Annotated in this window: 106 protein-coding genes (2 of these 106 only partly in view); 45 read left to right on the forward strand and 61 right to left on the reverse strand. The window is 67.2% G+C overall.

Annotated elements, in window-relative coordinates:
• From U6958_RS01765 to U6958_RS01780, 4 genes are all read right to left on the reverse strand, one after another.
• On the reverse strand, nt 1–732 hold the 5' portion of the coding sequence (locus tag U6958_RS01765) for a glycerophosphodiester phosphodiesterase (RefSeq protein ID WP_208607041.1). It extends 432 nt beyond the left edge of the window; the window shows 732 of its 1,164 coding nt (coding positions 1–732); it begins with the start codon at nt 730–732; its stop codon lies off the left edge, out of view.
• 70 nt (nt 733–802) lie between these two features.
• Nucleotides 803–1,387 carry a methionine biosynthesis protein MetW gene (gene metW / locus U6958_RS01770; protein WP_012207840.1) on the reverse strand — a complete coding sequence of 195 codons (585 nt, stop codon included), beginning with the start codon at nt 1,385–1,387 and terminating at the stop codon, nt 803–805.
• Nucleotides 1,384–2,532: a homoserine O-acetyltransferase gene (locus tag U6958_RS01775; RefSeq protein WP_026062280.1), complete on the reverse strand. Its 1,149-nt coding sequence runs from the start codon at nt 2,530–2,532 to the stop codon at nt 1,384–1,386. The genes metW and U6958_RS01775 overlap by 4 nt, the downstream gene beginning before the upstream one ends.
• A gap of 106 nt (nt 2,533–2,638) precedes the next feature.
• Complete coding sequence (locus U6958_RS01780; protein WP_034348253.1) at nt 2,639–3,217, reverse strand: TMEM165/GDT1 family protein; 579 nt, start codon at nt 3,215–3,217, stop codon at nt 2,639–2,641.
• 493 nt (nt 3,218–3,710) lie between these two features.
• Here U6958_RS01780 and U6958_RS01785 point away from each other — a divergent pair, with 493 nt between their 5' ends.
• Both U6958_RS01785 and U6958_RS01790 read left to right on the forward strand, forming a co-directional pair.
• Nucleotides 3,711–4,076 carry an RNA-binding protein gene (locus U6958_RS01785; protein ID WP_016447246.1) on the forward strand — a complete coding sequence of 122 codons (366 nt, stop codon included), beginning with the start codon at nt 3,711–3,713 and terminating at the stop codon, nt 4,074–4,076.
• A 255-nt stretch (nt 4,077–4,331) separates the two neighbouring features.
• Nucleotides 4,332–4,862, forward strand: coding sequence for an RNA-binding protein (locus U6958_RS01790; RefSeq protein WP_074921147.1), 531 nt, complete (start codon nt 4,332–4,334; stop codon nt 4,860–4,862).
• A 103-nt stretch (nt 4,863–4,965) separates the two neighbouring features.
• Here U6958_RS01790 and U6958_RS01795 read toward each other — a convergent pair whose 3' ends face one another.
• From U6958_RS01795 to U6958_RS01810, 4 genes are read right to left on the reverse strand one after another with little or no spacing between them, the layout of a single operon-like run.
• Nucleotides 4,966–5,766 (reverse strand): SDR family oxidoreductase, encoded by an 801-nt coding sequence (locus U6958_RS01795; protein ID WP_017405004.1) that lies wholly within the window; start codon nt 5,764–5,766, stop codon nt 4,966–4,968.
• Nucleotides 5,767–5,807: 41 nt separating this feature from the next.
• On the reverse strand, nt 5,808–6,425 hold the full coding sequence (gene lptC / locus U6958_RS01800) for an LPS export ABC transporter periplasmic protein LptC (protein ID WP_016447249.1): 618 nt from the start codon (nt 6,423–6,425) through the stop codon (nt 5,808–5,810).
• Nucleotides 6,422–6,982, reverse strand: coding sequence for an HAD family hydrolase (locus U6958_RS01805; protein WP_016454196.1), 561 nt, complete (start codon nt 6,980–6,982; stop codon nt 6,422–6,424). The genes lptC and U6958_RS01805 overlap by 4 nt, the downstream gene beginning before the upstream one ends.
• Nucleotides 6,982–7,983, reverse strand: coding sequence for an SIS domain-containing protein (locus tag U6958_RS01810; protein ID WP_016447251.1), 1,002 nt, complete (start codon nt 7,981–7,983; stop codon nt 6,982–6,984). The genes U6958_RS01805 and U6958_RS01810 overlap by 1 nt, the downstream gene beginning before the upstream one ends.
• A 97-nt stretch (nt 7,984–8,080) precedes the next feature.
• Here U6958_RS01810 and U6958_RS01815 point away from each other — a divergent pair, with 97 nt between their 5' ends.
• Nucleotides 8,081–8,638, forward strand: a complete 558-nt coding sequence (locus U6958_RS01815; protein ID WP_017405006.1) for an adenine phosphoribosyltransferase — start codon at nt 8,081–8,083, stop codon at nt 8,636–8,638.
• Between the two features lie 17 nt (nt 8,639–8,655).
• Here U6958_RS01815 and U6958_RS01820 read toward each other — a convergent pair whose 3' ends face one another.
• From U6958_RS01820 to rpmH, 7 genes are all read right to left on the reverse strand, one after another.
• Nucleotides 8,656–9,393, reverse strand: coding sequence for a hypothetical protein (locus U6958_RS01820; protein ID WP_074921148.1), 738 nt, complete (start codon nt 9,391–9,393; stop codon nt 8,656–8,658).
• A gap of 177 nt (nt 9,394–9,570) precedes the next feature.
• Nucleotides 9,571–10,050, reverse strand: coding sequence for a Crp/Fnr family transcriptional regulator (locus U6958_RS01825; protein WP_016447254.1), 480 nt, complete (start codon nt 10,048–10,050; stop codon nt 9,571–9,573).
• Between the two features lie 222 nt (nt 10,051–10,272).
• Nucleotides 10,273–11,694, reverse strand: a complete 1,422-nt coding sequence (mnmE, locus tag U6958_RS01830) for a tRNA uridine-5-carboxymethylaminomethyl(34) synthesis GTPase MnmE (RefSeq protein ID WP_017407040.1) — start codon at nt 11,692–11,694, stop codon at nt 10,273–10,275.
• Nucleotides 11,695–11,794: 100 nt separating this feature from the next.
• Complete coding sequence (gene yidC / locus U6958_RS01835; RefSeq protein WP_016447256.1) at nt 11,795–13,504, reverse strand: membrane protein insertase YidC; 1,710 nt, start codon at nt 13,502–13,504, stop codon at nt 11,795–11,797.
• A complete protein-coding gene (gene yidD, locus U6958_RS01840) occupies nt 13,501–13,791 on the reverse strand; it encodes a membrane protein insertion efficiency factor YidD (RefSeq protein ID WP_016447257.1) in 291 nt (96 codons plus the stop codon). The genes yidC and yidD overlap by 4 nt, the downstream gene beginning before the upstream one ends.
• Nucleotides 13,788–14,297, reverse strand: a complete 510-nt coding sequence (locus U6958_RS01845; protein ID WP_047217511.1) for a ribonuclease P protein component — start codon at nt 14,295–14,297, stop codon at nt 13,788–13,790. The genes yidD and U6958_RS01845 overlap by 4 nt, the downstream gene beginning before the upstream one ends.
• 58 nt (nt 14,298–14,355) lie before the next feature.
• Nucleotides 14,356–14,490 carry a 50S ribosomal protein L34 gene (gene rpmH, locus U6958_RS01850; protein WP_012207856.1) on the reverse strand — a complete coding sequence of 45 codons (135 nt, stop codon included), beginning with the start codon at nt 14,488–14,490 and terminating at the stop codon, nt 14,356–14,358.
• 414 nt (nt 14,491–14,904) lie between these two features.
• Between rpmH and dnaA the strand changes: the two genes are divergently transcribed.
• From dnaA to gyrB, 3 genes are all read left to right on the forward strand, one after another.
• Entirely contained in the window at nt 14,905–16,311 is a 1,407-nt protein-coding gene (gene dnaA / locus U6958_RS01855; RefSeq protein WP_016447259.1) for a chromosomal replication initiator protein DnaA, read from the forward strand.
• A gap of 121 nt (nt 16,312–16,432) precedes the next feature.
• Complete coding sequence (gene dnaN, locus U6958_RS01860) at nt 16,433–17,551, forward strand: DNA polymerase III subunit beta (RefSeq protein ID WP_016447260.1); 1,119 nt, start codon at nt 16,433–16,435, stop codon at nt 17,549–17,551.
• A gap of 202 nt (nt 17,552–17,753) precedes the next feature.
• Nucleotides 17,754–20,333 (forward strand): DNA topoisomerase (ATP-hydrolyzing) subunit B, encoded by a 2,580-nt coding sequence (gyrB, locus tag U6958_RS01865; protein WP_016447261.1) that lies wholly within the window; start codon nt 17,754–17,756, stop codon nt 20,331–20,333.
• 81 nt (nt 20,334–20,414) lie between these two features.
• Here gyrB and U6958_RS01870 read toward each other — a convergent pair whose 3' ends face one another.
• Nucleotides 20,415–21,560: a CaiB/BaiF CoA-transferase family protein gene (locus U6958_RS01870; protein ID WP_074921149.1), complete on the reverse strand. Its 1,146-nt coding sequence runs from the start codon at nt 21,558–21,560 to the stop codon at nt 20,415–20,417.
• 94 nt (nt 21,561–21,654) lie between these two features.
• Nucleotides 21,655–22,575, reverse strand: a complete 921-nt coding sequence (locus tag U6958_RS01875; protein WP_074921252.1) for a LysR family transcriptional regulator — start codon at nt 22,573–22,575, stop codon at nt 21,655–21,657.
• 126 nt (nt 22,576–22,701) lie between these two features.
• On the opposite strand from U6958_RS01875, the gene U6958_RS01880 reads away from it, so the two are divergent.
• The 3 genes from U6958_RS01880 (at nt 22,702) to U6958_RS01890 (ending at nt 24,677) form a co-directional block, all read left to right on the forward strand.
• Nucleotides 22,702–23,673 carry a tripartite tricarboxylate transporter substrate binding protein gene (locus U6958_RS01880; RefSeq protein WP_016454189.1) on the forward strand — a complete coding sequence of 324 codons (972 nt, stop codon included), beginning with the start codon at nt 22,702–22,704 and terminating at the stop codon, nt 23,671–23,673.
• 11 nt (nt 23,674–23,684) lie between these two features.
• Entirely contained in the window at nt 23,685–24,149 is a 465-nt protein-coding gene (locus U6958_RS01885; RefSeq protein ID WP_034365445.1) for a MaoC family dehydratase, read from the forward strand.
• Nucleotides 24,150–24,278: 129 nt separating this feature from the next.
• Nucleotides 24,279–24,677 carry a YkgJ family cysteine cluster protein gene (locus U6958_RS01890; RefSeq protein ID WP_013799932.1) on the forward strand — a complete coding sequence of 133 codons (399 nt, stop codon included), beginning with the start codon at nt 24,279–24,281 and terminating at the stop codon, nt 24,675–24,677.
• Between the two features lie 7 nt (nt 24,678–24,684).
• Here the strand turns inward: U6958_RS01890 and U6958_RS01895 are convergent, their stop codons facing one another.
• The 5 genes from U6958_RS01895 to U6958_RS01915 all read right to left on the reverse strand — a co-directional run bounded on the left by U6958_RS01895 (nt 24,685) and on the right by U6958_RS01915 (nt 32,678).
• Nucleotides 24,685–26,085 (reverse strand): HAMP domain-containing sensor histidine kinase, encoded by a 1,401-nt coding sequence (locus tag U6958_RS01895; RefSeq protein WP_013799933.1) that lies wholly within the window; start codon nt 26,083–26,085, stop codon nt 24,685–24,687.
• 4 nt (nt 26,086–26,089) lie between these two features.
• Nucleotides 26,090–26,794 (reverse strand): response regulator transcription factor, encoded by a 705-nt coding sequence (locus tag U6958_RS01900; protein ID WP_017407046.1) that lies wholly within the window; start codon nt 26,792–26,794, stop codon nt 26,090–26,092.
• A 153-nt stretch (nt 26,795–26,947) separates the two neighbouring features.
• Nucleotides 26,948–28,084 (reverse strand): TolC family protein, encoded by a 1,137-nt coding sequence (locus U6958_RS01905; protein ID WP_223275166.1) that lies wholly within the window; start codon nt 28,082–28,084, stop codon nt 26,948–26,950.
• Between the two features lie 310 nt (nt 28,085–28,394).
• Nucleotides 28,395–31,508 carry an efflux RND transporter permease subunit gene (locus U6958_RS01910; protein ID WP_074921150.1) on the reverse strand — a complete coding sequence of 1,038 codons (3,114 nt, stop codon included), beginning with the start codon at nt 31,506–31,508 and terminating at the stop codon, nt 28,395–28,397.
• Nucleotides 31,509–31,529: 21 nt separating this feature from the next.
• Complete coding sequence (locus U6958_RS01915; RefSeq protein ID WP_074921151.1) at nt 31,530–32,678, reverse strand: efflux RND transporter periplasmic adaptor subunit; 1,149 nt, start codon at nt 32,676–32,678, stop codon at nt 31,530–31,532.
• A gap of 314 nt (nt 32,679–32,992) precedes the next feature.
• Here U6958_RS01915 and U6958_RS01920 point away from each other — a divergent pair, with 314 nt between their 5' ends.
• Nucleotides 32,993–33,424 carry a hypothetical protein gene (locus U6958_RS01920; protein WP_143044508.1) on the forward strand — a complete coding sequence of 144 codons (432 nt, stop codon included), beginning with the start codon at nt 32,993–32,995 and terminating at the stop codon, nt 33,422–33,424.
• A 69-nt stretch (nt 33,425–33,493) separates the two neighbouring features.
• Nucleotides 33,494–35,668 carry an ATP-dependent DNA helicase DinG gene (gene dinG, locus U6958_RS01925; RefSeq protein WP_074921152.1) on the forward strand — a complete coding sequence of 725 codons (2,175 nt, stop codon included), beginning with the start codon at nt 33,494–33,496 and terminating at the stop codon, nt 35,666–35,668.
• 1,549 nt (nt 35,669–37,217) lie between these two features.
• On the opposite strand, the gene U6958_RS01930 is transcribed toward dinG, so the two are convergent.
• Both U6958_RS01930 and U6958_RS01935 read right to left on the reverse strand, forming a co-directional pair.
• Nucleotides 37,218–37,850 (reverse strand): acyloxyacyl hydrolase, encoded by a 633-nt coding sequence (locus U6958_RS01930; protein ID WP_043789536.1) that lies wholly within the window; start codon nt 37,848–37,850, stop codon nt 37,218–37,220.
• Between the two features lie 176 nt (nt 37,851–38,026).
• Complete coding sequence (locus tag U6958_RS01935; RefSeq protein WP_016447272.1) at nt 38,027–38,572, reverse strand: Spy/CpxP family protein refolding chaperone; 546 nt, start codon at nt 38,570–38,572, stop codon at nt 38,027–38,029.
• A gap of 309 nt (nt 38,573–38,881) precedes the next feature.
• Between U6958_RS01935 and U6958_RS01940 the strand changes: the two genes are divergently transcribed.
• Nucleotides 38,882–39,919, forward strand: coding sequence for a recombination-associated protein RdgC (locus U6958_RS01940; RefSeq protein ID WP_016447273.1), 1,038 nt, complete (start codon nt 38,882–38,884; stop codon nt 39,917–39,919).
• A 64-nt stretch (nt 39,920–39,983) separates the two neighbouring features.
• On the opposite strand, the gene U6958_RS01945 is transcribed toward U6958_RS01940, so the two are convergent.
• The 8 genes from U6958_RS01945 to U6958_RS01980 all read right to left on the reverse strand — a co-directional run bounded on the left by U6958_RS01945 (nt 39,984) and on the right by U6958_RS01980 (nt 48,932).
• Entirely contained in the window at nt 39,984–41,171 is a 1,188-nt protein-coding gene (locus U6958_RS01945) for an acetyl-CoA C-acyltransferase family protein (RefSeq protein WP_074921153.1), read from the reverse strand.
• 99 nt (nt 41,172–41,270) lie between these two features.
• The gene (locus U6958_RS01950) at nt 41,271–42,059 is read right to left on the reverse strand and encodes an enoyl-CoA hydratase/isomerase family protein (RefSeq protein WP_074921154.1); all 789 of its coding nucleotides are present in this window, start codon (nt 42,057–42,059) and stop codon (nt 41,271–41,273) included.
• 7 nt (nt 42,060–42,066) lie between these two features.
• Entirely contained in the window at nt 42,067–43,902 is a 1,836-nt protein-coding gene (locus U6958_RS01955; protein WP_074921155.1) for a long-chain fatty acid--CoA ligase, read from the reverse strand.
• Nucleotides 43,903–44,047: 145 nt separating this feature from the next.
• The gene (locus U6958_RS01960) at nt 44,048–44,866 is read right to left on the reverse strand and encodes an ABC transporter ATP-binding protein (protein WP_016447277.1); all 819 of its coding nucleotides are present in this window, start codon (nt 44,864–44,866) and stop codon (nt 44,048–44,050) included.
• Nucleotides 44,867–44,891: 25 nt separating this feature from the next.
• A complete protein-coding gene (locus U6958_RS01965; protein ID WP_016447278.1) occupies nt 44,892–46,073 on the reverse strand; it encodes an ABC transporter substrate-binding protein in 1,182 nt (393 codons plus the stop codon).
• A 36-nt stretch (nt 46,074–46,109) separates the two neighbouring features.
• The gene (locus U6958_RS01970) at nt 46,110–47,147 is read right to left on the reverse strand and encodes a branched-chain amino acid ABC transporter permease (RefSeq protein WP_046239407.1); all 1,038 of its coding nucleotides are present in this window, start codon (nt 47,145–47,147) and stop codon (nt 46,110–46,112) included.
• A 22-nt stretch (nt 47,148–47,169) separates the two neighbouring features.
• Complete coding sequence (locus U6958_RS01975; RefSeq protein ID WP_017406956.1) at nt 47,170–48,051, reverse strand: branched-chain amino acid ABC transporter permease; 882 nt, start codon at nt 48,049–48,051, stop codon at nt 47,170–47,172.
• Nucleotides 48,048–48,932 (reverse strand): ABC transporter ATP-binding protein, encoded by an 885-nt coding sequence (locus tag U6958_RS01980; protein ID WP_074921156.1) that lies wholly within the window; start codon nt 48,930–48,932, stop codon nt 48,048–48,050. Before U6958_RS01980 ends, U6958_RS01975 begins: the two co-directional genes overlap by 4 nt.
• A 130-nt stretch (nt 48,933–49,062) precedes the next feature.
• Here U6958_RS01980 and U6958_RS01985 point away from each other — a divergent pair, with 130 nt between their 5' ends.
• Nucleotides 49,063–49,806 carry a TetR/AcrR family transcriptional regulator gene (locus tag U6958_RS01985; RefSeq protein WP_016452290.1) on the forward strand — a complete coding sequence of 248 codons (744 nt, stop codon included), beginning with the start codon at nt 49,063–49,065 and terminating at the stop codon, nt 49,804–49,806.
• Nucleotides 49,807–50,006: 200 nt separating this feature from the next.
• Here U6958_RS01985 and U6958_RS01990 read toward each other — a convergent pair whose 3' ends face one another.
• Genes U6958_RS01990 through U6958_RS02000 form a run of 3 tightly spaced genes read right to left on the reverse strand, consistent with a single transcriptional unit; the run spans nt 50,007 to nt 52,299 of the window.
• Nucleotides 50,007–51,686 carry an ATP-binding protein gene (locus U6958_RS01990; protein WP_244160459.1) on the reverse strand — a complete coding sequence of 560 codons (1,680 nt, stop codon included), beginning with the start codon at nt 51,684–51,686 and terminating at the stop codon, nt 50,007–50,009.
• Nucleotides 51,646–52,083: a Cu(I)-responsive transcriptional regulator gene (cueR, locus tag U6958_RS01995; RefSeq protein ID WP_046985949.1), complete on the reverse strand. Its 438-nt coding sequence runs from the start codon at nt 52,081–52,083 to the stop codon at nt 51,646–51,648. The genes U6958_RS01990 and cueR overlap by 41 nt, the downstream gene beginning before the upstream one ends.
• Nucleotides 52,084–52,104: 21 nt before the next feature.
• On the reverse strand, nt 52,105–52,299 hold the full coding sequence (locus U6958_RS02000) for a heavy-metal-associated domain-containing protein (RefSeq protein ID WP_012201975.1): 195 nt from the start codon (nt 52,297–52,299) through the stop codon (nt 52,105–52,107).
• 300 nt (nt 52,300–52,599) lie between these two features.
• Here U6958_RS02000 and U6958_RS02005 point away from each other — a divergent pair, with 300 nt between their 5' ends.
• The gene (locus U6958_RS02005; RefSeq protein WP_016447285.1) at nt 52,600–54,303 is read left to right on the forward strand and encodes a methyl-accepting chemotaxis protein; all 1,704 of its coding nucleotides are present in this window, start codon (nt 52,600–52,602) and stop codon (nt 54,301–54,303) included.
• Between the two features lie 105 nt (nt 54,304–54,408).
• On the opposite strand, the gene U6958_RS02010 is transcribed toward U6958_RS02005, so the two are convergent.
• The 6 genes from U6958_RS02010 to U6958_RS02035 all read right to left on the reverse strand — a co-directional run bounded on the left by U6958_RS02010 (nt 54,409) and on the right by U6958_RS02035 (nt 58,960).
• Nucleotides 54,409–55,527: an alkene reductase gene (locus U6958_RS02010; protein WP_016452289.1), complete on the reverse strand. Its 1,119-nt coding sequence runs from the start codon at nt 55,525–55,527 to the stop codon at nt 54,409–54,411.
• Nucleotides 55,528–55,608: 81 nt separating this feature from the next.
• Nucleotides 55,609–56,190, reverse strand: coding sequence for an NADPH-dependent FMN reductase (locus tag U6958_RS02015; RefSeq protein ID WP_074921158.1), 582 nt, complete (start codon nt 56,188–56,190; stop codon nt 55,609–55,611).
• A 4-nt stretch (nt 56,191–56,194) separates the two neighbouring features.
• Nucleotides 56,195–57,169, reverse strand: coding sequence for a tripartite tricarboxylate transporter substrate binding protein (locus tag U6958_RS02020; RefSeq protein ID WP_074921159.1), 975 nt, complete (start codon nt 57,167–57,169; stop codon nt 56,195–56,197).
• 73 nt (nt 57,170–57,242) lie between these two features.
• Nucleotides 57,243–57,794 carry a VOC family protein gene (locus U6958_RS02025; RefSeq protein WP_012201980.1) on the reverse strand — a complete coding sequence of 184 codons (552 nt, stop codon included), beginning with the start codon at nt 57,792–57,794 and terminating at the stop codon, nt 57,243–57,245.
• Between the two features lie 12 nt (nt 57,795–57,806).
• Entirely contained in the window at nt 57,807–58,085 is a 279-nt protein-coding gene (locus U6958_RS02030; protein WP_244160460.1) for an NIPSNAP family protein, read from the reverse strand.
• A gap of 119 nt (nt 58,086–58,204) precedes the next feature.
• Nucleotides 58,205–58,960 (reverse strand): SDR family NAD(P)-dependent oxidoreductase, encoded by a 756-nt coding sequence (locus tag U6958_RS02035; RefSeq protein ID WP_074921160.1) that lies wholly within the window; start codon nt 58,958–58,960, stop codon nt 58,205–58,207.
• Between the two features lie 114 nt (nt 58,961–59,074).
• On the opposite strand from U6958_RS02035, the gene U6958_RS02040 reads away from it, so the two are divergent.
• Nucleotides 59,075–59,848, forward strand: a complete 774-nt coding sequence (locus tag U6958_RS02040; protein ID WP_012201983.1) for an IclR family transcriptional regulator — start codon at nt 59,075–59,077, stop codon at nt 59,846–59,848.
• Nucleotides 59,849–59,919: 71 nt separating this feature from the next.
• Here U6958_RS02040 and gstA read toward each other — a convergent pair whose 3' ends face one another.
• Together gstA and U6958_RS02050 are read right to left on the reverse strand one after the other, a co-directional pair.
• Complete coding sequence (gstA, locus tag U6958_RS02045) at nt 59,920–60,528, reverse strand: glutathione transferase GstA (RefSeq protein WP_013799958.1); 609 nt, start codon at nt 60,526–60,528, stop codon at nt 59,920–59,922.
• 95 nt (nt 60,529–60,623) lie between these two features.
• Complete coding sequence (locus U6958_RS02050) at nt 60,624–61,211, reverse strand: NADPH-dependent FMN reductase (RefSeq protein ID WP_016447287.1); 588 nt, start codon at nt 61,209–61,211, stop codon at nt 60,624–60,626.
• A 302-nt stretch (nt 61,212–61,513) separates the two neighbouring features.
• On the opposite strand from U6958_RS02050, the gene mnmG reads away from it, so the two are divergent.
• The 8 genes from mnmG to U6958_RS02090 all read left to right on the forward strand — a co-directional run bounded on the left by mnmG (nt 61,514) and on the right by U6958_RS02090 (nt 69,266).
• Entirely contained in the window at nt 61,514–63,493 is a 1,980-nt protein-coding gene (gene mnmG, locus U6958_RS02055) for a tRNA uridine-5-carboxymethylaminomethyl(34) synthesis enzyme MnmG (RefSeq protein ID WP_017405071.1), read from the forward strand.
• Complete coding sequence (gene rsmG, locus U6958_RS02060; RefSeq protein ID WP_016447289.1) at nt 63,490–64,152, forward strand: 16S rRNA (guanine(527)-N(7))-methyltransferase RsmG; 663 nt, start codon at nt 63,490–63,492, stop codon at nt 64,150–64,152. The genes mnmG and rsmG overlap by 4 nt, the downstream gene beginning before the upstream one ends.
• 106 nt (nt 64,153–64,258) lie before the next feature.
• Nucleotides 64,259–64,873 (forward strand): LysE family transporter, encoded by a 615-nt coding sequence (locus tag U6958_RS02065; protein ID WP_016447290.1) that lies wholly within the window; start codon nt 64,259–64,261, stop codon nt 64,871–64,873.
• Nucleotides 64,874–64,886: 13 nt separating this feature from the next.
• A complete protein-coding gene (locus tag U6958_RS02070) occupies nt 64,887–65,657 on the forward strand; it encodes a ParA family protein (protein ID WP_016447291.1) in 771 nt (256 codons plus the stop codon).
• 2 nt (nt 65,658–65,659) lie between these two features.
• Nucleotides 65,660–66,238, forward strand: coding sequence for an alpha/beta hydrolase (locus U6958_RS02075; protein ID WP_017405073.1), 579 nt, complete (start codon nt 65,660–65,662; stop codon nt 66,236–66,238).
• A gap of 13 nt (nt 66,239–66,251) precedes the next feature.
• The gene (locus U6958_RS02080; RefSeq protein WP_016447293.1) at nt 66,252–67,187 is read left to right on the forward strand and encodes a ParB/RepB/Spo0J family partition protein; all 936 of its coding nucleotides are present in this window, start codon (nt 66,252–66,254) and stop codon (nt 67,185–67,187) included.
• A gap of 195 nt (nt 67,188–67,382) precedes the next feature.
• Complete coding sequence (locus U6958_RS02085; RefSeq protein ID WP_016447294.1) at nt 67,383–68,417, forward strand: peptidoglycan-binding domain-containing protein; 1,035 nt, start codon at nt 67,383–67,385, stop codon at nt 68,415–68,417.
• Between the two features lie 24 nt (nt 68,418–68,441).
• Nucleotides 68,442–69,266, forward strand: a complete 825-nt coding sequence (locus U6958_RS02090; RefSeq protein WP_070080767.1) for a methyltransferase type 12 — start codon at nt 68,442–68,444, stop codon at nt 69,264–69,266.
• 16 nt (nt 69,267–69,282) lie between these two features.
• On the opposite strand, the gene U6958_RS02095 is transcribed toward U6958_RS02090, so the two are convergent.
• The 5 genes from U6958_RS02095 to U6958_RS02115 all read right to left on the reverse strand — a co-directional run bounded on the left by U6958_RS02095 (nt 69,283) and on the right by U6958_RS02115 (nt 73,317).
• Nucleotides 69,283–69,630, reverse strand: a complete 348-nt coding sequence (locus U6958_RS02095) for a cytochrome c (protein ID WP_017405076.1) — start codon at nt 69,628–69,630, stop codon at nt 69,283–69,285.
• Between the two features lie 96 nt (nt 69,631–69,726).
• On the reverse strand, nt 69,727–70,980 hold the full coding sequence (locus U6958_RS02100) for a sulfite oxidase (protein ID WP_074921254.1): 1,254 nt from the start codon (nt 70,978–70,980) through the stop codon (nt 69,727–69,729).
• Nucleotides 70,981–71,036: 56 nt separating this feature from the next.
• Nucleotides 71,037–71,624: a hypothetical protein gene (locus U6958_RS02105; RefSeq protein WP_016447298.1), complete on the reverse strand. Its 588-nt coding sequence runs from the start codon at nt 71,622–71,624 to the stop codon at nt 71,037–71,039.
• A gap of 11 nt (nt 71,625–71,635) precedes the next feature.
• Nucleotides 71,636–72,196, reverse strand: a complete 561-nt coding sequence (locus U6958_RS02110; RefSeq protein WP_047472170.1) for an RNA polymerase sigma factor — start codon at nt 72,194–72,196, stop codon at nt 71,636–71,638.
• Nucleotides 72,197–72,294: 98 nt separating this feature from the next.
• Nucleotides 72,295–73,317, reverse strand: coding sequence for a helix-turn-helix domain-containing protein (locus U6958_RS02115; protein ID WP_074921161.1), 1,023 nt, complete (start codon nt 73,315–73,317; stop codon nt 72,295–72,297).
• Nucleotides 73,318–73,382: 65 nt separating this feature from the next.
• Here U6958_RS02115 and U6958_RS02120 point away from each other — a divergent pair, with 65 nt between their 5' ends.
• Both U6958_RS02120 and U6958_RS02125 read left to right on the forward strand, forming a co-directional pair.
• Entirely contained in the window at nt 73,383–74,657 is a 1,275-nt protein-coding gene (locus tag U6958_RS02120) for an MFS transporter (protein ID WP_043795639.1), read from the forward strand.
• A gap of 156 nt (nt 74,658–74,813) precedes the next feature.
• The gene (locus U6958_RS02125; protein WP_074921162.1) at nt 74,814–76,103 is read left to right on the forward strand and encodes a M20/M25/M40 family metallo-hydrolase; all 1,290 of its coding nucleotides are present in this window, start codon (nt 74,814–74,816) and stop codon (nt 76,101–76,103) included.
• A 189-nt stretch (nt 76,104–76,292) separates the two neighbouring features.
• Here U6958_RS02125 and U6958_RS02130 read toward each other — a convergent pair whose 3' ends face one another.
• Nucleotides 76,293–77,294: a tripartite tricarboxylate transporter substrate binding protein gene (locus U6958_RS02130; RefSeq protein WP_013799975.1), complete on the reverse strand. Its 1,002-nt coding sequence runs from the start codon at nt 77,292–77,294 to the stop codon at nt 76,293–76,295.
• Between the two features lie 71 nt (nt 77,295–77,365).
• The gene (locus U6958_RS02135; RefSeq protein WP_013799976.1) at nt 77,366–78,574 is read right to left on the reverse strand and encodes a CaiB/BaiF CoA-transferase family protein; all 1,209 of its coding nucleotides are present in this window, start codon (nt 78,572–78,574) and stop codon (nt 77,366–77,368) included.
• Between the two features lie 129 nt (nt 78,575–78,703).
• Here U6958_RS02135 and U6958_RS02140 point away from each other — a divergent pair, with 129 nt between their 5' ends.
• Nucleotides 78,704–79,609, forward strand: coding sequence for a LysR family transcriptional regulator (locus tag U6958_RS02140; protein ID WP_016447304.1), 906 nt, complete (start codon nt 78,704–78,706; stop codon nt 79,607–79,609).
• On the opposite strand, the gene U6958_RS02145 is transcribed toward U6958_RS02140, so the two are convergent.
• Together U6958_RS02145 and U6958_RS02150 are read right to left on the reverse strand one after the other, a co-directional pair.
• On the reverse strand, nt 79,599–81,023 hold the full coding sequence (locus U6958_RS02145) for an FAD-binding oxidoreductase (protein ID WP_013799978.1): 1,425 nt from the start codon (nt 81,021–81,023) through the stop codon (nt 79,599–79,601). The two genes, U6958_RS02140 and U6958_RS02145, sit on opposite strands and share 11 nt — an antisense overlap.
• An 82-nt stretch (nt 81,024–81,105) precedes the next feature.
• Nucleotides 81,106–81,474 (reverse strand): EF-hand domain-containing protein, encoded by a 369-nt coding sequence (locus tag U6958_RS02150; RefSeq protein WP_016447305.1) that lies wholly within the window; start codon nt 81,472–81,474, stop codon nt 81,106–81,108.
• 181 nt (nt 81,475–81,655) lie between these two features.
• Here U6958_RS02150 and U6958_RS02155 point away from each other — a divergent pair, with 181 nt between their 5' ends.
• From U6958_RS02155 to U6958_RS02170, 4 genes are all read left to right on the forward strand, one after another.
• Nucleotides 81,656–82,228, forward strand: a complete 573-nt coding sequence (locus tag U6958_RS02155) for a cob(I)yrinic acid a,c-diamide adenosyltransferase (RefSeq protein WP_016447306.1) — start codon at nt 81,656–81,658, stop codon at nt 82,226–82,228.
• 18 nt (nt 82,229–82,246) lie between these two features.
• The gene (locus U6958_RS02160) at nt 82,247–83,152 is read left to right on the forward strand and encodes a LysR substrate-binding domain-containing protein (protein WP_016452275.1); all 906 of its coding nucleotides are present in this window, start codon (nt 82,247–82,249) and stop codon (nt 83,150–83,152) included.
• Between the two features lie 167 nt (nt 83,153–83,319).
• Nucleotides 83,320–84,252, forward strand: a complete 933-nt coding sequence (locus tag U6958_RS02165) for a hypothetical protein (protein ID WP_143044509.1) — start codon at nt 83,320–83,322, stop codon at nt 84,250–84,252.
• 46 nt (nt 84,253–84,298) lie between these two features.
• On the forward strand, nt 84,299–84,922 hold the full coding sequence (locus U6958_RS02170) for a hypothetical protein (RefSeq protein WP_143044510.1): 624 nt from the start codon (nt 84,299–84,301) through the stop codon (nt 84,920–84,922).
• A 19-nt stretch (nt 84,923–84,941) separates the two neighbouring features.
• Here the strand turns inward: U6958_RS02170 and U6958_RS02175 are convergent, their stop codons facing one another.
• Nucleotides 84,942–86,177, reverse strand: a complete 1,236-nt coding sequence (locus U6958_RS02175) for a D-amino acid dehydrogenase (protein WP_074921164.1) — start codon at nt 86,175–86,177, stop codon at nt 84,942–84,944.
• 222 nt (nt 86,178–86,399) lie between these two features.
• Here U6958_RS02175 and U6958_RS02180 point away from each other — a divergent pair, with 222 nt between their 5' ends.
• Both U6958_RS02180 and U6958_RS02185 read left to right on the forward strand, forming a co-directional pair.
• On the forward strand, nt 86,400–87,281 hold the full coding sequence (locus tag U6958_RS02180) for an amino acid ABC transporter substrate-binding protein (RefSeq protein WP_016447309.1): 882 nt from the start codon (nt 86,400–86,402) through the stop codon (nt 87,279–87,281).
• A gap of 14 nt (nt 87,282–87,295) precedes the next feature.
• A complete protein-coding gene (locus U6958_RS02185) occupies nt 87,296–88,057 on the forward strand; it encodes an aspartate/glutamate racemase family protein (RefSeq protein ID WP_047217605.1) in 762 nt (253 codons plus the stop codon).
• Here the strand turns inward: U6958_RS02185 and boxA are convergent.
• The 4 genes from boxA to U6958_RS02205 form a co-directional block, all read right to left on the reverse strand.
• Complete coding sequence (boxA, locus tag U6958_RS02190; RefSeq protein ID WP_074921165.1) at nt 88,051–89,394, reverse strand: benzoyl-CoA 2,3-epoxidase subunit BoxA; 1,344 nt, start codon at nt 89,392–89,394, stop codon at nt 88,051–88,053. The two genes, U6958_RS02185 and boxA, sit on opposite strands and share 7 nt — an antisense overlap.
• A 26-nt stretch (nt 89,395–89,420) precedes the next feature.
• Nucleotides 89,421–90,848, reverse strand: a complete 1,428-nt coding sequence (boxB, locus tag U6958_RS02195) for a benzoyl-CoA 2,3-epoxidase subunit BoxB (RefSeq protein ID WP_034365867.1) — start codon at nt 90,846–90,848, stop codon at nt 89,421–89,423.
• Nucleotides 90,849–90,886: 38 nt separating this feature from the next.
• Nucleotides 90,887–92,557 carry a 2,3-epoxybenzoyl-CoA dihydrolase gene (gene boxC / locus U6958_RS02200; RefSeq protein ID WP_074921166.1) on the reverse strand — a complete coding sequence of 557 codons (1,671 nt, stop codon included), beginning with the start codon at nt 92,555–92,557 and terminating at the stop codon, nt 90,887–90,889.
• Nucleotides 92,558–92,751: 194 nt separating this feature from the next.
• Nucleotides 92,752–93,666, reverse strand: coding sequence for a helix-turn-helix transcriptional regulator (locus U6958_RS02205; RefSeq protein WP_013799986.1), 915 nt, complete (start codon nt 93,664–93,666; stop codon nt 92,752–92,754).
• Between the two features lie 174 nt (nt 93,667–93,840).
• Between U6958_RS02205 and U6958_RS02210 the strand changes: the two genes are divergently transcribed.
• From U6958_RS02210 to U6958_RS02235, 6 genes are all read left to right on the forward strand, one after another.
• Entirely contained in the window at nt 93,841–95,433 is a 1,593-nt protein-coding gene (locus tag U6958_RS02210) for a benzoate-CoA ligase family protein (protein WP_074921167.1), read from the forward strand.
• 164 nt (nt 95,434–95,597) lie between these two features.
• Nucleotides 95,598–96,761, forward strand: coding sequence for an ABC transporter substrate-binding protein (locus U6958_RS02215; RefSeq protein ID WP_016447315.1), 1,164 nt, complete (start codon nt 95,598–95,600; stop codon nt 96,759–96,761).
• A gap of 42 nt (nt 96,762–96,803) precedes the next feature.
• The gene (locus U6958_RS02220; RefSeq protein WP_074921168.1) at nt 96,804–97,676 is read left to right on the forward strand and encodes a branched-chain amino acid ABC transporter permease; all 873 of its coding nucleotides are present in this window, start codon (nt 96,804–96,806) and stop codon (nt 97,674–97,676) included.
• 3 nt (nt 97,677–97,679) lie between these two features.
• On the forward strand, nt 97,680–98,774 hold the full coding sequence (locus tag U6958_RS02225; RefSeq protein WP_074921169.1) for a branched-chain amino acid ABC transporter permease: 1,095 nt from the start codon (nt 97,680–97,682) through the stop codon (nt 98,772–98,774).
• Nucleotides 98,767–99,525 carry an ABC transporter ATP-binding protein gene (locus U6958_RS02230; protein WP_074921170.1) on the forward strand — a complete coding sequence of 253 codons (759 nt, stop codon included), beginning with the start codon at nt 98,767–98,769 and terminating at the stop codon, nt 99,523–99,525. Before U6958_RS02225 ends, U6958_RS02230 begins: the two co-directional genes overlap by 8 nt.
• On the forward strand, nt 99,518–100,231 hold the full coding sequence (locus tag U6958_RS02235; RefSeq protein WP_016452267.1) for an ABC transporter ATP-binding protein: 714 nt from the start codon (nt 99,518–99,520) through the stop codon (nt 100,229–100,231). Before U6958_RS02230 ends, U6958_RS02235 begins: the two co-directional genes overlap by 8 nt.
• Here the strand turns inward: U6958_RS02235 and U6958_RS02240 are convergent, their stop codons facing one another.
• The 3 genes from U6958_RS02240 to U6958_RS02250 all read right to left on the reverse strand — a co-directional run bounded on the left by U6958_RS02240 (nt 100,232) and on the right by U6958_RS02250 (nt 103,866).
• On the reverse strand, nt 100,232–100,705 hold the full coding sequence (locus tag U6958_RS02240) for a hotdog fold thioesterase (protein WP_012202024.1): 474 nt from the start codon (nt 100,703–100,705) through the stop codon (nt 100,232–100,234).
• Between the two features lie 130 nt (nt 100,706–100,835).
• Complete coding sequence (locus U6958_RS02245) at nt 100,836–102,350, reverse strand: acetyl-CoA hydrolase/transferase family protein (protein WP_012202025.1); 1,515 nt, start codon at nt 102,348–102,350, stop codon at nt 100,836–100,838.
• 208 nt (nt 102,351–102,558) lie between these two features.
• Nucleotides 102,559–103,866 carry a solute carrier family 23 protein gene (locus tag U6958_RS02250; RefSeq protein WP_061287526.1) on the reverse strand — a complete coding sequence of 436 codons (1,308 nt, stop codon included), beginning with the start codon at nt 103,864–103,866 and terminating at the stop codon, nt 102,559–102,561.
• A gap of 195 nt (nt 103,867–104,061) precedes the next feature.
• Here U6958_RS02250 and U6958_RS02255 point away from each other — a divergent pair, with 195 nt between their 5' ends.
• From U6958_RS02255 to minE, 7 genes are all read left to right on the forward strand, one after another.
• A complete protein-coding gene (locus U6958_RS02255; RefSeq protein WP_074921171.1) occupies nt 104,062–106,125 on the forward strand; it encodes an acetoacetate--CoA ligase in 2,064 nt (687 codons plus the stop codon).
• Nucleotides 106,126–106,213: 88 nt separating this feature from the next.
• On the forward strand, nt 106,214–107,371 hold the full coding sequence (locus U6958_RS02260) for an acyl-CoA dehydrogenase family protein (RefSeq protein WP_074921172.1): 1,158 nt from the start codon (nt 106,214–106,216) through the stop codon (nt 107,369–107,371).
• Between the two features lie 84 nt (nt 107,372–107,455).
• Complete coding sequence (locus tag U6958_RS02265) at nt 107,456–108,472, forward strand: acyl-CoA dehydrogenase (protein WP_074921173.1); 1,017 nt, start codon at nt 107,456–107,458, stop codon at nt 108,470–108,472.
• Nucleotides 108,473–108,496: 24 nt separating this feature from the next.
• The gene (locus tag U6958_RS02270; protein ID WP_074921174.1) at nt 108,497–109,285 is read left to right on the forward strand and encodes a crotonase/enoyl-CoA hydratase family protein; all 789 of its coding nucleotides are present in this window, start codon (nt 108,497–108,499) and stop codon (nt 109,283–109,285) included.
• A 168-nt stretch (nt 109,286–109,453) separates the two neighbouring features.
• Nucleotides 109,454–110,200 (forward strand): septum site-determining protein MinC, encoded by a 747-nt coding sequence (gene minC, locus U6958_RS02275; RefSeq protein ID WP_034348623.1) that lies wholly within the window; start codon nt 109,454–109,456, stop codon nt 110,198–110,200.
• 49 nt (nt 110,201–110,249) lie between these two features.
• Complete coding sequence (minD, locus tag U6958_RS02280) at nt 110,250–111,062, forward strand: septum site-determining protein MinD (RefSeq protein ID WP_017405686.1); 813 nt, start codon at nt 110,250–110,252, stop codon at nt 111,060–111,062.
• A gap of 6 nt (nt 111,063–111,068) precedes the next feature.
• Nucleotides 111,069–111,332 (forward strand): cell division topological specificity factor MinE, encoded by a 264-nt coding sequence (minE, locus tag U6958_RS02285; protein ID WP_012202033.1) that lies wholly within the window; start codon nt 111,069–111,071, stop codon nt 111,330–111,332.
• A gap of 19 nt (nt 111,333–111,351) precedes the next feature.
• On the opposite strand, the gene U6958_RS02290 is transcribed toward minE, so the two are convergent.
• Nucleotides 111,352–111,459, reverse strand: the 3' end of a protein-coding gene (locus U6958_RS02290; RefSeq protein WP_074921175.1) for a sensor histidine kinase. The gene runs 1,230 nt beyond the window's last position; 108 of the gene's 1,338 nt are visible here — the last part of the coding sequence; its start codon lies beyond the right edge, outside the window; the stop codon is at nt 111,352–111,354.

Here is a 111,459-nt window from a genome sequence, read left to right on the forward strand (position 1 = left end):
GCGCGCACGGATCCAGCGCAGGTTCTCGACCTCGAAGGACTGCACGAAGACTGGCGCCTGCGCATGGTTCCAGCCGTTGTCCGCGAGCAGCTTGAGCAGCGCGGGCTCCAGCGGCAGGCCGATGGACTGGAAGTAGCTCGGGTGCTTGGTCTCGGGATAGATGCCGATGGTGCGGTTCGTGCGTACGCTCTCGGCTCGGGCCAGGTCGATGACCTCCTGCAGCGTGGGCACCTCGAAACGGTCATTGAACTGCGCATTCGCCGGGCGGATCGCCGGGATGCGTTCGCGCGCACGCAGCGTCTTCAACTCGGCCAGCGTGAAATCCTCCACGAACCAGCCCGTGATCGCCTGCCCGTCGATGGTTTTGGTAGTCTTGCGCGCCGCGAACTCGGGGCGGTCGGCCACATTGGTCGTGGCCTCCTTGAGGCTGCCGTCGGCCGCGATGATGGCGATGGCGTTCTCATGCCGCGCCACCAGCACGCCATCGCGCGTGATGACCAAGTCGGGCTCGATGAAGTCGGCGCCCGCGCGTATGGCCTCGCGGTATGCCTCCAGCGTGTGCTCTGGCCGCAGCGCCGATGCGCCGCGATGGGCAATCAGCGCGGGCCGGGGCGGCCAGTCGGCAGCGGCATCGCTTCGGGCGGGCGCCTGCGGTGCGGCGCAGCCGGCCACCAGCAGGCCGGCGGCCGCGCCGGCCAGGGCCAGCGCGCGGCGGCGTGGGAGGTTGTCCATGTCTGTCTCCGGGGTCTCGGGGCATTCGATTGTGCGCGCCGGGGATGACACGGACATGGCCCGCCTGCGCTCAGGCGTGCTCGAAATGGAAGACCGCCGTGCCCGCCATGAGATTGGGCAGGGTACGCACGCTGCGGCCATCCTGCAGGCCGAAGGAGTCCAGTATGCGCAGCCGGTTCCGGGTGGCCAGCACCTCGAAGTCCTTGTAGGTGCCCACGCGGATGTTGGGCGTGTCATACCACTGGTAGGGCAGGCGCCGCGTCACCGGCATGCGCCCGCGCAGCACGGACAGGCGGTTGGGCCAGTGCGCGAAGTTGGGGAAGGCGACGATGCCCGCGCGGCCTATGCGCGCCGTCTCCTGCAGCATGGTCTCGGCATTGCGCAGATGCTGCAGCGTATCGATCTGCAGCACCACGTCGAAGCTGTTGTCCTGGAAGATGGCCAGGCCGTCCTCCAGGTTCAGCTGCAGCACGTTCACGCCCCGGCGCACGCAAGCCAGCACGTTGGCGTCATCCAGCTCCACGCCGTAGCCGGTGCAGCCACGCTCGCGCTGAAGGTGCGACAGCAGGGCGCCATCGCCGCAGCCCAGGTCGAGCACGCGCGAGCCCTTGGGGATCAGGCGCGCAATCGCCTGCATGGTGTTCAGCTCGGTCATGCGGCCTCCTTGGCGGCTGTCGTGGTTTCCTGGGCGATGCCGTCGAAGTAGGAGCGCATCACGTTCATGTAGCGGGGGTCGTCGAGCAGGAAGGCGTCATGGCCGTGGGGCGCGTCGATCTCGGCATAGCTGACGTCGCGGTTGTTCTCCAGCAGCGACTTCACGATCTCGCGGCTGCGTGCGGGCGCGAAGCGCCAGTCGGTGGTGAAGCTGACCAGCAAAAAGCCGGCCTTGGCCACCGACAGCGCCTGGGTCAGGTCGCCGCCATGCGTGCGCGCCGGGTCGAAGTAGTCGAGCGCGCGCGTGATCAGCAGGTAGGTATTGGCGTCGAAGTAGCTGCTGAACTTCTCGCCCTGGTAGCGCAGGTAGCTCTCGATCTGGAACTCCACGTCCTGCGTGCTGTACTTCAGGTCCAGGCCCTCCCTCAACTGGCGGCCGAACTTCTGGTTCATCACGTCGTCGCTCAGGTAGGTGATGTGGCCGATCATGCGGGCGATGCGCAGGCCGCGCGCCGGCACCACGCCATGCTCGTAGAAATGCCCGCCATGGAAATCCGGATCGGTGACGATGGCGCGCCGCGCCACCTCGTTGAAGGCGATATTCTCCGCATTGAGGTTGGGCGCGCTGGCCACGACCACGGCATGGCGCATGCGGTCCGGATGGCGCAGTGACCAGGACAGCGCCTGCATGCCACCCAGGCTGCCGCCCAGCACCGCGGCCAGCTGCGCTATGCCCAGCCGGTCCAGCAGCCGGGCCTGGGCGTCCACCCAATCCTCCACGGTGACCACGGGAAAGTCGGCGCCATAGATCCTGCCGGTGTCCGGATGCGCGTGCATGGGGCCCGTGGAGCCAAAGCACGAGCCCAGGTTGTTCACGCCGATCACGAAGAACCGGTTCGTGTCCACGGGCTTGCCGGGGCCGATCATGTTGTCCCACCAGCCCTCGCTCTTGGGCTGGCCCTCGTACACGCCGGCCACATGGTGGGAGGCGTTGAGCGCATGGCAGACCAGCACGGCATTGCTGCGGTCGGCGTTGAGCTGCCCGTAGGTCTCGTAGGCGAGGTCGTAGTCACGGATCGAGCCGCCGCCCTGCAGCGGCAGCGGCTCGTCGAAGTGCATGGATTGTGGTGTGGCGATGAAGGACATGAAAAAACCCGGCATCGCTAAAAACGAGGCCGGGTTCTCTGGTGTCGTCTTTAGCTGGATTTATAAAGCGCCCGCAAGCAGAAGCAAATCGGCGCATGAAGAATCATTATGCCAAAACGCCTGCCCCCGGAAGGAACAGGGCCAGCACGCCCAGCACCAGGAAGATCACGGCCGAGATCACATGCACCAGCCGGATGGGCACGCGCTTGACCAGCTTGTCGCCCAGCCACACCACGGGAGCGTTGGCCAGCATCATGCCCAGCGTGGTGCCCGCCACCACCCACAGGTAGGCGTTGTACTTGGCCGCCAGCATCACGGTGGCAATCTGCGTCTTGTCGCCCATCTCGGCCAGAAAGAAGGCCACCAGCGTCGTGCCGAAGACGCCCCAGCGCGAGTGTCCGGACACCTCGTCCTCGTCGAGCTTGTCGGGGATCAGCATCCAGACCGCCATGGCGATGAAGGACAGGCCAAGAATCCAGCGCATGGCGTTCTCGCCAAGATAGCTGGTGATCCAGGCGCCCACGGCACCGGCCAGCGCATGGTTGACCAGCGTGGCCACGAAAATGCCCGCCACGATGGGCCAGGGTTTGCGAAAACGCGCGGCGAGCACCAGCGACAGCAGCTGGGTCTTGTCCCCCATCTCGGCAAGCGCGACGACGGAGGTTGAAATCAGGAAGGCTTCCATGGTGTGGGGATTTATCCGGCCGGATAGAGCACGCATTGACCACGCTCCGACTCCGGCCTTTGGATCGGTGCGCGGTCAATGGTCTCGATCGGTCACACGCAGCATTGCACTGCGCGCCGCATACGCCATAGGCCAGCGAAGGCCCAAGTTTGTTGACGCATGCATCCGGCTGCTGAGCCGAACGATCTACTCCCCAAAGACTGAGCCGGCGATCATAGCAGCCCTCGGATCTGCATGCCGGCCCCCACTGCCGCCAAGGCACTTGCTTATGCGCTGCCGCAATTTCAGGGTAACTCCCAGGGGCATTCTGTGGCGGGCACGACGAATTTTTGCGAAACAGTAATAACGTGCGAAAACTTCTGCCACATAATGGGCGAGCTTTCGTTCGGGCTTCGGCTCAATGAGTGCTAGTGCGTTTGCGTCTCTAACGTTGTCATCCCGTGTTGACTCCCTAGGGCTCCATCGCGTTTTCCAGTTTTTTCAGGAGTCCTCCATGGGCAACAAGCTTTACGTCGGCAACCTGCCGTACACCTTCCGTGACAGCGATCTGGAGCAAGCCTTCAGCGAATTCGGCGCCGTTAACAGCGCCAAGGTAATGATGGAGCGCGACACCGGCCGTTCCAAGGGTTTCGGCTTCGTCGAAATGGGCAGCGATGCCGAAGCACAAGCTGCTATCCAAGGCCTGCACGGCCAAAACCGCGGCGGCCGTGACCTGGTGGTCAACGAAGCCCGCCCGATGGAGCCCCGCGCTCCCCGTAGCGGCGGCTTCGGCGGCGGCTTCGGTGGTGGCGGCGGTGGCGGCTTCGGCGGTGGCAACCGCGACGGCGGCTACGGCGGTGGCCGTCGCAACAGCTACTAAGCTCTCGCTTAGAGCATGCGTTAGCAAAAAAAGGGGCCCTCTGGGCCCCTTTTTTGTTGCCAAACGTTATCAGCTTGTGTTTTCGAGCATTTATCTTTTTGATTTTTGTGCTTCATAATTTAGTTTCGGGCAGACCCGTTCGAACGCTATGTGTTTAGGAAGGTTGGCCAGGCTCTTGTATACAAGGAACCTGATGTCTGTGCATCCTGAAGCCGAGCGCAAACCAGTGAGCATTGAGGAGTTGAGGAGTTTTTGATGGGCAATAAGCTTTACGTCGGCAACCTTCCCTATGGTGTGCGTGACAACGACTTGGAGCAGGCATTCAGCCAGTTCGGCGCTGTCACCAGCGCCCGGGTCATGATGGAGCGCGACACAGGCCGTTCCAAGGGATTCGGGTTTGTCGAGATGGGCAGTGATGCCGAGGCTCAGGCTGCCGTTCAGGGCATGAATGGCCAGCCATTGGGCGGACGCAGCCTCGTGGTGAACGAAGCACGTCCCATGGAGCCTCGTCCCCCGCGTTCGGGCGGCTTTGGCGGCGGTGGCGGCGGCTATGGCCGTGGTGATGGTGGCGGCGGCGGCGGTTACGGTGGCGGTGGCCGCGGTGATGGCGGTGGCTACGGACGCGGTGACGGTGGCGACCGTGGCGGCTATGGCCGTGGCGACGGCGGCGGTGGCGGCGGCTACGGCGGTCGTGGCGACGGCGGATTCCGCAGCCCTTATGGCTCCGGCCCCCGCAATGGTGGCCGTGGCGGCGGCTGGGGAAACAACAATAACAACGGGGAATGAGATCCACGGTTCTCAGTGTTACCCCGAATCAAAAAGGCTCCTTCATGGAGCCTTTTTTACGCACAAGATGCGTGCATGAGCATATTCCGAACGGCAATGGGCATCAGGGATTTTCCAAATGCCGATGTTTGCGCTTCCGTCCTACAAGCAGCCTGTCGAATATCGCGTTGGGGAGAATTTTCATCAACCGCCCCACCCAGGCCATTTGCCATGGAATGATGACCAGACTGCGGCGATCTTCAATGGCACGCCAGGCCCTTGCGGAAAACTCCTGCGGCTCCAATAGGAATGGCATGCCATAGCGGTTACCACGCGTGAGGGGTGTATCCACATAGCCAGGAAGCAATGTCGTGACTTTTACGCCACTACTGCGCAATTCACCGCGAAGGCTTTCGCAATAGGCAATGACTGCAGCCTTGCTGGCGCAATAAGCGCCGTGTCCTGGCAGGCCGCGCAGCCCGGCCACACTGGAAATTCCGACCAGTTGCCCGCTTCCACGCTGCACCATGGGTGCGATGAAGGGGTGGAAGCTGGCCACAACCCCCATCGTGTTGACGGCCAGCACCTGCTGCATGGTGTCGATGTCCTCGCGCATCGAGGTGTCCACGCCCCAGCTGACGCCAGCATTGGCGATCACGACATCGGGCAGGCCCTGCTGCTGCTCGCAGCGCCGGGCGGCGGCGATGATGCTGTCAGGCACGCCCACATCAGCCTCGTAGAGGGCGAAACGCGAGGAGTCCAGGCCCTGTTGCGCAGCCCATTGCGCCATCACGTCGCCGCGCCGAGCCACCAGCGCCAGCGACCAGCCTTGCTGGTAGGCGTGCCAGGCCAGGGCCTGGCCTATGCCGCTGGATGCGCCGGTGATGAAGGCCAGGGGTGCCGGGCTGCGCGAGGATGTCGTCATGGCTTGTCCTCCATCGGCATGCCTGCGCTTGCGCTGGCGCCTTACTTGGTCCTGGAAGGCTGCAGGGTGCCGCGCACGCGGCCCTGCAGTTTCATGACCAGATCCAGGTTGCTGTACTGCATGCTGTCGGCCGTGAAGCGGTCCTTGCCACGGGTCAGCACCACGGGCTGGTTGGAACTCACGCGCTCCTCGTTGGGCCAGGCGTGCAGGAATTCGCCCTGGAATTGCAACTGCGGCTGCGGCTGTTTACCTGCTGTCACAAATGGCTCGCGCGTGACGATGGCATTGCCGAACATCTGCACCTCGGAACCATCGGCATTGCTCAGCGCCCGGTTCGCACTGCCGCGCGTGATGCGGCCTTCGGGCGAGACCGCGAACATGCGGACGTTGTCGATTTCAAGCGTGTCGGTATCGGGATAGTGGCGGCCCATGCTGCCCTCGATCTGGCTCTTCAGACGCCCCGTGGCATCGAAGCTCTTGATCGAGAAATCCTTCATGAAATAGTCGGGCTCGTGCGCCACGGCCTTTTCGGTGCCGCTGGCCAGGGGCTGCGGCGCATTGCGCACCAGCCACCAGGTGCCCAGCGCCAGCAGGCCCATCAGCAGCACGGGCAGGTACAGGGAAAGCCGGTCACCGACGCGGCGCCAGGCCTGGGTCATGATGCGTATTCCGCCAGCAGCCCGGCATAGGCGCCACGCGCGGCCAGCAGCAGGTCGCACAGCTGGCGCACCGCTCCTTCACCGCCGCTGCGCGGCGTGACCCAATCGGCCACGGCCAGCACTTCGTCATGGGCGTTGGCCGGTGCGCAGGCGAAGGCGGAGCGCCGCATCACGGGCAGGTCCGGCCAGTCGTCGCCCATGGCTGCCGCCTGGTGCCATTGCAGGCCCAGCTCCTTCAGGATGGCCTCGGCGGCAGGCACCTTGTCTTCCGTGCCAAAGCGCGCATGCGTGACGCCCAGATTGCTCAGCCGCAGGCGAAGCGCGGGCGAATCGCGGCCCGTCACCACGGCGGGCGTGATGCCAGCCTTTTGCAGCAGTTTCAGACCATGGCCGTCCAGCGTGTTGAAGCGCTTGAGCACTTCGCCTTCGCCAGAGAACAGCAGGCCGCCATCGGTCAGCACGCCATCGACATCGAAGAATGCCACCCGCACGTCCTGCGCCAGCAGCAGCAGCGGTGCGTCCCAGTTCTGCACGGGCGTCAAGGGAGCGCGTGCCATCAGATTACCTTGGCGCGCATCAGGTCGCGGATATGGACCACGCCGCGCAGCTGGTGCTGCGCATCGGCCACCAGCACGGCGGTGATGCCGTGCTCCTCCATCATGCTGGCGGCGTCGACGGCCAGCGCGTCTTCGGCGATGGTGCGGGGGCCCTTGTGCATGACATCGCCGGCCTGCAGCGCGCGCAGGTCGGTGCCGGCCTCGACACGGCGGCGCAGGTCTCCGTCGGTGAAGATGCCTTGCAGCACGCCTGCCGCATCGACGATGGCCGAGCAGCCCAGGCCCTTGGCGCTCATCTCGCGCATCAACTCGACAAAGCTGGCATCGGCCCCGACCTTGGGCAGCTCTTTGCCGCTGCGCATGACATCGCGCACATGGGTCAGCAGCTTGCGGCCCAGCGCGCCGCCCGGATGGGAGCGCGCAAAGTCCTCGGCGCCAAAGCCGCGTGCATCGAGCAGTGCCACGGCAAGGGCGTCGCCCATGGCCATCTGCGCGGTGGTGCTGGCCGTGGGTGCCAGGTTCAAAGGGCAGGCCTCGCGCTCCACACGGGTGTCCAGCACCCAGTCGGCATGGCGGGCCAGCGTGGACTGCGCGCCGCCGGTCATGGCCACCAGGGGTATGCCCTGGCGCTTGATGGCAGGCAGCAGCACGGTGAGTTCATCGGCCTCGCCGCTGTTGGACAGCGCCAGTACCAGATCGATGCCGGTCACCATGCCCAGGTCGCCATGGCTGGCCTCGCCCGGATGCACGAAGAAGGCGGGAGTGCCCGTGGATGCCAGGGTGGCCGCCACCTTGCGCCCGACGTGGCCACTCTTGCCCATGCCCATCACGACGACGCGGCCGGACAGGCTCAGGATGCGCTGCACCACTTCACCGAACACGCCATCCAGGCGCTGCGACATGGCAAGAAGGGCATCGGCCTCGATGCCCAGGGTGTCGCGGGCCAGGCGCAGGACCCTGGACGTATCCAGCGCATTCAAGGTGGCAGCATCAGAATTCATCTGGAAGATTTTAGGCGGTCTGGCTACCCGGCGGCGGCGGCCCCCATCGGGCGTCTGGGTACACTGGCCCGTTCTTTCCAGCCCCCGATCCAGCGCCATGCACACCACCCTCAGCGTCAACGACTACCTGCGATCGCACATACGCACCGTGCCCGACTGGCCGGCGCCCGGCGTGCAGTTCCGCGACATCACGCCGCTGCTGCAGGACCCCCAGGTCTTTCGCGTGATGACCGACGCCTTCGTGCACCGCTACATGCAGCGCGGCATGCGCCCCGACGTGGTGGCAGGGCTCGATGCACGCGGCTTCATCCTGGGTGCCGTGGTGGCCCACGAGCTGGGCGTTGGCTTTGTGCCCATCCGCAAGAAGGGCAAGCTGCCGTTCACCACGGTGGAGGAAACCTATGAGCTCGAATACGGCAGCGCCACGGTGGAGCTGCACACAGATGCCGTCAAGACCGGCGATCGCGTACTGCTGATCGACGACCTGATCGCCACCGGCGGCACCATGATGGCCGGCAAGAGATTGCTGGAAAAGCTGGGCGCCACGGTGATCGAGGGCGCGGCCATCGTGGATCTGCCCGAACTGGGCGGCTCCACCCTGCTGCGCGATGGCGGCCTGCCGCTGTTCACGCTGGTGGATTTCGCCGGCCACTGAATCAGGCCGGCGCCCGGTCAGCGCAGTTCGCCGTACTGGGTGACACCCAGGTCCAGATGGTCCAGCGTGCTGTGGTGAAAGTCCGCGCCGCGTTCGCCTGCGCCTGGCCCGAGCAAGGGGCCCGAGCGGCGCACGCCGGCGGGCGCCGCAGCTGCAGAGCCCACACCACGGGCTGCAGCGGGCATGGCCGCCACGGCCATCTTGAAGGCGGCCATTTCCTGATCGTCTATGGGCTCGAACGGCGCCGTGTCCTGCCTGCGGCGCTGGGGCGCCACGGCCTCCATCGCAGCCACGGCGGGGACGGCCACGGGCTGGACGGGACGCGGTGTGCGCACGGCCACGGAATGCACCTGGGCCTGGGCGGCAGCGTTCTGGTCGCTGACCCGCCAGTACACGGCTGTCACGACCGCGCCCATGCGGGCCTTGGCCGCCTGGGCCAGCATGGCCTCGATCTCGCTGAGCCGAGCGGTTTCGCTGGCATAGGCCCGTGCCAGGTCCATCATCACCACGAAGCGCTGGCCCACGCTGTCCAGCGAGAGCACCTTGAACTTGTAGCTGGCCGACAACACCCCGGCACGCACCATGACATCGCGCACCACGCCATAGAGCTGCTCACGGCGCTCGGACCGCTCGCTGCGGCGCCCGGCCGCGACGGCATCACGGCGTGCCGCGGGGTTGGCCTGGCCATCGTTTCCAGGCGAACCACGGCCCTGTTCGGGCAAAGGCTTGCGGGAAAACCAGTTGAACACAGACATGGGGGCTCTCATTGTCACGAATAGTCACAAACTCGCGGCATTGTGCCTGCAACTTGGCGACATTTTGAGCACAGGTGTTGCAAAAACCGCTGTATCAATTTGTCGCAGAGCAAAGCCCGGTCTGTAATCCCACCCGGCCCCCGGAGAGCCTTCGCCCAAGTGCCGTTCAGGTGCTGCTCAGGTGCTCGCCACCCGGCGGCGGCTGTCCACCGCGCGTCGCGCCAGGACCTGGCCGGCGGCCATGACCAGGGCCAGCGCCACCCCGGGCTGGCGGTTGCTGAGTTCGGCGAAGCGCATGGCCGTCAGGCACCACAGGCGCCCCGGCGCGGCAGCCTGCACGGTGGCGTGGCGCGCGCGGTGCGCGAAGAAGGCGCCCTCGCCCAGGATGGAGCCCGGACCGACGATGGCCAGGCGGATGCGCTCCTTGGCATCCTGGTAGTGCACGCTGAGGCTGCCGGACTCCACGAAGTACAGATTGCGGTCCAGCGAACCTTCGGCAAACAGCAGCTCGCCCGCGGCCAGAGTGACGGGCACCAGGTAAGGTGCCAGCAGATCCCACTGCTCCGAGGTCAGCGCGTTCTGCACACCGTCGACAGCCACGGCCGACGACATGGCCTGGGCCAAGGGCCGCAAATCATTGTGGGAGGAAGAAGACATGGCGGATCCGGTTCGAAGTGGGCCGCGTACCCGCTCCGGGACGGCACCCGGCGACAGGCAGCGGCAAGGGCCGCTGCGGCACGCCGCATGCTAAGCGACGGCAGCGTGCACGCCAATGCCGGCGCGTGGGTTTTCGACGGCAAATTTTGTAGCAAAAGATAAATATTGCCGCCATCCCATCAGCCGTGCTGGGCATGCCGCGCTCAGCCCGCATCCCCTCTGTCACTTGCCAATGCAAAAGCTCGAGAAGATCACACCCAGCAGGTCATCCGAGCTGAATTCCCCGGTGATGGAGTTCAGCGAGACCTGGGCCAGGCGCAGTTCCTCGGCCAGCAGGTCCAGATGGGCGGCCTGGGCCGCCAGCTGCAGCTCGGCCTCTTCCAGGTGCGCGGCCACGGCCTGCAGCGCCTCCACATGGCGTGCGCGCGCCAGGTACAGGCCTTCGGGAGCGGACTGCCATCCGGCCACATCCAGCAGGCGCCGGCGCAGCGCATCCAGGCCGTCGCCAGTGCGTGCCGACAGCGCCACGCTGCCTTCGCGCCCGCCATGCGCCTGCAGCTGGGCCGGCTCGGCGCGATCGGTCTTGTTCCAGACATCGATCACGGGCACCTGGCCCGGCAGCTTCTGGGCCAGGGTTTCGGCGATGGCCGCGTCTGCGGCCAGATAGTCGTTGTCGCCCATGCGCGTGAGGTCGTGCAGGAAGAGCACGGCATCGGCCGCGGCGATCTCGTCCCAGGCGCGCGCGATGCCGATGCGCTCGACCTCGTCGCTGCTCTCGCGCAGGCCTGCCGTGTCGATCACATGCAGGGGCACGCCCTCGATCTGAATGGTCTGCTGCACCTTGTCGCGCGTGGTGCCGGCGATGGGCGTGACGATGGCCAGCTCGGCACCGGCCAGCGCATTGAGCAGCGAGCTCTTGCCCGCATTGGGCTGCCCTGCGATCACGACCTTGATGCCTTCGCGCAGCAGCGCACCCTGGTGGGCGCGCGACAGCACCTGGTCCAGCTTGCCGCGCAGCCGCGCGAGCTGGCCGCTGGCATCGGCCTTTTGCAGGAAGTCGATCTCTTCCTCGGGAAAGTCCAGCGTGGCCTCGACCAGCATGCGCAGGTGCACCAGCGCATCGCGCAGGCCATGAATCTCCTCGGAGAAGGCTCCCGACAGCGAGCGGCTCGCGCTGCGCGCGGCGGCCTCGGTGCTGGCGTCGATCAGGTCGGCAATGGCTTCGGCCTGGGCCAGATCGATCTTGTCGTTGAGAAAGGCACGTTCGGTGAATTCCCCAGGCTGGGCCAGGCGCAGGCCAGGCAGTACGCTGCGATGGCCTTCGAGAGGCTCTTGCGCCGCCTCCAGGCAGCGTGCCAGCAGCAGCTGCAGCACGACCGGGCCGCCGTGGGCCTGCAGCTCCAGCACGTCCTCGCCGGTGTAGCTGTGCGGCGCCGGGAAGAACAGGGCCAGGCCGTGGTCTATGGGACCGCCTGCGGCATCGCGCAACGGCAGGTAGGTGGCCTCGCGCGGCTTGAGGTCGCGCCCGCACAGCACCCGCACCAGCGGCGCCACCCCCTTGCCGGAGACGCGCACGATGCCCACGGCGCCGCGCCCCGGAGCGGTGGCGATGGCGGCAATGGGATCGTTGTGGCGGGGCAGCATGGATGGAGCTTTCTTGGGAAGGGATTTCAGGCCGCCGATGATAGGCCGCCCATGAAAAAAGCCCGCCGAAGCGGGCTTTGGAGCCAGGGCCTTCGCAGGCTTACTTGGCAGGCTTGGTCTTGCCGAAGTTGGGCAGATTGAACTGCGGCGGCACGCCCATGCGGGTGTTGATGATCCACTGCTGGGCAATGGACAGGATGTTGTTCGTCAGCCAGTACAGCACCAGGCCGGCCGGGAAGAAGAAGAACATCACGCTGAAGACCAGGGGCATGATCCACATCATCTTGGCCTGCATCGGATCCGGCGGAGCGGGGTTCAGCGCGGTCTGCAGCAGCGACGACAGGGTCATCAGCACGGGCAGGATGAACAGCGGGTCCTTGGCCGACAGGTCGGTGATCCAGCCGATCCAGGGCGCGTTGCGGATTTCCACGCTGGACAGCAGCACCCAGTACAGCGCGATGAACACCGGGATCTGGATGATGATGGGCAGGCAGCCGCCCATGGGGTTGACCTTTTCCTCGCGGTAGATGCGCATCATCTCCTGCTGCATCTGCTGGGGCTTGTCCTTGAGGCGCTCGCGCATTTCCATGATGCGCGGGTTGATGGCCTTCATCTTGGCCATCGAGGAGTAGGCCTTGGCATTGAGCCAGTAGAAGGCGATCTTCAGCAGCAGCACCAGGGCCACGATGGACCAGCCCCAGTTGCCCAGGAAACCGTGCAGCTTGTCCAGCAGCCAGTACAGCGGCTTGGCCAGGATGGTCAGCCAGCCATAGTCCTTGACCAGTTCCAGGCCGGGGGCCAGAGCCTCCAGGCGCTTTTCGATCTGGGGTCCGGCAAACAGGCGCGCTTCCACGCTCTTGCTCTGGCCGGGCTCGATGGTGCCCACGGGCGTGATCATGCCGACGGCGTAGAGGTTGCTGTCCACCTTGCGCAGGAAGTTCTCGCGCTGCACGCCTTCGGCCAGCAGCCAGGCGCTGGCGAAGTAATGCTGGACCATGGCCACGTAGCCGCCCGAGGACGACTTCTCGACGCTGGCCTTGCCGTTTTCGATGTCCTTGAACTCGACCTTCTGGTACTTCTTCTCGTCGGTGTAGACGGCCGGGCCCGTGAAGGTGGAGTACATGGTGGACTCTTCGCCTTCGGGCTTGTTGCCGTCGCGCACCAGCTGCAGGTACAGCTGCGGGTTCACGGCAGTCGTGCCGGTGTTCACCACTTCATGGCGCACGCCGATGTCGTAGGCACCGCGCTTGAGCGTCCAGATCTTGACCAGCTTCACGCCACCCATGTCGGGCGACTCGAAGCGAAGCTCCATCTGGTCCTCGCCGTCCTTGAGCTCGCGTGCGCCGGGCAGCGCGGTCATGGTCGTCTTGTGCGTGGGGAAACCGCCGCCGATCAGGCCCGACTGGCCCAGGTACACACGGTGCACGCTCTCGTCGAACAGCACGACCGGCTTGTCCTTGTGGGCGGAATCGGCGTACTTGAGCAGCTCGGCATGTCGCAGCGTGCCGCCCTGGCTGTCGAAGGTCAGGCGCAGCACGTCGGTGCTGATGGTCACGTTCTGGCGCGGAGCAGCCTCGGGCGCGGCAGCGCCGCCAGGCACTTCGCCGGCACCGGCCGTTGCCGCAGTCGCTGCCGAGGGCACGCTGGCGTCGCCGGGCGCCTTGCCCGTTTCAGGTGCCGGGGCCGTGGCCACGGCCGGCGCGGGGAAGAAAGTGGCCTTCTTGCCGTTGTGCACTTGCCATTTGTCCCATAGCAAGACCAGCGAAAAGCCAAATATCACCCACAGGATGGTGCGGCGAATATCGTTCATGAAGACTTCTTAGGTGAGGAAGGTTGGGTGTTTTCGGGCGCAGCCGTCAGGCTGGTGAACAGCCTGGGCTTGTGCTCTGGCACAGGGTCATGCCCCCCGTCACACCACGGATGACAGCGCGCCAGTCGGCGCAGTGTCAGGTAGGAGCCTACCGCAGCGCCGTGTTGCTCCAGCGCTTCAAGGGAATAGGCAGAGCAGGTCGGCGTGAAGCGGCAGGCCGAGCCCAGCCAGGGACTGAGCATCAGCCGATAGCCACGCACCAGCGCCATCAGCAGCCGCTGCATCATGGCGTGGCTCCGGCAGGCTCGCCAGCGGCAGCGGCCGGCTCCTGCGCTGGCTGAGGCAACCCGGGTGCCGGCTGCGACAGGCGTTTCGCGGCATGGGCGAACAGCTGCTGCAGCTCGGCACGAACCGCCTGCTTGAGCACATCGGACGTGGCGCTCACGAACTGGCGCCGGTCAAAGCCCGAGCGCAATCGCACCACATGCGCGCCATGGAGCATCAAGGCCTCGTGCTCGCCGCCCACGGCATAGATCTGCCGCTTGATGGTGTGGCGTGTCACCGATCGGCGCGCCCAGCGCTTGGGCACCATGGCACCCAGCCAGGCATCCCGGCGCACCGCGCCAACGCCGAACAGGGCCTGCGGATCTTGCGATCCGGGCCCTGTCGGTGGCGGCATGGCAGCGACCTGCTCCGTCAGAACGAGACGGTGCAGGGCGAAGTGCGCGGTACGCGAAACCGTACCGGCAGCCATGGCGGCCTGAAACTGCGGACGTGTTTTCAGCCGTTGCATTCCAGCACCCCTTTCAGGGGTTCAGTGCAGCGAGCAAACCGCCCAGCAATGGCTGGCCTTAGACGGCCAGACGCTTGCGGCCCTTGGCCCGGCGAGCGTTGATCACGGCGCGGCCGCCCTTGGTCTTCATGCGGACCAGAAAGCCGTGGGTGCGGGCGCGACGGGTCTTGGAGGGTTGGTAAGTACGTTTCATGTTGGTTCCTAGAGAAGGTTCAGTTTTGCACCGGTCCCGTATCCGGCACGCTACACGCAGTGCAGCCAGCAGCCGCCACAAAGGCAAACCGCCAGGCCACCTGCCAAAAATCTGCACGATGCACTTGCCATGTGCGGCCAGGAGCGCGAACCGGGAAGGTTTCGCCCAAGGCAACCAGCAGCAGCATGCAGACCCGATGCAGACGGGCGGGACATATCACCCTGAACACATTCAGGGAAACCCGCGATTATCACAGCGTTGCCCACTTGATGCAATGCCCTTCGAACCCGAAGGATGCCTGCCCATTTTGCGACAGGGCAGAGGACAAGCTCCTGATATTTTGTGGATAACTTCCGCAAAAGCTACAATGGCAGCCTCGCAACAGTTCCTCCTATCCACAACTAGACTTCGACAATGACAGAGGAACCTACGAACGATGCAGGCCAGGGCCTGTGGCAAGTCTGCGTTGAGCAACTGGGGCAGGAAATGCCTGAGCAGCAGTTCAACACCTGGATCAAGCCCCTGACCGCGCACGTCGCCGAAGACTTCTCCAAAGTCACCGTCTACGTGGCCAACCGCTTCAAGCTCGACTGGATCCGCGCCCAATATGCAGGCCGCATCTCGGCCATGCTGGAGTCGCTCTATGGCCAGCCGGTGACACTTGAGTTAGCGCTCGCTCAACGGGAAAGCGTTGTGCGTACTTATGTTCGCCCATCTTCCAGCGAGCGCTCGGCCCCACCGGAAACCATTGTCACCTCGGTGCCCACGGTCACTGGCGAAGACGCGGCAGCGCCGGTCTTCCGTACGCGCCTGAACGCCGCGCTGACCTTTGAAACCCTGGTGGAAGGCACGGCCAACCGCATGGCACGCTCGGCCGCCATGCATGTGGCGGGCTCGCCCGGCCACCTGTACAACCCGCTGTTCATCTACGGCGGCGTGGGCCTGGGCAAGACCCACCTGGTGCATGCCGTGGGCAACAAGCTGCTGGCCGACAAGCCCGACGCGAAAGTTCTCTACATCCACGCCGAGCAGTTCGTCTCGGATGTGGTCAAGGCCTACCAGCGCCGCACTTTTGACGAATTCAAGGAGCGCTACCACTCGCTGGATCTGCTGCTGATCGACGATGTGCAGTTCTTCGCCAACAAGGACCGCACGCAGGAGGAGTTCTTCAACGCCTTCGAGGCCCTGCTGGCCAAGAAGAGCCACATCGTGATGACCTCGGACACCTATCCCAAGGGCCTGGCCAACATCCACGAGCGGCTGGTCTCGCGCTTCGACTCCGGGCTGACGGTGGCCATCGAGCCGCCCGAGCTGGAGATGCGCGTGGCCATCCTGATCAACAAGGCCCGCGCCGAGAACGCCGAGATGCCCGAGGAAGTCGCCTTCTTCGTGGCCAAGAACGTGCGCTCCAACGTGCGCGAGCTCGAAGGCGCGCTGCGCAAGATCCTGGCCTATTCGCGCTTCAACCAGAAGGAAGTCTCCATCCAGCTGGCCCGCGAGGCCCTGCGTGATCTGCTGTCCATCCAGAACCGCCAGATCAGCGTGGAAAACATCCAGAAGACGGTGGCCGACTACTACAAGATCAAGGTGGCCGACATGTACAGCAAGAAGCGCCCGGCCAGCATTGCCCGGCCGCGCCAGATTGCCATGTACCTGGCCAAGGAATTGACTCAGAAGAGCCTGCCCGAGATCGGCGAGCTGTTCGGCGGACGCGACCACACCACCGTACTGCACGCGGTGCGCAAGATCGCCGGCGAACGCCAGCAGCTGACCGAGCTGAACCAGCAGCTGCACGTGCTGGAGCAAACTCTCAAAGGTTGATGAAAACTCCCCCGTTCAGGCCCTGCGTACGCGGCAAAATGGGGGATTCGAGCGGCAAGAGGGGGCTCATGTGTGAGCCGCCGCTCCCACCGAGACCCGCATCCTTAAATCAGAGGTTGACATGATCGTCCTGAAAGCCACACAAGACAAAGTTCTCGCGGTCCTGCAATCGGTGTCCGGCATCGTCGAACGCCGCCACACGCTGCCCATCCTGGCCAACGTGCTGATCAAGAAGACCGGCAACGCATTGCAGCTGACCACCAGCGACCTGGAAATCCAGATCCGCACCACCGCCGAACTCGGCGGCGACACCGGCGACTTCACCACCACCGTGGGCGCGCGCAAGCTGATCGACATCCTCAAGACCATGCCCGGCGACCAGACCGTGAGCCTGGAGACCCAGCAGGCCAAGATGGTGCTCAAGGGCGGCAAGAGCCGCTTCACGCTGCAGACCCTGCCGGCCGAGGACTTCCCGCTGGTGCAGGAGGCTGCGGCCTTCGGCCCGTCGTTCAGCGTGCCGCAGAAGGTGCTCAAGGACCTGCTGGGCCAGGTCTCCTTCGCCATGGCCGTGCAGGACATCCGCTACTACCTCAACGGCATCCTGTTCGTGGCCGAGGGCAAGCAGCTGTCCCTGGTGGCCACCGACGGCCACCGCCTGGCCTTTGCAAGCAGCCAGCTGGACGTGGAAGTGCCCAAGCAGGAAGTGATCCTGCCGCGCAAGACCGTGCTGGAGCTGCAGCGCCTGCTGTCGGATGCCGGCGGCGAGAACCAGCCCCACATCGAGATGCAGTTCGCCAACAACCAGGCCAAGTTCACCTTTGGCGGCATGGAGTTCGTGACCAAGCTGGTCGAGGGCAAGTTCCCCGACTACAACCGCGTCATCCCGCGCAACCACACCAACAGCGTGACCCTGGGCCGCGCCCCGCTGCTGGCCAGCCTGCAGCGCACGGCCATCATGACCAGCGACAAGTTCAAGGGCGTGCGCCTGACGGTGGAGCCCGGCACCTTGCGCGTGGCCTCCAACAACGCCGAGCAGGAAGAGGCCATGGACGAGCTGGACATCGACTACGGTGGCGACACCATCGAGATCGGCTTCAACGTCACCTACCTGATCGACGCCCTGTCCAACATGGGCCAGGACATGATCAGGATCGACCTGCAGGACGGCAACAGCTCGGCGCTGCTGACCATCCCCGAGAACGACAGCTTCAAGTACGTCGTGATGCCGATGCGCATCTGAGCGCGCGCCACACCTACCCGATGCCTGACACATTGCGCAGCCCCTGCACCCGCCGCCCGGTGGCACAAGCCGGTGCAAGGCGCGCAACCACCCTATCCGACTCGTAGCCCGCAGCGCGCGTCCCTACGCACCGCGCCAGCGGCCGAATCGAACATTTTCAAGCGAAGCGACAGCTTCCGACGGAACTACCCCAGGGCCTTCCATGACCGACGAGAACAAGCCAGAAAACCAGACCATTGCCCCCGAAGGCTCAGACTCCAGCGGCTATGGCGAAGGCGCGATCCAGATCCTCGAAGGCCTGGAGGCCGTGCGCAAGCGCCCCGGCATGTACATCGGCGACACCTCCGATGGCACGGGCCTGCACCACCTGGTCTTCGAAGTGGTGGACAACTCCATCGACGAAGCCCTGGCCGGCTACTGCGACGACATCCTGGTCACCATCCATGCCGATGGCTCCCTGTCCGTCATCGACAACGGCCGCGGCATCCCCACGCGCGTGAAGATGGACGACAAGCACGAGCCCAAGCGCTCGGCGGCCGAAATCGCCCTCACCGAACTGCACGCGGGCGGCAAGTTCAACCAGAACAGCTACAAGGTCTCGGGCGGCCTGCACGGCGTGGGCGTGTCCTGCGTGAACGCACTGTCCATCTGGCTCAAGCTCAGCGTGCGCCGCGACGGCGAAGTCTACGAGATCGACTTCTCGCGCGGCCAGGTGCAGAACCGCCCCATCGAGATCGTGGACGGCGTCGAGGTCTCGCCCATGCGCGTGGTCGGCAAGAGCGACAAGCGCGGCACCAAGGTCCACTTCCTGCCCGACACGGAAATCTTCACGCAGAACCATGAGTTCCGCTACGAGATCCTGGCCAAGCGCCTGCGCGAACTGTCCTTCCTGAACAACGGCGTGCGCATCCGCCTCAAGGACGAGCGCGACGGCCGCGAGGACGACTTCTCCGGCGCCGGCGGCGTCATGGGCTTCGTGCAGTTCATCAACGCCAACAAGAAGGTGCTGCACCCCACCGCCTTCCACGCCAACGGCACGCGTCCTGCGGAAAGCTACGGCGGCATCCCCGGCACCGAGATCGGCGTCGAAGTCGCCATGCAGTGGAACGACAGCTACGCCGAGCAGGTGCTGTGCTTCACCAACAACATCCCGCAGCGCGACGGCGGCACCCACCTGACGGGCCTGCGCGCCGCCATGACGCGCGTGATCGGCAAGTACATCGAGCAGAACGAGCTGGCCAAGAAGGCCAAGGTCGAGGTCAGCGGCGACGACATGCGCGAAGGCCTGTGCTGCGTGCTGTCCGTGAAGGTGCCCGAGCCCAAGTTCAGCAGCCAGACCAAGGACAAGCTGGTCTCCAGCGAAGTGCGCGCGCCCGTGGAGGACATCGTCGCCAAGGCGCTGACCGACTACCTGGAGGAAAAGCCCAACGACGCCAAGATCCTGTGCAGCAAGATCGTCGATGCCGCGCGTGCCCGCGAGGCCGCGCGCAAGGCCCGCGAGATGACGCGCCGCAAGGGCGTGCTCGACGGCATGGGCCTGCCCGGCAAGCTGGCCGACTGCCAGGAAAAGGACCCGGCGCTGTGCGAGATCTACATCGTCGAGGGTGACTCCGCCGGCGGCTCCGCCAAGCAAGGTCGCGACCGCAAGTTCCAGGCCATCCTGCCGCTGCGCGGCAAGATCCTGAACGTGGAAAAGGCCCGCTACGAGAAGCTGCTGTCCAGCAACGAAATCGTCACCCTGATCACGGCCCTGGGCACCGGCATCGGCAAGGCCACGGCCGAATCGGGCAAGAGCGGCAGCGACGACTTCGACCCCAACAAGCTGCGCTACCACCGCATCATCATCATGACCGACGCGGACGTGGACGGCGCCCACATCCGCACCCTGCTGCTGACCTTCTTCTACCGCCAGATGCCGGACCTGGTCGAGCGCGGCCACATCTACATCGCCCAGCCGCCGCTGTACAAGGTCAAGAACGGCAAGGAAGAGCTGTACATCAAGGACGGCCCCGCGCTCAACCAGTACCTGCTGCGCATCGCGCTGATGAACGCCAGCGTCAGCACCGGCGGCGCCAACCCGCGCACGCTGGACGGCGAGGAACTGGCCAAGCTGGCCAACATGCACCTGGCTGCCGAGACCGTCATCGACCGCCTGTCCAACTTCATGGATGCCGAGGCCCTGCGCGCCATCGCCGACGGCGTGCAGATCACGCTGGACAGCATCGAGGCGGCACAGGCCTGCGCCCCCATCCTGGAGGCCAAGCTGCGCGAGTTGACCACCACAGGCGTGCCCGCCGAGGTCACGGCCGAAATCGATCCGGTCTCCGAAAAGCCCGTGCTGCGCATCAGCCGCCACCACCACGGCAACATCAAGAGCTCCATCCTCACCCAGGAGTTCGTGCGCAGCCACGACTACGCCGCACTGGCCGACGAAGCCCAGAACTTCAACGGCCTGCTGGGCGAAGGCGCCAAGGTCACGCGCGGCGAAGGCGAGAAGGCCAAGAGCGACAAGGCCACCGACTTCCGCCAGGCCATGCAATGGCTGCTGCACGAGGCCGAACGCACCACGGCCCGCCAGCGCTACAAGGGCCTGGGCGAAATGAACCCCGAGCAGCTGTGGGAGACCACCATGGACCCCACCGTGCGCAGCCTGCTGCAGGTGCAGATCGGCGACGCCATCGAGGCCGACCGCGTGTTCACCATGCTCATGGGCGACGAGGTGGAGCCGCGCCGGGACTTCATCGAGACGAATGCGCTGCGGGCGGGCAATATCGACGTCTGATCCAGCCGAACGGCACACTGCAAAAAGCGCTCTGCAAGGAGCGCTTTTTTCATGGCCGGACCTTGGCCCCCCTGGCCATGTTTACCGCCCGCCAAACTCCTCCCACAGCGCCTGCGTGTGCTCGCCCAGCGCGGGCACGGCGCCCATGGCGGCTTCGGCATCCGATAGCGTGGCCGGGGGCAGCAGGGCCTGGATGCTGCCGGCGGGCGTGGCCACCTCGCGCCAGCGTTCGCGCGCCTGCAATTGCGGATGGTTCCAGACCTCGTGCATGCCGTTGAGCGGCGCGTTGGCGATGCCGCCTGCATCCAGGCGCTGCATGGCCTGTTCGCGGCTCAGGGGGGCCAGCGCGGAGGCGATCACCGCATCGAGTTCCTTGCGGTGCGCCACGCGCTGCAGGTTGGTGGCAAAGCGCGCGTCCTGCGCCAGCGCGGGCTGCTGCAGCACATGGGCGCAGAAGCTGTGCCATTCGCGGTCGTTCTGCAGGCCGAAGATCAGGCTCTGGCCGTCACCGGCCGTGTACTGGCCATAGGGCGCGATGGAAGGGTGGGTCAGCCCGCTGCGCGCAGGCGCCGCGCCGCCGTAGTGGGCGAAATTCAGCGGGTAGGACATCCATTCGGCCAGCGCCTCCAGCATGGATACCTCCACGCGCAGGCCCCGGCCGGTGCGGGCGCGCTGCAGCAGGGCAGACAGCATGCCCGAGTAGGCATACATGCCGGCCGCGATGTCGGCGATGGAAATGCCCACGCGCGCGGGCTGGTCGGGCGTGCCCGTGACCGAGATCAGGCCGGCTGCCGCCTGGATCAGCAGGTCATAGGCCTTTTTGTCGCTGAGCGGTCCGCCTTCGCCATAGCCCGATATATCGCAGACGATGAGACGCGGATATTTCTCATGCAGGCTGTCGAAATCCATGCCCATTCTCTGCATGGCACCGGGGGCCAGGTTCTGGATCAGGATATCTGCGTTTTCCAGTATTTTCCCGACGATATGCTGCCCTTCGGCGGTCTTGATATCTGCGGCCAGGCTTTGCTTTCCCCGATTGGCCCAGACAAAAAAGGATGATTCACCATGGACCTTGTCGTCATAGCCCCGTGCAAAATCCCCATCGGGCAATCGCTCCAGCTTGATGACCCTGGCGCCCAGGTCCGCCAGCTGCCGGCTGGCAAAAGGCCCTGCCACGGCGTGTTCCATGGCCAATACCGTCAAACCATCCAATGGGCGTGTCTGCATTTTCTTGAACGAGGCGAATATTCGATTCGCCGCATTCTAGAAGTGCGACCATCACCCAGCCAGTCGGCATTTTCTAAGCGGAATTTCAAATCTTCTAAGACAGGGATTCCTGCACGGCGCCTTCCTCGGGCAAAGGCTGGGCCGCCACATAGGCCACGAAATCGCGGGCATAGGCGGGCAGGGTTTCGGGTTCGCGCGTGACCACCTTCTGCTCGCGCTGCGCCCAGGCCTCGTCCAGGCCTACGGCAGCCAGCCGGCGCGCCTGCAGCGCCGGCCGGGCAATGGAGCGTGGCACCAGCGCAATGCCCACGCCTTCCTGCACGCACTGCAGCACGGCCTCGAATGTTGGTGCGTGCACACGTACCCTTGGATTCATGCCCAGCCTGGAAGCCATGCCTTGGAGGTAGAGGAAGTTGCTGGTCTTGCGGCCGATCGAGACCAGGTCGTAGGTCAGCGCGGTTTCCAGCGGCACCCTGCTGCTGGCGGCCAAGGGGTGGCCAGCGGGCACCACAAACACCAGTTCATCGTGGCCATAGGTGATGGCGTGCAGGCCATGCAGATCGATCTGGCCGGCCACCAGGCCCACATCGGCACTGCCGTCGAGCAAGGCGCGCACCGTGTCTTCGCTCAGGCGCTCCTCCAGGTCCACATTGACGTTCGGATAATGGGCCAGATAGCGGCTGAGCACGGGCGCAATTCCCGTCAGCGTGCTGCTGTTGGCAAAGACGCGGATATGGCCCGATATTCCGTTGATGTGTCTTTGCATTTCTCCGTGCAAGCGGTCCACGCTGCCGAAAATGGAATCGGCGTATTTCTTGACCGTCATTCCCGCCGGGGTCAGCACCATGCCTTTGGACGTTCTTTCAAACAGCGATGCGCCCATGGCCTGCTCCAGATTCTTGAGCCGGTAGCTGGCCGATGGCGCCGTCAAATGCATTTCAGCCGCGCCTGCGCTGAGGCTTTTGGCCTGGGCAATCGCAAGGAAAACCCTGAGATCCGTCAATTCATATCGCATCCGTTGCATGCCCGCCTTGGGCATTTCCTTGGTGTTAGACGGTTTCTAACCGCCCTATCAATGATTCGACTGGCCGCATTGGCAGCGCATTTCTATAGTCGGCGCCAGGAGACAACGGAGAAAATTATGGACTTCAAGACGGCAAGACGCCAAACCCTTCTCACCGCCCTGCTTCTGGCCGCCGGCGCGGCCGCAGCGCAGGACTATCCGGCGCGCCCCATCAAGCTGGTGATTCCCTACGCGGCAGGCGGCCCCACCGACACCTTCGGCCGCGCCATGGCCGATGTCTGGAGCCAGAAGCTGGGCACGCCCGTGGTGATCGAGAACCGCACGGGTGCCGGCACCCTGGTGGGCACGGAGGCGGTTGCCAAGGCAGCCCCTGACGGCTACACCCTGCTGCTGACCACGGTGGCGCATGCCGTCAATCCCTACATCCACGACAAGCTGGGCTACCGCACGGAGGAAGACTTCGCGCCCGTGGGACTGCTCGCCAGGGCGCCGCTGGTGCTGGTGGTGGACAAGCGGCTGCCCGTGCAGAGCCTGCCGGATTTCCTGGCCTATCTGCGGGCGCGGCCCGGCCAGGTCAGCTATGCATCGGCGGGCGTGGGCAGCGCTCCGCACCTGGGCGCGGAGCTGCTGAACCTGATGGCGGGCACCCGGGCCCAGCATGTGCCCTACCGGGGCAGTGCGCCAGCCATACAGGACCTCATCGGCGGGCACCTGGCCTTCATGCTGGACAGCGCGCCCACAGGCCTGGCCCAGGTCAAGGCGGGCACGGTGCGCCTGCTGGCCACCACCATGGCCCAGCGCCTGCCGCAGACGCCCGACACGCCTGCCATTGCCGAGCAGGTGCCCGGCTACGAGGCCTATACCTGGAACGCCGTGTTCGCCCCCGCAGGCACGCCGCCAGCGCTGATTGCCCGCCTGCAGTCCAGCCTGCAGGCCACGGTGGACGATGCCGGGCTGCAGAAAAAGGCCTACGACATGGGCCTGGTGCTGGAAAAGCAGCCGCGCCCCCAGGCGCTGGCCGCCTTCCTCAAGCAGGAGCTGGACAAATGGGGCAAGGTCGCCCGGGCCGCCCACATGAGCGCGAACTGAGGAGAGTCGCCATGCCACGCCACCCATCCCTGTGCGCCCAGCGCTACTTTGAAGACTTCGCGCTGGGCGAGGTCTTCGCCCTGCCATCGCGCACCATGACCGACGCCCTGTTCGCCGCCTTCCAGCTGGCCAGCGGCGACAACCATCCCGTGCACTACGACGTGGAGTACTGCCGCGCGCGCGGCATGCCCCATATGCTGGCCCACGGCTACCAGGTGGCCATACAGACGGCGGCAGGCGCCGGCCTGTTCCCGCACATGGTCGAGGAATCGCTCAAGGGCTTTCTGGAGCAGGGCAGCCGCTTCCTGGCCCCCGTTTATGTGGGCGACACGCTGTACTGCACGCTGACGGTGTCCGAGCTCAAGCCCGGCAACACCACGGGCGTGCTGACCCTGGCCACCGAGGTGCTGAACCAGCGCGCCGAGCGGGTGTCCGACGGGTTTCAGAAATACCTGTTGAGGAAGCGGCCGGCCTGAGGGCCAGGGGATGGATGCAGGGGCGGCGTCCCCCAAAGACCCGCCCCGTCGCTTGGCTACGCCGGCGCGGCAACCGCCGCCGGGCTTTCTGGCGAAAAATAGCGGCCCTGCACACGCCCATCGCCCACCATGAGATCCCCCATCAGCATCGTCGACGTCGACCGCCTCGACTCCTGGAGCAAATACAAGCCCGGCATGTGCGACAGCTGTGCGGCCAACTGCTGCACCATGCCGCTGGAGGTGCAGCTGCCCGATCTGGTACGGCTGGAGCTGGTGGATCCGTTCGAGGTGGACAACGTGGAGCCCAAGCTCATCGCCAAGCGGCTGATGAAGATGCGCTTGATCGACCACTACAACCCCAAGCACAACATCTTCACCATGGCGCGGCGCGCCAGCGGGGACTGCAATTTTCTGGATGCCAAGTCGCGGCGCTGCACGGTCTACGACAAGCGGCCCGAAACCTGTCGCCTGCACCCCAAGAAGGGGCCCAAGCCCGGCTTTTGCGCCTACGGTCACAAGGACCGCTGAAACGGCTTCAGGCCGTGGGCAACCCGGGCAGCCAGATCCTCGCCTGCAGGCCCGGATGCATGTTCTCGAAGCCCAGCTTGCCGCCATGCAGCTGCACGATGGCCAGCACGCTGGCCAGGCCCAGGCCGTAGCCTTCGCGGTCCGATTCGGCGCGGTAAAAGCGGGTGCTCATCTTCTCGCGCGTCTGCGCGTCCACGCCAGGGCCGCGGTCCTGCACGATGATTTCCACGCCCCAGGCGCCGCCGTCCATGCCGTGTTCGTGGGCCACGCCCGCGCGCAGCAGCATGTCGGCGCCGTGGTCGCTGTCGGGCAGTGATCCGTACTTGATGGCGTTGTCCACGAGGTTGGCCACGGCGCTGGCCAGCAGGTCGCCGTCGCCCAGCGCCATGGGCGTGCCCTCGACCTCCAGGCGCAGCACGCCGCCCGCGTCCTCGACCAGCGGTTCGTAGAACTCCACCACGTCGACCAGCAGGGCGCGCAGGTCCACGGGCGCGAAGTTCTTGCGGCTGGCGCCGCTTTCCACTTCGGCAATCTGCAGCAGCTTGTCGAAGACCACGCCCAGCTCGGCCACTTCCTGGGCCACCAGCGCCAGCGTCTCGTTCTTTTCCTCGGGCGTGGCCTGCTGGGCATTGCGCAGGCGCAGCAGGATGCGCGTCAGCGGCGTGCGCAGGTTGTGGGCGATGGTGTTGGAGACATGGCGTATGCCGTCCATCAGCAGTTCCAGCCGGTCCAGCATGGTGTTGATGTCGCGGTTGAGCAGCGTGAACTCATCGTCGCGGCGCGTGACCGGAATGCGCTGGCGCAGGTCGCCCGTGGCCACGCGCGCCATGGTGCTGCGGATGTCGGCGGCCCGCTCTTCCACCACGCGCCGGAAGGCCCCGGCGCCCAGTACGGCCATGCCCAGGGCCACCAGGCCGGCCAGCAGGCTGGCGCGGCCGAACAGCTCCTCCACATCGCTTTGCACCTGCATGTCGCTGCCCACGGCCAGCAGCTTGCCGTCGGACAGCTGGGCCACGGCCACGCGGCCCGCGATGATGCGGCCGTTGCGCCGCACCTTGAGATCGCGCACGCCCATCTCCGTCAGGCGGCGTGCGGGCACCACGTCGGCGTTGCCGATGATGGGATTGCCGTCGCCATCCATGAGGATGAGGATTTCGGTATCGGTGTTGACGCCGTCCAGCAGGGTCTGCTGGATCTCGGCCTCCAGCGCGGGCTCGCCGTACTTGTCGCGGTGCTCGACCAGGCGGCGCATGTGGTTCTCGGCCTGCCGGTCCATGCGCATGCGCAGCACGCCCACGGTCTGCACGTAGAACACCGACAGCACGATGGACATGGTCAGCACCAGCAGCACGCCGTAGGTCAGCGCCAGCCGGAAGGCCGTGGAGCTCCAGGGCTTGGCCAGCGACATGGGATCAGGCCACCTGCGGCAGGTCCTGCGGCCGGTCCGACAGGCTGTAGCCCACACCACGCACGGTGTGGATCAGCGCGGGCTCGAAGCCCTTGTCCACCTTGCCGCGCAGGCGGCTGATGTGCACGTCGATGACATTGGTCTGCGGGTCGAACCGGTAGTCCCACACCGACTCCAGCAGCATGGTGCGCGTGACGATCTGGTGCGCGTGCTGCATCAGAAAGGCCAGCAGGCGGAACTCGCGCGGCTGCAGCGCCAGCGGCTGGCCCGCGCGCTCGGCGCTGCGCGTGAGCAGATTCAACCGCAGGTCGGCTAGGCGCATCTCGCGCGCGGGGGCCGGGATCTGGGCGCGGCGCACCAGGGCCTCCAGGCGCGCCGAGAGTTCGGAGAAGGCAAAGGGCTTGGTCAGGTAGTCGTCGCAGCCGGCCTTGAGGCCGCGCACGCGCTCGTCCGTGGCCGACAGGGCGCTGAGCACCAGCACCGGCGTCTGCTTGCCCATGGAGCGCAGCGTCTGCAGGATCTGCAGGCCGTCGAAGCCGTTGGGCAGCATGCGGTCGAGGATGATCACATCCCAGCTCTCGCCCACGGCCATGGCGATGCCCTGCACACCATCGCTGCACACCGCCACCTGCGCGCCCTGCTGGCGCAGGCCTTCGGCGATGTAGCGCGCGTTCAGCGCGTCGTCTTCGATGATGAGATAGCGGTACATGCGGGCGGCAGGGCCTGACTCGAAACTGAGGCAGACACTATACGGCGCGCCAGACTCCGCCGAGATCGGTGGGGGTGCCGGCATGTTGACCACCTCTTTCCAGCTAGGGGCAGGGCCGCGCGGCATCCCAGAGCACCGCGCCGCATGAAACCGTCAGGGCGCAGCCCACATCGGCAGATCGCCGCTGGCCACGCGCACCTGCCACTCGGCCAGCATCATTTCCTTGACCAGGTCCAGGTGCTCCAGGCGGTGCTCGTTGATGGAGCCCAGCGAATCGATCAGCTCCAGGATGGAGCCCTGGCCCAGCTTGTAGGCGTCCTGGGCCATCTGGTTGAGCGGCGCGATCTGCGCCAGGCCCTGCTTTTCGTAGGCGCGCACGGCATCGCGGCGCAGCTTCAGCTGCCTGATGGCGCGCTGCAGCTCGGTACGCGCCTCGATCAGCGCGGCGTCGTAGCGCAGCTGGGCCTGCTCGGCCTCCACCTGGGCACGCGCGATGGGGCCTTCGCGGCGATCGAACAGCGGCAGCTCCACCGACACGCCGATCTGGTTGTAGTTGCCGTCCAGCCGGTTGCGCACCCGCGCCACGCTGATGCTGGGCGTGGGCAGGGCTTCGCGGCGTTCCAGCTCGACCTTGTGGCGCAGCTGGTCCAGCTCGGCCTGGGCGGCCACCAGGGCCGGCAGGCGCAGGCGCGCGGCCTCCCAAAGTTCCTGCTCGTGCAGCAGCTGGGCCACGGGAACGGCCTGCAGGCTGCCCGTGGCGCGCGGTGCCCACTGGGGCAGGGCGGCCAGGGCGGCGGCGTGCGAGGCGGCATCCTGCCAGTCCGACTGGGCCTGGCTGACCTGCATGGCCATCTGGGCCTGCTGCAGGCTCAGGCGCGCGCCGTCATAGCGGCTGCGCGCACCGGCCTCGATCTGTCCGCGCACGATATTGCCCGCGCTGTTCAGGGCCTCCTGCGCCTCTTGCCAGACCTTCAGGCGCTGCTGCGTCATCAGCAGATCAATGAAGGCCGTGGCTGCATCGTTGAGCGTGGTGGCCACGGCCACCTCGACATTGGCGCGCGCCGCCGTCTCGCCCTTGCGCGCGTTCTCCATGCGCAAACGCCGCTGGCCGAAGATGGGCAGCGGCTGCTCTATGCCCCACTGCTTCTCGCCCGGCTTGCTGCTGTACGACGCCGAAGGATTGGGAAACGCCGCCGCCGTGCGGCTGTCCGCCTGCGCAATCCCGATCTGCAGCCGCTGCGCCGCCAGCTGGGGCTGGTTGCGCACCACCATCTGCAGATACTCCTGCATCCCCACCGGCTGCTGCGGCGCAGCCGCCGGAGCCACCTCGGAAGCAGGCGCCGCAGTGATGGCCGGCACAGCCGCCCCGCCCGGTACAGCGGGTACAGCGGGTACAGCGGGTACAGCCTGCTGCGCAAGCGCAGAACCCGCCCCGCAGCACAGCGCCACAGCCACAAACAGGGCCCGATAAGGTGAACGACCCACAAAACCGGCACGGCCCAAATCAGAGACGCCAAGCAAGAGCCGCCTCGCGGCGATGGCGTCGTCCCCCTCCCGCGAAGCGAGAGAGGGGGAAGCGGCGCAGCCGCTCAGGGGGTGCTTACTCTTTTTCATCGAGTTCTTCCTGCGTCAACATGTTCTTGGGGCCCAGCAGCGCATAGAGCACGGGCAGCAGCACCAGGGCCACCAGGGGCAGCACCACCATGCCGCCCACGATCACGGAGGCGAAGGGCTTTTGCGTCTCGCTGCCCACGCCCGTGGACAGCGCCATGGGCAGCAGGCCCAGCAGCGCCAGCAGCGCCACGAGCACGATGGAGCGCATGCGTTCGGCAGCGCCCTCGACCAGGGCCTGCATCATGGGCATGCCCTGCCGTCGCAATTCCTCCACGGCCGAGATCACCAGCAGGCCGGCCAGCGCCACCTGTCCCAGCAGCGCGATGAAGCCGATGGCCGCGCTGATGGACAGCTCGATGCCCGCCAAGTGCAGGGCCGCGATGCCGCCCACCATGGTGAAGGGCGCGCACAGCAAGATGATGCCGGCGCTGCGCGCCTGGCCCAGCGCGCCGAACAGCAGGGCGTAGACGATGATCAGCGACAGCGGCACCACGATCTTCAGGCGTGCGGCCGCGCGCTGCTGGTTCTCCCACTCGCCGCCCCAGACGGCCTGGTAGCCCTCGGGGATCTTCACGTTCTTCTTGAACGTGGCCAGCGTGTCCTTGACCACGGAGCCGATGTCGCGGCCTTCCACGTTGAACTTGAGCGCCATGTAGCGCGCATTGCCTTCGCGGAAGATGGAGGAGTTGCCGATCTTGATGGCCACCTGGCCCACGGAGTGCAGCGGCACCGAGCTGCCCGCAGCGCCATTGGGCAGGGGGATGGCGATGTTGCGGATGCGTTCCTCATCCATGCGGTCCACGTAGGGCAGGCGCACGCGCACGGGCACGGGGTACTCGCCTTCCCACAGCGTGGTGGAGATGTTGCCGGCCAGCGCCGCCTCCAGCGTCTTTTGCGCGGTCTCCATGGCAATGCCCTGGCGCGCCAGCGCCTGGCGGTCGAACTCCACGTGCACCTGGGGCGCAGGCGCGTCGCGGTACAGGCCCAGGTCGACCACGCCGTCGATGTCCTTCACCAGGTCCACGGTCTGCTGCAGGATGGAGCGCAGCTGCGGAATGTCGGGGCCGAAGACCTTGAGCACCACCTGGCCGCGCGCGCCGGACGTCGATTCCTCCACGCTGTCGCGGATGGGCTGGGCGAAGTTGAACGACACGCCCGGAATCTCGCTGAGCGTGGCGCGCATCTGCTCGATGAGCTGGGGCTTGGTCAGGCCCTTGCGCCATTCGCCGTGGCCCTTCAGGCGCACCAGCACCTTGGCCAGGTTCAGCGTCTCGTTGTCGGTGCCGGACTCGGGACGGCCCTGCTCGGTGGTGACGGTGATGACCTCGGGGAAGGTCTTCAGGCGCAGGCGCACGTCGCGCAGTACTTCCTGGCCCTTTTCCAGCGAGATCGATGCCGGCATCTGCACCAGCACGTAGGCGTCGCCTTCATCGAGCTCGGGCAGGAATTCCGTGCCCAGCCAGGCGGCCGACAGGCCGGCCGCCACCAGGATGGCCAGCGAGGCGACCACCACCATGACACGGCGCCGCCCGGCGCCCAGCAGGCTGCCGATCCAGTGCTGGTAGCCGTGGTGCGCGCGGTCGAAGATCTTGGGCTCTTCCACCATCACGTGCTGGGGCTTGAGGAACAGCGCGCACAGCGCCGGCACCAGGCCCATGGCGAAGACCAGGGCACCCAGCAGCGCGAAGCTGTAGGTCATGGCCAGCGGACGGAAGATGCGGCCCTCGATGCTTTCCAGCGAGAACACGGGGATCAGCGCCGCGATCACGATGGCCATGGCGAACAGCGTGGGCTTGGCCACGGCCACGGCCGAGTCGATGATGATGTGGCGCATGTCCGCCTGCGTCTGCGGCTTGCGCAGGCGGGCGTTGCGGATGATGTTCTCGGCCAGCACCACGGCGCCGTCCACCATGATGCCGAAGTCGATGGCGCCCATGGAGATCAGGTTGGCCGGCATGCCCAGCAGGTGCAGGCCGATGAAGGCCACCAGCAGCGACAGCGGGATCACCGTGGCCACGATCAGCGAGCCGCGCAGGCTGCGCAGGAACAGCCACAGCACGCCCACGATCAGCGTGGCGCCGAACAGCAGGTTGTGCTGCACCGTGCCCAGCGTGTGGCCGACCAGGTCGGAGCGGTCGTAGTTGGTCTCCATGTGCATGCCCTCGGGCAGGCCGCCGTCATTGAGCGCGGCCACCTTGGCATGGATCTGGTCCAGCACCACCGAGGGGTTCTCGCCGCGCTTGAGCAGCACGATGCCCTGGACCACGTCGTCGGCATCGTCCATGCCCACCGAACCCTGGCGCGGCGTGTGCGACTGCACCACGCGCGCCACGTCGCCAATGGTCACGGGCGCGCTGCCGCGCATGGCCACGACCACGCCCTGGATCTCCTGCGGCGTGCGCAGCAGGCCGATGCCGCGGATGATCAGCGACTGCTCGCCGCGGCGCATCAGGCCGCCGCCCACGTTGCGGTTGGACTTGGACAGGGCATCGCTCACGTCTTCCAGCGACAGGCCCAGCGCATACAGCTTCTCGGGATCGACCTCGACGTGGTACTCCTTGACGAAGCCGCCGATGCTGACCACGTCGGCCACGCCCTGCACCTGCTTGAGCACGCGCACCACGCGCCATTCCTGCTCGGTGCGCAGCTGCGCCAGCGTGTGGCGGTCGCTCTTCAGGCGGTAGTAGAAGATCTTGCCCAGCGGCGTGTAGTCGGGCGCCATCTCGGGCGTGACGCCGTCGGGCAGATTGGCCTGGGGCAGGCGCTGCGACACCTCGGCGCGCGCATGGAAGCTGTCGGCCTCGTCATTGAAGACGAGGTTGATCATGGCCAGGCCGAAGTAGCTCTCCGAGCGCAGCGACACCAGGCCCGGCGTGCCGTTGAGCTCGCGCTCCAGCGGCTGGGTGATCTGGCGCTCCACCTCCTCGGGGGCCAGGCCCGGCGCCTGGGCAATCACGCCCACCTGCACATTGGTCACATCGGGATAGGCCTCGATGGCCGTGTGCAGGTACGAATACACGCCATAGATGGCGATGATCAGGGTGGCGCACAGGGCGACGAGCCGCCGGTGCACCACAAACGCTATCAGGGAACGCAGCATTGATGGGACTCCTTGCCGCGATCAGAGCAGCTGGCTGGCTGCGCCGTCGAGCAGCAGACCACCGCGCACGACGATCTTCTCACCCGACTTCAGGCCCGACACCACGGGCACCATGCCGCGCGAGGGCCGGCCCAGCACCACGGTGCGGGCCTCGAACTGCAGCTCGCCGGTCTGCACGAAGACGATGCTGCGGCTTTCATCCTTGATGAGCACGGCCGTCACGGGGATCAGCATCTCGTGCTCGTTGGAGACCTGCAGGCCCACGCGCGCCTGCATGCCGGAACGCAGCACGGGGTTTTGCGCATCGAGCTGCACGATGACGGAGGCGCGGAGCGATTCCTTGTCCAGCGTGGCGCCCAGGTGGCGCACCGTGCCGGTCAGGGGCTTGGGCAGCTGCGGCACATCGACCTGCACGGCACTGCCCAGGCGGATGCCGGGCAGATCGCTTTCGAAGACATCGGCCACCACGTTCATGGCGGCGGGATCGCCGATCAGGAACAGCTCGCCGCTGGGCTCGACCGAGGCGCCGACCACGGCCTTGCGCTCGGCCACCACGCCGGCGCGCGGCGCACGCAGCACCAGCCGGTCGCCGCCGCCTTGCCCCAGCAGCGCCGACGTGCCCTGGGCACGCGCGAGCTCCTGGGCCGACTCGCGCAGCTTTGCCTGGGCCGCGCGCAGATCCACCTCCACGCCCACGCCCTTGTCCACCATGGTCTGCTGGCGCCGCACCTCCACGGTGGCCACGTCATGCGCGCTGCGGGCAGCTTCCACCTCGTAGCGCACGCGCAGCGCCTCGGGGCTGACCAGGGTGGCCAGCTCGTCGCCGGCCTTGACGATGTCGCCCACGTGGGCACGCACGGACACCACGCGCGCGGCCAGCGGCACCGAGACGGTGGCCACGCGGTCCTCGGCAAAGGTCACGCGCGCCGGCGCCCAGGCCATCTGCGTGCCCTGCGGATCGGCCACCGCGGCGATGTCCAGCATCTTCAGCGACTCGGGCTTGACCCGCACCACGCCGGCGGGCGCGGGCGCCTGCGCGGCAGGCTCGTTCTGTGCCGATGCCTTGGATGCATCGCAGCCCGCCACAAGGCAGGCCACGGCGATGACGGCGCATGCCGAGGCCGCCGGAAACCGGGCTGCCGTGGGCAGGCCCGCAAGTGTCTTGATCATTCTTGCCCCTTCAATCCATGCCTGGAGCGCAGGGACTGCAGCGAGCCGACCCTTGTCTCCTGAGATGAAACAGATGCTAGAAAACGCATCTTCCGGCGTGCGTGAAGCCTTCATTACCGTTTGGTAAGGCACTCGCATGCCCTGGGCTCGCCCCCGGGACCGTCCCCGGCGGGGATGGTCTGTGCCTTTGGCGGACTTTTGCGAGATCCGGCGCGGTCCGCGGCGCACAGCCTGCGCGGCCCCGGACCTGCCGCCTGGCGTGGGACCCAGGCCAGGCCGCAGCGGCGGCAGACCTGTGGATATCCCGGGGAAAAATGCACCCTGCAAAGCCAGAGATCTGCACAGGCCCTGTTTTCCACAGTGGTGACAACTTCCATCACCTTCTGCAAATTGCAGCAAACCTGAATCCTCGAAAAATTCGTTGCAAATCAACGATGAATCGCGACAATCATTCCATCAATCCACAGGCATGCCAACAGCATGCACACAAGATTGACCACAGGCCGCACACCCTGGCAGCTGTGGGCAAGACTGTGGATGCAGCCACGCGCACAGCCATCAACGGCCATGGGAACAATCCAGGAACAGCCGGTGGACAGATGTCCATCCCGGCCACCGATACCCACCTGTACGCACATGCGATTGGCGGGTGCAGTGATCCATATGACGTGCAGCTTGTAGGCTGTACGGCATACGAAAAACGCGCTTTGTGCGCTGTATTCCATAAGATTTCGCATCTTATTTAATACATATCACTGTACGAATCCTTATAAACATACGGACCAAAATGATCCATCTGGTCGAAATACGCCGAAATGCATGAAAAAAAATGGGCTGACCAAGCCCTGAAATCCTTCGATGACGTGGTCGGAGCCATCCCGGGGTTCCGAAATCGTGAGGGGCAGCGAAAAATGGCAGCCCAGGTCGCGCAGACCTTGAGCCAGGCCCAGCTGGGAAAAATCGATGAGGGCGCGCCGGAGCCCACCCGGTCCATTGCCGTGGTGCAGGCCGGAACGGGGGTGGGCAAATCGCTGGCGTACAGCATTCCCGCCATTTCGATGGCGCTGGCGCGCGGCACCCGGGTGCTGATTTCCACGGCCACCGTGGCGCTGCAGGAACAGCTGGTGAACAAGGATCTGCCCGCGCTGGCCCAGCAGCTGGAGCAGCCTTTCAAGTTCGCGCTGGCCAAGGGCCGGGGCCGCTTTGTCTGCAAACTGAAGCTGGAGCGGCTGGCCAGCACTGGCGAGGCCCAGGACGAGGATCTGGACGATCTGTTCGCCGAGGAAAAGGCCCAGGCCCAAAGCCGCGTGGCACGCCCGGCCCTGGAGCTGGAGGCGCGCATGCAGTTCTACAAAAGCATGGCCAACGCGCTGGCCAGCCAGGCCTGGGACGGCGACCGCGACTCGCTGGAAACCCCGCCCGAGGCCGAGGCCTGGAGCCCCGTGGCGGCCGAATCCTCGTCCTGCACGGGCAAGCACTGCCCGGCCTTCAGCAACTGCGTCTACTACGAGCGCCGCAAGGACCTGGTGGCCGCCCAGGTCATCGTGGCCAACCACGATCTGCTGCTATCCTCCCTGGGCGCGCGGCTGCTGCCCGAGCTGGACAACTGCCTTCTGGTGCTGGACGAAGCCCACCATCTGCCCGCCACGGCGCTGGGCCAGTTCGCCGGCGAGATGGACCTGAGCCGCCTGGGCTGGATAGACAAGCTGACCAGCCGCGCCCTGCGCGTGAATACCCTGGTCGAAGTGGAGGAACTGGCCGACCTGCCCAGCCATGCAAGCCAGCTGCGCCAGCAGCTGCAGGAACTGGCGCGCCTGGTGATGGAGCTGTACGGCGATACGCTCAAGTCACAAAAGGACAGCTGGGGGCCGGCCCGGGTGCGCGTGCCGCGCGGCATGCTGCCCGAGCCCCTGCTGGAGCCCCTGGGCAGGGCGGCCCACCATGCCAACAGCTTTCTGGACGCGCTGCGCGCCATCTCCAAGGCGCTGCGCGCCGCCATCAAGGAAAATCCAGAGGAAGCACGCAGGCTGTCTACAGCTTATGCACAGGTTGGCGCACTGGCACCCCGCCTGGAATCCGTCTATGACACGGCCCAGTTGCTGATGCAGCAGCCGGCGCAGGATGACGACAGTAGCCGCGTACCCAATGCCAAATGGTTCACGTTGGAGACAGATGGCGAGTACATCGTGGTCAAGGCCCATGCCAGCCCCATCCTGCCCGGCGCCACGCTGCGCCATCACCTGTGGTCCCAGGTGCGCGGCGCGGTGCTCACGTCGGCCACCTTGACCAGCTGTGGACAATTCGACTTCTTCCTGCGCGAGGCCGGCCTGCACGACGATGCGGCCGTGACCACGCTGGAAGTGCCCAGCCCCTTCGACTACGCGCGCCAGGGCACCCTGGTGGCGCGCGAAACCGTGGCCGATCCCAAGGAGGCCGCCCGCTTCACCCAGGAGATGGTGGACGCCCTGCTGGGCGACCTGTCCCGTGTGCAGGCCGGCGCCCTGGTGCTGTTCACCTCGCGCGAGCAGATGCGCCTGGCGGTGGATGCGCTGTCCACGGCCATGCGCTCGCAGGTGCTGGTGCAGACGGCCATGCCCCGCGCCCTGCTGCTGGCACGCCACCGCGATGCCGTGGAGATGGGCGAGCCCTCCATCATCTTCGGCATGCAGTCCTTCGGGGAGGGACTGGACCTGCCCGGCGCACTGTGCGAGTCCCTGTTCATCACCAAGCTGCCCTTTGCCCCGCCCGACGACCCCGTGGGCGAGGCCCGCGCCGAATGGCTGCGCAGCAGCGGCCGCAACCCCTTCAACGAACTCGTGGTGCCGGCCACGGCGATCCGCCTGGCCCAGTGGGTGGGCCGCGCCATACGCACCGAGGAAGACCAGGCCCATGTGTATTGCTATGACCGGCGCCTGGTGAACACCAGCTATGGCCAGCAGCTGCTCAAGGGCCTGCCGCCCTTTGCCTTGCAGCGCCGCCCGGCACGCTGAGCCCGACCCTGTGGAAAGCATGCGAAAAACAGGCCGCGCCCTGTCGCCACTGCATTCCTTTGCATACGCAAGTCATTGATCACGGCTGGTTTTTTCAATCAGCGAGCTTGCCGATTGCCCACAGGCCACTTGCACACAGCCTGTGGGCAACCGTATTTCCCGGCTCCCGCATCTCCCTGCATGCCTGTGCAGCACGTTCCCCTGATCCCGCTGGATCTCGCAGACCGTGCCTGCTCCCCGGCCCCGCCATACCCGCCAACAGACCCCTCCAACAGGCCTGTGGAACGCCCAGGACGCGCTTGCGCGGGCAACCCAGGGCCTGACAGCTGCCAAGCCTCCACGGTCCTCTGCAGGCCGCTGAAGCGCTCGGGCTGATTCACATCCTCTTGCCCTGGTGCGCCAGCAGCCATCACTTTTCGTGATTGCCCTTGCCTGGACTGGATCTGCTGCTCCTGATCTGGATGCGCAGTCCTCTTGCAGGCCGGCAACAAGGGGTTGAATTTTTTTGAATGGCCGAACACTGCCTCTGGCGCATCCGCTTGCGTCCGCCTGGCAGGCCGCTTTTTCCTGAAGTCTTCCACGTCCAGTGCACAGCCCGTTGTGGAAAAGCGGCCGTTCCACAGCGTTCCTGCGTGTCCGCGAGGAAGTCTTGTCTTCGTGCGTCTTCGTGCATACGGCCATGGCGCGCGAGCCGTTCCGGAATTTTTTGAACACAGGCGCGCCAATTTCGCTGGAGCAGTCCCTCGTCTGGACATGCCCAGGCTCCAGACAACCTGGCACGTCTGTTTTTTTGAAAAACCGTTCGGCCTTCGCTTCCCGCGTGACTTCGCCTTCGGTTGTTCTTTGATCTTCTTATAAAGAATAGTCGTAGTAGTAAAGGCATGACATCTCTGTGGATAACTCTCTATTCCTCAAAAAAAACAATGTCTTGCCCGATTGAAAAACATGTGATCAAAGCCCTGTTCCCGGTGTCTCCCGAACGGGGATAGTTTGCCTGTTTCGATTTTTTCTGTGGATAACTGTTGAGTTGGTCTTCATCTATCCACAGTTTTGTGCGAGGTGAATTTTTTCCTTTATTGAACTTCAAGTTGTTGATCTAAAAGGATTTTTTTGTTTACCAAGGTGAAAACAAGACTTGCCAGACATGGATGAGCACATGGTCTGGCAGTGCTGTGACCTGTTGACAGGCCGTTTTTCCTGATGGACCGGCTGCCTTTTTTTATCCAGAACGGTCTTGCCGCTGTGAAAAACCGTCCTTGGCTGTTATTCCTATCTCTCTTATTTTTTAATTAGTAGTAGTAGTAAGTGAAGTGCTTAATTGTTGATAACTGAATTTATCTTATAAAAATCAACAACTTAAGACATTTCAAACCCTGTGGTGGATGCTGCTTCGCTGCTGCACCCGTTTTGGGCACAACTTTCCATGGCGCATCCTCCTTGTGGATAAGCATGGATTTACGAGTTTTTTATGCCCAGGTTTTTCCACAGGGTGGTTGAGGACAAAAAAAGACCACCTCGAAGGTGGTCTTGCCGGGATCTGCAACCGTGATCAGAAATGGTGGGCGTAGCGCAGCTGCAGGAAGTTTTCGCCGGGGTTGGGCTTCTTGATGCCAGCGTTGGAATGGTGCTCCAGCCTCAGCACCAGTTCATGCTGGCCTTGGTTGCCAAACAGGTAGCCCACGCCGATATGGGTGGCGAAGTTGTAGCGGGTCGGGAATTCCTTCTCGTCCGTGACGTAGCGCCGGTTCAGTGCCCAGCTCAGACCCACGCCGGTTTCTGCAAACCAGGGCGACTGTCCGTTGCTGCCACGCCAGCGCAGCGTGGGATTGATGCCCACCACCCAGGTGCTGCGGTGGCTGCCTTCCAGGGGGGCGGACCATCGCGCGCCCCAGATATCCCAATAGCCGCTGAGCTGGCCGCCCCACAGCGCATGGCGCCAGTTGCGCCAGGGCACGGTAACGCCCAGGGTCCAGCTGTCGGCGCTGCGCTCGGCCGCGCCATATTGCAGGTACAGGGAAGGGGTGGATTCCGGCGCCAAGGATTGCGCCTGGGTCGCCATCGGCAGGACAGCGCCTGCGCAGGCCAGCATCACGGTCGCTGCCAGGCGTGCTGGCGGATGGATGCGTGCCTTGGCGAGGCTCTGGTAGCTGGATGGCGTCGTTTGAATGATTTTGAGGGCCATGATCTTCTCCGGGGGCGGCACACGTTGCTGTGCCTGTAACACTCTAGGGAGGCTGGTGAAGACCGGGGCGTCAGCAAAAAAGCCCTTGCACTGTCGGTCGCCCGACAAGGCGTCCGTGCAAGGGCTGGCTCAAGCAATCCGGCTGCCCGCCGGTGGCAGGCAGGCCAGGCTGGCGCTTACTGGGCAGGTGCCGGGGCAGGGCGGGCCTGGCCGCTCTTGTGGTCATGGCGCGGGCCGTGGCCCATGCCGTGGTGGCCAGGGTGTCCCTTGTGCAGCGTGGCGGCATCGAAGGTCTTTTGCTGGTTGGCGTCCAGCTGGGCGTAGAAGGCCTTGGTGGCTTCGCCGCGGCGATCGGCATCGGCCGCGCGCTGGGCGCGCATTTCACGCATCTTGTCGATGCGCTGGGGCGTGGTCAGCTTGGCGAAGTCCTCGCGCTCCATGCGCTGGGGACGCTCGCCGGGCTTGAAGGTGGCCGCATAGGTGTTCCATGCGGTCTCCTGGGCCGGCGTGAGCTTGAGGTCGGCCTTGAGCTTGGCGATGCGCTGCTGCATGTGTTCGCGGCGCTCGCCGGGCTTGTGCATGGGACGTTCGGGCTTGGGCGTGGTGGCTGCAGCCGGTGCTGCCGGCGCGGCGGTCTGGGCGTACGAGGGCAGGGCGAACGATGCCAGCAAGGCGGTGGCAGCTGCGGCGCTGGCGAGGGTGCGGCGGAAGGTGGTGGTCATTCCAAAATCCTTTCTGGAGAGGGTGACTGAAGGCCGCCGTCAAGGCACTTGGCGGGCCCTGTGCAGCGGATGGTTGAAGTGTGGTCGTCCGATGTATCGGGGCCGTGTGGTTTTGCGCAGGGCTTGTAAAGAATTGACAAGCTTGTGCAGCGCTGTCCGGCGCCAGGCATGCACAATGGCCGGGCGGGGCGCCAAGGCATGGCGCCCCTGCTGTTTTTTCAGTTTTCTCCCTCTGGATGGAGGCGGCGCAGCCCGGTGTTGCACACCCTCTTGCGGCACGGCCGCAGTCCGTCCGAGCAAAGGTTCGCTATGTTCAAAAACATGATCGTCTATCGCATTGCCGAGAGCTGGCAGGGCGATTTGCAGCAGCTTGAAGAAGCCCTGGGCAAGAGCCCGTTTGCCGAGTGCGGCGCCACGCAGGAGCGCAGCGCCGGCTGGGTGCCGCCGCGCGGCGAGCCCCATGGCCCGCTGGCCGAGTCCGTGGCCAATCAGTGGGTGATGCGCTTCATGACCGAGGCCAAGATGCTGCCGGCCAGCGTGCTCAACCGCCGCGTCAACGAGAAGGCCGCCCACATCGAGGCCACCGAAGGCCGCAAGCCCGGCAAGAAGGAAAAGAAGGAACTCAAGGACGAGGCCAAGCTGGACCTGCTGCCCATGGCCTTCACCAAGCAGGGCTCCATGTGGGTGTGGCTGGACCCGCAGGCCCGCACCCTGGTGCTGGACACCGGCAGCCAGGCGCGCGCCGACGAGGTGGTCAGCTCGCTGGTGGAGGGCCTCACAGGCTTTGCGCTGGCCCTGGTCGATACGCAGACCAGCGCACAGGCCGCCATGGCGCACTGGCTGACCACGCAGGAAAGCCCGGCCGGCTTTTCGATTGACCGTGAATGCGAGCTCAAGGCCGCCGACGAATCCAAGGCCGTGGTGCGCTATGCGCGCCATCCGCTGGACATCGACGAGGTGCGCCAGCACATCGAGCACGGCAAGCTGCCCACGCGCCTGGCGCTGACCTGGGACGACCGCGTGAGCTTTGTGCTGACCGAGGGTCTGCAGATCCGCAAGATCGCGCTGCTCGATGCCGTGATGGAAGGCCAGTCGCAGGACGACGGCGGCTTCGATGCCGACGTGGCGATTGCCACGGGCGAGCTGTCCAGGCTCATCCCCGATCTGATCGAGGCGTTGGGCGGGGAAGGGCGCACGGGCCTGGGCCAGGATCTTCCCGCATCGCTGCAGACGCCTGCTGCCCACGCTCCCGCGACGGCACCGCGCGCAGCGGCATCGGGCCGTGGTGCGCTGACGGGGCCGGCCACGGCACCCGTGGACACGGCGCCTGAAGAAGCGCCGTTCTGAGCCAGCAGCCGGGCACCCGGGCCGGCAATGTTTCATGTGAAACATCGCCGCGCCCCCAGGGCGCTCAGACCCTTTCGAAGATGGCTGCGATGCCCTGGCCGCCGCCTATGCACATGGTCACCAGCGCATAGCGGCCGCCCGTGCGCTGCAGTTCGGCGATGGCCTTGGTGGTGATGATGGCGCCCGTGGCGCCGACCGGGTGGCCCAGCGAGATGCCCGAGCCGTTGGGATTGACCTTGGCCGGGTCCAGCGCCAGTTGCTGGATCACGGCGCAGGCCTGGGCCGCAAAGGCCTCGTTGGCCTCGATGACGTCCATGTCTGCAATCTTCAGGCCCGTGCGCTGCAGCACCTTCTGCGTGGCCGGCACGGGGCCTATGCCCATGTAGGCGGGGTCCACGCCGGCATGGGCGTAGCCGACCAGGCGCGCCAGCGGCTTCAGTCCCAGGGCAGCCACGCGATCGCCTGCGGCCAGCGCCACGGCGGCCGCGCCGTCGTTGATGCCCGAGGCATTGCCGGCCGTCACGGTGCCGCCTTCCTTGCGGAAGGCCGGCTTCATGGCGCTGAGCACTTCGATGGTGGTGGCCGCGCGCACATGCTCGTCGGTGTCGAAGACCACGACGCCCTTGCGCGTGGCGATTTCCACGGGAACGATCTGCTCCTTGAAGTGGCCGGCCGCGATGGCTGCGACGGCGCGCTGGTGGCTGGCCGCTGCCAATTCATCCTGCATTTCGCGGCTGATGTGGTAGCGCTCGGCCACGTTCTCGGCCGTGATGCCCATGTGCATCTTCTGCCAGGGATCGTGCAGGATGCCCAGCATGTAGTCGATGCTCTTGGCGTCGCCCATGCGCGCGCCCCAGCGCGCGGCCTGGTCGAAGTAGGGGCCGCGGCTCATGGACTCGCTGCCGCCGCCGATGGCCACGTCGCAATCGCCCAGCGCAATGGCCTGGGCGGCAGAGACGATGGCCTGCAGGCCGGAGCCGCACAGCCGGTTGACGTTGAAGGCCGGCGTCTCGATGGGGCAGCCCGCATCGATGGCGGCCACGCGCGAGAGGTAGGCGTCCTTGGTATCGGTGGGGATCACATTGCCCATGACCACGTGGCCGACGGCGTCGGGCGCCAGGCCCGCGCGCTCCATGGCGGCCTTGACGGCCGTGGTGGCCAGCTGGGTGTTGGGTACGTCCTTGAGGCTGCCGCCGAAGGTGCCGATGGCGGTGCGCGCAGTGCCGACGACGAAGACGTCGCGTGGGGTCATGGTGAAGCTCCTCGAAGCGATGAACACGGGGGATGGAGTGCATTGTGCCGGGCAGGCGGCAGGCAGCGCAGCCGCCTCGGCGTCAGTTCCGGGCGCAGGTCAACGTCCCTCGAATTGCGGCGTCTGCCTGGCGTGGAACGCCGCAATGCCGCGCGGCAGGTCGGCCGTGCGCGCACAGGCATCGAAGGCGCAGGCCTCGGCCGCCAGCTGCTCGCGCAGGCTGCGGTCCAGACCGGCGCGCATGAGGCGGCGCATATGGCCCAGCGCCACCGTGGGGCCGGCGGCCAGGCGCTGGGCCAGCTGCTGCACGGCGGCGTCGAGTTCGGCGGGCGGCAGGACACGGTTGATGAGGCTCAGGCGCTGCGCTTGGGCGCAGTCCAGGGTCTCGCCCAGCATGGCGATCTCCAGCGCGTTGCGCAGGCCCACGATGCGCGGCAGCGCCCAGGAGGCGCCCACGTCGCAGCTGGCGCCCAGGTTGATGTAGGCCAGGTTGAAGCGCGTGCCCTCGGCCGCGCAGACGAAGTCGGCCTGCAGCATCAGCGACAGGCCTGCGCCTGCCGCCGCGCCATGCACCTTGGCGATGACGGGCGCATCTAGCTGGCCCAGCAGCGCCACGGCCTCGTTGAGCGGCGCCAGCAGCTCGGCCGCGCCGCGCACGGGGTCGGCGGCCAGCGTGTCCAAGTCGCCGCCCGCCATGAAGGCGCGGCCTGCGCCTTCCAGCACCACGCAGCGCAGCGCGCGGTCCTGGGCCAGGGCGCGCACGGCGTCGCGCAGCGCCAGTGCCATGGGCACGTCGATGGCGTTGAGGGCGGCGGGGCGGTGGAAGGTCAGCGTGGCGATGGCGCCTTCGCGCTGCAGCTGCAGCGGGGTGTCTTGCGTATCGGTCATGGGAGGCTCAGTGGTACAGGGCGTCGATTTCGGCGGCGTAGGTCTTGTAGATGGACGAGCGGCGCACCTTCATCGTGGCCGTGACTTCGCCATCGTCGTGGTCCAGCTCCTTGGTCAGCAGATGGAAGCGCCGCACATGCGAGACCTGGGCCAGGCGCGCATTGCCCTGCGCGATCTCGGCCTCGATGAGCGCGCGCACCTCGGGCATCTCGGCCAGGGAGCGGAAATGCGTGAAGGCAATGCGCCGCGCCTGGGCCCATTGGCCCACGGTCTCGTAGTCGATCTGCACCAGCGCGCCCACGAACTTGCGGCCCTCGGCCACGACGATGCACTCCTTGATGAAGGGGCTGGCCTTCATGGTGTTCTCGATCTCCGAGGGCGTGAGGTTCTTGCCGCCGGCGGTGATCATGATGTCCTTGAGGCGGTCCACGATGCGCAGCTGGCCGCCCTGCACGCGCACCACGTCGCCCGTGTGCAGCCAGCCGTCCTGGATGCTTTGCGCCGTGGCCTCGGGGTTCTTGTAGTAGCCCGCGAAGACCATGTCGCCCTTGATCTGCAGTTCGCCGCTGTCGTCACCCTCGTGGCCCGCGCTGCTGCCGAGGCTGGCAATGCGCCATTGCACGCCTTCGGTGGCCACGCCCACGCTGCCCACGGCCACGTCATCCAGGCGGTGGCCGGTAACCATTCCCGTGGATTCGGTCAGCCCGTAGACCTCGATCAGCGGCACGCCCAGCGTGCGGAAAAAGCGCACCACGTCGGGTGGTATGGGCGCGGCGCCCGTGAGTGCCACGCGCGCCTCGCGCAGGCCGATGAAGTTCTGCAGTGCGCGCAGCACGCTCCAGTAGCTGGCGGCCCAGGTGAGGTGTTCGGCCAGGCTCCATTGCCTGCGGGGCTTTTCGGCCAGCGGCGCGCAGGCGGCCATGGCGCGCCGGTAGAGCGTGCGGCGCAGCGGCCCGGTCTCCTGCATCTTGATGCTGATGGCCGCATGCAGCTTTTCCCAGATGCGTGGCACGCCCAGGAACATGTTGGGCGCGACTTCGCGCAGGTCTTCCTGCACCGTGCGGATGGACTCGCCGAAGTGCACCTGCGAGCCCAGGTAGACCGGCACGAAGCTGGTCAGCATCTGCTCGGCCACGTGGCACAGCGGCAGGTAGGACAGGTGGCGCGTGCCGCCATCCAGCCCCAGCCGCTCGGCAATGCCGGGCACCACGCCGCGGATGTTGCGGTAGGTGATCATGGCGCCCTTGGGCTTGCCGGTGGAGCCCGAGGTGTAGATCATCAGCCCCACGTCATCCAGCGTCTGGCGTGCCAGCGCCTGTTCGATGGGGGCGCGGCTGGCGGCCTGGGCACCCAGGCGCTCGACCTCGTCGAAGGTGGTGATCAGTGCGCGCAGCTCGGGCGCAAGGCTGCGCAGGCCCTTGGTCTCCATGACGATGATTTTCTGCAGCTGCGGCAGCTCGGGCAGGGCGGCCAGCAGCTTGTCGGTCTGCTCCTGGTCCTCGCACACCATGATGGCGATGTCCGCGTGTCCGGCCACGTAGGCGACCTCGGGCGTGGGACTGGTGGGGTAGACGCCCACGGTGATGGCGCCGATCAGGCCCGCGCCCATCTGGGCCAGCACCCACTCGATGCGGTTCTCGGAGATCACGCCCATGTGGCCGCCTGGCGGCAGGCCCAGCTGCGCCAGGCCCAGCCCGAAGTGGCTGGCACGCTCGTGGTAGCGCGCCCAGCTGGTGGGCTTCCAGATGCCGAAGTCCTTTTGCCGTATGGCCACGCGCTGGGCATCGCTGCGCGCGCGTTCGGCCAGCATCTGGGGCAGGGTGAGTTCGGGAAGGTTCTTCATATCAATGACCCATCGCGCTGCCTGTGACACTGGCGTGCCCCCACACGGGAGCACCGAGGAAGGGCCGCCCCGCACCGAGGGTGCTGTCCCCCTCCCTCGCGAAGCGGGAGAGAGGGGGAAGGCGCGAAGCGACTCAGGGGGTGCTTCATGACAACCAGCGCTTGCGGCGCTTGTAGTGCTTCAGGTCGCGAAAACTTTTTGCCTCGCCGCCACCACCCATGCCCAGGTAGAACTCGCGCACGTCGGCATCCTGGGCCAGGCGTTCGGCCGGGCCGTCGATGACGATCTTTCCGTTCTCCATGATGTAGCCGCTGTGCGCCACGGCCAGGGCCACGGTGGCGTTCTGCTCGACCAGCAGCATGGAGGTGCCGCGCTCGGCATTGATGCGCGCGATGATGGTGAAGATGTCCTCCACCAGCTTGGGCGCCAGGCCCAGCGAGGGCTCGTCCAGCAGCATGAGCTGGGGCTCGGCGATCAGCGCGCGGCCAATGGCCAGCATCTGCTGCTCGCCGCCCGACAGGTAGCCGGCCAGGCCTTTGCGTCGCTCATGCAGGCGCGGGAAGTAGCTGTAGACCAGGTCGAAGTCGGGCTTGACTTGATGGCGGCCCGTGAGCGCGTAGGTCGCGGCCACGAGGTTTTCCTCCACCGTGAGGTCCTCGAACACGCGCCGGCCCTCCATCACATGCGACAGCCCCAGGCGCACCAGCTGCTGGGGCGCGTACTGCGCGGTGGACTGGCCGTTGTAGCGCACGCTGCCGCTGGCCAGCAGGCCGTCCTCCAGCGCCAGCAGTCCGGAGACGGCCTTGAGCGTGGTGCTCTTGCCCGCGCCGTTGCTGCCCAGCAGGGCCACGATCTGGCCGCGCGGAACGGCCAGCGACAGGCCCCGCAGGGCCTGCACGACCTTGTTGTAGATGACCTCGATGTTGTTGATTTCGAGGACCTTGTCCGTGGGCTGCTCGGTCATGTGCGGGCGTCTGTTCGGACGACAGTCAAAGTGCGATCCAGTCAGAGGCGGGCAGCATCTTCTGCGCCTTCATATCTGCCTTGTAGACGCGGCCCACGGGGATGGAATTGCCCTTGATGGTGATGGGCACGCCGATCAGTCCGCCCGTATCGAAGTCCTTGATGGAGTTGAGCGCTGCCTTGAGGTTGGGGCCGGTGAGCGGCTTGCCCGCGTCCAGGCAGCGCCTGGCCGATTCCACGAACAGCATGGCCGCCAGAAAGCCCTGGATATAGGCCGTGCTCTGGTACTCGGGGCGCAGCGCGCGGATCTTGTCCAGCATGGGCGCCTTGGCCGAGGTGTCGTAGTAGTAGCGGTAGGGCATGACGCCCATGAAGCCGTCGCCGGCCTCGCCCATCTTCATGACGGTGGAGCTGTCCATGGTCCAGAAGGTGCCCATCCATCGGCTGGTCATGCCCATCTGCTTGCCCTGCTGGATGAACTCGGGAATGGGCGCGAGGATGTAGCCGTGGAAGATGGTGTAGTCGGGCGCGGCGCGGCGCAGCTTGATGACTTCGGTGGACACGTCCACGCTGCCGGGCGGCGTCATCAGCTTGGCCACCATGTTCAGGCCCAGCTTCTTGGCGGCCGCTTCGCTGGCCTCGATGGGGTCGCGGCCGAATTCGGAGTCGGAGTAGACGAAGGCCACCTTGGCACCCGGCTTTTCCTTGGCGATGTGCTTGAGCAGGATGCCGAACATCTCCGTGTAGTCGGGCCCCACGAGGAACTGGTTCGGGTACTTGGCCGGGTTGTTGAGTTCGGTGGCGAAGGAGGCGCCCGCCATGAGGATGGCGCCGTTGCGGTCCAACTCGGGGTTGATGGTCTTGGAAAAGCCCGTGGAGTCGCCGTAGTAGAGGTTGACCTTGTTCTGGCTGGTGATCTTCTTGAACGCGGCCACCGAGACATCGACCTTGTAGCCCGTGTCCTCGGGCACGTAGCGGACCTTGCGGCCCTTGATGCCGCCGGCCTCGTTGACGATCTTCACGTAGTCGCCCATGCCGGCATTGATGCCCACGCCCGCGAAGGCGAACACGCCCGTCATGGGGATGGAGCCGCCGATCACGATGTCTTCGCCACCGGCCTGGGCGCGGGCGGCCAGCGGCGCGGCCAGGCTGGCGCCGGCCGCCAGCAGCAGGCTGCGGCGGCGCGAGGAAGTCGGGTGTTGCTGCATGCTTGTCTCCTTTTGCTTGTCGTGCGCGGCGCCGCCTCAATTGCGGAAGGGCCACAGGTGGAAGAAGCGGCGCAGGCGCCGCCACATTTGTGCGAGCCCCTGCGGCTCGAAGACCAGAAAGACGATGATCAGCAGCCCGAACACCATGGTGCGCACGGGCGACAGGAAGACGGTGAGCTCGGAGCCGCCGGGCAGCAGGTCCACGATGAGCTTGAGCAGCTCCGGCACCATGGTCATGAAGACCGCGCCCAGGATGGAGCCCAGGATGGAGCCCATGCCGCCGACGATGATGGCCGCGAGAAAGAAGATGGACATCAAGAGCGGAAAGCTCTCAGGCGTGACCACACGGAAGAAGTACGCCCACAGCCCGCCCGCCACGCCCGCGTAGAACGAGGACAGCCCGAACGACAGCAGCTTGTAGCGCAGCAGCGGTATGCCCAGCACCTCGGCCGAGATGTCGCGGTCGCGGATGGCGATGAAGGCGCGGCCTGTGCGTGTGCGAAACAGGTTGGCCGCGCCCAGCAGCATCAGCAGCGTGACCGGCACGATCACCCAGTACAGCCGGAACGACGTATCCAGCGCCACGCCGAACACCGTGGCCGGCTGCAGCGTCAGGCCGGCCGTGCCGCCCGTGAGCCTGAGGTTGGCGAACAGGAAGTGCGCGATGAACGAGGCCGCGATGGTGGCAATCGCCAGGTACAGGCCCTTGACGCGCAGCGAGGGCAGGCCCACCACGATGCCGCCCAGCATGGCCACGAAGCCGCCCGCCAGCAGGTTGAACAGCACGGGCGTGCCCCAGCGCGCCTGCACGATGGCCACCGTATAGGCGCCCAGGCCCATGAAGGCGGCCTGGCCCAGGCTCACCAGGCCCGTGTAGCCCGTGAGGATGTTCAGCCCCGTGGCGCTGGCCACGTTGATGCTGACCAGGCAGGCCAGGTACAGCCAGTAGTCGCTGGCCATGAAGGGGAACAGCACCAGCAGCGCGCCGGCCACGGCCAGCCAGATGCGTTGCGTGCGGGAGTCGAACAGCGCCGCATCGGCGATGTAGCTTTCCTTGAGGGTGCCTATGCGCATGCTGCCGTCTTTCTGAAGCTGTCTAGAGCCGCTCGATCTCGTGTGTGCCGAACAGGCCGTAGGGCCTGAGCATCAGCACCACGACCAGCACGATGAAGGTGGCCAGCAGCTTGTATTCGCCGCCCAGGTAGGCGCCGGCCAGCGCCTCCACCAGGCCGATGAACAGGCCGCCGACCAGGGCGCCCAGCACGCTGTCCAGCCCGCCCACGATGACGACCACCAGCACCGACAGGCCGAACACGCCCATGCTCGACGAGATGCCGCCGATGGAGCCGACGATGATTCCCGACACGGCGGCGATCATGGCCGACACCGCCCACGCCAGCGAGAACACGCGCGGCACATTGATGCCCACCGAATAGGCCGCTGCCTGGTCGCTGGCCGTCGCACGCAGGGCCACGCCGCCGCGCCAGTAGCGGAACACCAGCAGCACGGCCGCGATGAAGACCACGGCCACGGCTGCGCCCCAGGCCACCTTGGGCGCGAGAAAGGCCTCGCCGATCATCACGGGCTGCGTGGGCATGAACTCGGGCAGGCGGCGCTGGTCGGCCGTCCAGATCAGCTCCACCAGGCCCACCAGCACCGAGGCCAGGCCCACGGTGACCATGAACACCGAGATCGGCGGCTCGCCCAGCAGCGGCCGGATCATGGTGCGCTCGATCAGCGCGCCCAGCAGCCCCGTGCCCAGCACGGCGGCGGGAATGGCCAGCCACAGCGGCAGCGCGAACATGGCCGCGAAGGTGAAGAACAGGTAGGCGCCCACCATCAGCAGCTCGCCGATGGCGATGTTGACCACGCGCGTGGCCTTGTAGACCACCACGAAGGCCAGCGCGGCCAGCGCATACAGGCCGCCGCCGGCCAGGCCCGTGAGGGCGATCTCGAACAGGTAGGCCCAGTCCATCATGCGGCCCTCTGTGCCATGGCGGGCAGGTGCTCGGTGGACGCTGGCCGTTCGGCTGCGCCGCGCAGCCGCTGGCGCAGCTCGCCCACGTCGCCCGCGCCCAGGTAGGCCCGGTTCACCTCGGGATCGGCCTGCACAAGGGCGGGCGTGCCCTGGGCGATGACCTGGCCGAAGTTGAGCACCACCACATGGTCGGACAGGTCCATGACCATGCCCATGTCGTGCTCCACCATGAGCACGGTCACGCCCCATTCGGCGCGCACGTCCAGGATGAAGCGCGCCATGTCCTCGGTCTCCTCGCGGTTCATGCCGGCCACGGGCTCGTCCAGCATCAGGATGCGCGGCTGCATGGCCAGGGCGCGCGCCATCTCCACGCGCTTTTGCAGCCCGTACGACAGGGCGGCCACGGGCGCATGACGGATGTGGTCTATCTCCAGGAAATCGATGATGCGCTCCTCGATGTCGCGGCGCAGCTCGGCCTCTTCGCGGCGAGCGCGGCCCAGGTAGAGCAGGGCGTCGAGCACGTTGGTGCGCAGGTGGGCGTGGCGGCCCAGCTTGATGTTGTCCAGCACCGTCATGCCCCGGAACAGCGCAATGTTCTGGAAGCTGCGCCCCAGGCCCAGCCGCGCACGGCGCGGCGCCGGCATGCGCGTGATGTCTTCGCCCTGGAAGCGGATGGAGCCGCCCGTGGGCCGGTAAAAGCCCGAGATGGTGTTGAACAGCGACGTCTTGCCCGCGCCGTTGGGGCCGATCACCGCCGTGATCGAGCCGGGCTGCACATCGAAGCCCACGCCCGACAGCGCCTTCACGCCGCCAAAGGCGAGCGTGATGCCATCGACCTGCAGCAAGGGGGCGGGCGGGCCGCCGTCGGGGTGTGTCTCCATGGCTGTCTCGTGCGTTGGTTCGTCGAGCCGGGCAGGAGCCTACTGATGCGTAGGCTGTTTACTTTGGAGTAGATTCTGGTTGTCGCCCACCGCATGCAGCATCGGTGATTTCCCCGGTGCACCCGCCGCCATGAAGCCATCGAGCCCTGAAACCAAGACCCGACCCAGCCCCGGAACCCGCGCCCGCAAAGGCCGTGCGGCGCCCGCCGTGGACTCGCCCTGGAGCGGCACGCCCGACCGCGAGCAGCAGCGCGAGGCCAAGCGCCAGGCCGTGCTGCAGGCCGCCGCGCAGCTGTTCAACGAGCGCGGCTTCTCCGCCACCTCGCTGGACGACATCGCCGCGCGGCTGGGCGTGAGCAAGCCCACGCTGTACTACTACGTCAAGAACAAGGACGAGATCCTGCTGCAGTGCGTGAACCAGGGCCTGGCCATGACGCTGGAAGGCATCGAGGCCTCGCGCCGCGCAGGTGGCCAGGCCGTGGACCAGCTGCGCGCCTGCATGCAGGTCTATGCGCGCATCGTCACCATGGACTTCGGCATGTGCCTGATCCGTGTCGGCGACGAACAGGTCCCCCCCGACAGCCGCCGCGAACTGCGCCGCCAGAAGGCCGCCATAGACCAGGCCTTCCGGCGCCTGGTGGCCGCTGGCGTGCAGGAGGGCTCCCTGGCCCCCTGCGACCCCAAGATGACCGCCTTCGTGATTGCCGGCGCGCTCAGCTGGATAGGCCGCTGGTACCAGCCCGGCGGCCAGTACTCGGCCGAGGAAGTGGCGCAGCAGTGCATTGATACCTTGATGGGGGGGGTGTTGCGCAGGGCGGAGCCTGCTCGGCGCGCGGCCTCCGCAAAGCGCGCGGCAAACCCTTCCAAGGATTGAGCCGAAGCCGCACATGCCCGCAGAGCTTTGGTTCTATAGAGGTGTTTCCAAGAGCCTAAAAGAGCCTCCGGCAACTTTGGGGCGCTTTATAAGTCGTTGTGGGGAAACAGTTTTTCGCACTCTCTAAAAGAGGCTAAAGAACTTGGCATCTTTTGGACTCATAGACCGGTCTTGATGCCACGGCCCAAACGCTGCAGATATCAATCCGACAAATGCCATCGTGCCCAACGGCGCGCACCCATCAGCTGGAGGCGCCCCTCATTGCGCAGCTCTTTCAGCAGATCCTGAACGGCACTCATTGGCAAGGACGGCAGCACCTGCCGCAGTTCGGCCAGCGCAGCACCATGCTCTCTGTGCTTTGTGAGGTGTTTGAGCAGCAGCGCCTTGTTGGTCTCTCTGTCCAGGCCGCGTTGCCGGGTATGCGTTCCTTTGGCGCCCAAAGACGCATACAAGGCCTCGGACAGGATGTAGCGCGTCCCTTTGCCCCGACCTATGGATTCCACCGCTCCCGCCGCCAGCAGGCCTGCAAGGCGTTCCCTCAAAGGGGCAGACAGCGGCTTTTCCTGTTGCAGGCATTCCAGCGCGAGGTAGTCCAATGTCGAGAAGCTGCTCAGCTTCTCTTCGCCGAGGTGCTCCATGAAGCGTACGAAGGCCGGGTTGCGAACTCCGCCTTCCAGGGTCAGCCGTACTTCGTGGGCGGATGTTCCTGCAAGGCTGGGCAGGGGCTTGCCTTGTCGCACCGCGCTTTCCACCATGAGATTCAGGCCTTGACCAGAGCGCTCGATCAAGCCGCAGCGGGCGAGGGCTTCGGCGAGTCTGCGATTGCGCGGATTCTGTTGGTCAATGATGTTCTCGGGCGTGATTCCGGGCGGCAGCCCTCCCGGGCTGATCACCTCCAGCCGCTTGGAAAATTGCCTGACGAAAATCGAACCACCCAGGCGATAGTCCCTATGGGCAACCGCATTCAGGAGCGCTTCCCGGACCGGAACCTCGGCAAATGTCGGCAGGTCCATGCGGAAAAAGTCGTCCTGGTAGCTTTGGCGGTCATTGCGCAAGTTGATCTTTTTCCAGAGCGCGTCCTGCCACGCAAAAAAGCCCTCTCGAAACTCTTCGCGATCGGCAGCCGGTCCTGCCGCTTCGGACGACCGGTATTCAAAGACCAGCTCCGCCTGGGCCAACCATCTTGTCAGAGCCGCTCTTTTGCCGAACAGGATGAGCGCGGCATAGCTCACCTGATTGCCTTCTACGAGCAACTCTGCATCCCGCAGGGTCTGTTCGTCGCTCAGTTCGCGTCTGCGAGCGGTATTGCCTTTGCGAGCCCAGCGCTCCCGGAACAATGCAATGGATGACGGCTCCAGATCCTCCAGCGTGGCCCCTGGGCATGGCTGTGCCGAGAAGTCGGGGCCGGTTTCATCGAAGATGGCCCGCAGTTCTTGCGCGCTCATTGCCGCCAGATCATCGCCGGCCCGTTTGAGAAAGCTGCCGTCGATCTGCCATGCCGTGCCCGGCAGCCGGGAGGGCACACGCACAACCAGCACACGGCCTTGCGGCAGGCGCAGTTCCTCAACAGGGATACGGTGGCCCAGTCTCTGGTGCAATCCGGCCTCGGTGCGGCCCGGGTCTTCGAGCGCCTGCGTACCCACGATGAGGCGAGGTCGTCTGTCGGTCACGCCCAGCACGATGGCGCCGCCGCCTTCGTTGGCCAGGGCTACGCAGTACTTGAGCAGTTTTTCAAAGTCATAGCGCTGCTTGGCTTCCTTGAACTCAAGCCGCTGACCTTCAGGCTCAAGCAACCATTGGTGAAGCTGGGTGGGGTGATAAGCATGCCCACAGCTTAAATTAAGCGCCACTTCCCACTGTGTCGGGCGCCGCCAGATCATCCAAGATCGGGCAGTCCGGCCGGTCGTCGCCGTGGCAGCAGTGCACCAATGTCTTGAGCGTGCGCTGCATGGCCTGCATGGCGGCGATGCGCTCGGTCAGTGCGTCGATGTGGCGCTGGGCGATGTCCTTGACCTGGCTGCTGGCACGGCTCTTGTCCTGCCACAGGCCCAGCAAGGTGGCGATCTCGTCCATGGAGAAACCGAGGTCGCGGGCGCGGCGGATGAAGCGCAGGGCGTGCACGTCGGACTCGGCGTACTGGCGGTAGCCGCCGTCCGTGCGGTGCATGGGCGGCAGCAGGCCCTGGGCTTCGTAGTGGCGCACCATGCGCGCCGAGACACCGGCGCGGCGCGCGGCCTCGCCGATGGAGACGGGCCAGTGCTGTGCTTGGGCGGACATGGTGCGTGTCACTCCGGGGACTCAGGCGACCTTGTAGCCTTCTTCGGCGATGGCCGCGCCCAGCGCCTCGCGGCTGGCGCTGCTGTCGACTTCCACGCGCTGGGCGGCGCGATCGATTTTTACCTGGGCCTGGTCATCCACGCCCTGCACGGCCTGGGTGACGGCGCGTTCGCAGTGGCCGCAGGTCATGCCCTGCACGGTGAAAACATGTTGCATTTCTAGCTCCTGGTTGGGGCGCGCCGAAGTGGCGCAAGCCATGGACGGCATGTTGAACCCTGACACCATGGCAAGGTCAAGCGCCTGGCTGGGCAAGGGTTGATTTGGCCCAACTCGATGTGAGTCGGCCGGCTCAATGATCCGCTGCAATGGCCGATAGATCGAAAAGAGCCGTGAATATGCAAAAACCGTCATAGACCATTGGCGATCATCTGACAAACTGCAACAATTTGTATTTACGTTGGCGCTATGCATTTGGAGACCGTGCGTGCGCCCTGACTGACAGAGAGGAAAACGGTCATGAACTTGTTGGGAATGATGCGGGCTTTCACGATCCGCACGCGGATGCTGGGTGCCATCGCCATGGTGCTGGTGCTGCTGGGTCTGCTGGGCGGAGCCGGGATGCTGGGCATGTTCCGCATCCATGGCATGAGTCAGCAGTTCATGCATACCTCGTACGCCAAGATGGGCTACATGGTGGAGTTGCGCGCCGAGCTGGGCGCGGTGCGCGCCCATGAAAAGGACATGATCATCCAGTACGAGCGTGCCGACGAGGTGCGCAAGGCCCACGGGCAGTGGCTGGCGGCCATCGAGCGCGTCAAGGCCGTGGCGGGGCGTTTTCTGAAGGACGAGGACCCTGCCGACGATGCCATCGTCAGCGGCATCTCCGACCGTGTGGACCGCTACCGCCAGCAGTTCGAGCACATTGCGCGCCAGCTGGAGGCCGGTGGCTACGACACGGCCACCACGGCCAACCGCATGAGCGGCAAGGCCATGGCCGAGGTGGCCGAGGTCGAAAAGCTCATCGCCCAGCTCGACCAGCTGCTGCGCCAGCAGGTCGATGCCATGGCCGCCGAGGAGCAGGGCGTGGCCGAGCAGACGCAGTGGATCTTCGTTGCCGCCGTGGTGCTCACGGTGCTGGTGGTGGTGCCGCTGACGCTGATGAACATGCTGTCCATCTGCCGCCCCCTGGTGCAGGCGCGCCAGACGGCGCTGACCATCGCCCAGGGCGACCTGTCGCAGAGCGTGAAGGTGGAGGGCAAGGACGAGGTGGCCGACCTGCAGCGCGCGCTGGACCAGATGCAGCAGAGCCTGGGCTCCATGGTGACCCAGGTGCGCGACGCCAGCGGCAACATCGCCACGGCCAGCCAGGAGATCGCCACGGGCAACCAGGACCTGTCCTCGCGCACAGAGCAGACGGCCAGCAATGTGCAGGAGACCGTGGCCTCGCTGTCCCAGCTCACGGCCACGGTGCAGCAGACGGCATCGTCCTCGCAGCTGGCCAACCAGCTGGCGGCCTCTGCCTCGACCACGGCCACGCGCGGTGGCGACGTGGTGGCCCAGGCCGTGGTGAGCATGCAGGAGATCACGACCTCCAGCCGCAAGATCGGCGACATCATCGGCCTGATCGACTCCATCGCCTTCCAGACCAACATCCTGGCGCTGAACGCCGCCGTGGAAGCGGCGCGCGCCGGCGAGCAGGGCCGCGGCTTTGCCGTGGTGGCGGCCGAGGTGCGATCCCTGGCCCAGCGCTCGGCCCAGGCGGCCAGCGAGATCAAGGCGCTGATCCAGACCAGCGTGCAGGCCGTGGACGTGGGCGTGCGCCAGGTGGAGGATGCTGGCAAGACCATGAAGGAGATCGTGGACAGCGTGCAGCGCGTGGGCGACATCATTGGCGAGATCACGGCGGCTTCCAGCGAGCAGTCGGGCGGCATCGGCCAGGTCAACCAGGCCGTGGGCGACATCGACCGCATGACGCAGCAGAACGCAGCCCTGGTCGAGGAATCAGCCGCCGCTGCCGAGTCGCTGCGCGAGCAGGCCGCGCGCCTGGCGCAGGTGGTGGGCCAGTTCCGCATTGCCGGTGCGGCCGTGGCATCCATGGGCTCGCATGCTTCCTACGGCCGTCCCTCCCAGGGCCAGCCCAGCCTGGCACCGGCCGCAGGCCGCGCCTCGCTGGCCTCTGGCCGTGACACGCGCGAGACCCAGCTGCTGGAACACGCCTGAGATAGCGGACGCAGGGACAGGGGCCCGGACCCTGTTCCACGTGAATCGTCTGGATAAAAAAAGCGGAGTGCGATGCACTCCGCTTTTTGTTTGTGCGGCCGCCAATCAGGCCTGGCGCGCGAACGGGTAGTCGATATAGCCCTCTGCGCCGCCGCCGTAGAACAGGCTGGAGTTCCAGGGGGTCAGCGGCAGGTCGTCGTGCAGGCGGTGGACCAGGTCGGGATTGGAGATGAAGGCCTTGCCGAAGGCCACGATATCGGCGTGGCCGCTTTCCACGGCGCGCAGGGCCATGTCGCGGTCATAGCCGTTGTTGACCATCCAGGCGCCCTGGCCGCCGGCCTGGCGGTAGGCGGATTTGAGGGCCGCGTAGTCGAAGGGCCGGTCCGGCAATTCACGCGGGCCGCCGGTGGAGCCTTCGATGATGTGGATGTAGGCCAGGCCCAGCGGCGCCAGCTGGCGCACCACGTATTCGAACAGTGGCTGGGGATCGGCATCTGCGATGTCGTTGGCCGGCGTCACGGGCGACAGGCGGATGCCCACGCGGCCGCCGCCCACGGCATCGGCGGCCGCGCGCGTGCATTCGAGCAGCAGGCGGGCGCGGTTCTCGATGCTGCCGCCGTAGTCGTCATCGCGCCGGTTGGCTCCGGTCTTGAGGAACTGGTCCAGCAGGTAGCCGTTGGCGCCGTGCAGCTCCACGCCGTCGAAACCGGCCGTCTCCACGGCATTGCGCGCGGCCACGGCGAAGCTGTGGACGATGGCGGGAAGCTCCTGCTGGGCGAGCGCGCGCGGCGCGGAGGTGGGCACGAACTGGCCCTTGCCCGAGTCCTCGTCGATCACATAGGTCTTGGATCTGGCCGCCACCGGGGACGGTCCCACGGGCGCCTGGCCTTCGGGCTGCAGCGAGGTGTGCGAGACCCGGCCCACATGCCACAGCTGGGTGACGATGCGCCCGCCCTCCTTGTGCACGGCGTCGGTCACGCGCTTCCAGCCGTCGAGCTGCTCGCTGCCGTACAGGCCCGGCACATGGGCATAGCCCTGGCCCTGGTGGCTGATGGCCGTGCCTTCGCTGATCAGCAGGCCGGCGCTGGCGCGCTGGGCGTAGTAGGTGACCATGATGTCGTTGGGCAGGGCCTGGGGTGCGCGGTTGCGCGTCAGCGGCGCCATGGCGATGCGGTTGGGCAGGCGCAGTTCGCCAGCCTGTATGGGTTCGAACAGAGAGGTCATGCAACGGGGCTTTCTGTGCGTGAAGCAAAAGCGCCGCCCGTGCGGGCGGCGCGGCGTACGGCACAGATTACGCCCATGGAATCAATCGTGCAGGCCAGGGATTTGCGCGCTGTCGTGCAGGCGACGGTGCTGCGCCACGAGTCGGCCCAGCGCCTGCATCTGCGCCGTCACGAAGCTGCGCGTGGCGGCATCGGTGCACAGGCCCTGGCTGTCGAATTTCTGCGCCGCCTGGCCCACGAAGACCTCGGGCCGGGCCAGCACGTCGGCTTCCATGCACTGCAATACCTTGCGCAGTTCGTACTGCACCCGCGCCCCGCCCAGCGGGCCCGGCGAGGCCGAGACAAGGGCCACGGGCTTGTGCCGAAATGGTTGGTCTTCGCCACGCGAGATCCAGTCCAGCGCATTCTTGAACATGCCTGGAATGGAGAAGTTGTACTCGGGCGTGGCCAGCACCACGGCGTCGGCACGGCGGATGCGCTCGCGCAACTGGTGCACGGGTTCCGGCATGCCCGTGGCCAGCAGGTCGGCATCCAGCGGCGGCAGCGCGCGCCAGTCGCAGACCTGCATCGTGGCCTGGGGTGGCAGGCATTCGCCCGCCAGCTCCAGCAGCAGGCGGTTCAGGGAATGGCGGCGCAGGCTGCCGCACAGTCCGATGATGTCCATGGCGTCAGGCCTGCAGCGCGATGCCGACCTGCTGGATGACGCCGCGCCAGCGCGCGATCTCGGCGCCCACCATGGCACGCATCTCCTCGGGGCTGCAGGGCGTGGCCGCGCTGCCTGCGCTGGCCAGGGCCTGGAGCAGGTCGGGCTCCTTCAGGGCCTTGTGGGTTTCGGCGGCCAGCCTTTGCACCACGTCGGCGGGCGTGCCTGCGGGCGCGGCCAGGCCCAGCCAGGAGCGCACCTCGAAGCCGGGCAGCACGGCCGAGGCCGGCGGCACCTCGGGCAGGGTGGGCCAGGCCTGGGCGCTGGTGACAGCCAGGGCGCGCAGCCGGCCCGACTTGATGTGCGGCATGGCCACGGTCAGCGTGTCGCTGAGCACGTCCACATCGCCCGCTATCACGGCCTGCACGGGTGCGCCGCCGCCCCGGTAGGGCACGTGCAGCAGCTGCACCTTGGCCGTGGAGCCCAGCAGCTCGCCGGCCATGTGCTGGGTGGAGCCCACGCCCACCGAGGTGAAGGTGATGCGTCCCGGCTCCTTGCGGGCCATGGCCAGCAGATCGGCGAGGGTCCTGGCGGGATGCTCGGCGCGCACGGCCACCACGAAGGGAAAGGACGAGACGGTGGAGACAAAGGCGAAGTCCTTGACCGCGTCGTAGGGCAGCGATTTGCGCAGCGCGGCCGACACGGTGTGCGCGCCCGTGAGCATGACCAGGCTGTAGCCGTCCGGCACCGCCTTGGCCACGAAGTTGCTGGCAATGGAGCCGCCCGCGCCGCTCTTGATCTCCACCACCACGGGCTGCCTGAGCGATTCCTGCAGCTTCTGGGCCACGAGCCGGGCCACCACGTCGGCATTGCCGCCCGCGCCAAAGCCGTGGATCAATTGAATGGGCCGGTTGGGAAAACCGCCCTGGGCCCGGGCCGTGGGCAGGGCGAGTGAGGCGGCGCCTGCAAGCAGGGCCGCGCGTCGGGTGATGGCATTCATGTCGTGTCTCCTTTTTTTGTATTGCGCGCGGCGGACGTGTCCAGTGGCCTGGCAGGCCTGGCTGGTGTTGCGGCTAGCGGTCCGCGCGCGCGTAGCCGGTCTGGGCGCCGTAGAGCTTTTCGCGCTGCGACCAGTCGTGGGTCTCGTTCCACAGGGCCAGCACCTGCATGGCCTCCTGCTCGAAGACCTGGTGGCGCGCCGCGTCGGCCGTGCGCGCGGTCAGCTCCAGGCGGTGGCCCGAAGGGTCGAAGAAGTAGATGGAGGTGATGAAGTCGTCGTGGTTGGTGGGGCCCACCACGTCAATGCCCCGGTCCAGCAGGTCCTGCCGGGCGCGCAGCACGGTGTCCACGTCGGCGACCTCGAAGGCGAAGTGCTGTATCCAGCCCGGCGACTCCATGTCCTTCATCTGGCCCGGGTCCCTGGGGCACTCGAAGAAGGCGATGGAGCTGCCGTCCTCCATCTCGAAAAAGATGTGGATGTGCGGGCTGTACTGGCCCGTGGAGGGCACATGGTCCTCGCCCATGGCGTGGGTGAAGCGCAGGCCCAGCACCTCGGTATAGAAGCGCACGGTCTCGGCCGCGTCCTTGCAGCGGTAGGCGGCGTGGTGAAGCTTTTTGCACAGCATGGATGTCTCCTGTCAGTCGGTGGAAAAGGGGCCGGAAGTGGACGCGGGGCCTGTGGCGCCGTGGAGCGGCTCCTGGCAGCCGCTCCACTGGGGCTGGAAGAAGGGGGCCGGGACCAGGAGCTTCGATTCCTGGCTTTGCAGCAGCGGCAGCATGCGCGCCACATAGGCCTGCCAGCGTGGCTCGGCCAGCAGGCGGGCGCGGCGCTCGGCGCGCTCGTTCAGGTCCGTATAGGCCCACAGGTGGACGATCTGGTTGAGTGGCCCCGAGTCGCTGGTGTAGTAGCCGACCATGCGGCCCAGAATGTTGCTGCAGCTCCAGGCCCTCGGCCTGGTAGAGCGCCAGGTAGTCCCGCCACTTGCCGGGGTGGGCGGTGTAGGTGCGTTGTTCGACGAGCATGCCGTGCCTTTTTTCAACCGAGGCTGTGGCCGCCGTCGATCACGATGCGCGTGCCCGTGGCCGTGCGCAGATGCGTGGCGCAGGCGAGGATGGCCTGCGCCACATCGCCGGGCTCGACCACGCGGCCCAGCGGCGTGTGCGCGGCCTTTTTCTCCAGCTCCTGGCGGCTGCGGCCCCCCACGAAGCCCGTGTCCACGGCGGCGGGCGAGACGCAGAGAAAGCGCACCGGGCCGAAGGCGCGCGCCATGGACACCGTCAGCGTGTCCAGCGCGGCCTTGGCGGCGCAATAGGCCATGTTGCTGCCCAGGCCCGTGAAGGCGGAGACCGAGGACACGTTGACCACGGCGGCATCCTGCGAGGCGCGCAGCAGCGGCAGCAGGGCCCGCGTCACGGCATAGGTGCCGCCCACGTTGGCGCACAGGATGCGGTTGAACAGCGCGGGCTCCAGCGCATCGATCTGCGCGTGCGCGATGCGCTCGGTGAAGCCCGCGCAGTTGACCAGCAGGTCCACCCGGCCCAGGTGCTGCTGCAGCCACTGGGCGGCGGTGGCGTGGCTTGCCTCGTCTTGCAGCGACAGCTGCAGCGTGTGGTGGCTGCCCGGCAGTTCCTCGCGCAGCGCCTGGGCGCGGTCGCGGCCCTGGTGGTAGCCGATCACGACGGTGGCGCCTTCGCTGGCCAGGGCCCGCGCCGTGGCGGCGCCTATGCCGCTGCTGGCGCCGGTGACGACGGCGATTCTGTCTTGCAATGGCGGATGGGAGAGTTGCATCATTCGGAAATCCGTGGCGCCCGGCCTTGCCGTGCCCTGGCCGGGCCGTGGTTGATCGGCCATTCCGATTGTTTTTAAATCGCCCGGCGGCGCCACTCAGTTGTCCGATAAACGAACATGACCTCATCGTCCGATGCCGGCTCCCTCAAGCGGGGCGTGGCCTTTCTCAAGCTGCTGGCGACCGGGGGCGTGCGCGGTTGCCCGCTCAGCGAACTGGCCGAAAAATCCGGCGTGCCCCACCCTTCGGCCCACCGCATCCTCAAGCAGCTGATTGCCGAGCGCCTGGTGGTGCACGACGCCCAGACCCACCGCTACCGGCTGGGGCCGCTGGCCTTCGAGCTGGGCCTGGCCGGGTCGATGCTGCATGACATACGCGACCTGTGCGAGCCGGCCATGGCGGCGCTGTCACGTGAAACCGAGGACACGGCCTACCTGGTGGTGCGCAGCGGATTCGAGGCCGTGTGCCTGCACCGGCTCGAAGGCGACTTCCCCATACGCACGCTGGTGCTGCAGGTCGGCAGCCGGCGCCCGCTGGGCGTGGGCGCCGGTGGGCTGGCCGTGCTGGCCGCCATTGCGCCCGAGGAGCGCGAGGCCATCATCGAGCGCGTGGCGCCCGCCCTGCCGGCCTTTGGCAAGCTCACCGATGCGGGACTGCGCCTGGCCTGCGAGGAAACGGCCCGCGCAGGCGTGGCCGTGATACAGAACCGCGTGAGCCTGGGCGTGACGGCCGTGGGCGCGCATTTTTGCGACAGCATGGGCCAGGCCATGGGGGCGGTCAGCGTGGCCGCGCTGACCCAGCGCATGACGGCGGCGCGCGTGCGGCGCATCGCCCAGCAGGTGCGCGCTGCGGCGGCCCAGATAGAGCAGCGCATCCGCACGCGCAAAAGATAAGGGGCCGGCTGGTCTACACCAGCCGGCCCCTTGTCGGCCCCTTGTGCCGCCGAGCCCGGGCTCGGCGCTGCTTACTTGAGCAGGCCTTCGGCCTTCATCGCGGCCTGCACGGCAGGGCGGGCCAGCACGCGCTCGCGGTAGGCCAGGAGGTTGGTCAGCTCGGAGATGTCCACGCCCACGAACTGGGCCCAGCCCGTCACGGTGAACAGGTAGGCGTCGGCCACGGTGAACTGCTCGCCCATCAGGTAGTCGCGGCCATTGAGCTCGCCGTCCACCCACTTGAGGCGGTCCAGCACGCGCTGGCGCACCACGGGCTTGTAGTCGTCGGGTGTGGCGGGGTTGAACAGGGGACCGAAGCCCTTGTGCAGCTCGGTGCCGATGAAGTTCAGCCACTCCTGCAGGTGGTAGCGGGCCATGGTGCCGTTGGCCGGGGCCAGCTTCTTCTCGGGGACCAGATCGGCCAGGTACTGGACGATGGCCGGGCCTTCATGCAGCGTGTCGCCGTCGTCGAGCACGAGGAAGGGAACATAGCCCAGCGGGTTGATGCCGTAGTAGTCCGTGCCGTCCTGCAGCTTGTGCGTCTTGGTGCTGGCCAGGACCGGCTCGTAGGCCAGGCCTGCCTCGTGCAGGACGATGTGGGGAGACAGAGAGCAGGCGCCAGGGCTGTAGTAGAGCTTCATGGTGGATGGCTTCCGATCAGGGTAAGAAAGACAAGCGCCCATGCTAACCCCATGTGGCGGGGCTGCGCATGATGGGACCGCGCTGGCGCCAGGGTTCAGGCCGACAGGCGCTGTGCAGCCCAGAGCACCTGTTCCAGCACGGCCTTCATGCCCTGCTGGTCCTGGGGGCGCTGCAGGCGGCCGGCGTCGTCGAATGCCTGGCCTGCCTGGCCCACGGCGTGGCTCACGGGTGCCAGCCAGCACTGCAGGTTCAGCAGCAGCGGCGCCAGGTGCGACTGGGCGCGCAGGCCGCCCAGGCCGCCGGGCGAGGCGCTGGCCATGCCCACGACCTTGCCGCGAAAGGGCAGGGTGCCATCGGACCAGACCGGATCACCGGCCACGGGGCTGGAAGCCCAGTCGATGGCGTTCTTGAGCAGGGCGGGGTAGCTGCCGTTGTACTCGGGCGAGCAGATCAGCCAGGCCGGGTGGCTGTGCAGCGCGGCCTTGAAGCGCAGCACGTCGGGCGGCGTGCCGCTGGCCTCCAGGTCGGCGTTGTACATGGGGATGTCGAAATCCGACAGCTCCAGCAGCGTGGGCTGGGCGCCCAGTTCGCGCGCCATGTCGGCGGCGGCGGCGGCCAGGCGCCGGTTGTGCGATTGTTGGCGGGTACTGCCCGCGAAGATGAGGATCTGCATGGCCGCCATTGCATCACAGGCCCTGCACATGTTTCTTGCAAGCGGGCCGCGTTGCGGGCGGCGGCGCGCAGCATCCTGCGGAAAATGCCGTCGCCCGCCGCCCTGTTTCACGTGGAACACCGGCACAGTGCCGGCCCGGTGGCAGGGCCGGCCGACCCCTTGCAAGGCACTGGTGCGGCAAAGGTGGGAAAATCGCGGGTTCCCCGCTGGGTTCCCCTCGCTACATGAACGAGGGCCACCTGCCATGAGCGCCGGAGCGTGAGTGCTCCGTGTCGGGGGCTTGGGCCGGGCAGGCCCCCGGAGTGATAAGCATGTTGTACCCACAGGAATTTGATGTGATCGTGGTCGGTGGCGGCCACGCCGGCACCGAGGCCGCGCTGGCCGCTGCGCGCATGGGCTGCAGGACGCTGCTGCTGAGCCACAACATCGAGACCCTGGGCCAGATGAGCTGCAATCCCAGCATCGGCGGGATCGGCAAGGGCCATCTGGTCAAGGAAGTGGATGCGCTGGGCGGCGCCATGGCGCTGGCCACCGATATCGGCGGCATACAGTTCCGCATCCTCAACAGCTCCAAGGGCCCGGCCGTGCGTGCCACGCGCGCCCAGGCCGACCGCATTCTCTACAAGGCCGCCATCCGCGACATGCTGGAGAACCAGCCCAACCTGTGGCTGTTCCAGCAGGCGGTGGACGACCTCATGGTCGAGGGCGACCGCGTGGTGGGCGCCGTCACCCAAGTGGGCGTGCGCTTTCGCAGCCGCACCGTGGTGCTCACGGCGGGCACCTTCCTGGACGGCAAGATCCACGTGGGCCTGAACAACTACGCGGCAGGCCGCGCGGGCGATCCGCCGGCCGTCAGCCTGTCGTCGCGGCTCAAGGAACTGCAGCTGCCCCAGGGCCGCCTGAAGACCGGCACGCCGCCGCGCCTGGATGGCCGCAGCATCGACTTCTCGCAGTGCGAGGAGCAGCCCGGCGACGGCATGCCCGGTGGTGTCAACGAAGGCGTGCTGCCCGTGTTCAGCTTCATCGGCAATGCGGCCATGCACCCGCGCCAGATGCCCTGCTGGATCACCCACACCAACGAGCGCACGCACGACATCATCCGCAGCGGCTTTGACCGCAGCCCCATGTTCACGGGCAAGATCGAGGGCGTGGGCCCGCGCTACTGCCCCAGCGTCGAGGACAAGATCAACCGCTTTGCCGACAAGGAAAGCCACCAGATCTTCCTGGAGCCCGAAGGCCTGACCACCAACGAGTTCTATCCCAACGGCATCTCCACCAGCCTGCCCTTCGACATCCAGTACGAATTGGTGCGCAGCATGAAGGGGCTGGAGAACGCGCACATCCTGCGTCCCGGCTACGCCATCGAGTACGACTACTTCGATCCGCGCTCGCTCAAGAGCAGCTTCGAGACGCGCCAGATCCAGGGCCTGTTCTTCGCGGGCCAGATCAACGGCACGACCGGCTACGAGGAAGCGGCGGCCCAGGGCCTGTTCGCAGGCCTCAACGCCGCGCTGCAGTGCCGCGGCCAGGAAGCCTGGCTGCCGCGCCGCGACGAGGCCTACCTGGGCGTGCTGGTCGATGACCTGATCACCAAGGGCGTGACCGAGCCGTACCGCATGTTCACCAGCCGCGCCGAGTTCCGTCTGCAGCTGCGCGAGGACAACGCCGACATGCGCCTGACCGAGGCCGGCCGCGCCATGGGCCTGGTGGACGATGCGCGCTGGGATGCCTTCAGCCGCAAGCGCGATGCTGTTTCACGTGAAACAGAGCGCCTGAAGTCCACCTGGGTCAATCCGCGCATCGTCGCGCCCGAGGAATCGGAGCGGGTGCTGGGCAAGTCCATCGAGCGTGAATACAACCTGTTCGACCTGCTGCGCCGCCCCGATGTGGGCTACGGCAAGCTGATGAGCCTGAACGAGGGCCGCTATGCCTCGGCCGATGTGCAGCCCGATGTGCTGGGCGATCTCAGCGCCTCCGTCGTCGAGCAGGTGGAGATCGCGGCCAAGTACGCAGGCTACATCGACCGCCAGAAGGACGAGGTGCAGCGCGCCGCCCACTTCGAGAACCTGCGCCTGCCGGCCGAGCTGGACTATATGCAGGTGCCGGCCCTGTCCTTCGAGGTGCGCCAGTCGCTGCAAAAGCACAGGCCCGAGACGCTGGGCCAGGCATCGCGCATGTCGGGCGTGACGCCAGCGGCGATCTCCCTGCTCATGGTGCACCTGAAGAAGGGGGGCTTCCGCGGCTTTGCCCCTGATGTGACAGACGCGAAGGGCGAGGAGGCATCCGCATGAGCCAGGAACTGCGCGCTCCTCTCGAGGCCGGCCTGCGGGCGCTGGGTCTGGAGCTTTCCCCTGCCCAGGTCGATACGCTGATGGAATTCCAGGCCCTGCTGGGCAAGTGGAACAAGGTCTACAACCTCACGGCAGTGCGTGATCCGCAGGAAATGCTGACCCACCACCTGCTCGACAGCCTGGCCGCCGTGCCGCCCCTGCAGCGCCACCTGGCCCAGATGCCTGCGCGCGCAGGGCGCACCGCCATGCTGGACGTGGGATCGGGCGGCGGCCTGCCCGGCGTGGTCTTTGCCGTCTGCTGCCCGCAGATCGACGTGCACTGCGTGGACACGGTGGGCAAGAAGGCGGCCTTCATCCAGCAGGCGGCGGCCACTCTGCGCCTGCCCAACCTGCGCGGCATCCACAGCCGCGTGGAGCAGTTGACCACGCGCTATCCGCTGATCAGCTGCCGGGCCTTTGCCTCGCTGGCGGACTTCACCAGCTGGTCGCGCCAGTCGCTGGAGGAGGGTGGCACCTGGCTGGCCATGAAGGGCAAGCACCCCGACGAGGAAATCGCCGCGCTGCCTGCCGACGTGCAGGTGTTTCACGTGGAACCATTGAAGGTGCCGGGCCTGGATGCCGAGCGCTGCATCCTCTGGCTGCGCACTGCTGCAGCCTGATTTTTTTACCGAATAGCACACTGCCGCGTTGCGGCGGGGCCATGTTCCCCATGCGCTGGCCATGGCCCTCGCATAAACTCCCAGCTTTCATCGCTCAGGGGTCAGCATGTTCGGCATCTCCGATTTCAGCGCATTCGTTGTTGCCATTCTTCTGTTTTTGCTGATTCCGGGGCCGGGCAATCTGGCGCTGATCACCTCCACCGGCAAGGGCGGCATACGGGCCGGAATGGCGGCCTGCGCCGGCGTGCTGGCGGCCGACCAGGTGCTGATCTGGATGGCGGTGGCGGGCGTGGCCGCGTTGCTGGCTTCCTATCCCGCGGCCTTCCATGCCGTGCAGTGGCTGGGCGCCGCCTACCTGGGCTGGCTGGGTTTCAGGATGCTCACGGCCAGGCCCGGCGACAAGCCCGTGCTGCACATCGAGCCGCGCCACTACTTTCGCCAGGCCGGCCTGATCACCCTGATGAACCCCAAGTCCATCGTGTTCTACATGGCCTTCTTCCCGCTGTTCGTGGATCCCGCAAGCCACCAGGGCCTGCTCACGTTCGCGGTGATGGCGGCCACGGTGGCTGCTCTGACCTTTCTCTATTGCCTGATCGTGGTGCTGCTGACCGCGCATCTGGCCGAGCGCATGCGCGCCAATCCTGCGGTTTCCCGGGTTCTCGAAAAGACTGCGGGCGTGTTTCTGATCGGTTTTGGCCTCAAGCTGGCCATCGCCAAATAAGCGTGTAAATACCATGGCCAAAATCTTCTGTGTCGCCAATCAAAAGGGTGGGGTCGGCAAGACCACCACCGCCGTCAACCTTGCTGCGGGCCTGGCCAAGATCGGCCAGCGCGTGCTGATGATCGACCTGGACCCCCAGGGCAATGCCACCATGGGCTCGGGCGTGGACAAGCGCGCGCTGGAGCTGTCGGTCTACGACGTGCTGCTGGAGAACGCCAGCGTCAAGGAAGCCGCCGTGCGCTCCGAGGCCGTGGGCTATGACGTGCTGGGCGCCAACCGCGAACTCAGCGGCGCCGAGATCGAGCTGGTCACGCTGGAGCGCCGCAACGAGCGCCTGAAGGGCGCCCTCAGGGCGGCCGATGCCGACTACGACTTCGTGCTCGTGGACTGCCCGCCCAGCCTGTCCATGCTCACCCTGAACGGCCTGTGCGCGGCCCATGGCGTGGTCGTGCCCATGCAGTGCGAGTACTTCGCGCTCGAAGGCCTGACCGACCTGGTCAACACCATCAAGCAGGTGCATGCCAACATGAACCCCGACCTGCAGATCATCGGCCTGCTGCGCGTGATGTTCGACCCGCGCACCACGCTGCAGCAGCAGGTCAGCGACCAGCTCAAGGAGCACTTCGGCGACAAGGTCTTCGACACCGTGATCCCGCGCAACGTGCGCCTGGCCGAGGCGCCCAGCTATGGCGTACCTGGCGTGGTCTTCGACCCGGGCGCCAAGGGCAGCAAGGCCTTCATCGATTTCGCGCACGAGATGGTGCGCCGCATCAAGAAGATGTAGCCATGCAAGGTTCACATGAAACGGCAGGGCAGGGCGTGCCGACCGGGTGGGCTGCCGAGGACGTCTGGCTGCTGCCCGGCTGGCAGAACTCGGACGCCGGCCACTGGCAAAGCCGCTGGGAGCAGCGCCACGGCTACCGCCGCCTGGAGCAAAACGACTGGGACCGTCCGCTGCGCGGCGACTGGAGCGCCAGGCTGCAGGAGACGGTGCTCGACGCGCCGCGCCCGGTGGTGCTGGTGGCCCACAGTCTGGGCTGCATCCTTGTGGCGTGGTGGGCGGCGCATTCGCCGCTGGCCGCCCGCAAGGTGCGTGGCGCGCTGCTGGTCGCCCCCGGCGATACCGAGCAGCCCCAGCTGCGCGAGCAATTGCCTGGCTGGTCGCCCGTGATGATGCAGCGCCTGCCGTTTGCCTCCATCGTGGTCGGCAGCAACAACGATATCTATTGCAGCGCGCAGCGCGTGCAGACCCTGGCCGATGCCTGGGGCGCGCGCTTTGTCGATGCAGGGCCTTCGGGCCATCTCAACACGGCCAGCGGGCTGGGCGACTGGGACAGCGGACACGCGCTGCTGGCGTCGCTTTGACAAGGACAACACCATGGTGACCAAGAAACCCAAGGGACTGGGACGCGGACTCGAAGCCCTGCTCGGCCCCAAGGTCCACGACAAGGAAGAGGCCGGCGGCCCCGTGGCCGAGACCGGGCTGCCCAGCATCCTGCAGCTGGACGTGATGGTGCCCGGCCAGTACCAGCCGCGCACCCACATGGACGAGGGCGCGCTCTACGAGCTGGCCGAAAGCATCAAGGCCCAGGGCATCATGCAGCCCATCCTGGTGCGCCGCCTGGCCAAGGGCGAGCACGCCGGCAAGTACGAAATCATCGCGGGCGAGCGGCGCTTTCGCGCAGCCCGCATCGCCGGCCTGGCCGAGGTGCCGGTGCTGGTGCGCGAGGTGCCCGACGAGGCCGCCGCCGCCATGGCGCTGATCGAGAACATCCAGCGCGAGGACCTCAACCCGCTGGAAGAGGCCCAGGGCCTGTCGCGCCTGGTCAAGGAATTCGGCCTCACGCACGAGCAGGCGGCCCAGGCCGTGGGACGCTCGCGCAGCGCGGCCACCAACATCCTGCGCCTGCTGAACCTGGCCGACCCGGTGCAGACCATGCTCATGGCCGGCGACATCGACATGGGCCATGCGCGCGCCCTGCTGTCGCTGGACCGCGCGGCCCAGATCACGGCCGGCAACCAGATCGCGGCCAAGAAGCTGTCGGTGCGCGAGGCCGAGGCCCTGGTCAAGAAGATCGGCGCCGACTTCAGCCTGGTGCGCCAGAAGTCCAAGAAGGAAGGCAAGACGCGCGACATCAAGCGCGTGGAGGAAGAGCTGTCCGACCTGCTCATGGCCGATGTCGAAGTGCGCATCAAGAAGTCCGTGCGCCGTGGCGGCAAGCTGCAGGAAATGGGCGAAGTGGCGATCCAGTTCGGCTCGCTCGATGCGCTCAACGGGCTGATCGAACGTTTGCGCGGCGACGCACCCGAGTGATGACAACAGCTTGTAACCGTCTGTGATCTGTCGTTCTCCAGCAAAGCAGCGCTTTTTCGCGAGGGTGAATCCCGGTATATTTGCGCGCTGTTATGCGGGGTAATTGTGTGTAATCGCTGACTGGCGACGCTGCCAGTGCGTGGACGCCATTGCCCTGGCGCTGATTCACCTAGACCAGACCAAGAGGATTACAACGTGAAGAAGTATCTTGCCCTGACTGCCATCGCCGCCGTGGCGCTGACCGGCTGCGTGACCACCGACATGCGCATGGGTTCGCCGGAAGCCAAGACCGTGGCCACGGGCGCCGCGGGCGGTGCCAGCGCCGAGAACGCCAACACCGAGCTGGAGCGCTGCGATTCCTCGCTGGGCACCATCTCCCTGGTCGAGAACCAGACCGCCGGCTGGTACACCATCCTCACCCAGCAGTACCGCCTGCCGCCCACCTCGCAGCTGCTGCGCCTGATGATCCAGCAGTCCAACTGCTTCATCGTCGTGGAACGCGGCGCGGCCGGCATGGGCGCCATGGCGCGTGAACGCGCGCTGATGGACTCGGGTGAAATGCGCGGCGGCAGCAACCTGGGCAAGGGCCAGATGGTGGCCTCCGACTACGGCCTGTCCCCCGAAGTGATCTTCAACCAGAGCGATGCCGGCGGCATGGGCGGCGCCATCGGCGGCCGCGCCGGCGGCATCTTCGGCGCGCTGGCTGCAGCCACCAAGACCCGCGAGGCCTCGGTCATGCTGGCCCTGGTGGACAACCGTTCGGGCGTGCAGGTGTCGGCTTCCGAAGGCTCGTCCTCCAAGACCGACTGGGGCGGCATGGGCGCGCTGTTCGGCGGCTCCGCCGGCGCCTCGCTGGGCGGCTACACGCGCACGGCCGAAGGCAAGGTGATCGCCGCCGCCTTCATGGACGCCTACAACCAGATGGTGCGCTCGCTGCGCAACTACAAGGCGCAGACCGTCAAGGGCCAGGGCCTGGGCGGCGGTGGACGCCTGGGCGTGGACGGCGGTGCCGCACCGTCGCAGACATCGGCTCCGGGCGCCAATGCCGCCGGCATGTCGCTGCGCGCTGCCCAGCAAAAGCTCAATGCCCTGGGCTACACCGCAGGCACGCCTGACGGCGCCATGGGCAAGAACACCCAGAACGCCCTGCGCGAATTCCAGCGCGACCAGAGCCTGCCGCAGACCGGCCGCCTCGACCGTGCCACCTCGCAAGCACTGCAACAGCAATAAGCGGCTCCCGGCCGGAGGGCGCGCATGATGCGGCGCCTTCCCTGGCCGGCCCCGGCCCTTCTTGCCTGGGCAGGCGCCTGGCTTGTGTACGCCGCGCTGCAATCGACCCTAGGGCCGCTGGCCGCCTGGCTGGCGGCCTGTTTTTTGGGCGTGCTCGCCAGCCTGCTGGCCACGCCCTGGTGGCGGCGCCTGGCCGTGGCGGCGGGCTTTCCGCTGTCCTGCCTGATGCTGTGGGGGCCGGGCGGCCTGGCCGCCATCAGCCCCTGGCTGTGGCTGGCGGCGCTGGGCCTGCTCGCCCTGGTCTACCCGCTCAACGCCTGGCGCGATGCGCCGCTGTTTCCCACGCCGACCGATGCGCTGCAAGGCCTGGCCGATGCCGCGCCGCTGCCGGACGGCGCGGCCGTGCTCGATGCCGGCTGCGGCCTGGGCGACGGCCTGCGCGCGCTGCGCGGGCAGTACCCGCAGGCGCGGCTCAACGGCATGGAGTGGAGCTGGCCGCTGCGCTGGCTTTGCGCGCTGCGCTGCCCCTGGGCCCGCGTGCGCCGCGCCGATATCTGGCTGGCCGACTGGAGCGGCTATCAGATGGTCTACCTGTTCCAGCGCCCTGAAAGCATGGGCCGTGCAGCCGTCAAGGCCGCCACGGAACTGCCTGAGGGCGCCTGGCTGGTCAGCCTGGACTTTGCGCTGCCCGGCGTGGAGCCCTCCTGGCAGCGCCAGGGACCGGGCCGGCACAGCCTCTGGGTCTACCGCATGCCGCTGGGCGGTGCCGGCGAGGCCGTGGTGCATGTTCCCGAGCCCGAGGAAACGCCCTACGAAAAGGCCCTGCGGGAGCTGCAGGAACGCCGGTGACGGATGTGCGTGGCGCCTACTTCTTCGCGCTGGCCTTGCTCACGTAGAGCGACAGCGCGGCGATCTCGGCCTCGCTGAGCGTGGCCTTGAATGAGGGCATGGCGCCTATGCCGTCGCGCAGGGCACGGGCCACGCGCGCGGCATCGGGCTGCAGCTCGTCGAGCACGGGGCCGATGGCGCCCTCGGCACCCGCGTCCTTGAGCGTGTGGCACAGCGCGCAGGCGGGCGTGGCCGTGGCGAACAGCTTCTTGCCCAGGGCCATCTGGGCCGCTTCATCGGCAAAGGCGGGGGCGCACAGCAGGGCGCTGCCGAGCAAAGTGCTGCCCAGCAGGGCGGTGTGGATCAGGTGTTTCATCGTGAACATGGCAATGGGGGTACGGGCCCGCCACGGTCTGGCGCCGTGTGCGGGAGGTGACGGGAGTGAAGAGAAGGGGGGGCGGGATGAGCGCGCGGGCCGTGTTCAGGCCACGGTGACGGTCACGGCGTGGTCGGCCCAGCTGGTGTTGTTGTAGCCACTCTGGTTTTCGCCGCGCGTCTCGGGCTGGACCCGGCCGCGCGCGTCGGTGGCGCGGCTGGCCAGCACATGCGTGCCCTTGGGCAGGCGCGCCTGCAGCACGAACTGGCGCCAGGCGTACTTGCCCAGGTCGGGGCCAACCAGGCGCGCGGCCTGCCAGCTCTTGCCGCCGTCCGTGGACACCTCCACGCCCTTGACGGCGTCCATGCCGCCAAAGGCCACGCCGTGGATCTGCACCAGGCCGGCGGCCTGCCCGCCGTCCTCGGGCAGGGGCGAGTTGATCCAGGACTTGACGCTCATCTCCTGCACCGAGGGCTGGCTCGGGTCACCCTTGCTGCCGGGCGGCGAGATGCGGTAGCCGTGGGACATGATGTGGGCCTCGCTCTCGCGCGGCGTGAAGGCCAGCTGCTTGATGTACTTGATGTTGTTCACGCCGGTGTAGCCGGGCACGATCAGGCGCAGCGGCCCGCCATGGGCCAGCGGGATGGGCTCGCCGTTCATCTCCCAGGCCAGCAGCGCGTCTTCCATGGCCGACAGCGGCACCGAGCGCTCGACGATGACGCTCTTGGGGTCCAGCCCTGCAGGCAGCACCTCGCCGCCCGTGCCGGTCATGTAGAGGCCGCCGTCGGCCACGCCGCCCAGGGCCTTGACCACCTCGCGCACGGGCACGCCGCTCCAGACCACGCAGCCGGCCGCACCCACGGTCCAGGCCGTGCCGCTGGGCTTGCTGGGAAAGAAGGCGCGGCCATTGCCCGAGCACTGCAGCACCATGGCCACGGTCTCCAGGCCCAGGGACTTGAGCTCGCGCACGCTGAGGCTGCGGGGCTGGCGCACGCCCCCCACCTGCAACTGCCAGGCATCGCGGTCGGCCACGATGGATTCGGGCGGTGTGGGCAGGTTGTTGCGCACATAGAGCTGGTCGCTGGGCGTGATCACGCTGGTGCCGAAGGCGCCGCGCCGCGTCTCTATGGTGGTGGAGCTGTGGACGATGAGGGCATCGGCCTTCTTCCAGCCCGCGTAGCCGGGCAGGGGCTTGGCCGCCGGTGCTGCCGCAGCTGCGGGTGCCTGGGCTTGGGCTTGGGCTTGGGCCAGTGCGCCCTGGTGCAGGCCGGCCAGGCCTGCGGCGGCCAGTGCGCTGGCGCTGCCGGCCAGCAGGCTGCGGCGCGCGGGGGAGGTGGGCGATGTCGGCAAGTGGTTCATGGGTGTCTCCTCGTGGTGGTTGTCAGGGGGCGTGTCGTGGCGTCTCATGGGGCATCTCATGGGGCAGGGGTGCCCAGGGCCTTGCTGGCCACGGCCAGGGCCTGTTTCTTCTGGGCCACCAGCACCAGCGGCCGGCCTTCGCGCGAGCGAACGACCTGCCAGTGCATGTTGGCCCACCAGCCCTGGCCATCGGCCAGGCGCTGGGGCTGGTCGAAGGCCAGCACGGTGACGATGCCGCCCTTCTCGAAGAAGGTGGTCAGGTGGTAGGCGCGCGTGCCGTCGATATCGCAGGGCCGCATCAGCTGGGTGTAGCCGGGCAGCTTCTCGCCGGCCGGCAGGTCCAGGCGGCGCGCCACCTCGGCCTCGGGCATGAAGCTGCCGCGCAGCGTGCGCTCGTAGTACTCATGCTCGATGGCGGCGCGCACCAGCTCGGGCGGGCGCATGGCGAACACGGCGGTGGCGGCCGAGCTGCCCACCAGCAGCGCGGCGATCAGCCGGCGCACGCCGCTGCGCGCATGCCAGGGCGTGTGGCGCAGCAGATGGGCGGGCGGCTCGCCGTGCGGCCCGGGGTCGAAGGCCAGGGCCAGTTCGGCGCGTGCGCGCAGGTCGAAGGCCGATTCGTCGGTCGTGTCCGGGGCAGTCATTTCAAGCCTTGCTATCGGGTGGCGCGCAGCGGGGTGGGGCGCAGCGGGATCACGCTGGCAGTCTCTGGAGCAGGCGCCGGGGCGGCCTGCTCCAGGGCCGCCTTCAGCGCATCGCGGGCGCGTGACAGGCGCGACAGCACCGTGCCCGGCGCAATGTCCAGGGCCTCGGCCATCTGGGCCGTGGGCATGTCGTCGAAGTAGTAGAGCACCAGCACCTCGCGGTGGATGGGGGCGATGCGCGACAGCGCCTTGACCACGTCGAGCCGGTCATCCAGCGCCGAAGGCGAGGGGGAGGGGGCGGGATGCTGGTCCAGTGCCTCGTCATCGCTGACCAGATGGGCCGATGGCGCAAGGTGCCGGAAGGCATGGCGGCGCATGATCTGGAACAGCCAGGCCCGCGCCATTGCGGCCTCGCGCAGCTGGTGGCGAAAGCGCCAGGCGCTGGTGAAGCAGTCCTGCACCACGTCCTCGGCCAGCGCGCGCGAGCCGGTCAGCGCCCAGGCGCTGCGCAGCAGGAATCGGTAGTGCTCGCGCACCCACTGGTTGTAGCGCGACTCGGCGGTGGAGATCATGCGGCATAAGAGCACGCAGGGCGCCGCCCTATTCCATGGGCTGGCCTTAGGCAAACCCTATATCGGATCAGCTATCGCGAAGAGACGATGGCTCCCTGTCATTCCCTGATCGGCCGCGATACAGCGCCTGATCCGACCCTGTGGGCAGCGGAGCCGGCCTGCTGCCCGAAGAACCGTGCCGGAGGCATGCCCACCGTGCGGTGCACCATGGCGCTGAAGGCGCTGGGGCTGTAGCCCAGCTCGGCCGCGATCTGCTGTATGGGAAGGCCGCGCGCGGCCAGGCTCAGGCCGTGGGCCAGCACGACTTGCTGGCGCCAGGCGGTGAAGCTGCAGCCCAGCTGCTGCTGGAACAGCCGGGCCACGGTGCGCGGGCTGGCGCCGGTGTCTGCCGCCCAGTCGGCCAGGCTCTCGTGCTGGGTGGGGTCGGCCACCACGGCCTCGCAGAGCATGCGCAGCCGCTTGTCCTGGGGCATGTTCACGCCAAGGTGGACTTCGCTGGCGCGGCGCAGTTCTTCCAGCAGCAGGGCGCTCAGATGGTGCTCGCGCTGCAGCGTGGCGGCGTCCGGGGCGGGCTGGTCATCGCTTTGCTTGGGCAGGGCCGTGATCAGCTCGCGCATCAGCGGCGAAACCTCCAGCACGCGGCAGCGTGCCCAGTCCTGCGGGTTGCAGGCCACGCCGCAGGGCGGGAGGTCCGGCAGTACGGGGCCCTGGGCCGGATCGTCCTGCAGCACGTAGATGGAGACGAGATCGGCTTCCTCGACCATGGCCACGGCGTGGACCAGGCCGGGCGGAATCCACACGGCCTTGGAGGGTGGGGCGATCAGCGTGCCCTGGGGGGCCGACAGGTGCAGCACGCCGTCCAGCGAGATGGCGATCTGTGCCCAGCTGTGGCTGTGCGGTATGACGCGCGTGCGTGCCGACAGGCGGTGCTGCTTGGCGCGCACGGGGCGCTGGGGCGTGGGCACGAACAGGTGCGGATGCAGGGCCTCCACCGGCTCCATCGGCCGGGCCCTGCGCACCGACCGCAGTGCGGCTGCGGGGCAGGTGCTGGGCAGGGTGTCGGCAAGAGTGTCAGCAGGGGTGTGGGCAGGGGTGCCGGGCGTGGAGACAGGCTTTGGCATGTTTGCGATAGAAGTTGGCAGACTATCGCATACAAGACGAAACGCTGCTGCCTAAGATGCGGCCCATGACCGCCTCTTCCTCTTCCATGCCGGACGCCGTGGCGCCGGACCCGCTGCGCAGCGATGTGCGCACCATCGGCCTGATCGGCCTGGCGCATGGTTCCTCGCATTTCTTCCACCTGCTGCTGCCGCCGCTGTTTCCGTGGCTGATCGCCGAGTTCGGCTACAGCTATGCCGAGCTCAGCGTGATGGTGTCGCTGTTCTTCGTGGTCTCCGGCGTGGGACAGGCCATGGCCGGCTTTGCCGTGGACCGCTTCGGCGCGCGCCCCATTCTGTTTGCGGCGCTGGGCAGCTTCACCGTGGCGGGCGTGGTCGCCAGCCTGGCGCAGGGCTATGGAATGCTGCTGCTGGCGGCCTTCTTCGCGGGCCTGGGCAATGCGCCCTTTCACCCGGTGGACTTCACCATCCTCAACAAGCGCGTGTCGGCCAAGCGCATCGGCCATGCGTTCTCGGTGCACGGCCTGTCGGGCAATATCGGCTGGGCGCTGGCGCCGCTGTTCATGGCGGGCATCACCACGGCCACGGGCTCGTGGCGCCTGGCCTGCCTGTGCGGCGCGGCCCTGGCCGCCGTCATCCTCACCATCATGGTGCTCAACCGCGAGGCGCTGGACGACCGTGCGGCCGATGCCCAGGCCCCGGCGGCGCGTGCCGCTGCGGCCGCCGTGCCGCAGGAGCATCCCATGGCCTTCCTGAAGCTGCCCTCGGTCTGGCTGTGCTTCTCGTTCTTCTTCTGGAGCACCTGCGCGCTCAGCGCCATCCAGAGCTTTGCCAGCCCCGCCATGCAGTCCATGTACGGACTGCCGCTGAGCGTGACGGCGCTGATCGTCACGGGCTACATGCTCTGCGGCGCGGCAGGCATGCTGGCCGGTGGCTTCCTCGTGGGCCGCGTGCAGCGGCTGGAGAAGGTGATCTCCATCTGCATGCTGGGCTCGGGTGTTGCGCTGTTCCTGGTCGGCACGGGCTGGCTGCCGGCCATGGCGGCCGTGGCCGTGGCCTCCATCGCGGGCCTGGGCACGGGCCTGGCCGGCCCCTCGCGCGACATGCTGATCAAGCGCGCCGCGCCCCCCGGCGCCACGGGCCGCGTCTACGGCACGGTGTATTCGGGCCTGGACCTGGGCTTTTGCCTGGCCGCGCCGGTGTTCGGCTACATGCTGGACCACGGCATGAGCCACGGCGTGTTCTACGGATCGGCCATTGCCCTGGTGCTGAGCGTGGTGTCGGCCGTGGTCGTGGGCGATGGCGTGAGCAAGAAGGGTGGCATGGCGCTGAGCGCGGGCTGATCCCGGGTCTCGCTCCCCACAAGGCCCCGCAGGCCCAGGCTTGCGGGGCCTTTGCTTTGGGCGCAGAGATGGACAAAACAGGCATGCCAATTGCGTGCGCCCTGCGCGGCGCCTGCTATCGTGCAGGCACAACTTTTCAACACAGGAGACCTGTCCATGCGTTCCGCCTTCGCACCGCTTTCCCTCATGTTCCGCAGCGCCCCGCTGGCGCTGGCCCTCGCCATGGCCGGCCTGTCCGGCAGTGCCCTGGCTGCGCCCAAGGCCGATATCCAGGCGCTGGCGCAAAAGCACCAGCAGCCCCTGCTGGACACGCTGCGCGAGCTGGTGCACATCGAGTCGGGCAGCAAGGACATGGAGGGCGTGGAGCAGATCGCCAACTACGTGGCCGGCAAGCTGCGCGAGCAGGGCGGCAAGGTCGAGATCCTGCAGCCCACCGACGTCTACCGGCTGGGTGACACGCCCGAGAAGATCGGCCCCATGGTGCATGCCGAGTTCAAGGGCAAGGGCAGCAGCCGCATCATGCTGATCGCCCACATGGACACGGTCTACCTGCGCGGCATGCTCAAGGACCAGCCGTTTCGCATCGACGGCGAGCGCGCCTACGGCCTGGGCATTGCCGACGACAAGCAGGGCGTGGCCCTGATCCTGCACACCGTGGCCATGCTGCGCCAGCTGGGCTTCGACAACTACGGCACGCTGACCGTGCTGATGAACAGCGACGAGGAAATCAGCTCGCCCGGCGCGCGCAGCACCATCACGCGCCTGGGCGCCGAGCAGGATGCGGTCTTCTCGTTCGAAGGCGGCGGCACCGACGGCGGCGTGCGCCTGGCCACCAGCGGCATCGGCGCGGCCTACCTCAAGGTCGAGGGCAAGGCCTCGCACGCGGGCGCCAAGCCCGAGGACGGCGTGAACGCGCTGTACGAGCTGTCGCACCAGCTGCTGCAGATGAAGGACCTGTCCAAGCCCGAGACCGGCCTCAAGCTCAACTGGACCGTGGCCAAGGCCGGCACCAACCGCAACGTCATTCCCGCCGAGGCCACGGCCCAGGCCGACGCCCGCGCGCTGCGCGTGGCCGACTTCACGGCGCTGGAGCAGGCCATGCAGGCCAAGGTGGGCCACAAGCTGCTGGACGCAAGCAAGGTGCAGCTCAAGTTTGAAGTGCGCCGCCCGCCGCTGGAGGCCAACGATGCCTCGCGCAGCCTGGCCAAACAGGCGCAGACCATCTACAGCGATGAGCTGGGCCTGAAGATGAGCGTGATGGAAAAGGCCACGGGCGGCGGCACCGACGCGGCGTTTGCGGCGCTCAAGGCCAAGGGTGCCGTCATCGAGGGCTTTGGCCTGAGCGGCTACGGCGCGCACTCCAATGATGCGGAGTATGTGCAGCTGAACACCATCGTGCCGCGCCTGTACCTGGCCACGCGCATGATCATGGATCTGTCGAAGTAGCCCCCACGCTCCCCATGCTTCGCATGGTCCGCTGCCCCTGGCCGGGCGCCCCCCGAGGGGGCCGCGGTTCGCCTTGGGGCGGCCCGGCAGCGAAACCTGGCGCACGCTGCGGATGGCGGGGTCAAAAAGCAAAAAAGGGCATGCCTTGCGGCATGCCCTGAAGGCGCATCGTGGGGCGCTCTGTGTTCTTTACTGCGAAGAGATGTTCTTGTCTTTCGCGATCTTGCTCCAGCGCGTGAAGTCGGCGTTCAGCCGCGCCTTCATGGCCGCGCCGTCCTGGTAGGTGGCGATGGCGCCTGCGGCCAGCATCTTCTTTTGCAGCTCGGGCTCGGCCAGGATGAGCTTGAGCTCCTGGTTCAGGCGCTGGACCACGGCGGGCGGCGTGTTCAGCGGGGCGATCAGGCCGCCCCAGGTGTCGGCGTCGAAGCCGGGGAAGCCCTGCTCGGCCACCGACTTCACATTGGGCAGCAGCTGCTTGGCCTTTTGCGAGCTGACGGCAATGGCGCGCAGCTTGCCGGCCTGGATGTGGGGCAGGGCCGCGACCACGTCGGCGAACATCACGGCGATCTGGCCGCCGATCAGGTCGGTCACGGCCGGCGCGCTGCCGCGGTAGGGCACGTGCTGCATGTCGAAGCCGCCCAGGTCCTTGAGCTGCTCCATGGACAGGTGGCCGAAGCTGCCCGTGCCCGAGCTGGTGTAGTTCAGCGCCGGCTTGGCCTTCTTTGCGTGCTCGATCAGCTGCTGCAGGTTGGTCACGTCAGGCAGCTCGCGCGGGTTGATGACGATGGCCATGGGCAGGTCATAGACCGTGGCCACGGGCAGGAAGTCCTTGCGCACGTCGTACAGGTTGTTGTTGAACAGCATGGGCGCCAGCAGCGCCGGCATGCCGAACATGGACAGCGAGTAGCCGTCGGGCTGCGACTTGATGAAAGCCGCCGTACCCACCGAGCCCGAGGCGCCGGGGCGGTTGTCGATGACGATGGTCTGGCCCAGGCGCTCGGTCAGGCGCTGCGCGACGATGCGCGCGGCCGTGTCGGTGGGGCCGCCGGGCGGGAAGGCCACGGTCAGCTTGATCAGCTTGTCGGGCCACTGGCTCTGGGCCCGTGCGGCGGGGGCCAGCGTGGCGATGGCGGTGGCGCAGGCGGCGGAAAGGATCTGGCGGCGCGAGGCCTGGAAGGGGGTGGAAGTCATATGTCTCCTCAAGCGGGAAGGGGTGGAAATGAGAGCCGTGGAGCGGTCTGGGTGGGAACGTCTGCGCGCTCTCAGATGATGTTTTTGGCGCGCAGCGCGGCGCGGGCCTGTTCGTCCAGGCCCAGGCGCTGCTGCAGCACCTCGTCGGTGTGTTCGCCCTGGTGCGGCGGCGGGCGGCGTACGGGCAGGCGCTGGCCGTCCAGCGCATAGGGCGGGGCCAGCACGGACTGGCTGCCGGCTTCGCTGTCCTCGAAGCGGTGCAGCAGGCCGGCGTCGGCCGTGCGCTGCGAGTTCAGGGCCTCGAACAGGCCCAGCACCTCGCCGCAGGGAATCTGCGCGGCCGTCAGGCATTCGAGCAGTTGGGCGCGCGTGAAGCGCAGCAGCTCGGCCTGCACCAGCGGCATCAGCAGATCGCGGTTTGCCGAGCGTGCGGTATTGGTGGCAAAGCGCTCGTCGGCGGCCCACTCGGGCTTGGCGATGACGTCGGTGCAAAAGCGCTGGAACTGGCCGTTGTTGCCCACGGTGATGACCAGAGGGCCGTCGGCCGCCTCGAACACGCCGTAGGGCACGATGGACGGATGGGCGTTGCCGAACTTGGGCGGGTCGCCGGCCTTGAGCAGGGCCTCCATGCCGTAGTAGCTGGTGATCATCAGGCCGCAGTCGTACAGGGCCATCTGCACATGGCGACCGCGCCCGCTGCGCTCGCGCTCGTAGAGCGCGGCCAGGATGGCCTGGGCCGAGTACATGCCCGTGAACATGTCCACGGCGGCCACGCCGAACTTCAGCGGGCCCTGGCCCTGCTCGCCGTTCATGGCCATGATGCCGGACTCGCCCTGCACCACCAGGTCGTAGCCGGGCCGCGTGGCCTCGGGGCCGCTGCGCGAGTAGCCCGAGATGGAGCAGTACACCAGGCGCGGGTTCAGCTGCGACAGCTGCTCGTAGCCCAGGCCCAGCTTCTCGGCGCCGCCGACCTTGAAGTTCTGGATGACCACATCGCTGTCGGCCGCCAGCTCGCGTGCGATGCGCAGGCCCTCTTCGGCCTGCAGGTCCAGCGTGACCGAGCGCTTGTTGCGGTTGGCGCTGTTGAAGTAGGAGGTGTTGCGCTGGCCCACGCGCACGCCCCAGTCGCGCGTGTCGTCGCCGCGGCCCGGGTGCTCGACCTTGACGACATCGGCACCCAGGTCGGCCAGCGCCATGGCACACATGGGGCCGGCCAGCACGCGCGAAAGATCCAGGACGCGCACGCCGTCCAGCGGCAGGGAAGAGGGGAGAGCACTCATGCGAAACCTTGTCGAACCACGAAAACCGCAACGGGCCGGTGATGCCCGGGCAGGCCCGCATTCTTCATTCGTTTATTGACTTTGACAATCGTGCTAAAAAATGGACATTGTGTGTACTGAGGTTTGACAATGGATCTGGGCGGACTGTCCCTGCTGGTGGACATCATCGAAGCCGGCAACCTGAGCCGCGCCGCCGTGCGCCTGGGCATGAGCCGCGCCAACGTCAGCCACCGGCTCAACCAGTTCGAGCGCCAGATCGGCCAGCAGCTGCTGCGCCGCACCACGCGCCAGGTCGAGCCCACCGAGCTGGGCCTGCGCCTGTACGCGCATGGCCGCGCGATACGCCAGGAGGTCATGGCGGCGGCCGAGTCGGTGGACAGCCTGGGCCAGAGCCTGCAGGGCACCGTGCGGCTGAGCGTGCCCAGCGGCTACGGCCAGCTGCAGATGTCGGGCTGGCTGACGGAGTTCATGCGCATGCACCCGGGCATCACGCTGGAGGTGATCTTCGACAACGACATCGAGGACCTGATGCAGGGCGCGGTGGACTTCGCCGTGCGCGTGATGACCGAGCCGCCCGAAAGCCTGGTGGCCTGCAAGCTTGGCGACGTGCTCTACGAGGCCTGCGCCACGCCGCAGTTCCTGGCGCAGCATGGCCACCCCGACTCGCTGCTGGCGCTCAAGCGCGTGCCGCTGATCACCTCGGCGCTCACGGGCCAGAAGCTGCGCACGGCCGGCATGAACGGCGCCCGGCCCACCGAGCTGCGCATACGCCCGCGCCTGATGTCGCCCAACTTCCACTTCCTGCGCGATGCCGTGCTGCAGGGCCTGGGCGTGGCCGTGGTGCCGCGCTACATGGTGGCGGCCGAACTGGCCAGCGGCGCGCTTGAGCGCCTGCCGCTGCCGCCGGGCAGCCTGGACTTTCTGGCCACGCGCCAGTACCTGCTGTACATGCCGTCCCACTACCAGACGCGGGCCATCACCACGCTGATCGACTTCCTGCGCGAGAAAGCTGCGGCGGAGGGACTCAGAGGCTGAAGATCTTGCCGGGGTTCAGGATGTTCTTCGGGTCCAGCGCCTGCTTGATGGAACGCATCATCTGCACCGCGCCGTCGCCGGCTTCCTCGCGCAGGAAATCCATCTTGTGGATGCCCACGCCGTGCTCGCCCGTGCAGGTGCCGCCCAGCGCAATGGAGCGCGACACCAGCTGGTGGTTGAGCTGCTCGGCGCGCGAGCGCTCATCCTCGTTGTCCGGGTCGATCAGGTAGCCGAAGTGGAAGTTGCCGTCGCCCACGTGGCCGACGAGGAAGTAGGGAATGCCGCTGTCGTCGGCCTCGCGCACCGAGTCCAGCAGCGCATCGGCCAGGCGGCTGATGGGCACGCAGGCGTCGGTGGTGATGCAGCGGCAGCCGGGGCGGCTGGAGACGGCCGCGAAATAGGCGTTGTGGCGGGCCGTGAACAATCGCGTGCGGTCCTCGGGGCGCTCGGCCCATTCGAAGGCATTGCCGCCGAACTCGCCCGCAATGTCCTGCACCATCTCGGCCTGCTCCTTCACGCCCGTGGGCGAGCCGTGGAACTCCATCAGCAGCATGGGCTCCTCGCGCAGCGTGAGCTTGCTGTAGGCGTTGACCATGCGCACCGAGTTCACGTCCACCAGCTCCACGCGGGCAATCGGCACGCCCATCTGGATGGTCTGGATCACCGTGCGCACGGCGGCCTCGATGCTGGGGAAGGAGCAGATGGCCGCGCTCACGGCCTCGGGCAGCGGGTACAGGCGCACCGTGATCTCGGTGACCACGCCCAGCGTGCCCTCGCTGCCCACGATCAGGCGCGTGAGGTCGTAGCCCGCGCTGCTTTTCTTGGCGCGCGTGCCGGTGCGCATCAGCTCACCGCTGGCCGTGACCAGTTCCAGCGCCAGCACGTTCTCGCGCATGGTGCCGTAGCGCACGGCATTGGTGCCGCTGGCGCGCGTGGCGGTCATGCCGCCGATGGAGGCATCGGCGCCGGGATCGATGGGAAAGAAGAAGCCCGTGTCCTTGATGGCATCGTTGAGCTGCTTGCGCGTGATGCCGGGCTGCACGGTGACCGTCAGGTCCTCGGTGTTGACCGAGAGAATGCGGTTCATGCGGCTCAGGTCCAGGCTGATGCCGCCCTCGACGGCCAGCAGATGGCCTTCGAGCGAGGAGCCAGCGCCGTAGGGGATGACCGGCACGGCATGCTGGTCGGCCAGCTTCAGCGCGTCCTGCACGTCCTGCGTGCTTTCGGCAAAGACCACGGCCGCAGGCGGGGGCGCCTGGATGGCGCCCTCGTCGCGGCCGTGCTGTTCGCGCACCGCCAAAGCCGTGGAGCACTGGGCGCCGAAACGCTGGGCCAGGGCTTGGAGGAAGGCTTCGGGAATGGGGCGCTGAGCGAAGTCAGGCTGCAGGCGGACGGGGGCGACAGGGGCGTTCATCGGTGTTCTCCAGGGGGAACTGGAAAGAATACCACCGGCCCTGTCGCCCAACCGTGTGGGTCAGCCGCCAGGCATCCGGGTGTCAGCGCGGCTGGACAGCCTTGCTGAATTCATCGCGCGACAGCGATCCGTTCTTGTCGGCATCGATCTGGGCGAAATTGCTGCTCACGGCGGGCAGGGCCTCGGCCTCCTTCTTGCTCAGCTTGCCGTCCCGGTTGGTGTCGGCGCGGTCGAATGCGGCCTGCACCTCGTTGGCGCCGGCCGACGAAGGGGCCGGCGCTGCTTGTACGCCGGTGGCAGGACCGCTACCGGCTCCAAAGGAGGCCTGCGAAGGAGGCGCAGCGGGAGTAGATGTCTGCGCCATGGCAGCAACGCTGCCCAGCGAAATGGCCGCGAACAACATCACGCTGCGGATTTCAAAACCAGAGACTTTGCGCAGTTGAGAGGTCATGTGTCGAACTCCTTGTCGAACGTGGAACATGACTGCATTCCACCTGTTGCAGCGCAGCAGGGCCAGCACTTTTGCCGGCTGTTGCCTGCTACAACATTTGCGTGCCGCCTGTAACGCACAATTGGGTGTTGGGCCGTTACGGGTCCGGCTTTCCACCCCCGCACCGCCAAGGAGAACGCCCATGGGCAACCGTTTGACACAGATCGCCACGCGCACCGGAGACGACGGCAGCACGGGCCTGGGCGACAACACGCGCGTCTCCAAGAACAGCGGCCGCCCGCACGCCATGGGCGATGTGGACGAGCTCAATTCCCACATCGGCCTGCTGCTGTGCGAGGCCCTGCCCGAGGACGTGCGCGAGCTGCTGGTCGATGTGCAGCACCAGCTGTTCAACCTCGGCGGCGAGCTGTCCATTCCCGGCTATGAACTGCTCAAGGACGAGGCCCTGCTGCAGCTCGATGAAGCGCTGGCCCACTACAACGCGCAGCTGCCCCGGCTGCAGGAATTCATCCTGCCGGCCGGCAGCCGCGCAGCGGCCCAGGCCCATGTCTGCCGCACCGTGGCGCGCCGTGCCGAGCGCATGGTGGTGGCGCTGGAGCAGGGCGAGGCCATGCGGCCCGCGCCGCGCCAGTACCTGAACCGCCTGTCCGACCTGCTGTTCGTGCTGGCGCGCGTGCTCAACCGCATGGATGGCGGCGACGACGTGTACTGGAAAAGCGAGCGGCTGGCGCGCGCGCAGTCCGCTCAAGAGTGACCGTGCTGAGGACGGCCCATGCGCCTGCGCCACATCGAGGTCTTCAATGCCGTCATGCAGACCGGCAGCGTCAGCGCTGCAGCACGGCTGATCAACATCACCCAGCCGGCCGTCAGCCGCACCCTGCAGCACGCTGAGCTGCAGCTGGGCTTTGCGCTGTTCCAGCGCGCACGCGGGCGGCTCACGCCGACCAATGAGGCGCTGGCGCTGTTCCCCCACATCGAGAAGCTGTTCGAGCAGCTCGACGAGGTCCAGCGCCTGGCCGACAACCTGCGCCATGGCCGGGCAGCGGACCGGCTCACCGTGCTCACCGTCTTCGCGCTCAGCCGCGAGGTGCTGCCGCGCGCCGTGGCCGGCTTTCGGCGCCGCCACCCGCAGGTGCAGGTCCATGTGCAGGCACTGCACACGCCCCAGGTGGTCTCGGCCCTGCTGCTGCAGGAGGCCGACGTGGGCTTCGTCATCAGCTCCGTGGGCCAGCCCGCGCTGGAGCATGAGCTGCTGGCCGAGGTGGACATGTTCTGCGTGCTGCCCAAGGGCCTGCTGCCGCCCTCGCGCGTGCGCGAAGAGGGGATGGAGCTCAAGGACCTGGCCGAGCTGCCCGTGGTCGCGCTTGATGCGCGCGACCCGCTGGGCATGCGCCTGGGCCAGGCCTGCCGCGAGCACGGCGTGGGCCTGTCGCCCGTGGTCACCGTGCAGACCTACCACGCGGCCCTGTCCATGGCCGAGTACGGCCTGGGCGCCGCCATCATGGACGGCTGCACCGCCCTGGCCGCCGACCGCCGCAAGGTCCATGTCGTCCCCCTGCTGCCGCGCATCACGGTGGGTGTGAATGCCCTGAGCCTGCCCCAGCGGCCAGGGTCGGTGCTGGCACGGGCAATGACCGAGGAAATGCGCAAGGCCTTGCGCGAGTTGCTGGCTGGTTGAGGCCGTTCATACAAGCATGCCTGCTGGACTGCGGCTGATGCGCCGTGGTCATTGGCACGATCGATTGTCAAATTCAACTGAATTCTCATGATCGATTGATTTGCTAATGAGAATTATTCACAATCATTACCCGGGATCTGACAACTGCATCGTCATGAAGGAGGGTCATGAGAAATTCAGGAGCTTTGCGTCCGCGCTGGCAGGTCGTTGCCTGGGCATGTGCTGCTCTTGCCTTTGCCGGTGGGCTGGCGCTCATCTTTTTTGCCGAACCAGCGTCTGAGGTCAGGCATGCACAGGTGAGCGCAACCAAGCCACCTGCGCAAGCTTCCGAGCCTGCTGCGCCAGCACCTGAAACTCCCGCTCCACCGGCGATCGCTTCCGTACCGGCGCCCGTGCCGGTGGCGCCCCCCACGGCACCTAGAGCCAAGGCGTTTCCTGCCGTTGTCGTGGATGCATCGGCGGAGATTCTGTACAACCGGCTTGCCAGCAGCGAGGTCACGCTGGACCAGGCCGGCGAAGTCGCCAAACTCCACAAGGCATTGGAGCCTTGCTGGATGGCGTCCCTCTATGAGCGCATGGCGCTGCTGGTTCCGCCGGATTCCGACCCCAAGGGGCACGCAATGGCGCAACGGCTGGCCCGGGAGCAGAGGGCCAGTGCGCGCCCTGGCTGCGGACAACTCCCGATGGACGCATACACAAGGGCCGATGAGTGGACTGCCCGGCTCGCGGTGCAGGGAGATCCTCAGAGCATGATGGACTATGGCGGCGCCTACTGGACCCGGGGTCTGGAGCATGCGAGAACGGATCCAGAGCGCCTCGCCGAGTATCGGCGCACCACCCTGATATACCTCAACGCCTTGATCGACCAAGGCTATGTCGATGCGCTGATCTCGATGGCCTCCATCAGAAGTAACCCCACATGGGGGGAGCCGCAGCCTGCCGAGGTGTGGGCATATGTCTATGCCGACGCCAAGGCCAAAGGCAATGTGTCATCGCAAGCAAACCTGCTTCAGAGCATCGACCAACGAGTGCCGCCTGAGGGCCGTCAACGCGCGAGGGATATGGCCCAGGAGTTGCTGAGGAGATGCTGTGGTGGCTAGCCAAATAACTTCGTTGTCACCGCGCCTGCCCCAAACGTGGCGCTCTGTGATCATCATCGCGCTTGCCGCGTTACTCATCGCAGCGAGTTGGCGTGGCGTCTCCGACACCCAGGAAGATCCGCGCGGGTGGAACAACACCGAGATTGCTCGATTCATCCTGGAGACGGTCAACTCGTCCTTGTCGATTGGACAGTGGAAGCCCGGAGATACAGTGACCATCTGTCAAGCAGGATCCAGTAGATGCATTTTGGTGGCCTACATCAATCCGATGTCTCACGATGCCTGGGCCAAAGCAAAAAATGTCGATTCACGCAATCAACCTCCCGATGTCTCGCTATGGGAGCGCTTGATCAAGTGGATTCTGGGTCGAGGAGGTATGCCTCCAACAGGTTCCTTGGAGACCCTCATCGCTGATTGGGGCGAAGTGCCACCCGGGACGGTCACGGTCGAACCACTCCGGCCTGATGACACGCTGACAAAGTGCACTGGTTGCCATGGTTCGGATTGGCAGCAAATAGCCCAGCGGCCGACATGGGAGCCGTTGCGACGTGTGGAGGCCAGCGGTTGGCTTGCCTTGATTGGCGCCGCAGCCATGTCGGTGGATGCTCGACTTGGCTGGTCCAAGGACGACTGGCAACTCGTACGGAGATTGAGCGGCGACATGACATAGGTGGCTGCGGGACCGGGTCCTACAGATCGCCCGCCTCCATCTGCCCCACCAGCCTCTGCGCCGAACCGAACGCCAGCGTCAGCCCCAGCGCGCCGTGCCCCGTCTGCAGCCACAGGTTGCGCGGACCGCCGCGCTGGCGGCCGGTGAGGGGCAGGCCGGTGGGTGTGGCGGGGCGCATGCCGGTCCAGGGGTGGAGGTCGCCGTCCAGCGGCAGGTCGGCGAAGACCTCCTGCGTGGAGCGGCGCAGGCTGGCGATGCGGCGCGGGTCGGTGCCTGTGTCGTGGCCCACGATTTCCACCATGCCGGCCACGCGCAGGCGTTCGCCGATGCGTGCGAAGACGACCTTGCGTGCGGTGTCGGTGACGCTGACCCGGGGCGCGGCGTGCGGCAGCTGCGCGGCGGCATCGGCGGTGATGCTGTAGCCCTTGAGCGGGTAGACGGGAATGCGCAGGCCCAGCTGGCGCGCGTGGACCGCGCTTTCCCAGCCGCTGGCCAGCACGTAGTGGTCGGCGCGCAGCGGCAGTGGGCCTGCGGCGGTGCGCAGGCCGGTGATGGCGTCGCCCTCGCGCTCGAAGCCCTGCAGCTCCACGCCGTAGCGCAGTTCGGCGCCGCGTGCGGTGAGCCGGGCGGCCAGTTGCTCGCACAGCAGGCGGCAGTCGGCTGCGGCCTCGCTGGGCGTGTGCACGGCGCCTGCAATACGTTGCGCGTAGCGGGCGAGCGCGGGTTCGATGCGCGCCACTTCGGCGGCGTTGACGATGCGCTGCGGCGCGCCGCCCAGGCCCGCCTGCAGTGCCACCTGCTGCGCGGCGGCATCCAGCGCCTGCTGGGTGGGGTAGAGCACCAGCTTGCCCGGCGTGTGCAGGTCGCAGGCCAGTGCTTCGTCGGCCTGGAGCGACTCGAAGGCCTGGCGGCTTTCGGCGGCCAGGGCCAGCAGGGCGCGCGTGCCTTCGGCCGAGGCATGGGCATTGCAGGCGCCCAGAAAGCGCAGTCCCCAGGCCCATTGCGCGGGGTCGGCGCGCAGGCGGAAGGCCAGCGGCGAATCCTTTTGCAGCAGCAGGCGGGGCAGCATCTTCCAGATGCCGGGATCGGCCAGCGGCTGCACGTAGGAATAGCTCAGCTGCGCGCCATTGCCGCCGCTGGCGCCCTGGGCGGGGCCCGGTGCGCGGTCCAGCACGGTGATGCGGTGGCCGGCCTGCCGCAGCGCCCAGGCCGTTGCCAGGCCGACGATGCCGGCGCCCACGATGCAGACATGCATTGATCGTTTCTCCATGCAGCCGCACTGTAGGCCGCGCGCGGCAGGCCGGGCCATGGCATTTGGCACAGGGGGTATGCATGCAGGTTATGGCTGCGGGCCGCTGCCCAGTGCAGGGGGACCACCCATAACCGGCGGGCATGGACCGGCCCGATATTGTCATTCCGCAAAGGCCGCCGCCCTTCCTACACTGGCCGCACATCCACCAAAGACGAGGAGACAAGCATGCAACTTCACACCACCGCGCTGTGCGCGGCCCTGGCCCTGGGCGGCCTGGCTGCGGCCCATGCCGACACGCTGGCCAAGGTGCGCGACAGCGGCCGCATCACGCTGGCCTACCGCGAGTCCTCCGTGCCCTTCAGCTACCTGGACAACGGCAAGCCCATCGGCATGACGGTGGAGATGTCCCAGGCCGTGGCCGAGGCCGTGAAGAAAGCGGTGAACCGACCCGATCTCAAGGTGCAGTGGCAGGCCGTGACCTCGCAGAACCGCATGCCGCTGCTGGCCAACGGCACCATCGACCTGGAATGCGGCTCGACCACCAACAACACGGTGCGCGGCAAGGAGGTGGCCTTTGCCATCAACCATTTCTACACGGGCACGCGGCTGCTGGTGAAGAAGAGTTCGGGCATCAAAAACTACGCCGACCTCAAGGACAAGACCGTGGCCATCACCACGGGAACCACCAATCTGCAGGTGCTGCGCAAGGCCAATGCCGACAAGGCCTGGGGCATGAACATCGTCATGGCCAAGGACCATGCGGACGGCTTCCTGCTGGTGGAGAACGACCGCGCCGCGGCCTTCGGCATGGACGACATCCTGCTCTTCGGCCTGATCCCCACGGCCAAGAACCCCGGGGACTTCGAGGTGGTGGCCGACTCGCTGCAGGTCGAGCCCTATGCCTGCATGCTGCGCAAGGACGATGCCCAGTTCAAGCAGCTGGTCGATGGCGTGATCGGCGACATGATGAAGTCGGGCGCGTTCGCCAGGCTCTATGACAAGTGGTTCATGCAGCCCATTGCCCCGAGGAACGTGGCCCTGGGCCTGCCGATGAGCGAGCAATTGCAGAAAAACCTGCAGGACCTCAGCGACAAACCCGCTTTTTGATTTCGGATCGCAGCATGCAGCAGCAGCTTCAGCCCCCGCGCGCGGTGGGCATTCTCGGGGGCATGGGTCCGGCCGCAGGCGCGGATTTCGTGCGCCTGTTCGTGCAGGCCTGCACGGCGCACCTGCAGCAGCAGGGCCTGCCCGTGCATGACCAGGCCTATCCTGAGCACTGGCTGGTGCAACTGCCCATGCCCGACCGCAGCGCGGCGCTGCGCGCGGACCCGCAGTCGCCCACGGGGCCGGCCCAGCACCTGCTGCAGGGCGTGGGCCGCATGGCGGCGCTGGGCGTGCGCAGCGTGGCCCTGGCCTGCAACACGGCCCATGCCTGGCATGGGCAGCTGCAGGCGCTGTTTCCGCAGCTGCATGTGCTGCACATCGCGCGCCAGGCCGCCCTGCACCTGCAGGCCGGCGGCGCGCAGCAGGCCATCGTGCTGGCCACGCAGGGCACCTATGACAGCGGCCTGTACGACGCGGCACTGGCCGAGTGCGGCATCACCGCGCTGCAGCCCGATGCGCAGGGCCGCGCGCGGCTCATGCAGGGCATCTACGACGGCGTCAAGCAGGGCGACATGGACCTGGCCGCGCGCTGCTTCGGCGAGGTGCTGGCGCCGCTGCTGCAGCGCCATGGCGATGTGCCCGTGATCATGGGCTGCACCGAGATCCCGCTGGCCCTGCCGCAGTCGCCGCTGGCGCGCGGCGCCGAGCTGGTGGACCCTGCCTGGATCCTGGCCCAGGCCCTGGCCGGCGATGCGTATGGGCCTGTGGCGGTTCAATAAGTCTCCAGATGCAGCCGGCCTTCGCGCTTGAGGCGCGCGCCGACCTGTTCCCAGTCCAGCCCGGCTTGCTGCGCCACGTCGCGCAGTGCCAGCACCACGCCTTCCTCCATGCTCTTGAGCCCGCAGACGTAGAAGTGCGCGTTGTCGTCGCGCAGCAGGGCCGCCAGGTCGGCCGCACGTTCGCGCAGCAGGTCCTGCACGTAGCGCCGGGGCTGGCCGGCCACGCGCGAGAAGGCCAGGTTGTTGTCGATGAAGTCGCGCGGCAGGCTTTGCAGCGGGCCGAAGTAGGGCAGCTCCTGCGGCGTGCGTGCGCCGAAGAACAGCATGAGCTTGCCGCCCTCGAACCTGCCGCTCTTGCGCAGCCGCCTGCGCCATTCGGTCATGGCGCGCATGGGGGCGCTGCCCGTGCCCGTGCAGATCATCACGATGTGCGAGCGGGGATGGTTGGGCATCAGGAACGACTGGCCGAACGGGCCTATGACCTGGACCCTGTCGCCGATGCGTGCGTCGCACAGGTAGTTGCTGGCCACGCCGCGCACGGGGCGGCCCTGGTGGTCCTGGGTGACGCGTTTCACGGTCAGCGCCAGGTTGTTGTAGCCGGGCCGCTCGCCATTGCGCGCACTGGCCACCGAGTACTGGCGCGCCACATGCGGGCGGCCCTGGGCGTCGGTGCCGGGTGCGATGACGGCGATGGACTGGCCTTCGAGCACGGGGAACGGCTGGCTGCCGAAGTCCAGCACGATGTGGTGGGTCTCGCTGTCGAAGCCCGCCTCCGTGCAGTTGAGGTTGCCGACCACGGTGGCCGTGACGGGGCTCCTGGGGCCATGCAGGTTGGTGTACGGATGGGCGGCCGACCAGGGCGGCACGGTGGCGCCGTAGCTGGCGCTGCGCAACACCTGGGTATCGGCCTGGTCATCGGGCCGGGCCGCATCCGCACCGCGCGTGGCGGCCGCCGCGATCACGGCCTGGGCCTGGCTCAGGTCCTCGCCGGCAGGCGCGTCCGCTGCGTCCTGTGCCTGGGTCCGTGCCTGAACCAGTGCCTGGACCAGCGCCTCAGGCGGCAGCTCCTCGGGCAGCTCGTCCCAGAGCAACTGCTCGGCCACGGGATAGGCGCTTGCCAGCGGCACCTTGCGCCAGTTGTCGATGGCGCCCGTGGGGCAGGGCGAGACGCAGTCCATGCAGCCGTTGCATTGCTCGGCCAGGACCACGTAGTTGCGGTCATCGTGCGTGATGGCGCCCACGGGGCAGGTGGCCTCGCAGGTGTTGCAGCGGATGCAGATCTCCGGGTCGATCAGGTGCTGCGTGAGGATGCCGTGTTCTACCAAGGCGACTGTCATGGGCGACTCCCTGCTGGCGCGGCGCTTCAGTTGAAGCGCACGTATTCGAAATCCACGGGCTGGCGGTTGATGCCCATGACCGGCGGCGCGATCCAGCCCGCGAACTGGCCCGGCTCCACGCAGCGGCCCATGAGCGAGGCGACGAAGGCGCGGTCGGCGTCCGAGGGCAGCCATTCGTCCTCGCGCATGCGCCATTCCTGCTCGCTGACCACGCGGCCGTCGGGGCTCATGCGCACGCCCGCCAGCGCGCCGATCTGGCGGTTGAAGGCCTTGTGCGGCACGGTGAGGCGGAAATCGATGCCGGCCTTTTCCATGACCTTGTTCCAGCGGCCCACGCCCGCGTTGGAGTCTTTGATGTAGTCGTCGCGCAGCACCTCGTTGAGCGCGTTGAGCATGGGTACTTCCTTTTCCTGCAGCCTGCCGTCCACGACCTCCAGCACCTTGTAGTGCTGGTCGTGCAGGCGGTGGTCGTCCGCGCGCTTGCCTTCCTCGTAGCGGCCCTTGAGGCCGCTGCTGTAGAAGGTGGCGGCATTGCTGGACTGGTCGGCGCCGAACAGGTCGATGGTCACGCTGTAGTGGAAGTTCAGGTAGCGCTGCAGCGTGGGCAGGTCGATCACGCCGGCCGCGCGCAGGCGGCCCACGTCGTCGGTGCGCAGCTCGTTCATGACCTGGCAGGTGCGCTGCAGCACGCGCGAGACGCCGGACTCGCCCACGAACATGTGGTGGGCCTCCTCGGTCAGCATGAACTTGGTGGTGCGCGCCAGCGGGTCGAAGGCGCTTTCGGCCAGCGCGGCCAGCTGGAACTTGCCGTCGCGGTCGGTGAAGTAGGTGAACATGAAGAAGGACAGCCAGTCGGGTGTCTTCTCGTTGAAGGCGCCCAGGATGCGCGGGTTGTTCTCGTCGCCCGACTGGCGCTCCAGCAGGGCCTCGGCCTCCTCGCGGCCGTCGCGGCCGAAATGCTTGTGCAGCAGGTAGACCATGGCCCACAGGTGGCGGCCTTCCTCGACGTTGACCTGGAACAGGTTGCGCAGGTCGTACATGGACGGCGCGGTCAGGCCCAGGTGGCGCTGCTGCTCCACCGAGGCGGGCTCGGTATCGCCCTGGGTGACGATGATGCGGCGCAGGTTGGCGCGGTGCTCGCCGGGCACGTCCTGCCAGGCCTTCTCGCCCGCGTGGTCGCCGAAGTGCACCTTGCGGTCGGCCTCGGCCGGGTTCAGGAAGATGCCCCAGCGGTAGTCGCGCATCTTCACGTGGCCGAACTGGGCCCAGCCCTGCGGGTCCACGCTGATGGCGGTGCGCAGGTAGACGTCGTAGTCGGTGGAGCCTTCGGGGCCCACGTCGCCCCACCAGTTCAGGAAGTTGGGCTGCCAGCTCTCCAGCGCGCGCTGCAGGGTGCGGTCTTCGCCGAGGTTGACGTTGTTGGGGATCTTCTCGCTGTAGTTGATGGCGCTCATGGTGGGGTCTCCGGGGATGTTTCGGGGCGTGCCTGCGGTCAGACGCGGTTGAAGTCGAAGCCGGCCTTCTGGCCCGTGCCGTAGAGCTTGAGAGCGCCCTTGTCGCCCACGGCATTGGGGCGGTTGAAGATCCAGTTCTGCCAGGCCGACAGGCGCCCGAAGATGCGCGTGACCATGTTCTCGCGGCTGGCAAAGCGCAGGTTGGCCTCCAGGCCCGTGAGCGCATCGGGCGACATGGCGGCGCGCTCTTCCATGGCGATGCGGATCTCGTCGTCCCAGTCGATGTCGTCGGGCGCGGCCGTGACCAGGCCCAGGGCCAGGGCCTGGTCGCCGTCCAGCGCGCGGCCCGTGGCGGCGCGCGCGGCCTCCAGCGGCGCGGCCTCCTCGTAGAAGCGGCGCTGCAGGCGCGACTGGTCGTTGACCAGGGGCAGCAGGCCGAAATTGAATTCGTCCAGCTGGATGCGCGGGGCGCGCTCGGTGTCATCGGGCAGCACCAGCATGTAGGCGCGGTCGGCCGCGAAGGCCAGCTCGGCCAGCATGCCCACGAAGCAGGAGCCGGGCTCGATCAGCGCGAACAGCGTGCGCGAGGACACATCCAGCCGCGCAAAGCTGCGGCGCAGCAGGCCCAGCGTCTCGCGCGCCAGCCAGTGGTCCTGGTGGGCGAGCAGGGCTGCGTCTGCGGCCAGCACGGCGGCGGCATCGCCTTCGGTCTTGAGCAGCCAGGTGCCCACGTCCAGCTCGTTGGTGCGCAGGTGCAGGATGGCGTCGTCCAGCTCGCGGCCCATGGCCAGCGGCCACCAGGCGTCCCCGGCCTGCTCGATGGCTTCGATGGTGGCCGGCTGCGGGCCTTGCCCAAGCGTGGGCGCCTTCACGGTCAGCGTGGCGCAGCGGCGCGCGCGGTCGATCTGCACGCTGATATGGCGGTAGTGCAGCGCGTCGTCCGTGGCTTCGCGTTCCAGGCGCGTGAGCGTGATGCCCTGCGCGTTGGCGGGGCGCGTGCTGCCCTCGGCCAGGCGCTGCGCGCGCTGGGCCACCACGGCCTCGAACTGCGCGGGCTTGGCCACGGCATCCACCAGGCGCCAGTCCACGGCGCGCTGGCCGCGCACGCCTTCCACGCTGGTGCAGAAGATGTCGGCCAGGTCATGGCGCACATGGCGCTTGTCGGTCACGCGCGTGAGGCCGCCCGTGCCGGGCAGCACGCCCAGCAGCGGCACCTCGGGCAGGGAGACGGAGGAGGAGCGGTCGTCGATCAGCACGATGTCGTCGCAGGCCAGGGCCAGCTCGTAGCCGCCGCCCGCGCAGGCGCCATTGACGGCGGCCAGGAACTTCAGGCCCGAGTGGCGCGAGCTGTCCTCGATGCCGTTGCGCGTCTCGTTCGTGAACTTGCAGAAGTTCACCTTCCAGGCATGGCTGGACACGCCCAGCATGAAGATGTTGGCGCCCGAGCAGAAGATGCGGTCGCGCCCGCTGGTGACGATGACGGTGCGCACCTGCGGATGCTCGAAGCGGATGCGGTTGAGCGCGTCGTGCAGCTCGATGTCCACGCCCAGGTCGTAGCTGTTGAGCTTGAGCTTGTAGCCGGGCCGTATGCCGCCGTCCTCGGCAATGTTCAGCTGCATGCGGGCGATGGCGCCCTCGACGGTGAACGACCAGTGGCGGTACTGGACGGGCTCGGTGCGGTAATCGACAGTGGGGCTGGACGGGTGCATGGACGGCCTCTTGGATGAAAAATAGTGCAGTTGCAGATACGGTGCAGGCACAATTATGCAGATTCGCTCAGAAAATGCACGCAGCAACACGCACGATAGTGCGTGTTTGGACCATATCCAGGGTAAACACCAGCCAGCACAGGCGAAAAAAATCCAGGCCTGGGGCCTGGATGCCGTGGGTTGCTGCCGCCGTCTCAGCGTGCGGGCAGGAACAGTGCCTTCAACTGATCGAAGCTCTGCTCCAGCGTCTGGCCGCTGGTATCCACCACGTGGTCGGCCTTGGCGTAGAAGCCGGCGCGGCCTTCGAGGATGCTGCGCAGATCGTCCATGGCCTCGGGATTGGCGGCCATGGGGCGGGTGTCGCCCTGGGCCACGACGCGGGCCATGTGCTCCTCGGGCTGGGCCTTGAGCCAGACCGTGGTGCAGTGCGACAGCAGCTCGTTGAAGGTGGCCGGGTCGGAGACGATGCCGCCCGGCGTGGCGATGACCACGTCGCTGTAGATCTGCACGGCTTCCTCCAGCGCGCGGCGCTCGTAGCGGCGGTAGGCGTTGGCACCGTACAGGTCGTGGATGGCGCGCACGCTGCAGCCCGCAATGCGCTCGATTTCCTGGTTGAGTTCGAGGAAGGGCACGCCCAGCTGCTCGGCCAGCATGCGGCCCAGTGTGGACTTGCCCGCGCCGCGCAGTCCGATCAGGGCGATGCGCGTGTGGCGCTGGCGGTCGCTGGGCGCCGTGCCCAGCAGCTCGCCTGCGGCCAGGCGCACGCGGCGCAGGTCCTCTTCATCGCGGCCTTCCAGCAGTTCGCGGATCAGCAGCCATTCGGCGCTGGTGGTGGTCACGTCGCCCAGCAGCTCGGCCATGGAGCATTGCAGGGCCTGTGCAATATGGTGCAGGACCAGCACCGACACATTGCCCGTGCCGTATTCGAGGTTGGCCAGGTGGCGCTCCGAGACATCGGCCGCCGCCGCCAGGGCGCGCCGCGTCATGCCCCGGCGCGAGCGCAGGCTGCGCACACGCTCGCCCAGCGCCTGCAGCACCTGGTTCCTGGGGGCTTCTGAGAGGGAATCCGCCGCCCCGGCGGACTGGGCTGCCGTCTCGAACTGGTCCATAGAGTTTCCTTGAAGAGGGCGTGAATGATAAACAGTCGGGGTTAACACCAGCCATGCAATATAGTGCTTGACGCTCGGTGATGTTCTAACTATCTTTTCGGTGCACGCACAATATTGCATGTTGTGCGGAAGATCACAAGTCGGGCCGGATGCCCGATGTCGAAGGAGACCCCGATGATCGACTTCACCCAGCCCTTCAATTTCGCCGCGCACCTGTTCGCGCTCAATGAGGGGCGGCCCGGCAAGATCGCCTACATCGACGACCACGGCACGCTGAGCTACGGCCAGCTGCAGCAGCAGGCGCAGCGCATGGCCAGCGGCCTGATGGCGGCGGGCATCCACCGCGAGGAGCGCGTGCTGCTTCTCATGCACGACCGCCATGAATGGGCCGTGGCCTTTCTGGGCGCGCTGTATGCGGGCGTGGTGCCGGTGGCGGTGAACACCTTGCTCACGGCCGACGACTACGCCTACATGCTGGGCCACAGCCGCGCCCAGGCCGTGCTGACCTGCGATGCGCTGCTGCCCCTGCTGCGCCAGGCGCTGGATCGGTCGCCCAACGAGGTGCGCCATGTCTGGGTGGCCGGCGACGAAGCGGCCGCGCGCGCCGCAGGCTTCGCGCCCCTGCAGCCCTGGCTGGCGGCGCAGCCGCCGCTGCCCGCACCGGCGCCCACGCTGGGCGATGACCCGGGCTTCTGGCTGTATTCCTCGGGCTCCACGGGCAAGCCCAAGGGCGCGGTCCACACGCATGCCAATCCGTACTGGACGGCCGAACTCTATGGCGGCCCGGTGCTGGGCCTGGGCGAGGGCGACATCTGCTTTTCCGCCGCCAAGCTCTACTTCGCCTACGGCCTGGGCAATGCCCTGAGCTTTCCGCTGAGCGTGGGCGCCACCGTGCTGCTGATGGCCGAGCGGCCCACGCCCGAGGCCACCTTCGCGCGCTGGGTGCAGCACCGGCCCACGGTATTCTTCGGCGCGCCCACGGGTTTTGCGGGCATGCTGGCCTCGCCGCTGCTGCCCGCACGCGAGCAGGTCAGCCTGCGCATGTGTTCCTCGGCCGGCGAGGCGCTGCCGGCCGAGATCGCCCAGCGCTTCAAGGCGCATTTCGGCGCCGACATCGTGGACGGCATCGGCTCCACCGAGATGCTGCACATCTTCCTGTCCAACCGGCCCGGCGACATCCGCTACGGCACCACGGGCAAGCCCGTGGACGGCTATCGCGTGGAGCTGCGCGGCGAGGACGGCCGCCCCGTGGCCGATGGCGAGGTGGGCGACCTGTTCATCCAGGGCCCCAGCGCCGCCCTCATGTACTGGGGCAACCGGGACAAGACGCGCGAGACCTTCCAGGGCGGCTGGCTCAAGAGCGGCGACAAGTACGTGCGCGACGCCGATGGCTACTACACCTATGCCGGGCGCAGCGACGACATGCTCAAGGTCAGCGGCATCTATGTCTCGCCCTTCGAGGTCGAGGCCACGCTGATGCAGCACCCGGCCGTGCTGGAGGCCGCCGTGATCGGCAAGACCGACGCCGACGGCCTGCTCAAGACCAAGTCCTTCGTCGTGCTCAAGGACGGCTGCAGCGCCACCGAGGCCGAGCTCAAGGCCTTCGTGAAGCAGCGCCTGGCCGCCTACAAGTACCCGCGCTTCATCGAATTCGTGGACGAACTTCCCAAGACCGCCACCGGAAAGATCCAGCGTTTCAGGCTCCGAGAGCGCGAAGCCAGTACACCCCCTGAGCCGCTACGCGGCTTCCCCCTCTCTACTCGCTGAGCGAGGGAGGGGGACGACACCCTCGGTGCGGGGCGGCCCTTCCTCGGTGTCCCTCGCTTTGGGACGCGCCAGTTTCAAGGGGCGTGGCAGTGCCATGGAGAACCGAAATGAATTGTGTGAGCAAAACCCGCAAAGCAAGACCCATCCACCACAAGGAGACACGCATGAACATCGATCGCAAACACTGGGCCGCCCTCGCCCTGACGGCCTCCCTGTCCTGCGGCGCATATGCGCAGGACAGGATCAAGGTCGGCTTCATGCTGCCCTACAGCGGCACCTACGCGGCGCTGGGCTCGGCCATAGAGAACGGCTTTCGCATGTTCGTGAACGAGCAGGGCGGCAGGCTGGGCGGGCGCGAGATCGAGTTCTTCAAGGTCGATGACGAGTCCGATCCGGCCAAGGCCACGGACAACGTCAACCGCCTGATCAAGCGCGACAAGGTCGATGTGCTGGTGGGCACCGTGCATTCGGGCGTGGCCATGGCCATGGCGCGCGCGGCCAAGGAAAGCGGCACCGTGCTCATCGTGCCCAATGCGGGCGCCGATGCGGTCACGGGCGCCATGTGCGCGCCCAACATCTTCCGTTCGTCCTTCTCCAACTGGCAGTCCTCCTATCCCATGGGCGTGGTGGCGGCCAGGCAGGAAGGCAGGAAAACCGCCATGACCATCACCTGGAAATACGCGGCCGGCGAGGAGATGACCAATGCCTTCAAGGAAGGCTTCGAGAAGGAGGGCGGCAAGGTCAGCAAGCAGCTCACCGTGCCCTTTCCCAACGTGGAGTTCCAGGCCCTGCTGACCGAGATCGCGGCCGCCAGGCCCGATGCGGTGTTTGCCTTCTTCGCGGGCGCGGGCGCCGTCAAGTTCGTCAAGGACTACCACGCGGCCGGCCTGCACAAAACCATCCCGCTGTACGGCTCGGGCTTTCTGACCGACGGCACGCTGGAGGCCCAGGGCGAGGCCGCCCAGGGGGTGCTGACCACGCTGCACTACGCCGACGAGCTGGGCACGGAGCGCGACCGGCGCTTTCGCTCCGCCTATGCCCAGGCCTACAAGCTGATGCCCGATGTGTATGCCGTGCAGGGCTACGACGCCGCCCAGATGCTGGGCGTGGGCCTGAAGGCGGCGGGCGGCGACATCGCGAAAAAGGCCGAGTTCCGCCAGGCCATCGAGAAGGCCACCATCCCCAGCCCGCGCGGTGACTTCACCATCAGCAAGTCGCACAACCCCGTGCAGGACATGTACCTGCGCAAGGTCGTGGGCAAGGAGAACCAGCGCATGGGCGTGGCCATCAAGGCCCTGGGCGATACCGGCCGCGGCTGCCGCATGTGAGGCGCGGGGCGCACTCATATACGGACGCATACGGACATCGCCATGGACCTTGCCACCTTTCTCGTGCAGTGCCTGAACGCCGTCCAGTACGGGCTGCTGCTGTTCCTGCTGGCCTCCGGCCTGACGCTGATCTTCGGGATCATGGGCGTGATCAACCTGGCCCATGGCAGCTTCTACATGATCGGCGCCTACATGGCCTTTGCGCTGTCCCCGCTGCTGGGCCAGCACTTCATCACCATGCTGCTGGCCGGCGTGGCGCTGACCGTGGTGCTGGGCTATGCGCTGGAGTGGGCCTTCTTCAGCTACCTCTACGAGCGCGAGCACCTGCAGCAGGTGCTGATGACCTTCGGGCTGATCCTGGTGTTCGAGGAGCTGCGCTCGCTGCTGGCGGGCAACGACGTGCATGGCGTGCCGCTGCCCGGCTGGCTGTCGGGCAGCTTCTCGCTGGGCGGGCTCATGAGCTATCCGTGGTACCGGCTGTTCGCCTCGTGCGTGTGCCTGCTGGTGGCGCTGGCGCTGTACTGGGTGGTCAACCGCACGCGCCTGGGAATGATGGTGCGCGCGGGCGCCAGCAACCGCGACATGGTGCGCGGCCTGGGCATCGACGTGAAGCGCCTGTACCGCATCGTCTTCGCCATCGGCGTGGCGCTGGCGGCACTGGCGGGCATGATCGCCGCGCCCATGAGTTCGGTCTATCCGGGCATGGGCGGCAACGTGCTCATCATCTGCTTCGTGGTGGTGGTGATCGGCGGCATCGGCTCGATCACGGGCGCGCTGCTGGCCTCGCTGCTGGTGGGCTTTGTCGATACCTTCGGCAAGCTGTTCTTCCAGGAGCTCAGCGGCATGAGCGTCTACCTGCTGATGGCGGTGGTGCTGGTGTGGCGGCCCCAGGGCCTGATGGGGCAAAGGAGCTGAACAATGGCCGTATCCAATCCTTCTCCGGCCCTGCTGGCGGCCGCCGTGCAGCCCCTGCAGCCTGTGCAGCCTGTGCAGCCCGTAGAGATGCCGCAGCGCGCCTGCCGATGGCAGGCCTGCGCCGTGCCGCTGGCCTGCGTGGCGCTGCTGGCGCTGGCCGGCCCCTGGTGGTCGGACTATCTGTCGGACCTGGTGGTCAAGACCATGATCCTGGCCATCTTCGCGCTCAGCCTGCAGCTGCTGGTGGGCGGCACGGGCCTGGTGAGCCTGGGGCATGCGGCCTTCATGGGCCTGGGCGCCTATGCCGCCGTGCTGTCCGCAGGCAACGAGGGCGGCAGCCTGCCGGCCATGCTGGGCTGGGCGCTGCTGGCCTCGGGCGGTTATGCGCTGCTGGTGGGCCTGCTGAGCCTGCGCACGCGCGGCATCTACTTCATCATGGTGACGCTGGCCTTCGCACAGATGGCCTACTTCGTGGTCCACGACACGGGCATCGGCGGCGGCAGCGATGGCATCTACCTGATGGCCCGGCCCGCGCTGGGCGCCATCGACATGGAAATCCCGCGCGTGCAGTACTACGTGGTGCTGGCCGCCCTGGTGCTGGTCTATGCCTTCCTGGCCGGGCTGCGCCAGTCGCGCTTCGGCGCGGCGCTGGCGGGCATACGCGTCAACGAACAGCGCATGCGCGCGGCCGGCTTCACCACCTACGGGTACAAGCTCGCGGCCTTCGTGCTGGCCGGCATGCTGGCCGGCGTGGCAGGCTTTCTGCTGGCGGTGCGCGATGCCGTGGTCAACCCCGAGCTGCTGTCCTGGCACCACTCGGGCGAGGTGCTGCTGATGGTCATCCTCGGCGGCCTGGGCTCGCTGCGCGGCGCCGTGCTGGGCACGGTGGCCTTCGTCGCGCTCAAGGAGGTGCTGTCCACGCATGCCATCGTCGGCCCCATGGCCGACCACTGGCAGCTGAGCCTGGGCCTGGCCATCATCGTGCTCGTGGCCCTGCTGCCGAAAGGACTGATGGGGCTGATCGGGCTGGCGGGCCTTGCACGGCAACGCGCCGGAGTACACAACGAGGTCCACCACAAGGAGGCCGGACATGGCTGATGCGGCACTGCTTTCGGTGCGCGGCCTCACGCGCCGCTTCGGCGGGCTCACGGCCGTGGGCGGCGTGGACCTGGACCTGCACGAGGGTGAGGTCCACGCCGTGATCGGCACCAACGGCGCGGGCAAGTCCACCCTGGTCAACATGCTCTCGGGCGAGCTGGCGGCCAGCGCGGGGCGCATCGCGCTCGCGGGCCAGGACGTCACGCGCATGCCCCAGCCCCGGCGCGCGCGTGCCGGCGTGGGCCGCAGCTACCAGCGCACCACCATCTTTCCCGAGTTCTCGGCGCTGGAGAACTGCCGGCTCGCGGCCCAGGCGCAAATGGCGCTCAGGCCCTGGCAGCTGGGCCTGTCCGCACAGCGCTGCGCGGACAGCCTGCGCCAGGCCCATGCGGCCCTGGAGCGTGCGGGCCTGGCCGGGCATGCCCAGGCCGTGGCCGGCACGCTGAGCCATGGCGCCAAGCGCCAGCTGGAAGTGGCCATGTGCCTTGCCACCGGCCCGCGCGTGCTGCTGCTGGACGAACCGCTGGCCGGCATGGGCGCCGAGGAGACCGAGCGCATGCTGGCCCTGCTGCAGGAGCTCAAGCGCGGCCATGCGGTACTGCTGGTCGAGCACGACATGGACGCCGTGTTCCGCATCGCCAACCGCATCACCGTGATGGTCAACGGCAGCGTGGTGGCCACGGGCACGCCAGCGCAGATCCGTGTCGATCCCGTGGTCCGTACTGCCTATCTCGGAGAAGACGATGACTGAGCCCATGTTCGCCATCGACGAGCTGCATACCTACTACGGCGACAGCCACATCCTGCAGGGCGTGAGCCTGGCGCTGGGCGCGGGCCAGGCCGTGGGCCTGCTGGGGCGCAACGGCATGGGCAAGACCACGCTGATCCGCACACTCATGGGCTATGTGCCGGCACGCTCCGGCCGCCTGCGCGCCGATGGCCGCGACTGCACGGGCGCGCCGCCCGAGCGCATGGCGCGGCTGGGCATTGGCTATGTGCCAGAGGGGCGCGGCATCTTCCCCAACCTCAGCGTGCGCGAGAACCTGGTCATGAGCGCCCGCCCCGGCCTGCAGGGAGAGCGCCACTGGACGCTGGAGCGCGTGCTCGACACCTTCCCCCGGCTCGCGGAGCGCCTGGCCAACGGCGGCGACCAGCTCTCTGGCGGCGAGCAGCAGATGCTGTCCATAGGCCGCGCGCTGATGACGCACCCGCGCCTGCTCATCCTCGACGAAGCCACCGAAGGACTGGCCCCCCTGGTCGTCGCCGAAATCTGGCGCGTGATCGCCGCCATCCGCAGCACCGGCATCTCCACCCTGATCGTGGACCGCGACTACAAAAAGGTCCTGGCCCACACCGACCGCGCCGTCGTCATGGCCAAGGGCCGGCTGGCGCTGCAGGCCGACTCGCGGGAGCTGCTGGCGCAGCCGGAGCGCCTGTCGGAGTTGCTGGGGGTTTGATCAGGGCTGGGCCGCCACCGGCGGCTGCGCCGCGAGCTTGACGTTCTGCGCATGCGTGGGCGGCAGCAGCGCCATGGTCAGGCTGCAGGTGCAGGTCAGGCGGCCGGTTTCGTCGTGCAGTTCGATTGCCCAGACATGGGTGGTCTGGCCCAGGTGCACGGGGCGGGCCGTGCCCGTGACCCAGCCCTGGCGCGCGGCGCGCACATGGTTGGCCGAGACGTTCAGGCCCACGCTGCGCCAACCTTCGGGGATGGAGCAGGCCGCGGCCACCGAGCCCAGGGTCTCGGCCAGCACCACGTTCACGCCGCCGTGCAGGATGCCGTAGGGCTGGCAGGTGCGCTGGTCCACGTGCACGCGGCCGCGCAGGAAGTCGTCACCGATCTCGGTGAACTCGATGCCCAGGTGCGAGACGGCCGTGTCGGCGCTCAGCGAGGTGATGTCTTCAAGGGTGAAGCTGCGCTTCCAGATCGGCATGGGAGAAGTCCTGTGGGTGCAACGAAAAAGACGGCCCCGTGGGCCGTCCTTGCATGCTACGCCAGTCCGGGCAGCCATGCCGATGGCCGCCTGTAGCCCAGGAGACTGCGCGCTGGCGCGCTTGCGCGGGTCAGGCGCGCATGTCGCCCGTTTCGACAAAGCGCTGGTGCCAGCTCAGCGCTTCGCCCAGGATGTGCGGCGTGTGCAGCGCGCCCTGGCGCTGGGCGCGGTCGAAGTAGTCCTGCAGCTGGGGGCGGAAGTCGGGATGGGCGCAGCGGTCGATGATGACCTGGGCGCGCTTGCGCGGCGACAGGCCGCGCAGGTCGGCCAGGCCCTGCTCGGTGACGATGATCTGCGTGTCGTGCTCGGTATGGTCCACATGCGAGCACATGGGCACGATGCAGCTGATCTTGCCGCCCTTGGCCACCGAGGGCGTGACGAAGAAGGACAGGTAGCCGTTGCGCGCGAAGTCGCCCGAGCCGCCGATGCCGTTCATCATCCCCGTGCCCATGACGTGGGTGGAGTTGATGTTGCCGTAGATGTCGGCCTCGATCATGGAGTTCATGGCGATCACGCCCAGCCGGCGCACCAGCTCGGGGTGGTTGCTGATCTCCTGGGGGCGCAGGATGATGCGCTCGCGGTAGAAATCGATGTTCTCCTCGAAGTCCCTGTAGGCGCTGCCGGACAGCGAGATCGAGGTGGCCGAGGCGCGGCTCATCTTGCCTGCGCGCAGCAGGTCCAGCATGCCGTCCTGCAGGACCTCGGTGAAGCCCAGCAGGTTCTCGAACGGCCCCGTCAGCAGGCCGGCCAGCACGGCGTTGGCCACGTTGCCCACGCCCGACTGGATGGGCAGCATCTCCTTGGGCAGGCGGCCCATCTTCATCTCGTGCGCGAGGAAGTCGATGATGGACGCGGCGATCAGGTTGGAGTTGGCGTCGGGCTGGGCGAAGACGTTGTCGCGGTCGCCCTTGTGGGTCTCGACCACGGCGACCACCTTGGCCGGGTCCACGCGCAGGTAGGGCTCGCCGATGCGGTCATCGGCATGGGTCAGGGCAATGGGCACGCGGCGCGGCGGGATGGCCGTGCCGTAGTAGATGTCGTGCATGCCTTCCATCTTGGCCGGCGGCTTGGTGTTGACCTCCAGGATCACCTTGTCGGCGATCTCCAGCCAGGTCTTGTTGTTGCCCACGGCGGTGGAGGGGATGAGGCGCCCGTCCTCGGTCACGCCCAGCACCTCGACCACGGCCACGCTCATGGGGCCCAGGAAGCCGAACCACGCATGCTGGGCCACGTGGGACAGGTGCATGTCGATGAAGTCGATCTCGCCGGCATTGATCCTGGCGCGGCAAGTGGGGTCGGTGTTGAAGGGCAGGCGCTGGCCCAGTGCGCCGGCCTCGGCCAGGGCGCCGTCCATCTCGGCGGCCGTGGAGGCGCCGGTCCAGACATTGATCTTGTAGGGCCGGCCGGCCGCGTGTTCGCTCTTGGCGTGCTGGGCGATGGCCTGGGGCAGGGCCTTGGGGTAGCCCGCGCCCGTGAACCCGCTCATGCCGACGTTGACGCCGTGGGGGATCAGGGCGGCGGCCTGCTCGGCCGTCATGGTGCGCGAAAGGAATTCTGGGAAACGTACGCGGTCTGCGAGGGACATCTATGGCTCCGGCTGACGGCTCGCGCCAGCCGGCAGGGTGCCGCAGCGCTGGCTTGCAAGCCTAAAAAAAAACCGCCCCATGCAAGAACGCAAGGGCGGTATATCTCCGGAAACCGATGGTAGCAGCGCTGGCAGCGGCCCTCGGGTTTCCCCGTAAAGGCCCTGCCGCGCAGTCAAAGGCTCAAAGATTGTTTGTGCGCGCTCACATTCAATGAATCAGCGGCTGATCGTCGCGTGCGTGATCCAGCAGCGCGTACAGGATGATGGCGCCGAAAGTCGCGGTCCCGATGCCGCCCAGCGCGAAGTCGCCGAACTTGAGCGTGAAGTCGCCCGTGCCCAGGATCAGGGTAATGGCCGCCACGATCAGGTTCTTGTTCTGCGAGAAGTCCACGCGGTTGTCCACCCAGATCTTGGCGCCGGCCACGGCGATCAGGCCGAACACCACGATGGACACGCCGCCCATCACGGGCAGCGGGATCGCCTGGATCAGCGCGCCGAACTTGGGCGAGAAGCCCAGCAGCACGGCCAGGACGGCGGCCACGAAGAACACGGCCGTCGAGTAGATGCGCGTGGCGGCCATCACGCCGATGTTCTCGGCATAGGTGGTCACGCCGGTGCCGCCGGCCGCGCCGCTGACCATGGTGGCCACGCCGTCGCCGATGAAGGCCCGGCCCATGTACTGGTCCAGGTTCTTGCCGGTCATGGCGGTCACGGCCTTGATGTGGCCCAGGTTCTCGGCCACCAGGATGATGACCACGGGCACGATGAGCACCATGGCCGGGCCGCTGAACACGGGCGCGTGGAACTGGGGCAGGCCGAACCAGGCGGCGTTGGCCACGCCCGACAGGTCCACGGGCTTGCCCATGCCCAGCACATTGGTGAACAGGCCGTACAGCAGGCTGGCGGCGATCAGGCCCACCAGGATCAGCAGGCGCTGCACCATGCCGCGCGTGAACACGGCCACCAGGCCCACGCAGACGAAGGTCAGGGCCTGCATCCACGACTCGAAGTTGTTGGCCGCCATGTTCTTGACGGGGATGGCCGCCAGATTCAGCCCGATCACGGCCACCACGGCGCCCGTGACCACGGGCGGCATGAAGCGCTCGATCCAGCGCGTGCCCACCAGCTGCACCACCAGGCCGATCAGCGCATAGACCGCGCCGCAGGCAATGATGCCGCCCAGCGCCACGCCGATGTTGCCGTTGGCGCCCTTGCCGCCATAGGCCGTGGCTGCGATCACCACGCCGATGAAAGCAAAGGACGAACCCAGGTAGCTGGGCACCTTGCCGCCCGTGATCAGGAAGAAGATCAGCGTGCCGATGCCGCTCATGAGCACGGCCACGTTGGGGTCGAACCCCATGAGGATGGGCGCCAGCACGGTGGAGCCGAACATGGCGATCACGTGCTGTATGCCCATCAGCCCGGTCTGGGGCCAGGGCAGGCGCTCATCGGGGCCGATCACGCCTCCCCGTTGCAGCTGGTCGGCGGATTTCTCCGTCCATTGGAAAAGGCCCATGTGGCATCGCTCCTTGTAAAAAATTGGCGCGATATTAGAGGCATTTGTTTTCTGGCAGGAGGGGGCGAGCGGAAATTTTTTCCCAGTGTTTGTGCGCAGATACGCGATCCGGCCCGCAGACTTTGTCGCCCAGGTGCCAGGCTAGTGGCTTTCCCGTCTGGGCTCGCGGGCAGCGCGCGCGTACCGTGGCCGGTCATGAGCCACACCCCTGCCTTCATCCCCCAGATCCGCCTGTACCAGGACTGGCTGCGCGAGCGCCACGGCCTGCAGTTCGACAGCTACGACGCGCTGTGGCGCTGGTCGGTGACCGACCTGGACGCCTTCTGGCAAAGCATCTGGGACTACAACGCGCTGCAATCGCCTACGCCGCACACGGCCGTGCTGGAGCGCAACACCATGCCCGGCGCCCAGTGGTTTCCGGGCGCCCAGATCAACTACACGCGCCAGGCGCTGCGCCATGTGGATGCCGCCCATGCGGCCGGCATGCCCGCCGTGGTCAGCCGCAACGAGACGGGCCGCCACCGCGAACTGTCCTGGCCCGAGCTGCGCCGCCAGGTCGCCGCCCTGGCCCTGCACCTGAAGGCCCAGGGCGTGGGCCGCGGCGACCGCGTGGCCGCCTACCTGCCCAACATCCCCGAGGCCATGGTCGCCCTGCTGGCCACGGCCAGCCTGGGCGCCGTCTGGAGCATCTGCGCGCCCGACATGGGCACCAACGCGGTGCTGGACCGCTTTCGCCAGATCGCGCCCAAGGCGCTGATCGCCGTCGATGGCGTGCACTACGCCGGGCGCGATATCGACCGCATGGCCGTGCTGGCGGAGCTGCGCGCAGGCCTGCCCAGCGTGGAGCATGTGGTCCTTGTGCCCAACCTGGACCTGCAGGCCAGGCTGGCCGATGCCGCCGACTACGGCCAGGTCACGGCCCGCGACGACGCGGCCACGGCGGCCTTCGAGCCCGAATGGCTGCCCTTCGACCACCCGCTGTGGATCGTCTACTCCAGCGGCACCACCGGCCTGCCCAAGCCCATCGTCCACGGCCATGGCGGCATGGTGCTGGTGGCCCTGCAGCTCAAGGCCCTGCACAACGACGTGGGCTGCAGCTACCACCCCAACAGCTGGGGCGAGCGCTACCACTGGTACAGCTCCACGGGCTGGGTGATGTGGAATGCCCAGGTCTCGGGCCTGCTGGGCGGCACCACCTGCGTGATCTTCGACGGCAGCCCCGGCGGCAGCAAGGACAGGCCCGACTGGGGCGTGCTGTGGCGCTTCGCGGCCGAGACCGGCGTGACCAGCTTCGGCTCGGGCGCGGCCTTCTACGCCAACTGCATGAAGGCCGGCGTGGACCTGGCCCAGTGCGGCGACCTGTCGCGCATCCGCAGCCTGGGCACCACGGGCTCGCCGCTGTCGCCCGAGGTGCAAAGCTGGGGCACGGCGCAGTTCGCAGGCATGGGGCGGCCTGACATCTGGTGGAACAACATCTCGGGTGGCACCGACTTCGCGGGCGCCTTCATCGGCGGCCACCGCGAACTGCCCCAGCAGCCGGGCATCATGCAGTGCCGCCAGCTGGGCGCGGCCGTGGAGGCCTGGAACGAGCAGGGCCAGCCCGTCATCGACGAGGTGGGCGAGCTGGTCTGCACCCAGCCCATCCCCTCCATGCCGCTGTACCTGTGGGGCGATGCGGACGGCAAGCGCTACCTGTCCAGCTACTTCGACATGTACCCGGCCGGCCATGGCCGCGCGCCCGGTGGCGGTGACGGCCCCGCCGCCATGGGCCCGGTCTGGCGCCACGGCGACTGGATACGCATCCTCCCGGAGGGCGGCTGCATCATCTACGGCCGCAGCGACGCCACCATCAACCGCCACGGCCTGCGCATGGGCACCAGCGAGATCTACAGCGCCGTCGAGGCCCTGCCCGAAGTGCTGGACTCCATGGTCGTGGACCTCGAATACCTGGGCCGCGAAAGCTACATGCCGCTGTTCGTGGTGCTGCGCCCGGGCGTGGATCTGGACGACGCCCTGCGCGCGCGCCTGCAGGGCGCCATCCGCCAGGCCCTGTCGCCGCGCTTCGTGCCCGACGAGATCGTGCAGGTGGCTGAGATCCCGCGCACGCTCAGCGGCAAGAAGCAGGAGCTGCCCATCAAGAAGCTGATGCTGGGCCAGCCGCTGGACAAGGTGGTCAACAAGGAGGCCATGGCCAACCCGGGCTGCCTGGACTGGTACGTGGGCTTTGCGGCGCAGCATGCCAAGGCACAGGCTGCCTGATATTCAAACGGTATCAGTGGCTCGGTTTTTAATATTGGACTGCGACAGACCGGCTGCCTAGAGTGGGGTCCAACCATGGAGCCCTGCAATGAGCGTGCTTGATTCCCTTGCCCTGACCCGCATCCCCGCCGAGGACGAAGCCCTGCGCGCCGAGGTGCGCGCCTTCCTCGCCCAGGCCATAAGCGGCCTGCCGCCCCATGTGCGTGCGCGCTCCTGGGGCGGCTACAGCGCCGAATTGAGCCGGCAACTGGGCGAAAAGGGCTGGATAGGCGTCACCCTGCCGCGCGAGTACGGCGGTGGCGGGCGCAGCGCCTTCACGCGCTACGTGCTGGTGGAGGAATACCTGGCCTGCGGCGCGCCCGTGGGCTCGCACTGGATTGCCGACCGCCAGAGCGGCCCGCTGATCCTCAAGTACGGCACCGAGGCGCAAAAGCAGTTCTACCTGCCGCGCATCTGCCGGGGCGAGGCCTTCTTTTGCATCGGCATGAGCGAGCCCGGCGCGGGCTCGGACCTGGCCAGCGTGAAGACGCGCGCCGCGCCGAACGGCAAGGGCTTCGTGCTCAACGGCCAGAAGATCTGGACCAGCAACGCCCACCACTGCCACTACATGATCGCCCTGGTGCGCACCTCGGGCGAGGCGGGTGACCGGCACAAGGGGCTGTCCCAGGTCATCGTGGACCTGTCGCTGCCGGGCGTGACCGTGCGGCCCATCACCGACCTCTCGGGCGACAGCCATTTCTGCGAAGTCTTCTTCGACAACGTGCAGCTGCCGCCCGACGCCCTGATCGGCCAGGAAGGCCAGGGCTGGGAGCAGGTCACGGCCGAGCTGGCCTTCGAACGCAGCGGGCCCGAGCGGCTGTTCTCCAGCATCGTGCTGTTCGACGAATGGCTGGCCTGGTTGCGTGCAACGGGCGAGCGCAGCGAAGGCGCGCTGCGCCTGGCCGGCCGCGTGTTCACCGAGCTGGCCCCGCTGCGCGCCATGTCGGTTGCCGTGCAGGACAAGCTGGTGCGCGGCGAAAGCCCCATCGTCGAGGCGGCCCTGGTCAAGGAGCTGGGCACGACGCTGGAACAGTCCATTCCCGCCGCCATCGCCGACGACCTGTTCGCACGCGAGGCGTCCGAGGTTCCGCTGGAGCTGCTGCGCACCCTCAACTACGTGACGGAGGTGGCACCTTCGTACTCGCTGCGCGGCGGCACGCGCGACATCCTGCGCGGAATGATCGCGCGTGGCCTCGGCCTGCGTTGAATAAGGTTCCCCCTGAGTTGGGGCGCGCCAGTTTCAAACGGAACGCCCAAGGCCTGGCGTCATGTGTCATGAATGGAGAGAGACATGGAAGACGATTTGTTTGCCGATGCCGCACGCCAGCTGCTGCAGGGCGAGTGCACGCCCGCGCGGGTGCGCGCCATCGAGGCCGGGGGCTCGCCCCGGGCGCTGTGGCAATCGCTGGAGCAGGCCGGCTTTGCCGATGCCCTGGTGCCTGAGCACGCGGGCGGCGCGGGGCTGGCGCTGGCGCAGCTGTTCGATGTGTGGTCGCTGGCCGGCGCCCATGCGCTGCCCGTGCCGCTGGGCGAGACCATGCTGGCGCGCGCGCTGCTGGCTGGCGCGGGGGCGGAGCGTCCACCAGGCGCCATCGCGTTGGCGCAAGGCCTGCTCCAGCCGGATGGCAGCCTGCACTGTGCACCCGTGCGCCTGGGCGCGGTGGCGGACAGCGCGCTGGTGCAGCATGCGCAGGGCTGGAGCCTGCTGCCCGTGGCGCAGGCGCAGTCCGAGCCGGCGGCCTTCTGCCTGGACGTGAACCTGCGCTGGAGCGCCGATCAGGTCCGCGCAGCACCTGCTCCCGATATCGCCCTGCCGGATGGGCTGGACCTGCGCACGCTGCAGGCCGGCCTGGTGGCGGCGCAGCTGGCGGGCGCGCTCATGGAGGTGTTCCAGCGCACGCTGCAGTATGCGAATGACCGCCAGCAGTTCGGCCGCCCCATCGGCAAGTTCCAGGCCATTCAGCACCAGCTGGCGGTGATGAGTGAGCATGTCTTCGCCGCGCGCATGGCGGCCCGGCTGGGCTGCTCGGGGCAGGGCATCTTCCCCGATCGGCTGCGCGTGGCCGTGGCCAAGGCGCGCTGCAGCCAGGCCGCGCTGGCCGTGGCCGAGGCGGCCCACGCCATCCACGGCGCCATGGGCTTCACCGAGGAATACGACCTGCAACTGTTCACGCGCCGCCTGCATGCCTGGCGCCAGACGGCCGGCTCCGAGTCGTACTGGCACGGTGTGGCAGGCGCCGCGCTGGTCCATGGCCACGCGGGCAGCACGCTGGACCTGATCCGTTCGACCACCGACATCACCGCATAAACCCTTGCTCAAGGAGTCTTCTCCATGTCCTTTCTGAACATCGCCCGCGACGGCGCCATCTGGACCCTCACCATGAACCAGCCCGAGACGCGCAATGCGCTCACGGGCAACACGGCCGTGGAGGAATTCGTGCAGGTCTGCGACGAGATCCGGCGCGACGCCTCGGTCAAGGCCGCCATCCTCACGGGCGCCGGCCCCATCTTCAGCTCGGGCGGCAACGTCAAGGACATGCAGCGCTTCTTCGACGACGCGCTCACGCCCGACGCCATCCGCGAGGAGTACCGCCAGGGCATACAGCGCATTCCGCGTGCCCTGACCCAGCTGGACGTGCCCGTGATCTGCGCCATCAACGGCCCGGCCATCGGCGCGGGGCTGGACCTGACCTGCATGTGCGACATCCGCATCGCCAGCGAGACGGCCACCTTTGCCGAGAGCTTCGTGCGCGTGGGCATCGTCCCCGGGGACGGCGGCGCCTGGCTGCTGCCGCGCGCCGTGGGCCGCGCCAAGGCGGCCGAGATGGCGTTCACGGGCGAGGCCATCGACGCGCAGGAGGCCCTGGCCTGCGGCCTGGTCAGCCGCGTCGTGCCGGCGGACCAGCTGCTGCCCACGGCACGCGCACTGGCCGACAAGATCGCCGCCAACCCCGGCGCCGTGATGCGCATGACCAAGCGCCTGCTGCGCGAGGGCGAGCACAGCACGCTGGAATCGCTGCTGGAGCTGTCCGCCGGCTACCAGGCCCTGGCCCACAAGACCGCCGACCACCGCGAGGCCGTGATGGCCTTCGTGGAGAAGCGTAAGCCCCGGTTTCAGTGACCGGGCCCGCCCGGCCCCCGCCACGGGGGCATGGGCCGTGTGTGACACAACACAAATGGACACTCCCCGGTGCCGGCCTCCCGGCGGGAGTGGGCGCCCATGTACTGCACACACAGTACACTTTGCGCGTCGAGAGGCAACTCTCCCATCCACCGCACTCCCAGTCCCATGGCCGTTGAAACGACGAGTACTGCCCGCCCCAGCTTCGACCTCAAGAGCGCGCAGCTGCCCGTGGTGGCCGTGACCCTGCGGGATACCGACGTACGTGCGCTCGTGGCCGACCTGGCCCAGCGCCTGGCCGACGACCCGGATTTCTTCGACAACGACCCCGTGCTGATCGACCTGGCCCATGTGCGCGAGGCCGAGGAGGCCATCGACTTCGCCGTGCTCGTGGAGGCGCTGCGCTTTCACCGCACCGTGCCCGTGGCCGTGCGCGGCGGCAGCCCCGCCCAGATGGAGGCGGCGCGCGCCGCAGGCCTGGCGCCCGCGCCCGAGGCCGCACCCGTGCGGCCCACGGTGCCCGAGATCGAGATCCAGGAAGTCGTGCGCGAGATCGAGGTGGTGCGCGAGGTGCCTGCTCCCCAGGCCGACGCCCTCATCGTGGACAAGCCGCTGCGCTCGGGCCAGCGCGTCTATGCGCGCGGCACCGACATCGTGGTGCTGGCCATGGTCAGCTATGGCGCCGAAGTCATCGCCGACGGCAACGTCCATGTCTACGCGCCGCTGCGCGGCAGGGCCATCGCCGGGGCGCGCGGCAACACCGAGGCGCGCATCTTCAGCACCTGCATGGAAGCACAGCTGCTGTCGATTGCCGGCATCTATCGCACAATCGAGACCGATCTCCCGGCGGACGTAGCTGCCAGGCCCGCCAAGGTGCGTCTCGACGGCGAGAAAATCCTCATCGAGCCGGTATGACACCGGACCCTTCTTCTTTGCTCTCCAGTCTTTAAGGAACCGTGCAAACATGGCCAAAATAGTCGTCGTGACCTCCGGCAAGGGTGGCGTGGGCAAGACCACCACCAGCGCCAGCTTCGCATCGGGCCTCGCATTGCGCGGGCACAAGACCGCCGTCATCGATTTCGACGTGGGCCTGCGCAACCTGGACCTGATCATGGGCTGCGAGCGCCGCGTGGTCTACGACCTGATCAACGTCATCCAGGGCGAGGCCAACCTCAACCAGGCCCTGATCAAGGACAAGCAGTGCGACAACCTCTTCGTGCTGGCCGCCTCCCAGACGCGTGACAAGGATGCGCTCACGCAGGACGGCGTCAAGAAGATCCTGGACGACCTGGCGGGCATGGACTTCGAGTACATCGTCTGCGACTCGCCGGCCGGCATCGAAAGCGGCGCGCTGATCGCCATGCACTTCGCCGACGAGGCCCTGGTCGTGACCAACCCCGAAGTCTCCTCCGTGCGCGACTCCGACCGCATCCTGGGCATGCTCAGCTCCAAGACCGCGCGCGCCATCGCGGGCGAGACCGTCAAGGAACACCTGCTGATCACGCGCTACAACCCCAACCGCGTGCAGGACGGCCAGATGCTGTCGCTGGAAGACATCCAGGACATCCTGCGCATCGAGCTGATCGGCGTCGTGCCCGAGTCCGAAACCGTGCTGCAGGCCTCCAACCAGGGCATTCCCGCCGTGCACATGCAGGGCTCGGACGTGGCCGAGGCCTACCAGGACGTGGTCGCGCGCTTCCTGGGCGAGGAAAAGCCCATGCGCTTCACCGAAGCGCAAAAGCCCGGCTTCTTCAAACGCATGTTCGGGGGGAGGTAAGCGGCCATGTCCATGCTCTCTTTCCTGCTCGGAGAAAAGAAGAAGACGGCCTCGGTGGCCAAGGAGCGCCTGCAGATCATCCTCGCGCGCGAGCGCGTGGGCGGCAATGGCGGCGGTCCCGACTACCTGCCTGCGCTGCAAAAGGAGCTGATGGCGGTGATCTCCAAGTACGTGGACATCGACGTCAACGACATCAAGGTGCACCTGGAGCGCCAGGAAAACCTGGAAGTGCTCGAAGTCAAGATCGAGCTGCCCGACGCCTCGCGCTGAGCGCCGCCCGGCGCCGTGCTCAGCCCAGGCGCAGCGTGCAGCGCAACCCGCCCAGCGGGCTCGGCCCCATCTCCAGCGATCCACCATAGGTCTCGGCGATGTCGCGCACGATGGCCAGGCCCAGGCC

Source organism: Delftia lacustris (genome assembly GCF_040267515.1).
GTDB classification, from domain to species: Bacteria; Pseudomonadota; Gammaproteobacteria; order Burkholderiales; family Burkholderiaceae_C; genus Comamonas; species Comamonas tsuruhatensis.

Coding starts and splice junctions, on each gene's coding strand:
- metW (WP_012207840.1), bottom strand. CDS start 1,387: ATGACCGAGCTGAACACCATGCAGGCGATTGCGCGCCTGATCCCCAAG.
- U6958_RS01775 (WP_026062280.1), bottom strand. CDS start 2,532: ATGTCCTTCATCGCCACACCACAATCCATGCACTTCGACGAGCCGCTG.
- U6958_RS01780 (WP_034348253.1), bottom strand. CDS start 3,217: ATGGAAGCCTTCCTGATTTCAACCTCCGTCGTCGCGCTTGCCGAGATG.
- U6958_RS01785 (WP_016447246.1), top strand. CDS start 3,711: ATGGGCAACAAGCTTTACGTCGGCAACCTGCCGTACACCTTCCGTGAC.
- U6958_RS01790 (WP_074921147.1), top strand. CDS start 4,332: ATGGGCAATAAGCTTTACGTCGGCAACCTTCCCTATGGTGTGCGTGAC.
- U6958_RS01795 (WP_017405004.1), bottom strand. CDS start 5,766: ATGACGACATCCTCGCGCAGCCCGGCACCCCTGGCCTTCATCACCGGC.
- lptC (WP_016447249.1), bottom strand. CDS start 6,425: ATGACCCAGGCCTGGCGCCGCGTCGGTGACCGGCTTTCCCTGTACCTG.
- U6958_RS01805 (WP_016454196.1), bottom strand. CDS start 6,982: ATGGCACGCGCTCCCTTGACGCCCGTGCAGAACTGGGACGCACCGCTG.
- U6958_RS01810 (WP_016447251.1), bottom strand. CDS start 7,983: ATGAATTCTGATGCTGCCACCTTGAATGCGCTGGATACGTCCAGGGTC.
- U6958_RS01815 (WP_017405006.1), top strand. CDS start 8,081: ATGCACACCACCCTCAGCGTCAACGACTACCTGCGATCGCACATACGC.
- U6958_RS01820 (WP_074921148.1), bottom strand. CDS start 9,393: ATGTCTGTGTTCAACTGGTTTTCCCGCAAGCCTTTGCCCGAACAGGGC.
- U6958_RS01825 (WP_016447254.1), bottom strand. CDS start 10,050: ATGTCTTCTTCCTCCCACAATGATTTGCGGCCCTTGGCCCAGGCCATG.
- mnmE (WP_017407040.1), bottom strand. CDS start 11,694: ATGCTGCCCCGCCACAACGATCCCATTGCCGCCATCGCCACCGCTCCG.
- yidC (WP_016447256.1), bottom strand. CDS start 13,504: ATGAACGATATTCGCCGCACCATCCTGTGGGTGATATTTGGCTTTTCG.
- yidD (WP_016447257.1), bottom strand. CDS start 13,791: ATGATGCAGCGGCTGCTGATGGCGCTGGTGCGTGGCTATCGGCTGATG.
- U6958_RS01845 (WP_047217511.1), bottom strand. CDS start 14,297: ATGCAACGGCTGAAAACACGTCCGCAGTTTCAGGCCGCCATGGCTGCC.
- rpmH (WP_012207856.1), bottom strand. CDS start 14,490: ATGAAACGTACTTACCAACCCTCCAAGACCCGTCGCGCCCGCACCCAC.
- dnaA (WP_016447259.1), top strand. CDS start 14,905: ATGACAGAGGAACCTACGAACGATGCAGGCCAGGGCCTGTGGCAAGTC.
- dnaN (WP_016447260.1), top strand. CDS start 16,433: ATGATCGTCCTGAAAGCCACACAAGACAAAGTTCTCGCGGTCCTGCAA.
- gyrB (WP_016447261.1), top strand. CDS start 17,754: ATGACCGACGAGAACAAGCCAGAAAACCAGACCATTGCCCCCGAAGGC.
- U6958_RS01870 (WP_074921149.1), bottom strand. CDS start 21,560: ATGCAGACACGCCCATTGGATGGTTTGACGGTATTGGCCATGGAACAC.
- U6958_RS01875 (WP_074921252.1), bottom strand. CDS start 22,575: ATGCGATATGAATTGACGGATCTCAGGGTTTTCCTTGCGATTGCCCAG.
- U6958_RS01880 (WP_016454189.1), top strand. CDS start 22,702: ATGGACTTCAAGACGGCAAGACGCCAAACCCTTCTCACCGCCCTGCTT.
- U6958_RS01885 (WP_034365445.1), top strand. CDS start 23,685: ATGCCACGCCACCCATCCCTGTGCGCCCAGCGCTACTTTGAAGACTTC.
- U6958_RS01890 (WP_013799932.1), top strand. CDS start 24,279: ATGAGATCCCCCATCAGCATCGTCGACGTCGACCGCCTCGACTCCTGG.
- U6958_RS01895 (WP_013799933.1), bottom strand. CDS start 26,085: ATGTCGCTGGCCAAGCCCTGGAGCTCCACGGCCTTCCGGCTGGCGCTG.
- U6958_RS01900 (WP_017407046.1), bottom strand. CDS start 26,794: ATGTACCGCTATCTCATCATCGAAGACGACGCGCTGAACGCGCGCTAC.
- U6958_RS01905 (WP_223275166.1), bottom strand. CDS start 28,084: ATGCAGGAGTATCTGCAGATGGTGGTGCGCAACCAGCCCCAGCTGGCG.
- U6958_RS01910 (WP_074921150.1), bottom strand. CDS start 31,508: ATGCTGCGTTCCCTGATAGCGTTTGTGGTGCACCGGCGGCTCGTCGCC.
- U6958_RS01915 (WP_074921151.1), bottom strand. CDS start 32,678: ATGATCAAGACACTTGCGGGCCTGCCCACGGCAGCCCGGTTTCCGGCG.
- U6958_RS01920 (WP_143044508.1), top strand. CDS start 32,993: ATGCACCCTGCAAAGCCAGAGATCTGCACAGGCCCTGTTTTCCACAGT.
- dinG (WP_074921152.1), top strand. CDS start 33,494: ATGCATGAAAAAAAATGGGCTGACCAAGCCCTGAAATCCTTCGATGAC.
- U6958_RS01930 (WP_043789536.1), bottom strand. CDS start 37,850: ATGGCCCTCAAAATCATTCAAACGACGCCATCCAGCTACCAGAGCCTC.
- U6958_RS01935 (WP_016447272.1), bottom strand. CDS start 38,572: ATGACCACCACCTTCCGCCGCACCCTCGCCAGCGCCGCAGCTGCCACC.
- U6958_RS01940 (WP_016447273.1), top strand. CDS start 38,882: ATGTTCAAAAACATGATCGTCTATCGCATTGCCGAGAGCTGGCAGGGC.
- U6958_RS01945 (WP_074921153.1), bottom strand. CDS start 41,171: ATGACCCCACGCGACGTCTTCGTCGTCGGCACTGCGCGCACCGCCATC.
- U6958_RS01950 (WP_074921154.1), bottom strand. CDS start 42,059: ATGACCGATACGCAAGACACCCCGCTGCAGCTGCAGCGCGAAGGCGCC.
- U6958_RS01955 (WP_074921155.1), bottom strand. CDS start 43,902: ATGAAGAACCTTCCCGAACTCACCCTGCCCCAGATGCTGGCCGAACGC.
- U6958_RS01960 (WP_016447277.1), bottom strand. CDS start 44,866: ATGACCGAGCAGCCCACGGACAAGGTCCTCGAAATCAACAACATCGAG.
- U6958_RS01965 (WP_016447278.1), bottom strand. CDS start 46,073: ATGCAGCAACACCCGACTTCCTCGCGCCGCCGCAGCCTGCTGCTGGCG.
- U6958_RS01970 (WP_046239407.1), bottom strand. CDS start 47,147: ATGCGCATAGGCACCCTCAAGGAAAGCTACATCGCCGATGCGGCGCTG.
- U6958_RS01975 (WP_017406956.1), bottom strand. CDS start 48,051: ATGATGGACTGGGCCTACCTGTTCGAGATCGCCCTCACGGGCCTGGCC.
- U6958_RS01980 (WP_074921156.1), bottom strand. CDS start 48,932: ATGGAGACACACCCCGACGGCGGCCCGCCCGCCCCCTTGCTGCAGGTC.
- U6958_RS01985 (WP_016452290.1), top strand. CDS start 49,063: ATGAAGCCATCGAGCCCTGAAACCAAGACCCGACCCAGCCCCGGAACC.
- U6958_RS01990 (WP_244160459.1), bottom strand. CDS start 51,686: ATGATCTGGCGGCGCCCGACACAGTGGGAAGTGGCGCTTAATTTAAGC.
- cueR (WP_046985949.1), bottom strand. CDS start 52,083: ATGTCCGCCCAAGCACAGCACTGGCCCGTCTCCATCGGCGAGGCCGCG.
- U6958_RS02000 (WP_012201975.1), bottom strand. CDS start 52,299: ATGCAACATGTTTTCACCGTGCAGGGCATGACCTGCGGCCACTGCGAA.
- U6958_RS02005 (WP_016447285.1), top strand. CDS start 52,600: ATGAACTTGTTGGGAATGATGCGGGCTTTCACGATCCGCACGCGGATG.
- U6958_RS02010 (WP_016452289.1), bottom strand. CDS start 55,527: ATGACCTCTCTGTTCGAACCCATACAGGCTGGCGAACTGCGCCTGCCC.
- U6958_RS02015 (WP_074921158.1), bottom strand. CDS start 56,190: ATGGACATCATCGGACTGTGCGGCAGCCTGCGCCGCCATTCCCTGAAC.
- U6958_RS02020 (WP_074921159.1), bottom strand. CDS start 57,169: ATGAATGCCATCACCCGACGCGCGGCCCTGCTTGCAGGCGCCGCCTCA.
- U6958_RS02025 (WP_012201980.1), bottom strand. CDS start 57,794: ATGCTGTGCAAAAAGCTTCACCACGCCGCCTACCGCTGCAAGGACGCG.
- U6958_RS02030 (WP_244160460.1), bottom strand. CDS start 58,085: ATGGTCGGCTACTACACCAGCGACTCGGGGCCACTCAACCAGATCGTC.
- U6958_RS02035 (WP_074921160.1), bottom strand. CDS start 58,960: ATGATGCAACTCTCCCATCCGCCATTGCAAGACAGAATCGCCGTCGTC.
- U6958_RS02040 (WP_012201983.1), top strand. CDS start 59,075: ATGACCTCATCGTCCGATGCCGGCTCCCTCAAGCGGGGCGTGGCCTTT.
- gstA (WP_013799958.1), bottom strand. CDS start 60,528: ATGAAGCTCTACTACAGCCCTGGCGCCTGCTCTCTGTCTCCCCACATC.
- U6958_RS02050 (WP_016447287.1), bottom strand. CDS start 61,211: ATGGCGGCCATGCAGATCCTCATCTTCGCGGGCAGTACCCGCCAACAA.
- mnmG (WP_017405071.1), top strand. CDS start 61,514: ATGTTGTACCCACAGGAATTTGATGTGATCGTGGTCGGTGGCGGCCAC.
- rsmG (WP_016447289.1), top strand. CDS start 63,490: ATGAGCCAGGAACTGCGCGCTCCTCTCGAGGCCGGCCTGCGGGCGCTG.
- U6958_RS02065 (WP_016447290.1), top strand. CDS start 64,259: ATGTTCGGCATCTCCGATTTCAGCGCATTCGTTGTTGCCATTCTTCTG.
- U6958_RS02070 (WP_016447291.1), top strand. CDS start 64,887: ATGGCCAAAATCTTCTGTGTCGCCAATCAAAAGGGTGGGGTCGGCAAG.
- U6958_RS02075 (WP_017405073.1), top strand. CDS start 65,660: ATGCAAGGTTCACATGAAACGGCAGGGCAGGGCGTGCCGACCGGGTGG.
- U6958_RS02080 (WP_016447293.1), top strand. CDS start 66,252: ATGGTGACCAAGAAACCCAAGGGACTGGGACGCGGACTCGAAGCCCTG.
- U6958_RS02090 (WP_070080767.1), top strand. CDS start 68,442: ATGATGCGGCGCCTTCCCTGGCCGGCCCCGGCCCTTCTTGCCTGGGCA.
- U6958_RS02095 (WP_017405076.1), bottom strand. CDS start 69,630: ATGTTCACGATGAAACACCTGATCCACACCGCCCTGCTGGGCAGCACT.
- U6958_RS02100 (WP_074921254.1), bottom strand. CDS start 70,980: ATGAACCACTTGCCGACATCGCCCACCTCCCCCGCGCGCCGCAGCCTG.
- U6958_RS02105 (WP_016447298.1), bottom strand. CDS start 71,624: ATGACTGCCCCGGACACGACCGACGAATCGGCCTTCGACCTGCGCGCA.
- U6958_RS02110 (WP_047472170.1), bottom strand. CDS start 72,196: ATGATCTCCACCGCCGAGTCGCGCTACAACCAGTGGGTGCGCGAGCAC.
- U6958_RS02115 (WP_074921161.1), bottom strand. CDS start 73,317: ATGCCAAAGCCTGTCTCCACGCCCGGCACCCCTGCCCACACCCCTGCT.
- U6958_RS02120 (WP_043795639.1), top strand. CDS start 73,383: ATGACCGCCTCTTCCTCTTCCATGCCGGACGCCGTGGCGCCGGACCCG.
- U6958_RS02125 (WP_074921162.1), top strand. CDS start 74,814: ATGCGTTCCGCCTTCGCACCGCTTTCCCTCATGTTCCGCAGCGCCCCG.
- U6958_RS02130 (WP_013799975.1), bottom strand. CDS start 77,294: ATGACTTCCACCCCCTTCCAGGCCTCGCGCCGCCAGATCCTTTCCGCC.
- U6958_RS02135 (WP_013799976.1), bottom strand. CDS start 78,574: ATGAGTGCTCTCCCCTCTTCCCTGCCGCTGGACGGCGTGCGCGTCCTG.
- U6958_RS02140 (WP_016447304.1), top strand. CDS start 78,704: ATGGATCTGGGCGGACTGTCCCTGCTGGTGGACATCATCGAAGCCGGC.
- U6958_RS02145 (WP_013799978.1), bottom strand. CDS start 81,023: ATGAACGCCCCTGTCGCCCCCGTCCGCCTGCAGCCTGACTTCGCTCAG.
- U6958_RS02150 (WP_016447305.1), bottom strand. CDS start 81,474: ATGACCTCTCAACTGCGCAAAGTCTCTGGTTTTGAAATCCGCAGCGTG.
- U6958_RS02155 (WP_016447306.1), top strand. CDS start 81,656: ATGGGCAACCGTTTGACACAGATCGCCACGCGCACCGGAGACGACGGC.
- U6958_RS02160 (WP_016452275.1), top strand. CDS start 82,247: ATGCGCCTGCGCCACATCGAGGTCTTCAATGCCGTCATGCAGACCGGC.
- U6958_RS02165 (WP_143044509.1), top strand. CDS start 83,320: ATGAGAAATTCAGGAGCTTTGCGTCCGCGCTGGCAGGTCGTTGCCTGG.
- U6958_RS02175 (WP_074921164.1), bottom strand. CDS start 86,177: ATGCATGTCTGCATCGTGGGCGCCGGCATCGTCGGCCTGGCAACGGCC.
- U6958_RS02180 (WP_016447309.1), top strand. CDS start 86,400: ATGCAACTTCACACCACCGCGCTGTGCGCGGCCCTGGCCCTGGGCGGC.
- U6958_RS02185 (WP_047217605.1), top strand. CDS start 87,296: ATGCAGCAGCAGCTTCAGCCCCCGCGCGCGGTGGGCATTCTCGGGGGC.
- boxA (WP_074921165.1), bottom strand. CDS start 89,394: ATGACAGTCGCCTTGGTAGAACACGGCATCCTCACGCAGCACCTGATC.
- boxB (WP_034365867.1), bottom strand. CDS start 90,848: ATGAGCGCCATCAACTACAGCGAGAAGATCCCCAACAACGTCAACCTC.
- boxC (WP_074921166.1), bottom strand. CDS start 92,557: ATGCACCCGTCCAGCCCCACTGTCGATTACCGCACCGAGCCCGTCCAG.
- U6958_RS02205 (WP_013799986.1), bottom strand. CDS start 93,666: ATGGACCAGTTCGAGACGGCAGCCCAGTCCGCCGGGGCGGCGGATTCC.
- U6958_RS02210 (WP_074921167.1), top strand. CDS start 93,841: ATGATCGACTTCACCCAGCCCTTCAATTTCGCCGCGCACCTGTTCGCG.
- U6958_RS02215 (WP_016447315.1), top strand. CDS start 95,598: ATGAACATCGATCGCAAACACTGGGCCGCCCTCGCCCTGACGGCCTCC.
- U6958_RS02220 (WP_074921168.1), top strand. CDS start 96,804: ATGGACCTTGCCACCTTTCTCGTGCAGTGCCTGAACGCCGTCCAGTAC.
- U6958_RS02225 (WP_074921169.1), top strand. CDS start 97,680: ATGGCCGTATCCAATCCTTCTCCGGCCCTGCTGGCGGCCGCCGTGCAG.
- U6958_RS02230 (WP_074921170.1), top strand. CDS start 98,767: ATGGCTGATGCGGCACTGCTTTCGGTGCGCGGCCTCACGCGCCGCTTC.
- U6958_RS02235 (WP_016452267.1), top strand. CDS start 99,518: ATGACTGAGCCCATGTTCGCCATCGACGAGCTGCATACCTACTACGGC.
- U6958_RS02240 (WP_012202024.1), bottom strand. CDS start 100,705: ATGCCGATCTGGAAGCGCAGCTTCACCCTTGAAGACATCACCTCGCTG.
- U6958_RS02245 (WP_012202025.1), bottom strand. CDS start 102,350: ATGTCCCTCGCAGACCGCGTACGTTTCCCAGAATTCCTTTCGCGCACC.
- U6958_RS02250 (WP_061287526.1), bottom strand. CDS start 103,866: ATGGGCCTTTTCCAATGGACGGAGAAATCCGCCGACCAGCTGCAACGG.
- U6958_RS02255 (WP_074921171.1), top strand. CDS start 104,062: ATGAGCCACACCCCTGCCTTCATCCCCCAGATCCGCCTGTACCAGGAC.
- U6958_RS02260 (WP_074921172.1), top strand. CDS start 106,214: ATGAGCGTGCTTGATTCCCTTGCCCTGACCCGCATCCCCGCCGAGGAC.
- U6958_RS02265 (WP_074921173.1), top strand. CDS start 107,456: ATGGAAGACGATTTGTTTGCCGATGCCGCACGCCAGCTGCTGCAGGGC.
- U6958_RS02270 (WP_074921174.1), top strand. CDS start 108,497: ATGTCCTTTCTGAACATCGCCCGCGACGGCGCCATCTGGACCCTCACC.
- minC (WP_034348623.1), top strand. CDS start 109,454: ATGGCCGTTGAAACGACGAGTACTGCCCGCCCCAGCTTCGACCTCAAG.
- minD (WP_017405686.1), top strand. CDS start 110,250: ATGGCCAAAATAGTCGTCGTGACCTCCGGCAAGGGTGGCGTGGGCAAG.
- minE (WP_012202033.1), top strand. CDS start 111,069: ATGTCCATGCTCTCTTTCCTGCTCGGAGAAAAGAAGAAGACGGCCTCG.